At 64.8% G+C, this 115343-nt stretch carries 95 protein-coding genes and 3 pseudogenes (2 of these 98 only partly in view); 36 read left to right on the top strand and 62 right to left on the bottom strand.

What is annotated here, in order from left to right:
• From K307_RS37835 to K307_RS37815, 5 genes are all read right to left on the bottom strand, one after another.
• Window positions 1-342: the beginning of a cyclase family protein gene (locus tag K307_RS37835; RefSeq protein WP_042886202.1), read on the bottom strand. 438 nt of this gene lie to the left of the window's left edge; only the first 342 of its 780 coding nucleotides appear in the window; its start codon is at window positions 340-342; its stop codon lies off the left edge, out of view.
• Window positions 343-391: 49 nt separating this feature from the next.
• Entirely contained in the window at window positions 392-724 is a 333-nt protein-coding gene (locus K307_RS37830; RefSeq protein ID WP_051975362.1) for a Zn-ribbon domain-containing OB-fold protein, read from the bottom strand.
• A gap of 11 nt (window positions 725-735) precedes the next feature.
• Window positions 736-1890, bottom strand: coding sequence for a thiolase family protein (locus K307_RS37825; RefSeq protein ID WP_042886201.1), 1155 nt, complete (start codon window positions 1888-1890; stop codon window positions 736-738).
• 46 nt (window positions 1891-1936) lie between these two features.
• A complete protein-coding gene (locus K307_RS37820) occupies window positions 1937-3286 on the bottom strand; it encodes an MFS transporter (RefSeq protein WP_080745368.1) in 1350 nt (449 codons plus the stop codon).
• A 125-nt stretch (window positions 3287-3411) separates the two neighbouring features.
• A complete protein-coding gene (locus K307_RS37815; protein ID WP_042886200.1) occupies window positions 3412-5031 on the bottom strand; it encodes an ATP-dependent acyl-CoA ligase in 1620 nt (539 codons plus the stop codon).
• An 84-nt stretch (window positions 5032-5115) separates the two neighbouring features.
• On the opposite strand from K307_RS37815, the gene K307_RS37810 reads away from it, so the two are divergent.
• Entirely contained in the window at window positions 5116-6021 is a 906-nt protein-coding gene (locus K307_RS37810) for a LysR family transcriptional regulator (protein WP_042886199.1), read from the top strand.
• 59 nt (window positions 6022-6080) lie between these two features.
• On the opposite strand, the gene K307_RS37805 is transcribed toward K307_RS37810, so the two are convergent.
• Window positions 6081-7856: an ABC transporter ATP-binding protein/permease gene (locus tag K307_RS37805; protein ID WP_042886198.1), complete on the bottom strand. Its 1776-nt coding sequence runs from the start codon at window positions 7854-7856 to the stop codon at window positions 6081-6083.
• Window positions 7857-8594: 738 nt separating this feature from the next.
• Between K307_RS37805 and K307_RS37800 the strand changes: the two genes are divergently transcribed.
• Window positions 8595-10622 (top strand): galactose oxidase-like domain-containing protein, encoded by a 2028-nt coding sequence (locus tag K307_RS37800; RefSeq protein ID WP_042886197.1) that lies wholly within the window; start codon window positions 8595-8597, stop codon window positions 10620-10622.
• A gap of 69 nt (window positions 10623-10691) precedes the next feature.
• Here the strand turns inward: K307_RS37800 and K307_RS37795 are convergent, their stop codons facing one another.
• From K307_RS37795 to K307_RS37775, 5 genes are all read right to left on the bottom strand, one after another.
• Complete coding sequence (locus K307_RS37795; RefSeq protein ID WP_051975361.1) at window positions 10692-11231, bottom strand: YkgB family protein; 540 nt, start codon at window positions 11229-11231, stop codon at window positions 10692-10694.
• A gap of 2 nt (window positions 11232-11233) precedes the next feature.
• Window positions 11234-11374: a hypothetical protein gene (locus K307_RS48290; protein WP_155301341.1), complete on the bottom strand. Its 141-nt coding sequence runs from the start codon at window positions 11372-11374 to the stop codon at window positions 11234-11236.
• A 127-nt stretch (window positions 11375-11501) separates the two neighbouring features.
• Window positions 11502-11957: a carboxymuconolactone decarboxylase family protein gene (locus K307_RS37785; protein WP_042886195.1), complete on the bottom strand. Its 456-nt coding sequence runs from the start codon at window positions 11955-11957 to the stop codon at window positions 11502-11504.
• Window positions 11958-11966: 9 nt separating this feature from the next.
• Entirely contained in the window at window positions 11967-12383 is a 417-nt protein-coding gene (locus K307_RS37780; RefSeq protein ID WP_042886194.1) for a cupin domain-containing protein, read from the bottom strand.
• A 130-nt stretch (window positions 12384-12513) separates the two neighbouring features.
• A complete protein-coding gene (locus tag K307_RS37775; RefSeq protein ID WP_042886193.1) occupies window positions 12514-13446 on the bottom strand; it encodes a LysR family transcriptional regulator in 933 nt (310 codons plus the stop codon).
• 122 nt (window positions 13447-13568) lie between these two features.
• On the opposite strand from K307_RS37775, the gene K307_RS37770 reads away from it, so the two are divergent.
• The 3 genes from K307_RS37770 to K307_RS37760 all read left to right on the top strand — a co-directional run bounded on the left by K307_RS37770 (window position 13569) and on the right by K307_RS37760 (window position 19058).
• Window positions 13569-14519 carry a DMT family transporter gene (locus K307_RS37770; RefSeq protein ID WP_051975360.1) on the top strand — a complete coding sequence of 317 codons (951 nt, stop codon included), beginning with the start codon at window positions 13569-13571 and terminating at the stop codon, window positions 14517-14519.
• A 58-nt stretch (window positions 14520-14577) separates the two neighbouring features.
• Window positions 14578-18045, top strand: coding sequence for an adenylate/guanylate cyclase domain-containing protein (locus K307_RS37765; protein WP_042886191.1), 3468 nt, complete (start codon window positions 14578-14580; stop codon window positions 18043-18045).
• Window positions 18046-18140: 95 nt separating this feature from the next.
• The gene (locus K307_RS37760; protein WP_042886190.1) at window positions 18141-19058 is read left to right on the top strand and encodes a LysR family transcriptional regulator; all 918 of its coding nucleotides are present in this window, start codon (window positions 18141-18143) and stop codon (window positions 19056-19058) included.
• A 21-nt stretch (window positions 19059-19079) separates the two neighbouring features.
• Here K307_RS37760 and K307_RS37755 read toward each other — a convergent pair whose 3' ends face one another.
• The 4 genes from K307_RS37755 to K307_RS37740 form a co-directional block, all read right to left on the bottom strand.
• On the bottom strand, window positions 19080-20075 hold the full coding sequence (locus K307_RS37755; protein WP_042886189.1) for a 2-hydroxyacid dehydrogenase: 996 nt from the start codon (window positions 20073-20075) through the stop codon (window positions 19080-19082).
• A gap of 52 nt (window positions 20076-20127) precedes the next feature.
• Entirely contained in the window at window positions 20128-21720 is a 1593-nt protein-coding gene (locus tag K307_RS37750; RefSeq protein WP_042886188.1) for an aspartate:alanine exchanger family transporter, read from the bottom strand.
• 308 nt (window positions 21721-22028) lie between these two features.
• Complete coding sequence (locus K307_RS37745; protein WP_042886186.1) at window positions 22029-23447, bottom strand: heavy metal sensor histidine kinase; 1419 nt, start codon at window positions 23445-23447, stop codon at window positions 22029-22031.
• The gene (locus tag K307_RS37740) at window positions 23444-24127 is read right to left on the bottom strand and encodes a heavy metal response regulator transcription factor (RefSeq protein WP_022535606.1); all 684 of its coding nucleotides are present in this window, start codon (window positions 24125-24127) and stop codon (window positions 23444-23446) included. The genes K307_RS37745 and K307_RS37740 overlap by 4 nt, the downstream gene beginning before the upstream one ends.
• A gap of 213 nt (window positions 24128-24340) precedes the next feature.
• Between K307_RS37740 and K307_RS50110 the strand changes: the two genes are divergently transcribed.
• Window positions 24341-24688 (top strand): hypothetical protein, encoded by a 348-nt coding sequence (locus tag K307_RS50110; protein WP_230626326.1) that lies wholly within the window; start codon window positions 24341-24343, stop codon window positions 24686-24688.
• Between the two features lie 236 nt (window positions 24689-24924).
• The gene (locus tag K307_RS37730) at window positions 24925-25902 is read left to right on the top strand and encodes a LysR substrate-binding domain-containing protein (protein WP_042886185.1); all 978 of its coding nucleotides are present in this window, start codon (window positions 24925-24927) and stop codon (window positions 25900-25902) included.
• Here K307_RS37730 and K307_RS37725 read toward each other — a convergent pair.
• Together K307_RS37725 and K307_RS44690 are read right to left on the bottom strand one after the other, a co-directional pair.
• A complete protein-coding gene (locus K307_RS37725) occupies window positions 25880-26434 on the bottom strand; it encodes a DUF4863 family protein (RefSeq protein ID WP_042886184.1) in 555 nt (184 codons plus the stop codon). The two genes, K307_RS37730 and K307_RS37725, sit on opposite strands and share 23 nt — an antisense overlap.
• 124 nt (window positions 26435-26558) lie before the next feature.
• Window positions 26559-27416, bottom strand: coding sequence for a helix-turn-helix domain-containing protein (locus K307_RS44690; RefSeq protein ID WP_051975359.1), 858 nt, complete (start codon window positions 27414-27416; stop codon window positions 26559-26561).
• A gap of 365 nt (window positions 27417-27781) precedes the next feature.
• On the opposite strand from K307_RS44690, the gene K307_RS37715 reads away from it, so the two are divergent.
• A complete protein-coding gene (locus K307_RS37715; protein WP_155301340.1) occupies window positions 27782-28504 on the top strand; it encodes a nitroreductase in 723 nt (240 codons plus the stop codon).
• 18 nt (window positions 28505-28522) lie between these two features.
• On the opposite strand, the gene K307_RS37710 is transcribed toward K307_RS37715, so the two are convergent.
• Window positions 28523-29305, bottom strand: a complete 783-nt coding sequence (locus K307_RS37710) for a gamma-glutamyl-gamma-aminobutyrate hydrolase family protein (protein WP_230626324.1) — start codon at window positions 29303-29305, stop codon at window positions 28523-28525.
• Window positions 29306-29677: 372 nt separating this feature from the next.
• Between K307_RS37710 and K307_RS37705 the strand changes: the two genes are divergently transcribed.
• From K307_RS37705 to K307_RS37680, 6 genes are all read left to right on the top strand, one after another.
• Complete coding sequence (locus K307_RS37705) at window positions 29678-30991, top strand: aromatic ring-hydroxylating dioxygenase subunit alpha (RefSeq protein ID WP_042886183.1); 1314 nt, start codon at window positions 29678-29680, stop codon at window positions 30989-30991.
• Between the two features lie 83 nt (window positions 30992-31074).
• Window positions 31075-32511 (top strand): glutamine synthetase family protein, encoded by a 1437-nt coding sequence (locus tag K307_RS37700; RefSeq protein WP_042886182.1) that lies wholly within the window; start codon window positions 31075-31077, stop codon window positions 32509-32511.
• A gap of 21 nt (window positions 32512-32532) precedes the next feature.
• Complete coding sequence (locus tag K307_RS37695; protein ID WP_042886181.1) at window positions 32533-32856, top strand: 2Fe-2S iron-sulfur cluster-binding protein; 324 nt, start codon at window positions 32533-32535, stop codon at window positions 32854-32856.
• Window positions 32857-32859: 3 nt separating this feature from the next.
• Window positions 32860-34113, top strand: coding sequence for an NAD(P)/FAD-dependent oxidoreductase (locus K307_RS37690; RefSeq protein ID WP_042886180.1), 1254 nt, complete (start codon window positions 32860-32862; stop codon window positions 34111-34113).
• A gap of 94 nt (window positions 34114-34207) precedes the next feature.
• Window positions 34208-34936: a GntR family transcriptional regulator gene (locus K307_RS37685; RefSeq protein ID WP_042886179.1), complete on the top strand. Its 729-nt coding sequence runs from the start codon at window positions 34208-34210 to the stop codon at window positions 34934-34936.
• Between the two features lie 332 nt (window positions 34937-35268).
• Window positions 35269-36681, top strand: a complete 1413-nt coding sequence (locus tag K307_RS37680) for an MFS transporter (RefSeq protein ID WP_080745366.1) — start codon at window positions 35269-35271, stop codon at window positions 36679-36681.
• Between the two features lie 107 nt (window positions 36682-36788).
• Here K307_RS37680 and K307_RS37675 read toward each other — a convergent pair whose 3' ends face one another.
• On the bottom strand, window positions 36789-37178 hold the full coding sequence (locus K307_RS37675; RefSeq protein ID WP_042886178.1) for a hypothetical protein: 390 nt from the start codon (window positions 37176-37178) through the stop codon (window positions 36789-36791).
• A gap of 362 nt (window positions 37179-37540) precedes the next feature.
• On the opposite strand from K307_RS37675, the gene K307_RS37670 reads away from it, so the two are divergent.
• Window positions 37541-38458: a YihY/virulence factor BrkB family protein gene (locus K307_RS37670; RefSeq protein ID WP_042886177.1), complete on the top strand. Its 918-nt coding sequence runs from the start codon at window positions 37541-37543 to the stop codon at window positions 38456-38458.
• Between the two features lie 70 nt (window positions 38459-38528).
• Here K307_RS37670 and K307_RS37665 read toward each other — a convergent pair whose 3' ends face one another.
• Genes K307_RS37665 through K307_RS37625 form a run of 9 tightly spaced genes read right to left on the bottom strand, consistent with a single transcriptional unit; the run spans window position 38529 to window position 46830 of the window.
• On the bottom strand, window positions 38529-38882 hold the full coding sequence (locus tag K307_RS37665) for a RidA family protein (RefSeq protein ID WP_042886176.1): 354 nt from the start codon (window positions 38880-38882) through the stop codon (window positions 38529-38531).
• 41 nt (window positions 38883-38923) lie between these two features.
• Window positions 38924-40063: an NAD(P)/FAD-dependent oxidoreductase gene (locus tag K307_RS37660; RefSeq protein ID WP_042886175.1), complete on the bottom strand. Its 1140-nt coding sequence runs from the start codon at window positions 40061-40063 to the stop codon at window positions 38924-38926.
• 7 nt (window positions 40064-40070) lie between these two features.
• Window positions 40071-41450 (bottom strand): NAD(P)/FAD-dependent oxidoreductase, encoded by a 1380-nt coding sequence (locus K307_RS37655; protein ID WP_042886174.1) that lies wholly within the window; start codon window positions 41448-41450, stop codon window positions 40071-40073.
• Entirely contained in the window at window positions 41443-41808 is a 366-nt protein-coding gene (locus K307_RS37650) for a (2Fe-2S)-binding protein (RefSeq protein ID WP_042886173.1), read from the bottom strand. The genes K307_RS37655 and K307_RS37650 overlap by 8 nt, the downstream gene beginning before the upstream one ends.
• Window positions 41798-42922 carry an NAD(P)/FAD-dependent oxidoreductase gene (locus K307_RS37645; RefSeq protein WP_042886171.1) on the bottom strand — a complete coding sequence of 375 codons (1125 nt, stop codon included), beginning with the start codon at window positions 42920-42922 and terminating at the stop codon, window positions 41798-41800. Before K307_RS37645 ends, K307_RS37650 begins: the two co-directional genes overlap by 11 nt.
• Before the next feature lie 27 nt (window positions 42923-42949).
• The gene (locus K307_RS37640; protein ID WP_042886170.1) at window positions 42950-43744 is read right to left on the bottom strand and encodes an ABC transporter permease; all 795 of its coding nucleotides are present in this window, start codon (window positions 43742-43744) and stop codon (window positions 42950-42952) included.
• Window positions 43745-43756: 12 nt separating this feature from the next.
• The gene (locus K307_RS37635) at window positions 43757-44689 is read right to left on the bottom strand and encodes an ABC transporter permease (protein WP_051975358.1); all 933 of its coding nucleotides are present in this window, start codon (window positions 44687-44689) and stop codon (window positions 43757-43759) included.
• Window positions 44682-45749, bottom strand: a complete 1068-nt coding sequence (locus tag K307_RS37630; RefSeq protein ID WP_042887944.1) for an ABC transporter ATP-binding protein — start codon at window positions 45747-45749, stop codon at window positions 44682-44684. The genes K307_RS37635 and K307_RS37630 overlap by 8 nt, the downstream gene beginning before the upstream one ends.
• 49 nt (window positions 45750-45798) lie before the next feature.
• Complete coding sequence (locus K307_RS37625; protein ID WP_042886169.1) at window positions 45799-46830, bottom strand: ABC transporter substrate-binding protein; 1032 nt, start codon at window positions 46828-46830, stop codon at window positions 45799-45801.
• A gap of 188 nt (window positions 46831-47018) precedes the next feature.
• Here K307_RS37625 and K307_RS37620 point away from each other — a divergent pair, with 188 nt between their 5' ends.
• Window positions 47019-47927, top strand: a complete 909-nt coding sequence (locus K307_RS37620; RefSeq protein ID WP_042886168.1) for a LysR substrate-binding domain-containing protein — start codon at window positions 47019-47021, stop codon at window positions 47925-47927.
• A gap of 67 nt (window positions 47928-47994) precedes the next feature.
• Here K307_RS37620 and K307_RS37615 read toward each other — a convergent pair whose 3' ends face one another.
• The 6 genes from K307_RS37615 to cyoA are packed head-to-tail and all read right to left on the bottom strand — an operon-like array spanning window position 47995 to window position 54254.
• The gene (locus K307_RS37615) at window positions 47995-48516 is read right to left on the bottom strand and encodes a DUF934 domain-containing protein (protein ID WP_042886167.1); all 522 of its coding nucleotides are present in this window, start codon (window positions 48514-48516) and stop codon (window positions 47995-47997) included.
• Window positions 48509-50248 (bottom strand): nitrite/sulfite reductase, encoded by a 1740-nt coding sequence (locus K307_RS37610; RefSeq protein WP_042886165.1) that lies wholly within the window; start codon window positions 50246-50248, stop codon window positions 48509-48511. The genes K307_RS37615 and K307_RS37610 overlap by 8 nt, the downstream gene beginning before the upstream one ends.
• Before the next feature lie 26 nt (window positions 50249-50274).
• Complete coding sequence (cyoD, locus tag K307_RS37605; RefSeq protein WP_042886164.1) at window positions 50275-50652, bottom strand: cytochrome o ubiquinol oxidase subunit IV; 378 nt, start codon at window positions 50650-50652, stop codon at window positions 50275-50277.
• Entirely contained in the window at window positions 50649-51281 is a 633-nt protein-coding gene (gene cyoC / locus K307_RS37600; RefSeq protein WP_042886163.1) for a cytochrome o ubiquinol oxidase subunit III, read from the bottom strand. Before cyoC ends, cyoD begins: the two co-directional genes overlap by 4 nt.
• 2 nt (window positions 51282-51283) lie before the next feature.
• Window positions 51284-53260 carry a cytochrome o ubiquinol oxidase subunit I gene (gene cyoB / locus K307_RS37595; protein ID WP_042886161.1) on the bottom strand — a complete coding sequence of 659 codons (1977 nt, stop codon included), beginning with the start codon at window positions 53258-53260 and terminating at the stop codon, window positions 51284-51286.
• Window position 53261: 1 nt separating this feature from the next.
• Window positions 53262-54254: a ubiquinol oxidase subunit II gene (gene cyoA, locus K307_RS37590; protein ID WP_042886160.1), complete on the bottom strand. Its 993-nt coding sequence runs from the start codon at window positions 54252-54254 to the stop codon at window positions 53262-53264.
• A gap of 199 nt (window positions 54255-54453) precedes the next feature.
• On the opposite strand from cyoA, the gene K307_RS37580 reads away from it, so the two are divergent.
• On the top strand, window positions 54454-55848 hold the full coding sequence (locus tag K307_RS37580) for a PLP-dependent aminotransferase family protein (RefSeq protein WP_042886158.1): 1395 nt from the start codon (window positions 54454-54456) through the stop codon (window positions 55846-55848).
• Window positions 55849-55999: 151 nt separating this feature from the next.
• A complete protein-coding gene (locus tag K307_RS37575) occupies window positions 56000-57067 on the top strand; it encodes a CBASS cGAMP-activated phospholipase (protein WP_042887943.1) in 1068 nt (355 codons plus the stop codon).
• Window positions 57068-57097: 30 nt separating this feature from the next.
• Here the strand turns inward: K307_RS37575 and K307_RS37570 are convergent, their stop codons facing one another.
• The gene (locus tag K307_RS37570; RefSeq protein ID WP_042887942.1) at window positions 57098-57892 is read right to left on the bottom strand and encodes an SDR family oxidoreductase; all 795 of its coding nucleotides are present in this window, start codon (window positions 57890-57892) and stop codon (window positions 57098-57100) included.
• A 226-nt stretch (window positions 57893-58118) separates the two neighbouring features.
• Here K307_RS37570 and K307_RS37565 point away from each other — a divergent pair, with 226 nt between their 5' ends.
• On the top strand, window positions 58119-58517 hold the full coding sequence (locus K307_RS37565; RefSeq protein ID WP_196251642.1) for a nuclear transport factor 2 family protein: 399 nt from the start codon (window positions 58119-58121) through the stop codon (window positions 58515-58517).
• Window positions 58518-58606: 89 nt separating this feature from the next.
• Here K307_RS37565 and K307_RS37560 read toward each other — a convergent pair whose 3' ends face one another.
• The 3 genes and pseudogenes from K307_RS37560 to K307_RS50100 all read right to left on the bottom strand — a co-directional run.
• A complete protein-coding gene (locus K307_RS37560; RefSeq protein ID WP_155301337.1) occupies window positions 58607-59776 on the bottom strand; it encodes a hypothetical protein in 1170 nt (389 codons plus the stop codon).
• A gap of 122 nt (window positions 59777-59898) precedes the next feature.
• Window positions 59899-60115 (bottom strand): annotated as a pseudogene (locus K307_RS50105) (rod shape-determining protein); the annotation flags it as partial.
• Window positions 60116-60330: 215 nt separating this feature from the next.
• Window positions 60331-60479: pseudogene (locus K307_RS50100) on the bottom strand (aliphatic sulfonates ABC transporter substrate-binding protein); the annotation flags it as partial.
• Between the two features lie 252 nt (window positions 60480-60731).
• Between K307_RS50100 and K307_RS37555 the strand changes: the two are divergent.
• Window positions 60732-64127, top strand: a complete 3396-nt coding sequence (locus K307_RS37555; RefSeq protein ID WP_042886156.1) for an adenylate/guanylate cyclase domain-containing protein — start codon at window positions 60732-60734, stop codon at window positions 64125-64127.
• Window positions 64128-64253: 126 nt separating this feature from the next.
• Here the strand turns inward: K307_RS37555 and K307_RS46995 are convergent.
• Window positions 64254-64474 (bottom strand): annotated as a pseudogene (locus tag K307_RS46995) (isocitrate/isopropylmalate family dehydrogenase); the annotation flags it as partial.
• 31 nt (window positions 64475-64505) lie between these two features.
• Entirely contained in the window at window positions 64506-66629 is a 2124-nt protein-coding gene (locus K307_RS37550) for a TonB-dependent siderophore receptor (RefSeq protein WP_051975357.1), read from the bottom strand.
• Window positions 66630-67052: 423 nt separating this feature from the next.
• On the opposite strand from K307_RS37550, the gene K307_RS37545 reads away from it, so the two are divergent.
• Both K307_RS37545 and K307_RS37540 read left to right on the top strand, forming a co-directional pair.
• Window positions 67053-68237 carry a M20 aminoacylase family protein gene (locus K307_RS37545; RefSeq protein ID WP_042886155.1) on the top strand — a complete coding sequence of 395 codons (1185 nt, stop codon included), beginning with the start codon at window positions 67053-67055 and terminating at the stop codon, window positions 68235-68237.
• Between the two features lie 27 nt (window positions 68238-68264).
• Window positions 68265-69686, top strand: a complete 1422-nt coding sequence (locus K307_RS37540; protein WP_042886154.1) for an aspartate ammonia-lyase — start codon at window positions 68265-68267, stop codon at window positions 69684-69686.
• 184 nt (window positions 69687-69870) lie between these two features.
• On the opposite strand, the gene K307_RS37535 is transcribed toward K307_RS37540, so the two are convergent.
• From K307_RS37535 to K307_RS37525, 3 genes are read right to left on the bottom strand one after another with little or no spacing between them, the layout of a single operon-like run.
• The gene (locus K307_RS37535) at window positions 69871-71061 is read right to left on the bottom strand and encodes an NAD(P)/FAD-dependent oxidoreductase (protein WP_042886140.1); all 1191 of its coding nucleotides are present in this window, start codon (window positions 71059-71061) and stop codon (window positions 69871-69873) included.
• Entirely contained in the window at window positions 71058-72458 is a 1401-nt protein-coding gene (locus K307_RS37530) for an NAD(P)/FAD-dependent oxidoreductase (protein ID WP_042886139.1), read from the bottom strand. Before K307_RS37530 ends, K307_RS37535 begins: the two co-directional genes overlap by 4 nt.
• Complete coding sequence (locus tag K307_RS37525; RefSeq protein WP_042883439.1) at window positions 72455-72829, bottom strand: (2Fe-2S)-binding protein; 375 nt, start codon at window positions 72827-72829, stop codon at window positions 72455-72457. The genes K307_RS37530 and K307_RS37525 overlap by 4 nt, the downstream gene beginning before the upstream one ends.
• Before the next feature lie 449 nt (window positions 72830-73278).
• Between K307_RS37525 and K307_RS37520 the strand changes: the two genes are divergently transcribed.
• From K307_RS37520 to K307_RS37505, 4 genes are all read left to right on the top strand, one after another.
• Window positions 73279-74802, top strand: a complete 1524-nt coding sequence (locus tag K307_RS37520) for an aldehyde dehydrogenase family protein (protein WP_051975356.1) — start codon at window positions 73279-73281, stop codon at window positions 74800-74802.
• Window positions 74803-75024: 222 nt separating this feature from the next.
• Window positions 75025-75690: a haloacid dehalogenase type II gene (locus tag K307_RS37515; protein WP_042886153.1), complete on the top strand. Its 666-nt coding sequence runs from the start codon at window positions 75025-75027 to the stop codon at window positions 75688-75690.
• A 28-nt stretch (window positions 75691-75718) separates the two neighbouring features.
• Complete coding sequence (locus K307_RS37510) at window positions 75719-77008, top strand: NAD(P)/FAD-dependent oxidoreductase (protein WP_042887936.1); 1290 nt, start codon at window positions 75719-75721, stop codon at window positions 77006-77008.
• Window positions 77009-77083: 75 nt separating this feature from the next.
• Entirely contained in the window at window positions 77084-78703 is a 1620-nt protein-coding gene (locus K307_RS37505) for an ABC transporter substrate-binding protein (protein ID WP_042886152.1), read from the top strand.
• Between the two features lie 424 nt (window positions 78704-79127).
• Here the strand turns inward: K307_RS37505 and K307_RS37500 are convergent, their stop codons facing one another.
• The 3 genes from K307_RS37500 to K307_RS37490 are packed head-to-tail and all read right to left on the bottom strand — an operon-like array spanning window position 79128 to window position 82643.
• Window positions 79128-80771 (bottom strand): ABC transporter ATP-binding protein, encoded by a 1644-nt coding sequence (locus K307_RS37500; RefSeq protein WP_042886151.1) that lies wholly within the window; start codon window positions 80769-80771, stop codon window positions 79128-79130.
• Entirely contained in the window at window positions 80771-81655 is an 885-nt protein-coding gene (locus K307_RS37495; protein WP_042887934.1) for an ABC transporter permease, read from the bottom strand. Before K307_RS37495 ends, K307_RS37500 begins: the two co-directional genes overlap by 1 nt.
• Window positions 81656-81686: 31 nt before the next feature.
• Window positions 81687-82643: an ABC transporter permease gene (locus K307_RS37490; protein WP_042886150.1), complete on the bottom strand. Its 957-nt coding sequence runs from the start codon at window positions 82641-82643 to the stop codon at window positions 81687-81689.
• Window positions 82644-83334: 691 nt separating this feature from the next.
• On the opposite strand from K307_RS37490, the gene K307_RS37485 reads away from it, so the two are divergent.
• The 5 genes from K307_RS37485 (at window position 83335) to K307_RS37470 (ending at window position 88381) form a co-directional block, all read left to right on the top strand.
• Window positions 83335-83991, top strand: a complete 657-nt coding sequence (locus K307_RS37485) for a response regulator transcription factor (protein WP_042886149.1) — start codon at window positions 83335-83337, stop codon at window positions 83989-83991.
• A 317-nt stretch (window positions 83992-84308) separates the two neighbouring features.
• Window positions 84309-85424 carry a porin gene (locus tag K307_RS37480; protein ID WP_042886148.1) on the top strand — a complete coding sequence of 372 codons (1116 nt, stop codon included), beginning with the start codon at window positions 84309-84311 and terminating at the stop codon, window positions 85422-85424.
• Window positions 85425-85858: 434 nt separating this feature from the next.
• On the top strand, window positions 85859-87841 hold the full coding sequence (gene acs, locus K307_RS37475; RefSeq protein WP_042886147.1) for an acetate--CoA ligase: 1983 nt from the start codon (window positions 85859-85861) through the stop codon (window positions 87839-87841).
• A 92-nt stretch (window positions 87842-87933) separates the two neighbouring features.
• On the top strand, window positions 87934-88068 hold the full coding sequence (locus K307_RS50495) for a hypothetical protein (protein ID WP_268989244.1): 135 nt from the start codon (window positions 87934-87936) through the stop codon (window positions 88066-88068).
• Between the two features lie 16 nt (window positions 88069-88084).
• Window positions 88085-88381: a hypothetical protein gene (locus tag K307_RS37470; protein ID WP_042886146.1), complete on the top strand. Its 297-nt coding sequence runs from the start codon at window positions 88085-88087 to the stop codon at window positions 88379-88381.
• 104 nt (window positions 88382-88485) lie between these two features.
• Here K307_RS37470 and K307_RS37465 read toward each other — a convergent pair whose 3' ends face one another.
• Both K307_RS37465 and K307_RS37460 read right to left on the bottom strand, forming a co-directional pair.
• Window positions 88486-89685: an aminotransferase class V-fold PLP-dependent enzyme gene (locus tag K307_RS37465; RefSeq protein WP_230626322.1), complete on the bottom strand. Its 1200-nt coding sequence runs from the start codon at window positions 89683-89685 to the stop codon at window positions 88486-88488.
• Window positions 89686-89710: 25 nt separating this feature from the next.
• On the bottom strand, window positions 89711-90568 hold the full coding sequence (locus K307_RS37460; RefSeq protein WP_042886144.1) for a GNAT family N-acetyltransferase: 858 nt from the start codon (window positions 90566-90568) through the stop codon (window positions 89711-89713).
• Window positions 90569-90980: 412 nt separating this feature from the next.
• On the opposite strand from K307_RS37460, the gene K307_RS37455 reads away from it, so the two are divergent.
• Window positions 90981-91835: a cupin domain-containing protein gene (locus K307_RS37455; RefSeq protein WP_230626320.1), complete on the top strand. Its 855-nt coding sequence runs from the start codon at window positions 90981-90983 to the stop codon at window positions 91833-91835.
• 141 nt (window positions 91836-91976) lie between these two features.
• Here the strand turns inward: K307_RS37455 and K307_RS37450 are convergent, their stop codons facing one another.
• Window positions 91977-92912 carry a LysR family transcriptional regulator gene (locus K307_RS37450; protein ID WP_042886143.1) on the bottom strand — a complete coding sequence of 312 codons (936 nt, stop codon included), beginning with the start codon at window positions 92910-92912 and terminating at the stop codon, window positions 91977-91979.
• Window positions 92913-93174: 262 nt separating this feature from the next.
• Between K307_RS37450 and K307_RS37445 the strand changes: the two genes are divergently transcribed.
• The 3 genes from K307_RS37445 (at window position 93175) to K307_RS37435 (ending at window position 95773) form a co-directional block, all read left to right on the top strand.
• The gene (locus K307_RS37445) at window positions 93175-94518 is read left to right on the top strand and encodes an NAD(P)/FAD-dependent oxidoreductase (protein ID WP_419187196.1); all 1344 of its coding nucleotides are present in this window, start codon (window positions 93175-93177) and stop codon (window positions 94516-94518) included.
• A gap of 117 nt (window positions 94519-94635) precedes the next feature.
• Window positions 94636-95337 carry an HAD-IA family hydrolase gene (locus K307_RS37440; protein WP_042886142.1) on the top strand — a complete coding sequence of 234 codons (702 nt, stop codon included), beginning with the start codon at window positions 94636-94638 and terminating at the stop codon, window positions 95335-95337.
• 85 nt (window positions 95338-95422) lie between these two features.
• Complete coding sequence (locus K307_RS37435; protein ID WP_042886141.1) at window positions 95423-95773, top strand: cupin domain-containing protein; 351 nt, start codon at window positions 95423-95425, stop codon at window positions 95771-95773.
• A gap of 335 nt (window positions 95774-96108) precedes the next feature.
• Here the strand turns inward: K307_RS37435 and K307_RS37430 are convergent, their stop codons facing one another.
• The 5 genes from K307_RS37430 to K307_RS37410 all read right to left on the bottom strand — a co-directional run bounded on the left by K307_RS37430 (window position 96109) and on the right by K307_RS37410 (window position 101590).
• Window positions 96109-97299 (bottom strand): NAD(P)/FAD-dependent oxidoreductase, encoded by a 1191-nt coding sequence (locus K307_RS37430; RefSeq protein ID WP_042886140.1) that lies wholly within the window; start codon window positions 97297-97299, stop codon window positions 96109-96111.
• On the bottom strand, window positions 97296-98696 hold the full coding sequence (locus K307_RS37425) for an NAD(P)/FAD-dependent oxidoreductase (RefSeq protein ID WP_042886139.1): 1401 nt from the start codon (window positions 98694-98696) through the stop codon (window positions 97296-97298). The genes K307_RS37430 and K307_RS37425 overlap by 4 nt, the downstream gene beginning before the upstream one ends.
• Complete coding sequence (locus K307_RS37420; protein WP_042883439.1) at window positions 98693-99067, bottom strand: (2Fe-2S)-binding protein; 375 nt, start codon at window positions 99065-99067, stop codon at window positions 98693-98695. Before K307_RS37420 ends, K307_RS37425 begins: the two co-directional genes overlap by 4 nt.
• A gap of 50 nt (window positions 99068-99117) precedes the next feature.
• Window positions 99118-100521, bottom strand: a complete 1404-nt coding sequence (locus K307_RS37415) for an aspartate aminotransferase family protein (RefSeq protein WP_042886138.1) — start codon at window positions 100519-100521, stop codon at window positions 99118-99120.
• 181 nt (window positions 100522-100702) lie between these two features.
• Window positions 100703-101590, bottom strand: a complete 888-nt coding sequence (locus K307_RS37410; RefSeq protein ID WP_042886137.1) for a GNAT family N-acetyltransferase — start codon at window positions 101588-101590, stop codon at window positions 100703-100705.
• Window positions 101591-101857: 267 nt separating this feature from the next.
• Here K307_RS37410 and K307_RS37405 point away from each other — a divergent pair, with 267 nt between their 5' ends.
• Window positions 101858-103477 carry an ABC transporter substrate-binding protein gene (locus K307_RS37405; RefSeq protein WP_042886136.1) on the top strand — a complete coding sequence of 540 codons (1620 nt, stop codon included), beginning with the start codon at window positions 101858-101860 and terminating at the stop codon, window positions 103475-103477.
• 62 nt (window positions 103478-103539) lie between these two features.
• Here K307_RS37405 and K307_RS37400 read toward each other — a convergent pair whose 3' ends face one another.
• The 8 genes from K307_RS37400 to K307_RS37365 all read right to left on the bottom strand — a co-directional run.
• Window positions 103540-104328 (bottom strand): transporter substrate-binding domain-containing protein, encoded by a 789-nt coding sequence (locus tag K307_RS37400; RefSeq protein WP_042886134.1) that lies wholly within the window; start codon window positions 104326-104328, stop codon window positions 103540-103542.
• A gap of 105 nt (window positions 104329-104433) precedes the next feature.
• Window positions 104434-105726, bottom strand: a complete 1293-nt coding sequence (gabT, locus tag K307_RS37395) for a 4-aminobutyrate--2-oxoglutarate transaminase (protein ID WP_042886133.1) — start codon at window positions 105724-105726, stop codon at window positions 104434-104436.
• Entirely contained in the window at window positions 105723-108680 is a 2958-nt protein-coding gene (locus K307_RS37390; RefSeq protein ID WP_155301336.1) for an FAD-binding and (Fe-S)-binding domain-containing protein, read from the bottom strand. The genes gabT and K307_RS37390 overlap by 4 nt, the downstream gene beginning before the upstream one ends.
• A 252-nt stretch (window positions 108681-108932) precedes the next feature.
• Complete coding sequence (locus K307_RS37385; RefSeq protein ID WP_042886131.1) at window positions 108933-110414, bottom strand: NAD-dependent succinate-semialdehyde dehydrogenase; 1482 nt, start codon at window positions 110412-110414, stop codon at window positions 108933-108935.
• 26 nt (window positions 110415-110440) lie between these two features.
• Window positions 110441-112084 carry an ABC transporter ATP-binding protein gene (locus tag K307_RS37380; protein WP_042886130.1) on the bottom strand — a complete coding sequence of 548 codons (1644 nt, stop codon included), beginning with the start codon at window positions 112082-112084 and terminating at the stop codon, window positions 110441-110443.
• Entirely contained in the window at window positions 112084-112968 is an 885-nt protein-coding gene (locus tag K307_RS37375; protein ID WP_042887931.1) for an ABC transporter permease, read from the bottom strand. Before K307_RS37375 ends, K307_RS37380 begins: the two co-directional genes overlap by 1 nt.
• Window positions 112969-112999: 31 nt before the next feature.
• The gene (locus K307_RS37370) at window positions 113000-113956 is read right to left on the bottom strand and encodes an ABC transporter permease (protein WP_042886129.1); all 957 of its coding nucleotides are present in this window, start codon (window positions 113954-113956) and stop codon (window positions 113000-113002) included.
• A 14-nt stretch (window positions 113957-113970) separates the two neighbouring features.
• Window positions 113971-115343 carry the 3' portion of an ABC transporter substrate-binding protein gene (locus K307_RS37365; RefSeq protein ID WP_155301335.1) on the bottom strand. 247 nt of this gene lie beyond the right edge of the window, so only the last 1373 of its 1620 coding nucleotides appear in the window; its start codon lies beyond the right edge, outside the window — the gene reads right to left on this strand; the stop codon is at window positions 113971-113973.

Below are 115343 nucleotides of genomic sequence, written 5' to 3'. Positions count from 1 at the left end.
CCGGGTTTCCGCCGAGACATCGATCACGCATGCCGGCGCGACGAACTTCTGGACGTCGATCGTGTCGGTTGCGTTGTTCTCGAAATCCTTGCCGGTAATCCAATGAATCGGCGCATCGAAATGCGTGCCAGTGTGCTCACCGCACGAAATGTTATTCCAGTACCAGGCGGGCCCGCGCTCATCGAAGTTTGAAATCTCCTCGAGGCGAAAGGGCGCGCTCTGCCCGTATTGGGGAGGCAGCGGAATGATCGGGGTACGTGGATGCAAGGTCTGGCTCAGATCGACCACGCGAATCGCACCGCTTTGCAGTGCCTGGGCAAACTCCATCAGCATTTTGGTCATGCCTCCTTCAGGTTGGCGAAGAGCGAGGCTTCGCCGCGCTCGTCTGTGTTCATCGAATCTGCGGGTCTGGGACGCTCTGACGCGCGGCGTGTCCGAGCACGCGCATTGCATCGTCCAGTTCCAGCCACAACGTGTCGCCGGCGTGCATGGGCTTGTCGAGACGGGCGATTACGCGAGGGCCGGCCGTCGTCCTGACAGTGGCCAGATGCACTGCTTCGCCGTGTTGTGCGCCAACGCGATGGCGCACCGCCGTTGTTTCTTCAATGGTGCCTGCTTCGACGACTTGCGCTTCCCAGTCGGCGACGCCGCAGTGCGGACAGAAATAGCGCGCGGGGAATACGACCGTGTCGCATTGCCCGCAACGAAAAACGACCAGGTTCATCAATTCGCTCCTTACCCCACTCGCTCAAGCACCACCGCGTTGGCACACATGCCGTAGCGATACTCGACCATGCCGTAGCCGCTTACGGCGGCAAGCCGGGCATCGGCCACTTGCCGTTCGCCAGCTGCGCCGCGCAGTTGGACAATGGCCTCGACCAGGCCATGCATACCACCTGCCGCGCCCGCCTGGCCGGCGGAAAGCTGTCCGCCCGAGGTATTGACCGGCAGTTCGCGCGTGCCGATGCGCGCAATCAGGCCACGTAAATCCCCGTCCGGCGCAAAGCCAAGGTCTGCCAACTGCACCAGGGCCATGACCGGGTAATCGTCATACACCGAGACCAGGTCCATGTCCCGGGGACCGGCGCCGGCGTGCTGCCACAGGCCATCGGCCAGCGCGGCAAGCCCGGTCTGCAAGCCGTCTCCGGCCTGATGATCCGCGTTGTAGCGGCATTCCAGCGCCCGCACGCGTACGGTGGGCGCTCGGCGCACAAGGTCGGCACGGGCCACGATCACCGCGTTCGCGCCACAAACCACAGGCACGCAATCGAAACGGCAGAGCGGATCGGCCACCATCGGCGCGGCCAGATACTCGTCGAGCGTGAGGGGCGTGCGGTACACCGCCCCCGGATTCCCCGCTGCCCAGGCGCGCTGCGCCACGCACACGGCGCCGTAGTCGCGCCGCGTAAATGCGTGGCGGCGTGCATGCCGCTCTGTCAGCATGGCGAACAGGCTGTTCGGCCCGCCGTTCTCCAGCGGCCTCAGGTAGGTGCTGGTCGTCACGTTGTAGTGCTCGACCAGTTTCCTGAAGTCGTCCGGCGTAAAGCGATCGCCACTGAGCAGTGCGATGACCGAGGCGTCGCCGTGCTGGATCGCGCGCACGGCGTGCTGCAGCATATTGATGGCGCTGGCGCCACCGTGGCAATCGTCCATGCACCAGCGCGGACTGAGGCCGAGGCGCCAGGCCATGTCGATCGCATGATCGGGGGCCAGCGTAAAGGATGCGACGCCCAGCCCGTCAATCTCACGGGCGTTGAAGCCCGACTGTTCGAGCGCGGCGCCGAACGCCTGCGCGAGCAGGTCCGCGGTGCTGTGGTCCGGCGTCTGGCGGCGATAGGGCACCTCGACGCCGGCTGCCAGTACCACGTTGTCATCATCACGAATCGACATTCAAAGAAGTCCTTGCGTCGCAGTTTTTCGATCGGCTGGTTCTTGCCTATTTCGCCTGCCGGCGGGCGGTCTCGTGGGTGAAAAACAGAGAAACCACGGTAATCGCGCCCATGCCCACCAGCAGCCACGCCACCGGCCAGGGCGAGTGATAGTGCGCCAGCATGGCGGTCGCGGCCAGAGGCGCCAGGCCGCCGGCGAACACCGAGGCGAGTTCATGCCCGAGCGCCATGCCGGAGTAGCGCACTTCCGTGCTGAACAGTTCTCCCATCAGGCTCGGTTGCGTCCCGATCATCGCGCCATGGCACAAGGGGTTGGCAAGCAGGAAGGCGAGCCAGATCAGTTCGGGCGTGCGGGTGTCGAGCAGCCAGAAGAAGGGGAAGGCGATCACCACTAGCCCCACGGCGCCGATCATGTACACGGGCTTGCGGCCGATGCGGTCAGACAGCTTGCCCCACAGCAACATGGCGGCCAGCTCGACGCACATTGACACCATCACGCCGGCCAGGACGATCTGGTTCGGGATGCCGATGAACTTGGCGTAGACCAGGGCGAAGGCAAGGAAGATGTAGGAGCCGCCGTTTTCCGCCACGCGCAGGCCCATTGCCATCAGGATTTCCTTCGGGTGCTTGCGGATCACCTCGAGCACGGGCAGATGCGCCTTGCGGCCGGCTGCCTGCGCTTTGGCGAATTCCCGGCTTTCCGGCAGGCTCGACCGAATGTAGACGCCCACGCCAAAGATCAGGATGCTGGCGAGGAAGGGCACGCGCCAACCCCAGCTCATGAACTCGGTTTTCGGTAGGGCCTGCACCGCGAAGAAGGCGGCGGACGACAACACGAAGCCGCCGCCGACCCCCAGCTGGCTCCACGATGCGTAGTAGCCACGCTTTTCGGGCGGTGCGCTCTCGCTGATCATCAGCACACCGCCTCCCCATTCGCCGCCCGAGGCAATGCCTTGCAGCAGCCGCAGGAACACCAGCAACGCGGGAGCCCACAGGCCAATCTGGTTGTAGGTCGGCAACAAGCCGATCAGGAAGGTCGCGCCGCCCATGATCGACAGCGTCCACACGAGTGCGCGCTTTCGGCCATAGCGGTCGCCCATATGGCCGAACAGGATGCCGCCGAACGGCCGGGCGGCAAAGCCGACCGCGAAACCGGCGAACGCCGCCAGCGTGCCGACCAGGGGATCCGTCCCCTGGGGAAAGAACAGCTCGCCGAACACCAGCGCAGCGGCGGTGCCGTACAAGAAGAAGTCATACCATTCGAGGGCGTTGCCAGCCACCGAGGCAACGACGATGCGGCGCAGCGCCTTGGCGTCGATTGGCTGGGATGCCGCCGCAGTGTCGTGCGTACCGTAGTCCGTACCGCCGACGGTGGATAAAGTTTCCGTACTGGCCATGCCTGTCTCCTGATGTACTTTGTCATGTATGCGATGCGTCGGGATGCATCGGCCACGCAGCGACGTGGCGTGCATCCTTCTTGATGATTGCCAGCGGGCTTCTCGGGGCCTGCTTGTGGCGCGCCTCATGAGCGCTTGAGGCGGTATCCGGAAGTCTCCAGATCCCAGGTCTGTGCGGTCACGCCGCGTTCGCGCAATTTGTATTTCTGGATCTTGCCGTTCTCGGTCTTCGGCAACTCGCGCGCGAATTCGACATATCTTGGCACCGCAAAATATGGCAGGCGCGGTTCGCAGTACTGGATGAGTTCCAGCGGATCGAGTCGCGCATCCTCGCGCAGGGCGATCATCGCCATCACTTCGTCCTCGGCAAGCGCGGACTGCACCGCGAACACCGCAGCGGTTTCGACCGCCGGATGGCTGAGAATGACTTGCTCGACTTCAAACGAGGAGATGTTTTCCCCGCGGCGGCGAATGGCGTCCTTCTGGCGGTCGACAAAACGATAGTAGCCATCGGCCTCGCGCACGACGCGGTCGCCGGTGTGGAACCACAGGTTGCGCCAGGCTTCCACGGTCTTGTCCGGCATGCCGAAGTAACCGCTGGCGAACGCGAACGGCCGGTCGGCACGCAGGATCAGTTCGCCCGGCTCGCCATCCGGTACCGGCTGGTCATGGTCGTTCACCACGCGCGCCTCGAAACCTGCGGCCACCTGGCCCATGTAGCCGGGGCGTTGCTGCTCGATACCGCCACCGATGGCGAAATTGGTCTCGGTGGAACCATAGCCATCCAGCAGACGGATGCCGCAACGCGCGGTAAAGGCTTCCTGGAACTGACCGGGCACGCCCGGAGCCAGCGCGATACGGACGCGGTGCGCGCGCTCGGCCGCGGTGACCGGGCGGCTGAGCAGTATCGGCACCATGGCGCCCAGCACGTAGGTCACGGTGGCGCGCGTCGCCACCAGGGCATCAAAGAAGCCGCTCGCGGAAAACCGGCGGTCTACCACCAGTTCCGCATCATTAAGCAAGGCCTGATAGAAGCTGCTGAATGCATTGGTATGGAACAGCGGCAGGCAGGTGTAGAGCACATCTCCCGCCGTCACCCCGAGATGACGCCCCGTGTAGTGCCCCCACCAGTAAAACTGGGCATGCGGGCAGATCACACCTTTGGACAGGCCCGAGGTGCCGGAGGTGTACAGGATGGCGAGCGGGTCGCCGTCGGCAAGCGCAGCGGGCTCAAGTGGCGCGCCGAGCGGCGGCAACGGCATGGTTTCCCATTGTGTCGGTGCTGCCGCTTCGCCAGATGCCTCGCCGATCAGCCAGATTCGCTCCAGCGCGAGATCCTGGGTATCGAGCGCCGTGACAGCGCCGACAAAATGCGCTTCGGCCACCAACAGGCGCGCACCGCAATTTCTCAGGATGTGTTCGAGTTGCAGGCCGCGCGAGGCCGTATTGATGGGTACCACCACTGCGCCCAACCAGGCGCAGCCGAGCACGACCTCCATGAACTCGGCGCGATTCGAGCAGAGCAGGGCAACACGGTCGCCTCGCGCCACGCCATCGGCTGCGAGGCTGCCGGCACGGCGGGCTGCCACGGTGCATGCGTCGTTGCCGCTCCACCGTGTCTGACGGTCCGAGAATAGTGGTGCATCCCCGTGACGCGCGGCACGCGCGGCCAGCAGCGCCGGCAAGGTGTAGTTATTCGCCACGCCAGAGTCCTGGCTGCCACAATGTTTGACGGTTGTTTCCATTTGCCCCATTCCTCTACCTGTGAAGCCAGTATAGAAACGGGTAATATATAGGTCAAATTGATCGGGATTATGTTACGCATAAATATGGCTGATCTTAATGACATCGATCTGAACTTGCTGCGCGTCTTCCAGGTGATCCTCGAAGAGCGCAGCCTGACACGCGCCGGCCATCGCCTCGGCCTGACGCAGCCTGCCATCAGCTATGCGCTCGGGCGCCTGCGCGCATTGTTCGACGATCCGCTTTTCGTGCGAACGCCTGAAGGGATGTTGCCGACACCCACCGCACAACAGCTCGCGCTGCCGGTAGGGCGTGCCATCGCCTCGATTCGCGAAGCCTTGCGTCATGCCGAGCAATTCGACCCGGAGTCGAGCGAACGGGTATTTCGCCTTTCGATGAGTGACATCGGCGAGCAGGTGTTCCTGCCCCCGTTGTGCGAAAGGCTGCAGCAACTCGCACCCCTGCTGCGGCTGGAGGTCAAGCAAGTGCCGGTGGCACAGGTGGAAGAAGCGTTGCGGCTCGGCCAGCTGGATTTCGCGGTGGGCAATCTGCCCGCCCTTAAACCGCTCACGCGTTTTGAGGTGCTGTTTCGCGAGCCATACGTCTGCATTACCCGCAAGCGCCCGGGGCTGCCCGCACGCAGCCTTTCATCGGAGCTATTTCTCGAGCTGTCCCATATCGAGGTAGCAGCCAGCGAGAGCAGTCACCGCAATATCGATGATGCGCTTCGGGCGGCCGGCCTGCAGCGCCGCATTGTCCTGCAGGTGCCACATTTCACCGTCACCCCTCAGATCCTGAAGGGCACTGACTGGATGGTCACGGTGCCGCAGCGCGTGGCGCAAATTTTCAATGAAGGCGGGCAGTTCGCGGTTTATCCATTGCCGGTCAAGATTGCCGAGGTCGAGGTCACGGTCCATTGGCACCGTAGCTTCGACAATGACGAGGGTAACCGCTGGCTGCGCGAGCAGATCATCGAGACCCTGGGGGAATAGTCCAGGGAAATCTGAACGAGGTCCGTGGTCCCCAATCGGGCGGACCCCCGGGCGGACCTTTACCAGCCAAAGCGATAATCCCGGGTCGGATGCAGCCACCAATTCCCGTTCCCAGGCAGCTCCAGAACCTGGTGGTGAAATCTCAGAAGTGTTGGCCGATGACTGACACTTACCAGCGTCGCCTGCATGTCGGCCAAAAGCATATACATGCTTTCCTCATTGCCACTATCCAGGGCGCTGGTGGCCTCGTCCAGCATCACGTAGCGCGGTTTGGCAAGCAAGACGCGTCCGATCGTGAGTCGCTGTTGCTCGCCAAGGGATAACACTTTCCCCCAGTCCACTTCCGTGTCCAGCCCGCCAAACCGGCCAACGATATCCTTCAGGTTGATCATCTCCAGCAGTTGCAGGAGTTCCTCGTCAGGCACCTTCTGGCCGATGTGGTTCGGGTATAGCAACTGGCTGCGCAAGCTGCCGACCACCATGTAAGGGTGCTGCGGCAGGAACAGCATTTCCTGCGGACTTGGCCGCACGATGCATCCCGTGCCGTTGTTCCACAATCCGGCGATCGCGCGCATCAGGGAACTCTTTCCGCCGCCGCTGGCCCCGACAATCAGAAGTCCCTCGCCCGGGTTGATCGACAACGTCAGGTCGTGGACCAGTGTTCGCTCCTGGTTGGGTGTCTGCAAGGTGACATGTTCCAGTGCCAGGCGCGAATCCAGGATGGATTCGATCCTGTCCGCTGGCCCGGAGGAGGTTGCTGCCTTCAAAGTCAGAGCGCCGGAGAATGTGTCCAGTCGATCCAGTCCCGCCACAAATCGGCTCAGGTCTTCAAAATTGTCAACGATCACGGTCAAGGCGTTCAGTACGGCGGCAAATGCGGCGGCCGCCTGGATGGCGCGACCGACTTCGAGTTCGCCGGAAAGCACGCGTGAAGCGACTATGGCGCTGGGTAGTACGATGGTGAGGAAATTATAGGCATACTGGAACAGGCTCAGATTGAGCTGCCAGTTAATGAGTTTGTTGAAGTTGCGGAAGGCATGATCGAAACGGCCGCGCACGTGGGATGATTCCAGCGCTTCACCCCGATAGAACGCAATGGACTCAGCATTCTCACGAACCCGGATCAGACTGAAGCGGAAATCCGCCTCCCGTTTTAACTGATAGAAATTCAGGCCAATCATGACGCGGCCGAAAAAAAAGACCGTTATGAATGTGCCTGCAACCGCGTAGATCACAAGAAAGTAGACCAGCTCCCTGGAGATTGACCACAAGACCGCGCTGAATGCGATGATTTGCAGCAGTGCGCCGACGCCAATCGACAGAAAAAACAGGGATTGCCGCGTGAAAGTATTGATATCTTCGGTCATCCGCTGATCCGGATTGTCGATCGCGGTATTGGCATTGAGTTTGTAGTAAGTCCTGGCCTTGAAATATCCGTCCAGGTAGTGATCCGTCAACCAGCGCCTCCAGAAAAGGCCCAGTTTATTTCTGACGAAATGGTAAAAGCTGTAAGTGGGAACGGCTACGATCAGGATATAGAGACATTTCCTGATCGCGGCCCAGAAGCGATCGGCATCTTGTGCCGCGAGGGCCGAGGTAAATTCGCCGGATTGCTCGATGAACAGGACTTCGGTTTGGGTTTGGCCCAGCAGCAGCAGGACCAACAGGAGCAGCAAGCCCGAGGCCTTCCATTTTTCCTGCGAGAACCAGTAAGGTTTTGCGATGGCCCAGTATCGGGTCCACACGTGCCGGTGGGAGGCGCCAGTGTTTTTCCTTTGGGCTTTCCTTCGGGCCGAAGTGCTGCCCGCGACCCTCGGCTCAGGAACAACGCTCATGTTGCCTCTCCAGCGGTGACCGGATTACATACTCGTCACGTGGATCCCGACGCGGGAACACTGTCGGACGATAAAAAAATCACCATTGGAATATAGACCAGCAAAATCGATGCCCGGCTAATTCGCGCGACTTGCCGGGTCCGCCAACGTCCCTTTGACAGAGGAGGGAAGACGAGCGCACCCGCTGCGCCGGCCGCGACCTTTTGTTTTGGCAGCCGAACAGCACCAGCGCCGCATTGTTGGATTTTCCTGAATAGTTCTGCCAATCCGCAGCGGATTGTAGGGCCTGCCGCCGTGGGCAGAATCGCCCCACAGGTTCAAGGCGTGCGGCGCCGCAGTTCGTCCGCGCCGGCCCCAGACCCTTTCAAGGAGCCGAAGGGTCGTTGGACAGTCTGCGCGCGGCGCGGCGTTACGCCGGGGCATAGGCCGCGCTGCGGCTGTCAGCAGGCCGGCCGGCGCATTGGCGACCGTAACACTTCCCATCAGGCCAGTCCCCCAAACCAGTTCGTCTCAACTCTGGAACAAATTTTCCGTTTTGCGTCTTCCGGTCGTTCTCTCACGGCGACATCTCCGAAAAGAATCAACGAGATAGCGTTCATGGCATCGTTCTGGCTACAAGTCCCAGTCAGTCGAGACGCCGTCTGGATGGACGGAAAGGAGGACAAACAAGGCAAACGATGTGCGACAAGACAAACCTCCAACCCCTGTTCTCGCGTTGATGGCCTCAAAGGAGGTCGTATGGAAATTTTTCACCGAGCCCTGTCGCTGGCGCTGACAGGCACTTGTTCTTTCCTGCTGATTGCAGCATCCGTCGGTCCCGCTTTGGCAGTAGATGACTGTCCTGCCGCCGGTGCGGCGGTATGCGGACAAAACAGCGGCTTGATTCCGATCCACAAGGATTTCGTCCATGCCTCGCTGATATGGAACAAGAAGTATGCAGAATGTCCGAAGATGCTGATCTGGATGCGGCCGTCGGAGTACAAGCCAAAGCACTATCTCAATCCGCCAGTGCAGGGCGGTGGATTTCCCGGGTTCAATCAGAAATACATTGAGTTGGTACAGGGGGGGTTCTCACTTGGCCAACTCGACGAAAGCGGCTGGTCGCGCTACAGCCCTGACCTCGAACGAGAAAACGCCCAGATCGTCGATGTCTGCGGACTGCAGTCCCTGATCAATACCGGCACATTCACCAAGACGGCTATCGCCGATCTGACCAGCGCGGACATTACCTATACCGACCCGTTCTTCTCGGATGCCGGTTTTTCCAGGGGCCTGGGATATAACCTGTTCTGTAATGGCCACGTGTCCGGGACTGATGGCCGTATCTACGTATTCGGGCTACATGACAAGGGCGGCAACAATGGCGGAAGGAAGGTCAACATATTCGACCCCAAGACCGAGCAATGGGTAAGCAGACCTATACCTTGCGTCAGATCCGGCTTTGAATCGGACCCGACCGGCGTCTTGTCACATTGCAATCCGCTGAATGAGGACAACACCGATCCAAGGATTTCCTCGGACCTGAAGTACCAACGGTGGTACCCGTCCGCCGTGACCCTGCCCAATGGGAAGATCCTGGTCCTGTCCGGCTCCGACCAGGATACCAGCGTAGGGCCGGCCAATGCGAGTGCCACCAAGGTGCGGCAGGCAGTCCCGGAAGTATATGACCCGAAGACGGATACGACGGTAGCGCTGGAGAACGCGCAGAAGCTGCTGCCAATGTATCCGCGCGCCTTTGTCGTCCAGACCGGCCCTGGCGAGAGCGACTGGAAGGTCGCGGTAACATCCGAAGTCGTACCGCCCCTGCCTGGACAACCGGGCGGGCTCAATATCCGGGGATATGATCCGTTCTTCTACAGCGGCAAGACCTACCTGCTCGATGTCCAGGCGGCGCTGGCCGATCCACTGATCGCCGCGCCGGCACAGAACCATTGGGCATATGTCGATACGGCGCAGAACGCCCACGACAGTGGCGCCGGGGTCATCATGGTGACGATCAATTCCGATGGCACATGGTCACAGGATGTGTTCCTTTTCGGCGGATCGAATGGCGGCAACACACCGGCGGCAGCGACGGCAGAAACGATTAATTTCTCCAGTGCGGCGCCAAAATGGAAGCCCCTCGCCAACCTGGCCCTGCCGGTCACGCAGAATAATGTGGTCGCCCTGCCCGATGGGAAACTGCTGGTCGTTGGTGGTGCCGATGGAAACGTGAACAGCCTTGCCTATCAGATGTTCAATCCGGCCGACGGCAGCAGGACCGACGTGGTCACTTCGCCGGTGCCTCGGCATGACCATTCCACTGCGCTACTGATGCCAAATGGTGGCGTATGGGTGATGGGAGGCAACAGGGTCAACCTGATACCAGGATCACCCCAGACCCAGGCACAACGGGATGCCGCCGTCCCGGTGCTCGAGTTCTACAAGCCACCTTATTTCTTCAAGGGAGCGAAGCCGGTCATCGACAAATCCCCGAACAGCATCCACTACGGCAACAAGTTCAAGCTGGACGTGTCCGGCGCCGAGGTCGAATCGGTTGCGCTGATTCGTACTGGTCCGGTCACCCACAACTGGACTTGGGGCAACCGGTACGTGAAGCTGCCGGTCGCGAAGGAAAACAGCGGCAAGCTGGAAGTCACGGCCCCGCCGCTGCCAGGGCTTGCGATTGCCGGGGACTATTTGCTCTTCGCCGTCGCCAAGAATGGAACCGTCAGCGAAGGGCGGCATGTGCAACTGAAGTTCAGGGACGATCCTGAGCCCGATTGAGGGCGCACTACCACGCGCCGGACAAGAGCGGCGCGGCGCTATGCCGGAGCATAGGCCGCGCCGCCGCAGTCAGGCGCTGACCGGCTGGTGCGCACTGCCGGGCAGCAGTCGGGGAGATGCGTCACGCGCGGCTTGCCAGTGCGCCAGGGACGTGCGCAGTAGCAGGGCGGACGCCGCCAGCAGCACCAGGTCCTTCAGCAAGAATTGACCGATTGGTGCGGAAATTGCCGGAAGTCCGCCCGCTGTCGGCTCCGCGACGCCAGGGGTGGTGAAAAAGAACGTGAGCGTGATGGCGTAGGTCGCGCACGACATTGCCGCACCGAGCACGGACACGCCGCGGTGGAAGGCACCGGTGGCCAGCGCGACGGCAGTGGCAAGTTCCAGCGCACCAATGACGGCGCTGGCGCCACGCACGCCGAAAGCGCTGAGAAGCCAACTCATGAAGGGGCTATGTTCGATAAACGGCGCAATGCCCTGCGCTTCGTAGAGGGTGAATTTCATCCCGCCGAACCATAGGAAGACCACGACCAGGGACCAGCGCAACAAGGCCGTATAGTCTGGGGTAGCCGCTGTGGGCGGTGTCGTGGCGAGGGAAAAGATCGGTTTCATCTTCAACTCCTGAACAGATGGGTGGTGTGGGTCATAGGGCCGCATGCGCGGATCGCGACGGCAAAGCCAGCGGCGGTGAGCCGCGCATCGGTCGCATCTGCGTCGCGCGCCGCCTTGATATCGAGTTCGACGTAGTGGGGCACTGGGTTGCCAGTGCCACGACGACGATGATTTGCTCTTGCCAAGCGGAAAAGCACGCCTTCGCGTAAGCCGCCGCAGAAAACCGCACGCCCCCCGGTCAGGAAGCTACCCGCAGCTCGTGCTGACCAATCAGTCCTTGGGCGCGAGCGCCGCTTCCGGCTCGCGGCGGAAGCTGATCGCCAGGCGATTGAACGCATTCATCAGGCTGATGGCCATCGTCAGGTCGGCCAGTTCCTTTTCGCTGAAGACCGCCGCGGCTGCCTGGAACACGTCGTCAGGAACGTGCGTATCGGCAACGCGAGTCACTGACTCGGCCCATGCAAGGGCAGCCTTTTCACGGTCGCTGAACAGGGCGCCGGCTTCGTGCCAGGCTTGCACCAGTGCGAGCTTCTCGACCTTCACGCCCTTCGTGACAAGCTCGCGCGTGTGCATATCGAGGCAATATGCGCATCCGTTGATCTGGCTCACGCGCAGATAGACCAGGTCGACCAGGACATTGTCGAGGCCCGACTGCATGATGTAGCCGTAGACACTGCCAAAGGCCTTTACGCCGCCGGGGGACGCTTTCGTGTAATCCAGTCTCATTTCAGACTCCTACTTGTCGTTGGTGGTAAGTTCTTTATCGTCAGAATCGACGACGAAAACGGCCAGCAGCTTGGCTGGTTGCGTTTTGCTCGCGTTGCGACTGACCGGGTGACTTGACCCTGGCTCCTCGTAGAAGCTTTGGCCCGCCTTGTAGGTGCGTTCCGGCCCGTCATTGACTTTGCTGACGATGCTGCCCGAAACGACATAGGCGTAAATGAACGCCGACCTGGCATGGCGGTGCGGCAACGAGGCGCTGCCAGGGGGATAAAGCACTTCCACGGCTACAAGCGATTTGCCCGGGATGTTGGGGATCGTGTGTTGGAAGTTCGGTTTGACCGTTTCTCCAGATCCGTGCGCGGCGGCGACGCCCGCAGCGGCCATTCCGGTCGCGGCCAGTAACGGCAAAAGGATGCGCTTGAGTTTCATCTTCGATCTCCTTATGGATCTCTTTGGTGAAAGCATCATGCGCTCGCCTTGGTTCATGCGAAAGAACCAAAAATCGAAATCTTGGATGTACCATGGGCTGCGGGCAGTCAGCCTGGCGTTCCTGGCCCTGTCAGCCGGCGTCGGAGTCCTGGTCGCGGATATGCTCGGCCAGGTAGTCGATCAACGCCCTGACCTTGGGCGGCAGGAAGCGGTTCGGCGGATATAGCAGCCACACCGCGCCCACATAGGAGCGCGCGTGCAGCTCCCATCCGGCCAGCACGCGCACCAGTCCGCCGCCCTGCAGCGCGCTCGCCGCCGCGAATTCCGGCAGGCTGGCGATGCCGAGATCCTGCTGCGCCGCTTCGAGCCGCGCGCCCGCGTGGTTGGCGATGTAACGTCCTTTTACCTCCACGGTGAGCGTTTCGGTATCACGGCAGAACCGCCAGCGGTTGTCGTCCGCGGTTTCGCCAAGGTACAGGCAATCGTGCCGCGCCAGGTCGCGCGGGTGCGCCGGCGTGCCGCGCACGCGCAGATACGCCGGCGACGCGCACAGTACCCAGCGCACCGCCCGCAACCGCCGGCCGGCAAGGCCGGGCGGCGGGCGCTCGGTTAGACGGATCACGAGGTCGAGATCGTCTTCGAGGGGGTCGACTTCGTGGTCCGTGAACAGCAGCTGGAGGTCGATCTCCGGGTAGGCGCGCAGGAAGCCCGGCACCAGCGGATGGATCACTGTCTTCGCGAACGCCGTCGGTGCGCTGACCCTGACTCGTCCCTGCGGCCGCCCGACCAGGTGACCGGCCGCGTCGATTGCCCCCGACGCGGCGCTCACCACGTCGCGGCAGTACTGGTACACCTGCGCGCCCGATTCCGTCACCCGCACCTTGCGGGTCGAGCGTTCCAGCAAGCGCGTTGCCAGGGCCTCCTCCAGCCGCTTGATCTGGCGGCTGACCGTGGACGGGGTGCTGCCAAGCTGGCGCGCCGCGACAGAGAAGTTGCCCGCGTCGACGACACGGGCGAATACGGCCATATCGGGCAGCAAGGCGAAGAGTTCGGATGGATTCATGGGGGCAACGCGTCGGCGCGTCGGATTGATGCATTGACGACATAAAGGCTTTGCATTTCGACCCGATTATCACTGTCAATGCAAAACTGGACAATGCAGTACCCATCTCACCGACGTCCGTCATGCTTGCCCAAAAACGCCTGTCCTTGCTGTCCGACCTGATGTTGCTCGGGGTCGCCGTGGTCTGGGGCAGCAGCTACGGCGTCGTCAAGAGCGCGCTCGTGTTCTACCCCGTGCTGGGCCTGCTGGCGCTGCGCTTCGGCATCACCCTGCTGGTGCTGTCGCCCACGCTGGCCAGGCTGCGCCATGCCGACGGCACCACGCTTTGCGGCGTGCTCGGCACCGGCGTGCTACTGCTCGGCATCTTCCTGTGCGAGACCTTTGGCGTGCTGCTCACGCACGCCGCCAACGCGGCCTTCCTGATCAGCCTGTGCGTGGTGCTGACACCACTGGTCGAATGGCTGCTGCTTAGGCGCCGGCCGAGCCGTCCCGAATGGGCGGCGGTGGCGCTCTCGCTGCTGGGGGCATGGCTGCTGGCGGGTGATGCCGAGTTGGTGCTCAATCCGGGCGACGGACTGATCCTCGCCGCCGCGGCATTGCGGGCCTTCATGGTGTGCGTGACCAAGCGCGTCATGCGGCGCGCGTCGATGCCAGCCCTGACTGTGACAGCAGTGCAATCGGGCGTGGTGACCTTCGGTAGCGCGGCGGTGGCGCTGGTCTTGATGCCCGCGCAGTGGCAACCCGTGCCGTCGCTTGGCGGCAATTACGCGTTCTGGGGCTACGTCGTCTGGCTGGTGCTCGCCTGCACGTTGTTCGCATTTTTCGCGCAGAACTACGCCATCAAGCGCAGCAGCCCGACGCGCGTGGCATTGCTGATGGGCAGCGAGCCGGCGTTTGGTGCCTTGTTCGCGAGCCTGTGGCTCGGGGAGAGGATCTCCGCAGCTTCGTGGACCGGTGGCGGGTTGATCGTCGCCGCGTCGCTGCTGGCAACGGTGCGCTGGCGCAGGACGGTGGCGATCGAAGTGCCGGAGCGGGAGCGGGTGTGGGAGCCCCGGCCCGCGGACCCAACTTGATACCGGGGTAGGGAAGGCGTCTAATCGTTCAGGAGAGGGCTGAGGAGATAGGTGCTCTATGCGCTGCACAAACTGCGGAGCGGAGAACCCCGCGGGAGCCAAGTTCTGCGAGGACTGCGGGACCAGGCTTGTCCAGCTCTGCCCGAACTGTGGCCACCAGTCGAGCGCCGCTGCCAGGTTTTGCAGCGAATGCGGCGCCTTCCTGAGCGACTCGCTTGAAGCGTCGAGGAGGCGCACGCAAAGCGCTCCGCCCGCCCCGATCCACTACACCCCGCGCCACCTGGCCGAGCGCATCCTGGCCGAGCAGGCGGCAATGGAAGCCAGGGAAGAGACGGCGGGCGAACGCAAGACCATTACGGCCCTGTTCGCCGACATGGCCGGCTCCACGGCATTGATCCACGATCTGGACCCGGAAGAAGCCCGCCGCCTGATCGATCCCGTCGTGGCCCTGATGATGGAGGCCGTGCATTACTACGAGGGCTACGTGGCCAAGTCGCTGGGTGATGGCATCCTCGCTATGTTCGGTGCTCCCATTGCCCACGAAGATCATCCTCAGCGAGCCCTGTACGCGGCGCTGCGTATGCAGGAAGCCATGCGCCGCCACAGCGACCGGATCCGTCTCGAGCAAGGCATACCGCTCCAGATTCGGGTAGGGATCCACACCGGAGAGGTGGTGGTGCGCTCGATTCGCAAGGACGACCTGCGCACCGACTACGATCCGGTGGGGCACACGATTCATATTGCCGCCCGGATGGAAAGCGTCGCCACGCCTTCGTCCATTCTCGTGAGTGAGTCGACACGCAAGCTGACCGAGGGTTATTTCGACTTCAAAGCCCTGGGGGCCACTCAGGTAAAAGGCATCCCCGAGCCGCTCGCCGTGTATGAGGTGCTGCGCCTCGGCTCGTTGCGTACGCGCCTGCAAGTGGCGCAGCATCGCGGTTTGGCACGGTTTGTCGGGCGCCAGGCCGAGCTGGAGCAATTGCACGGGGCATTGGATCGGGCCAAGGCGGGGCACGGGCAAATCGTCGGGGTGGTCGGCGAGGCGGGAGTGGGAAAGTCCCGGCTTTTCCACGAGTTCAAGGGCGTCTCGCAGCGAGGCTGCCTGGTGCTGGAGACCTTCTCGGTCTCACACGGCAAGTCCTTTGCCTATCTGCCGCTGATTGAGCTCGTCAAGAGCTATTTCCTGATCAACGCCCAGGATGATGAGCGCAGCAGCCGCGAAAAGGTCGCCGGCAGGGTCCTGATGCTCGAGCGCAGTCTGGAAGACCTCTTGCCTTACCTGCTTCATTTGTTAGGCATCAGCGAGTCCAGTTCAGCATTACCGAACATGGACCCTCAAATCCGTCGCCAACGCACGCTCGAGGCGATCGCGCGGCTGCTTGTGCGCGAAAGCCTGAATCAGCCGCTCGAGCTCTTGTTCGAGGACTTGCAATGGCTGGACAGCGAAACCGAGGCGTTCCTTGATGTCCTCATCGACCGCCTGCCAAGCGCCAGGATTCTGCTCCTGCTGAACTACAGGCCTGAATACCAGCATGGCTGGGGTCACAAGAGCTACTACACCCAGCTTCGGCTGGATCCGTTGGGCCAGTCCGAATCCCAGGGACTGCTCGGTGCCTTGCTTGGGGATGATCCCACGCTTGTGCCCCTCAAGACCCTCATCCTGGAGAAGACCGAGGGCAACCCTTTTTTCATGGAAGAGGTGGTGCAGACCCTGTCCGAGGAGAAGGCGCTGCTCGGCGAACCCGGACATTACCGCATCGACAAGATCCCCACAACACTGCATATCCCGACCACGGTGCAAGGCGTACTCGCTGCCCGCATAGACCGGCTGCCCCGGGCCGAGAAGGACTTGTTGCAGACACTTGCCGTGATTGGCAAGGAGTTTCCCCTGAGCCTGATCCAGCGGGTCGTCGCCCAGTCTGATGACCAGTTGCGCCATTTGCTGGCCCGCCTGGAGGCTGGCGAGTTCATTTACGAGCGGCCCGCATTCCCCGATATGGAATATACGTTCAAGCATGCCCTCACCCAGGAAGTTGCCGGCAACTCTCAACTCACGGAGCAGCGCAGCGTGCTGCATGAACGCATAGCACAGGCCATCGAGGCACTCTTCCACAATCGGTTGAAGGATTATTGCGGCGAGCTGGCGCGCCACTACAGCCTTAGCGGCAACCATCCGAAAGCTGTGGAGTACCTTCGCTTGACGGGACAGCAGGCGCTCGATCATTCCGCCTATCGCGAAGCGATCCGCCACCTCGGTGCGGCCCTGGAGTTGCTCAAGCGACTGCCCGACACACCCGAACGCGCGCGCGAGGAACTTACTTTGCAGCTCGCCATCGGTCGGGCCTTGATTGCTGCCAGGGGCTATGCCTCGTCGGAGGTTGAGGCTGCGTATAGCCGCGCGCTGGCGCTGTGTGGGCAGGTTGGGAAAACACCGCAGCTCTTTCCGGCGCAGCTGGGACTGCGTACCTATTTTTCCTTGCGCGCGGAATACGGGAAAGCCTATGAGTTGGGTAAGCGGCTGCTCAGCCTGGCCGAGGACGGACAAGACCAGGAGCTGGTCGGGGAGGCGCATATCTCGCTCGGCGCCACGTTGTTTTTCATGGGCGAGTTCAGCGCGGCCCATGCCCATCTGGGGCAGGCACTCGCCCTCTACAGCCCTGCAGCGCAGCACGCGCATCCGCTCCTCCACGGGGTCCACCCCGAAGTCCGTGCGCTCGCGATTTCGGCCCATGCCCTGTGGTACCTGGGCTACCCCGACCAGGCTTTCAGGCAAGGGCAGGAGTCGCTGACGCTCGCCCGGAAGGTGTCTCACCCCTTTAGCCTGGCGCATGCCCTGGTCTTCATGGCCGAGCTTCACCAGTTCCGGCGTGACCCACAACTTGCGCAGGAGTGCGCCGAGGCCGCCATCGCGCTCTCGACAGAGCAGGGCTTCCCGTTCTGGCTGGGGTGGGCAACCATCGTTCAGGGCTGGGCGCTGGCCGAGCGGGAAAACGCAGAGGAAGGCATCGCCCGGATACGTGGCGGCATGACCGCCTATCACGCCACCGGGGCTGAGCGGGGCCGGTCACACTTTCTGGCGCTGTTGGCCGAAGCCTATGGAAAGGTGGGGCAGGCCGAAACAGGGCTCAGCGTACTCAACGAAGCGATGGACATGGCGGACAGATCCGGAGAACGCTATTACGAAGCCGAATTGCATCGGCTCAAGGGGGAGCTGATGCTTCAGTGTGCGAGCGTCCGGGGCCAGGCGTCCGTGAGCGAGGAAGACGTCGAAGCGTGTTTTCACAAGGCGATCGCGGTGGCTCGCCAGCAAAGTTCCAGGTGGCTGGAGCTGCGGGCGACCCTCAGCCTGGCTCGGCTGTGGCAACGACCAGGCAAGACAGACGCAGCGATGCGCAAGCTGGCCGGGATTCATGGCGCATTCACCGAAGGATTCGATACCGCTGACTTGCAGCAGGCCAAAGCAATGCTTGAGGCTTCGGCCTCGCAGCAGCGTGCGCCGGGAACAATTGGCTCGGACGAGCCTTGATCCACTGGTTGCCGCCGTCAGGAATGGCTTGACGCGGGCCCGGAAGCTGCTTCAAATCGTGGCTGACGTTCCGTCCTCACCGCCAACGCCCCCCTATGGACCGCTTCGACGCGCTGCAACTCTTCACCCGGATCGTGGAACTGGGCTCCTTCACCGGCGCCGCCAGTGCATTGGATATCCCGCGCGCCACCGCCACGCATGCCATCAAGGAACTGGAGGCGCGCGTGGGCGCGCGGCTGCTGGAGCGCACCACGCGCCAGGTGCGCCCGACGCTGGACGGACAGGCGTTCTACGAGCGCAGCAAGCGCGTACTGCAGGACCTGGAAGACGCCGAGACCTCGCTCAGCACGCAGGTGGCCAACCCGCGCGGCACGCTGCGGCTGGACCTGCACGGCACCCACGCGACCATGATCATCCTGCCGCGCATCGGTGAGTTCCGCGACCGCTATCCCCATATTGACCTGGTCGTCAGCAGCGGCGACCGGCTGGTCGACCTGGTCGGCGAGGGCATCGACTGCGTGGTGCGCGCGGGGCGTCCGCGCGATTCGTCGCTGGTGGCGAGGCGGCTGGCGGATATGCCAGAGGTGCTGTGTGCCAGCCCCGACTACCTGGCCGCGCACGGCACGCCGCAGGATCCGTCGGCGCTGGCTGGGCATGTGGGCGTGGGCTTTTTCTCGCGCAACAGTGACGACCGGTATCCGTTCACGCTGACCGTCGATGGCGAGGTGCAGCAGTTCAAGGCCCGCGGCTGGATCTCGGTCAGCGATGCCGAGTGCTATACCAGCGCGGCGCTGGCCGGCTGCGGCCTGGTCCAGGTGCCGCGCTTTCGCGTGGAGGAGCACCTGCGCGCTGGCCGGCTGGTGCAGGTGTTGGCCCAGTGGCCGTGCCCGGACCTGCCGGTGTCGGCGCTGTACCCGTTCCACCGGCAGCTGGCGCCGCGCGTGCGCGTGTTCGTGGACTGGGTGGCGGGGCTGTACCTCGAGCGATTCGGGCCGCTGCGCGGCGCGGCATGAGGCCGGCAACGGCCGCCGGGTTCAGCTGGCGCTGACCTCGTTCGTCAGCGGCTTGCCGGTCTCGAACTCCGTCACGCTGCGCAAGGTGGTCTCGCAGATGGTCGTCACGGCTTCGCGCGTGAGGAAGGCCTGGTGCCCGGTCACGATCACGTTCGGGAACGTGATGAGCTGCTGCAGCACGGCGTCGTCGACGATGGTGCCGGACAGGTCGCGGAAGAACAGCTCCGCCTCCTGCTCGTAGACGTCGATCGCCAGCCCGCCGAGTTGCCCGCTCCTGAGCGCGTCGATGACCGCTTCCGTGTCGATCAGCCCGCCGCGGCTGGTGTTGATCAGCAGGGCGCCGCGCTTGGCGCGCGATAGGGCTTCGGCGTTGATGATGTGATGGGTCTCGGGCGTGAGCGGGCAGTGCAGCGAGATGCAGTCCGCGCACGTGCCGATTTCCCCCTCGTCCGCGTAGCGGCCGCCAAGGGCCTCGAATTCCGGAGACGGGTACTTGTCGTAGCCGATCACGTTGCAGCCGAACCCGACCATGATCTTCGCAAACACGCGGCCGATCTTGCCGGTGCCGATCACGGCCACGGTCTTGCCGCACAGGTCGAAGCCCATCAGGCCTTCGAGCGAGAAATTGAAATCCCGTGTGCGATTGTAGGCCCGGTGGATCTTGCGGTTGATCGCCATCAGCAGGGCCACCGCATGCTCGGCGACCGAATTGGGCGAGTAGTCGACCACGCGTACGACCTTGATCCCGAGCGCCTGGGCGGCCTTCAGGTCGACGTTGTTGAACCCGGTGCAGCGCAGCGCGACCAGCTTCGTGCCGCCGCGCGCGAGCGCTCCCAGCACGCTCGCATCGGCGCGGTCATTGACGAAGATGCACACCGCCCCGTGGCCCGCGGCGAGGCCCACCGTTTCACTGTCAAGGGGGACCTCGAAGTACTTGAGCTGATGGCCTGCCGCCGCATTCGCGGCATCGAGATGCTGACGATCATAGGACTTTGCGCTGAAGACGGCGATTTCCATGATGGGTCTCCGCGGCGAATCGCATGCCGCGATTCGCCCAAGTTGCGCCGCACTATCCGCCAGCCAGCGTGGCGGCGACCTGTACGAACAGGATTTTCACGATGGTCATCGACGGGAAGATCATCGAGTAGCCGAGGTCGGGCCGGTCGGTGGGCGCGACGCGGTTGGCAAAGGCAAGGATGGCGGGATTGCCGGTCGCGCCGCAGATCACACCCACCGCCAGGTCGAACGGCAGCCTGAAGACCAGCAGGCAGACGAGCGCCGTGATCAGCAACAGGGCAAGCAGGATCACGACGCCGTAGATCAGGAAGGACACGCCGGTCATGCCGATGGTGGCGAAGAACTTCGGCCCGGAGGCAATGCCCACCTGTGCGAGGAAGATGGTCAGCCCGAAGTTGCGCAGCACCAGGTTGGCCGACAGCGGCATGGTCCAGACGAACGGCCCGAAACGGCGCACCCGGCCGAGCACCAGGGCGACCAGCAGCAGCGCGGCAAGCCCCAGCGCCAGCGTGCCGACGCCGGGAATCGGCACCGGGATCAGCCCGACCAGCAGCCCGAGGGCAGCGCCGATGCCGATCGAGATAAAGCTCAGCTCGGCGGTGCCCTTGATGGAGTCGCCGAACAGCGCGCGGATCGACTTCATGTGGGTGCGATTGACCAGCAGGCCGACGCGGTCGCCGAATTCGAGGATGAGGTCCTGGCTCGGCATCAGGTCGGCATCGCCGCGCCGCACATGGGCGACCGAGCAGACCATGCCCTCGGGAAACTGGATGTCGCGCAGCGTGCGCCCAACCACGAGCCGGCTCGAGGCGAATACGCGCATATAGTCCAGGTCTTCGCGATGGCTCGTCATGCGGCCTGGCTGCAGCTCTCCGCACAGCGAGGTGGCTTCACGCAGCACGGCCGGGTCGGTGGCGGTCGCGAGCAGTACGTCGTCGGCCTGCAGGACCAGGTCGTCGGCGGGCGGCTGGTTGTGGTGGGCGCGACGCACGGCGGCAATCGCCACCCCGTCCGGCAGGCGCGCCACCAGCTCCGACAGCCGCGCGCCGATAAACGCCGGGTTTGTCAGCGCGATCTCGGCGGTCTCGATCAGCTTTGGCGGCGGCCGCTGGATATTCGGCTTGAGCAGCGCGGTGAGGGCATACAGGAACAGGATCGGCCCGGCCACGCCGACCGGGTAAGCGACGCTGTAGCCTACTGCGGCACCGTCGCTCTTCATCGCCGCGATTGCGGCCTGCAGGCTTGCCGTGCTGGTGCCCGCGCCGGCGAACATGCCCAGCGATTCATCGAGCTTCACGCCGACTAGTGGCACCAGTGCAACCGCGACCAGCCCCGAGCCGACCACGCCGAGCACGGCGGCGGCGTTGGCCTTGAGGCCGTCAGGACTGGTCAGGCCCTTGAAGAACTGCTCGCCGTACTGGATCCCGATGCCGTAGAGAAAGAGCAGCAGCCCGAGCGTGCCGAGCAGGGCAGGCGGCGCGGACTTGGGCGCGAACCCACCGATGGCCAGCCCGACGAACAGCACCGCGCCCGACCCGAGCGACACGCCCTTGATATTGATCTCGCCGATGACATAGCCCAGCGCCACAGTGAGGAACAGCGTAAGCAGCGGCTGGGTTTCGAGCAATGTCCTGACTGCATCCATGGCAGCTCCTTTTTGATGGGCAGGAGCAAGGGCGCAGCGACAAGCAACCGCGCAGGGTCACGCGCGCACCGCGCGGACGGGGTTGCCAGGCCCTTCGGTTCCGGACATGCGTTATCGAGTGTGGCTTGCCGTGAATCCGATCATCGTGACAGGCACTGGCTGGCACGGCGGCAACCACGGGAATGCCCCTCGAAAATATACGATGCGCCGCACGAATTCAAGAATCGAAGCGGCGCCCCGCCGGGCGCTGCCAGACCTGCTAGACATGACAAATATGCCAAATCGGCCAAACCTGCAATCGGCCCGCCTCAGGCTGCGGCGGGACGCGCCAGCGGGCGCGCCGGCTTTGGCGCTTCGGGTACCGGCTGGCTGACCGGCAGCGTCATGCCGATCCGGATCGCGTGCGGCTCCACCTGCGCGAACACGCTGCCGCCGTGCATGGTGGCGATCGCCTTGACGATGGCCAGCCCCAGCCCGTGGTTCTGCCGGCTGTCGCTGCGCGCCGCGTCGGCACGGTAGAAGCGGTCGAACAGGCGGTTGGTCTGGATCGCGGACAGGCGGTCCGACTCGTTGCGCACGGTGATGGTCAGCGTGCCTGCCGCCTGCGCGATCGCCACCGTCACTGGCCGCCCGGGCCTTCCATGCTGCAAAGCGTTGCTCATCAGGTTGGTCAGTGCGCGCTGCAGCAGCGAAACGTTGACGCGCACCCGCGCATCGCCCGTCACGTGCAGCGTGGAGCCGGCCTCTTCGAACAGCAGGTCGAGGAAGTCCGCGCTGCGCCGCACTTCGTGCGCGACCGAGACCTCGACCAGGTCGCGCGCCAGCGCGCCGCGGTCGGACTGGGCTAGGAACAGCATGTCGATCACGATGCGGCTGAGCCGCTCCAGGTCTTCCAGGTTGGACTGCAGGATCTCTTCCAGCTCGGCAGTGCTGCGTGGCCGCGACAGCGCCACCTGGGTCTGGCCGATAACATTGCCCAGCGGTGTCCGCAATTCATGCGCAACGTCGGCATTGAAGGCGGAAAGCTGCTGGTAGGCACGTTCGAGCTTGTCGAGCGCGCCGTTGAAGGCATGCACCAGGCCACCCAGTTCGCCCGGCAGGTTGGCGTCGGGCAGTCGCTCGAGTTGCTTGGGATCGAGCGCGCTGGCATGGCGCGACAAGCGCTCGATCGGCGCAAGGCCCGACTTGGCAATACGCCAGCCGAGCAGGCTCACCGCGATCACGCCCAGCACCGAGGACACCACCAGCGCAATGCCCAGCGTGCGGCTGGTCTCGAAGAAGGGCGCCTGGTCGACCGCGACCGCCAGCGCCACCTCCGGCCGGTCCTGCAGTGCGGGGATGGGGCGCTTGAGCATCAGGAAACGATTGTCCCCGAACTCCACCGCCCACACGTGCGGGGCGCGTGGCGTGGCTTCCGCCTCGCGCGGGAACGGCTCGCCATAGCGGAAGCGCGGATCGGTGCTCTCGACAAAATAGCGCACGCTGCGGTCGGCCGGCGTCATGCTGCGCAGCATGGCGGCAAAGCGCTCCCATTGCGCCGTGGTGCCCAGGCCTGCCGCCTTGGGGCCGGCGAGGTCGAAGCGCGCGTGGATCTCTTCGAGCTGGCGCTTCTCCAGTTCCACGCACTGCACCTGGTAGAGCACCACGCCCGTGATGGCGAAGACAAAGGCCGCCGCCAGGCCGAACATCGCGGCCAGGCGCGCTGCGATGGAGCGATGCCGGTTCATGCGGTCAGCCCGTCGCGGGGCTCCAGCACGTAGCCCATGCCGCGGATGGTGTGCAGCAGCTTGGGCTCGCCGGGCCAGTCCAGCTTGGCGCGCAGGCGCTTGACGGCGACCTCGACCACGTTGGTGTTGCAGTCGAAGGAGATGTCCCAGACCAGTTCGGTGATCGCGGTCTTGGACACGATCTGCCCCTGCCGCCGCGCCAGCACCGACAGCAGCGTAAACTCGCGCGCGCTCAGGTCCAGCCGGCGCGTGCCCCGTGTGGCCCGCCGTGACAGCAGGTCGATGCGCAGGTCGCCGACAGTGAGCTGCGAAGGCTCGGTCTGCCGGCCGCGGCGCGTCAGCACGTTGAGGCGGGCCAGCAGTTCCAGGAAGGAGAAGGGCTTGGACAGGTAGTCGTCGGCACCGGCATCAAAGGCGTTGAGGCGGTCGTCGAGGTCGTCGCGCGCGGTCAGCATCAGCACCGGTGTCTGCTGCTCGCGGCGCAGCGACTTCAGCAGCGAGACGCCATCGAGCGCCGGCAGCATGACGTCGAGCACGATCGCGTCATACGGCTCGGTACAGGCCAGGTGCAGGCCGTCCAGGCCATTGTGCGCCGTGTCGACCACGTAGCCATTCTCAGACAGGCCGCGGCGCAGGTAGTCGACCGTCTTGATCTCATCTTCGACCAGCAGGAGTTTCATGGGTCCAATCCTCGGAATCCTAGAAATATAGAAGATGCGTGCGAATCCAACCTGTCAGTGTTGTCAGTTTTGCGTGGCGGGAAAGACTGCCCCCCGAACAGACGCCTGCCTGACGGAATTGTCAGGGTCGGGTCAGGGCGGCGTCGGCTGCGATCGCTAGACTCCACCGGTGCCTGGCCAGGCCGGCTTTCCTTCACGCACCGGAGTCCTCCCATGACCTCATCCAACCCCTCCCGCCTCCCTGACACCGCAGGCCGCCGCGCCGCGCGGGCGACCAGAACGCGCTGGCCGCACCTGCGTTGGCTGCATGCCGGCACTTACCGCCGTGCCCTGCTGCATGCCTTGCTCCCGACATTGCTGATGATGATCAGCGCCACCTTTGCGCTGTCGGCCAAGGCGGCGCCGCGGCCGGTGGATCCGTACACCGATGGCGCGGCCAGCGCGGCGGCGGCCGAAAAGCGCTTCGACGTGTACACCGACGGGGCCAGTGTGAATGGTCCGCGCGACACATTCACGGATGGTGCGCGTAGTGAGTCGCGGCCGGCGGACGCGAACGGCTGAGCCCGCGAAGGGCCATAAGCGTCCCGATCGCACCCCGACCGCTGGCGGCCGCGTCCGTCGCTGTCGACATCACTATCGCCTTGCAGTCGGGCCGGCACACGCGGCGTGCCGGCTCACGGCTTTGACAGCCACCCTCAGGAGGCGATAGCCAGCGAAAATCCACGCGCCCCGCGCACAATGGGACGCCGCCACCAGCGCAATACACTCGAGAATCCGTAGCGAGCTGGAGCGGCGCCATGAACCTCGGCAGAGTCGATCTCAACCTGTTGCGCGTATTCGACGCGATCTTCGAGGACAGGAACCTGCTCCTTGCCGGCAAGCGCCTTAACGTCACCCAGTCTGCCGTCAGCCACGCGCTGGGCCGCCTGCGCGACCTGCTGGGCGATGACCTGTTCGTGCGCACGACAAGAGGGATGGAGCCCACGGCGCGCGCGCTGGCGATGGCCGCGCCGCTGCGCAGCGCGCTCGCGCAGATCCGGGCCGCGCTCGGCAACGAGCCGTTTGATCCGCTGGCCGCCACGCGCGAGTTCGTCATTGCCGCCAACGACTACATCACGTGGTTGCTGCTGGGGCCGCTGAGCGAGCGCCTGAGCGCGCTGGCGCCGCAGGTGAACCTCCGCATCCGTCCGTCCACGCGGCTGGATCTTGCTGAACAGATCGACCTCGGCAGGATCGATATTGCCGTGGGCATCTTTGCCGACGTGCCGGATCGATTCCATGCGACGACCCTGTGGGAACAGGGCGATGTCCTTCTGATGCGCGAGCACCATCCGATCGCACATCGCGCCGTGACGCGGGAGGACCTGCGGGCGTATCCGCTGGTCACGGTATCGACTGGCGGCCAGGAAGAGGGTGCGGTCGGTGGCTTCATCATGGAACGCGGCCTGGCGCGGCAGTCCGAGATGTTCAGCCGCCAGTCGCTGGACGAGGCGTTCGCCGGTGCCGCCGCTGGACCCAGGATGCGGATCTCCGTCGCGCATTCGCTGGCGATTCCGGCCTTGCTGCGCAACAGCGACATGCTCGCGCTGGTGCCCGGCCCGTTGGGCCGGGCGTTTGCGCAGCAGGGCGGATGGATAACGCGCGACACCCCGTACGTGACGCGTGTCGCGGCGGTGCAGCTGATATGGCATGGCCGCAATGAGCACGAGCCGGCGCTGCAATGGCTGCGTGCCCAGCTTGCCGACATGGATCTCAGCGAGCGTCAGGGGCCTTGATGTTGTACGCGATGCGCCCGGCGGGCAGGAAGAACAGCGCAATCACTGCGCCTCCCTTGGCCTCCGGATAGTGATGGCTTCCCGGCGCCGGCGCGGTCCAGCCGCCGTAGCACCATCCTCTCGGGCCGCCGAGCGCCGCGCCGTCGTTGAGCGCGACCACCATATTGAATTCGCCGTAGGGATGGCTGTGATAGTCGCCGCGGAAACTGCCTTCGGGATTGTTCTGGTCGTTGTCGGTGCTGTCCATGTAGACCGCCGTGATGCTGAACCAGCAGGTCTGTTCGCACGGTGCCAGCAGGCGCGCACGACGGTAGCGGCGGCCCGCGATCTCGGTGTCCGCCGCCCAGCCTTCGGCGACGCCAGCCGTGATCATGCGCGCCAGATCCTGGTAGAGATCGCTGTCGGTGCCGTACTTTTCGTTCAGCCAGCGCTCGACCTCGAGGCCCGGCGTCATGTCCCTGACCTCTTCCAGAAAAGGCAGGCAACGCGCGATCAGGGCTTCCTTGTTGTCGGTGGGGCGGGAGTCTTTCATTTGATGTCCTGGCTTCAGTGTGGGAGCGACCAACGATGCCACGCCGCCTGCGACCGCGGAAGCGATGATGCTTCAAGCTGAAATTGAATGCCGTGCAAGCAGAGGCCGATCCCGCTCAAGCCGCCTACGTATGATCGCGCCGGAAGCGGGCCGGTGTGGTGCCCGCGAGCCGGCGGAAGCATGTCGTCATATGCGCCTGGTCCGCGAAGCCGCAATCATGCGCAATCCTGATCAGCGGTGCATCGGTCTCGAGCAGCAGCGATTGCGCCCGCTTCACGCGCCGCTGCATGATGAAGCGCAGCGGCGCCTCGCCGGTCGAGGCGCGGAAGGCGCGCATGAAATGCGGCAGGCTCAGCTCGGTCATGGTCGCGAGTTCGAGCAGGGCGATATCGGCCCCAAGATGCGATTCGATGTAATCGACGACGCGGCGCAGCCGGTAGGGCGCAAGGCCGCCCTTGTTGGCCGCGCGCGTCTGTGACTGGCGCCATCGCGCGATCTCGACCGCCAGCAGCCCGATCAGGCTTTCGCAGTACAACCGGCGTCCCGTTCCCGGTGTCACGCATTCCATGGCGAGCTTGTCCGCGAGGGTCCACATCGCACGATGCTCGAACATCAGCCGCGTCGAAAGCGTGGGCGGCGCCTGTTCGCTTTCGCACGCCTCGCGCAGCAACTCGTCCGGGAAGTGAACCACCACGCAGCGGAACTGCTCGATGTGGTCGGTATGGCCGTAGGCCTCGCCGTTGCTGGCGATCAGGCTGAGGTGGTCGCTGCCGCGGTAAGCGTTATCGAGCGGCCTGGGTGGCTGCAGGCGCGCATCGATTCTGCCGCCGGTCTCGCGCAACGCTGCGCGAAGCGTCAGCCGGTCGGAGCCGATGGGGCGTGCGATCTCGGACAGCGGGCCGAGTTCCAGGACTTCGATGTCCGTGTTGGCCCAGCACGCCGCGACACGGCTGCGGTAGGGGGTGTTGGCGACGCGGAGCATGGCGGGGTTCCTCCAATGATGCCGGGTGCGGAGCAAGGGCGACGGTGTTGTCCCGTTTTCATGGCACCCGCACGTATTGTATGCAGCGAATTAGAAGTAGCATACAAGTAAAACTACTGATCCGGGCTTCGCAGGTTGGTGGTCGCGCTGTTGTTAATGAAAACAAAGAGTTACGCAGCTCTTCTGCGCGATGCGTCCCGCGCCTGGCAGCTTTGCTGGACGGAGTTGTCCGTAGTGCATGCAGTGCTTTTAACGGCACGTCGGATGTATGGCATCGCACGCTATTCCGGGAGAATCCTCGCTCGCCTGGTGCAATACTTGCCAATAGCGTGCCGCCTATCCTGACTCGGATTTTGGAGACAGGCATGAGATTTGAAAGTTTGAAGAAGGACCGTGAGGCGATGACGGTACGCGACGCGATCGAGGGGCGGGTTGCCGTCCGTCGTTTTGTGCCCGGGCGCGTGCCCCGGGAAGTTGTCCGCGACATCCTGCGCACCGCCAGCCACGCGCCCAGCGGCGCCAATATCCAGCCATGGAAGGTCTACGTCGTGACGGGAAGCGCCAAAGCCGCCCTGTCGGCGCGCATCCAGTTGGCCTACGCGCAGCAGGCCGACGAGCATGCCGAGGAGTACCAGTACTATCCCGACGCCAGCCTGGAGCCATATGCCTCGCGCAAGAAGCAGTTCGGAAAGCTCTTCTACGGTGCGCTGGGGATCCTGCAGGACGACGACGCAGGACGTGCCAGGCAGACCGCGCGCAACTTCGAGTTCTTCGATGCGGCGGTGGGCATGATCTTCACGATCGACCGCCGGCTCGGGCAGGGTAGCTGGCTCGACTACGGCATGTTCCTGCAGAACATCATGCTGGCGGCCCGGGCATGGGGGCTCGAAACCTGCCCGCAGGTTTCCATCGCCAGGTTCCACAAGGTGCTGCGCGAGTGCCTGGCGATTCCGGACGGTGAGCTGGTCGTGTGTGGCATGTCGCTTGGCTATGCCGATGCCGCGGCCCCCGAGTTGAGCGTGCGACAGCCTCGGCTCGCGGTGGATGCGTTCGCTTCATTCGAGGGGTTCGATCCGGAACCCGCCTAGGTCCCGGCAAGGCGGCGCTCAGTCGTGCCGTGCGTAGCGCCGGCACGCGTCGCCGAAGTGGGTGAACAGCGACCGGGATAACGCGTCGGAATCGGCCGTGACTTCCGGGTGCCATTGCACGCCCACCGCAAACTCGGCGCCCTCGACGCGGATCGCCTCGACCAGGCCGTCATCGGTGCTCGCCTCGATCGCGAGGCTGTTCCCCAGCGTGTCGATGCCTTGCGTATGCAGCGAATTGACGCGCGCGCTCGCGTCACCGATCCAGGCGCTGAATATGCCGTCCCGCGCGAGCGCGACCGTGTGCTTGTAGCGATAGCGTGCGACCAGGTCTTCCGACGCGTCTTCCCGGTGCTCCGGCGAATGGCCGGCCGCATAAATATCGGCATGCAGCGTGCCGCCGAAGGCCACGTTCATTTCCTGGAAGCCGCGGCAGATCGCCAGCATCGGGATGCCGAGATCGGCGGCACGCCGAATCAAGTGCAGCGCGACATGATCGCGCGCGGGATCGACCAGGAAGTCGGCTGGCTCGCGCCCGCCGTAACGGCCGGGCGAGACATTGGACGCGCCGCCAGGAAGGAGCAGCCCGGACAGTGATGCGAGGTAGGGATTGAAGTCCTCGATTTCCTCGCTTGCCGGGATAAAAACCGGTGCGATGCGCGCGACCTCGGTGAGGGCGCGCCGGTAGCTCTCCTTGACGCCATGCACGTCGTGATCCCCGACGAAGAACCGGTCGCAGACGATGCCGACCAGCGGGCAATGGGTGCGTGGGGGTCGGGCGGATATTGGGCTGGTGGCGGGCAAAAGTGAGGCTCCTGGATCATCTGATCTTCGCTGCATGCAAATGCTATATCAGTGCATGCATGTTTGCCAGAGAAACGAAAATATGTGAGCCAATCGGCACGATCTAGCAATCGCAGGATCCCTGTTCCGATTGCGCGGGTAAACACCTAACTCTCCAAATTTGCTCTCGCTAGTATCCGAGAATGCTTAATAAAAACAATAGATTGGGTTGAATTCATGGTACGAGTGCGGAACAGGTTCCGTATGGGATTGCAAGCAGTGGCCAAAATCGGCCTTGCCCTCGTTGTATGCAGAAAATACTATGCTGCATACAACGATGCTGCATGCAGCAAAAACCAACCCAGGAACCACCCAGCAGGAGATGCCCCCATCATGATGTCCAAGGAACAGAACGAACTCATCACCCGCGTCGGCGCAGATACCCCAGCCGGCAAGCTGTTGCGGCAATACTGGCAACCCGTTGCGCTGACAGACGAGTTCGAAGGTGAGCGCCCGGTGCGCGCCGTGCGCCTGATGGGCCAGGACTTCGTCGTGTTCCGCGACGAGCATGGCCAGTACGCGATGCTGGATCGTGATTGCCCCCATCGCGGTGCGGACCTGAGCTTCGGCCGGCTGGAGGACGGCGGCCTGCGCTGCCCGTTCCACGGCTGGCTGTTCGACCGTACCGGCACGTGCCTGGAAACGCCCGCGGAACCCGTCGGCAGCAAGCTGTGCCAGCGCATCCGCCAGAACGCCTATCCCATCGTCGAGCGCAGCGGCGTGCTGTTTGCCTTTATCGGCGAAGGCGAGCCGCCGGCATTCCCGGCCTTTGACTGCTTTATCGCCCCTGACCAGTACACCTTCGCCTTCAAGGGCTTGCTCGAGTGCAACTGGCTGCAGGCACTGGAGGTCGGCATCGATCCGGCGCACGCTTCCTTCCTGCACCGGTTCTTCGAGGATGAAGACGTCGCGGAAAGCTACGGCAAGCAGTTTCGCGGCGCGTCGGCCGATTCCGGCATGCCGATCACGAAGGTGCTGCGTGAATTCGACTGCCCGGAAATCCGCATCGCGCCGACCGACTACGGCATGCGGCTGACCGCCTTGCGCGAACTCGGCGACGGCCAGCAGCATGTGCGCGTGACCAACGTCGTGTTTCCGCAGGCGTTCATTATCCCGATGAGCGCGGAGATGACGATCGCGCAATGGCATGTGCCGGTCGACGACACCAGTTGCTACTGGTACGCCATCTTCACCAGCTTCACCGCGCCGGTCGACAAGCAGCAGATGCGCGACCAGCGCCTGGCGCTGTACGAGCTGCCCGACTACCGGCCGCGGCTGAACAAGCGCAACCACTATGGATTCAATCCCTACGAGCAGCGCACGCAGACCTATACGGGCATGGGCCACGACATCAACGTCCATGACCAATGGGCGGTGGAATCGCAGGGCGCGATCCAGGACCGCACCCGCGAGCACCTGGGCACCACCGACAAGGGCATCATCGCCTACCGCAAGCAGCTGGTCGCGGCAATCGAGGCAAACCAGCGCGGCGAGCGGGCGCTGATGATGGTGGATGCGCAGCAGGCCAGCACGCTGACCGGGCCGGCATCGATTGACGGGGTCAGCGTGGAGCAGTCGCCCGACGACTACTGGGTCGGGGCCGATGCCAAGCGCCGGGCCGAATCGGAATGGGCGTCGCGCGGCTGACGCGTACGCATCGAGACCCAGGATCACGACTAACTAACCGAGGCGGCTCCACCGCGTTGCATGATGCGGCGAGCCGGACCCATATGGCGCTTGTAGAACAATTCGGCCTCTGGTCCGATACCCATGCCCGTGCCGCTGACGACGTTGCGCGTCAGCTCGCCGGGGGAGACATCGACGTGGTGCGCTTTTCCTTCCCGGACCAACATGGCGTGCTGCGCGGCAAGACGCTGGTCGCGTCGGAGGCGATCAAGGCGTTGCGCGGCGGCGTCAACGTGACCACCACGCTGTTCGCCAAGGACACTTCGCACCGGACGGTGTTCCCCGTATTCAGTTCGGGCGGCGGCTTCGACATGCCTGGCATGCAGGGCGGGGCGGACGTCACGCTGGTGCCCGATCCCACCACCTTCCGCGTGCTGCCCTGGTCGCCGCGCACCGGCTGGCTGCTGTGCGACCCGTATTTCCAGGATGGCGGGGCGGTTCCCTTTGCCACCCGCCGCATCCTGCGCAACGCGGAGGAGCGCCTCGCGGCAGCGGGATACCAGCTCGTCACCGGACTCGAAGTCGAGTTCCATGTGTTCCGCCTGCTGCGCGAACACATGACGCCGGACGATGCCGGCCAGCCGGGCGAGCCGCCCGAGGTCGAGTTGTTGTCGCACGGCTACCAGTTCCTGACCGAGCTGCGCTATGACGCCACCGAGGAAGTGATCGAGCTGATCCGCAAGAACGTGCAGCAGCTCGGCCTGCCGGTGCGGTCGCTGGAAATCGAGTTCGGTCCCAGCCAGTTCGAATTCACCTTCGCGCCGGCGACGCCGGTTGCCACCGCGGACGCGATGGTGTTGTTCCGCAGCGCCGTCAAGCAGGTGTGCAAGCGGCATGGCTACCACGCGACGTTCATGTGCCGCCCGAAGATCCGCAACGTGGTGTCGAGCGGGTGGCACCTGCACCAGTCGCTGAAGCGGCTGGACAACGGCGCGAATGCGATGATGCCGGACGAGGCCGGGCAAGACCTGTCCGCGACCGGGCGTCATTACCTGGCCGGCCTGCTGCAGCACGCCTGCGCGGCGACCGCGTTCTCCACGCCGACCATCAATGGTTACAAGCGCTTCCGCGCCTATTCGCTGGCGCCCGACCGCGCGATCTGGGCGCGCGACAACCGCGGCGCGATGCTGCGGGTGCTGGGCGGCGCGGGCGATGCGGCCACGCGCATCGAAAACCGTGTCGGCGAACCCGCGGCAAATCCCTATCTCTATCTCGCGTCGCAGGCTATCTCGGGGCTGGACGGCATCCAGCGACGCCTGGATCCCGGACCGTCCGCCGATTCGCCGTACGAGACCCCCGCACCCCATCTGCCCAGGACGCTCGACGAGGCGCTGGCCTGCCTGAAAGAAGACGATGTCCTGCGTGAAGGCATGGGCAGTGGCTTTGTCGACTACTTCTGCCATATCAAGCAGGCCGAGATCGCGCGCTTCAATCTTGAGGTGAGCGACTGGGAGCAGCGCGAGTACTTCGACACGTTTTAACGGAACTGCAGTGAGGATGTCATGCCGACGATTACCTATGTCCTGAAAGACGGCAGCCGCAAGGAAGTGGCTTCGGCCAGCGGCAAGACGCTGATGGAAGTCGCGATTGCCAACAATGTCCGCGGGATCGATGCGGAGTGCGGCGGGTGCTGTTCCTGCGCGACCTGCCATGTCTATATCGACGCGTCCTGGGCCGACCGCATGCCGGCGCCCGATGAAATGGAAGACGAGCTGCTCGAGGGCGTGGCGGCCGAACGCCAGCCGGCCAGCCGGCTCAGCTGCCAGATCGTCGTGACCGACGCGCTCGACGGCCTGGTCGTGCGCGTCCCGGAAAAGCAGGGGTAGACCATGGCCGATCTCGTCATTATCGGGGCCTCGTACGCGGGCACCCAGCTGGCGCTGGCCGCGCGCGCCAACGGCTTCCAGGGCAGCATCACCATGATCGGCGACGAGCCGCATGCGCCGTACCAGCGGCCGCCGCTGTCCAAGGGCTTCCTGAGCGACGCGGTGGATGCCTCGAGCCTGCCGCTGCAGTCGCCGGAACGGTTCAGGGAAGAGAGGATCACGCTGCGGACCGGGGTCTCGGCACGCCGCATCGACCGCCAGGCGCGCACGGTGTCATTGTCCGACGGCGCTCAGCTACGCTACGACCACCTGGCCCTGACCACTGGGGCGCGCTGCCGGCGCCTGCCGTGCGAGGGAGCGGAACTGCGCCACGTCTACTACCTGCGCGACCTCGCGGATGCGTGCGACATCAAGGCGCGTGCGCGGGAGGCCAGTAAGGCCGTGGTAGTGGGCGGCGGCTTTATCGGGCTGGAGGTGGCCGCGTCGTTGCGCACGCTCGGCCTCGATGTGACCGTGGTCGAGTTGCAGGAGCGGTTGCTGCAGCGCGCGGTGCCGGCGCTGATCTCGACCTTCCTGCAGGCAGCGCATCAGCAGCAAGGGGTGCGCTTTCGCCTGGAGACCCGTATCCGGCGCCTGCTCGGCGACGAGGTGGTCACGGGGGTGGAGCTCGAGACCGGCGAGATCATTGCGGCGGATATGGTGATCGCCGGCCTGGGCGTCGTGCCGAATGTGGAGCTCGCCGAGGACTGTGGCCTGGCGGTGGACAACGGCATCGTGGTCGACCGGTTCGCGCGTACCAGCGATCCCGCCATCGTCGCCGCCGGCGATTGCGCGTCTTATCCGAACCCGTGGATGCCAGCGCAGGCGCACGAAGCAGGCGCGGGGGACGCGGGCCGCTGCGTCCGCATCGAGTCGATCCAGAGCGCGAACGACCTGGCCAGGGTGGCCGGCGCGACGATTGCGGATCGCCCGGCGCCCTATGAGGCGGTGCCGTGGTTCTGGTCCGACCAGTATGGCTACAAGCTTCAGATGGCCGGTTTCTCGGCGGGCCATGACGAGGCGGTGATGCGCGGCGATATGGCGGCGGGACGCTTTACGTCCGTGTACCTGAAGCACGGCATCGTCGTCGGCGCGGATTCGGTCAATCGCCCGCAGGACCACATGGCGGCGCGGCGCCTGATTGCCGCCAGGGTGCGCCCCGATCCCGATGCGCTGGCTGATGAATCCGTCGCACTGAAGACCCTGATACCGGCGTAAGGCGACGCTGGCCTGGTGTACCATGACGCATATGTATGCAGCCCGGCCAACCTCGTATGCAGGCGGGCCGTGGCCACCACTTGACGAGGGTGTAATGGAATCCCACCAGACACGGGTTTTGGTGCAACTGCGCGACCTGATCCTGAAGGGTGAATTCGAACCGGGCGCCCGCCTGGCCGAGATCCCGCTGGCCGAGAAGCTCGGCGTCTCGCGCACGCCGGTCCGGCTTGCGCTCGCCGCGCTGGAGCAGGAAGGGCTGATCGAGCCGTCGCCGAGCAGCGGCTACATGATGCGCCGCTTCACGCCGCGGGAGATCCAGGATGCGATCGCGGTTCGCGGACACCTGGAGGGCATGGCCGCGCGGCTGGTGGCCGAGCATGGGCTGTCGCGGCAGCTCTCGCTGGACCTGCAGGACTGCCTGCGCGAAGGCGACCGGGTCCTGACCAAGGCGCAGCTCGACTACGACGACTATGTCGCGTACAGCAATATGAACGATCGCTTTCACGCGCTGATCGTCGAGGGCAGCGGCAACAGTGCGCTGGCACGGGCCATCGAACTCAATAACCGGTTGCCATTCGCGGCGGCCAGCGCCATGTTGCCGATGCAGTCGGCGGTGGAGGAGGGCGGGCAATGGCTGGTCTATGCGCACCGGCAGCATCACAGCCTGTTCGACGCCATACGGCGCGGCGAAGGCGCGCGCGCGCAGGCGCTCGCGACGGAGCATGTCAACGTGGCACGCATGAATCTGGAGAGTGCGCTGGATCGGCCTGAACAGGCATCGCAGGTGATGCCTGCGATGCGGTTATTTGTTAGCGCGGCGTAGTGTCAGATCTGCACGCTGGCCATGCCGATTGGAAGCTTTGTAAGTAGTCTGGGGCCGCGGTCTATGCCGCGGCTCTTTTCATTTCCCGCTTGGGTGCTTCCTCTCCCGCTTGCAAGAGAGGGAGCAAACCGGCAGCGCTTAAAGAGCGATACCTGCAGAAAAGTGGGCCTCGCCGCGTACAAAACCTTCCCGGTTCCACTCGATAGACTGGTTTCCGCCGGCAATCCATCGCCGGCCATCAAGCGTCGACAGCAATGCCTTGTCGATCACGACCAAACCAGAGGGGCACGGACGACTGCCTGCCGCACGCCTCCGAACCGGAGACAACGCTCATGACGAGCTATTCATCCCCCGCTGGCGCGACCCCGTCGCCGCCCGGCGCGCACGCCGCCACCACTACCGAGATCGATGTCCAGGACTTCATCGACTCGCATAAATTCTCCGGCTTCCAGTGGATCATTTTGGTCCTCTGCTTCCTGATCCTCGCGGCCGATGGCTTCGACACCGCCGCCATCGGGTTTATCGCGCCGGCACTGGTCAAGCAATGGGGCGTCAGCAAGTCCGCGCTCGGCCCGGTCATGAGTGCCGCGCTGTTCGGGCTCGCTGCCGGCGCACTGCTGGCGGGGCCGCTTGCCGACAGGATCGGCAGGAAGATCGTGCTGGTCGTCTCGATCCTGTGGTTCGGCGGATGGAGCCTGGCGTCGGCCACCGCCGGGTCGATCGAGGCGCTGACGGTGATGCGTTTCCTGACGGGCATCGGCCTTGGGGCAGCGATGCCAAATGCCGTCACGCTGATGTCCGAGTACTCGCCGGCGAAGCGGCGCGGGCTGGCGGTCAACACCATGTTCTGCGGCTTTACGCTGGGCGCATCCGCGGGCGGGTTTGTCGCGGCATGGCTGATCCCGGAGTATGGCTGGACGTCTGTGCTGGTGGTAGGTGGCGTTGCACCGTTGCTGCTCGCCATCGCCCTGGTGGCGATGCTTCCCGAATCGGTGCGCTTCATGGTGACGCATCACGCGCCGGCCGCCCGCATTGCGCAGGTGCTGGCGCGGATTGCGCCGGCACGACTGACCGGCGCGGAGACCTTTGTCGTCAGGGAGCAAGGCGAGAGCGTGCAGTGTTCGCCGCTGGGGCAGATCCTCTCGCACCGGTTCGCCTTGAGCTCGGTGATGCTGTGGGTCACGTATTTCATGGGCCTGCTGGTCTTCTACCTGCTGACCAGCTGGTTGCCGACCCTGATCACCGACACCGGTCTGCCAATCCAGAGCGCGGCGATCATTACGGCGCTGTTCCCGCTGGGTGGCTGCGTTGGCACCGTGGCAACGGGGTGGCTGATGGACCGGTCCAGTCCTTATCGCGTGGTGGCGCTTGCCTATGCCGTGGCGGGCGTGCTGATCTTCACGGTCGGCTATGGTGCCGGCAGCCTGGTGCTGCTGGGCGTGCTGGTCTTTGGCGCCGGCATCTGCATGAACGGTGCGCAGTCCTCCATGCCAACGCTGGCGGCGGCGTTCTACCCCACCAATTGCCGTGCCACCGGCGTGTCGTGGATGCTTGGCATGGGGCGTTTCGGGGGCATCAGCGGGGCACTGCTCGGCGCCCAGCTGGTCGGGCTCGGGTGGAGCTTTACGACAATCTTTGGATTGCTGGCGGTGCCTGCGTTGGTGGCGTCGCTGGCGCTGCTAGCTACGGGTGTCAGGAACCGCAATGCCGGGGGTACTTTGTCCGTGATCGAGGCGAAGGTCTGACCCGGTATGCGCGGGAGAGGGTGAGGCAGGCGCGCGATCCGCCCGCTGCGGACCGGCGCCGCGCTGCCGTTCAGGGACGCGCAGCGCGCGGGAAAGCTGTCAGAGGCTCAGGCGCCGTCGAGGAACGGGCTGCGCTGGCCCACACGGGTCCCGAGCGCATCGGGAGGCAGGGTCCGGTTGGCGGGGTCCAGCGACGGATCAGGGCTGCCGGCCAGCGCCGGGGCGCCCGGTGCGGGCGCCATGCCGGGCGCGGCTGCCTGGCCGGCAGGTTGCGCATAGGGGTCGCGCGCGGCGGGTACCGTTCCCTGGGCCATCGGCGCTGCCGCCGGCATGGCTTGCGTGGTCTGGGCGGATGGCGCCGGCTGGGTGGATTGCATCGGCTGAGTCATGGGCATCGGCTGGGCCGGCTGAAGGGGCTGGGCCTGCTGTGCGAACAGCGGGTAGGACGCGATCATCGCGCCAGCCATCAACAGGGATTTCGCCAGATGTTGCTTCATTCGTGTACCTCCTAGAGTGCCTACAGGCAAGGGAATAGCCACTTTAGCGCCGAGGCCCCTGACATTCTGTTTGATTTTGCAACGGTGATTTACGAGACTTGCCATCGACACCGGGGCGGGTTAGTTACGCGCGCGTGTTGTTGATTAGCGTCCGCAGCATTCGCCTCGGCTGCCATGGCAGATTGGCCATCCGGTGGCAGGCGCCAGTTGTAAAGGATGCAATCCATCAGGCACGGATGCGTGGGAAAAAAGCGCAGGGCGCCGCGTCTGCCCGCCGCCACTCCCGCCAGGACAGCGTTGCCAAGCCGGCGGGAACGAGAATTGCAAGAACGGGTCATTCAGTGTCCTCATTTCCCCGCGCGATGCCGTCCCTGTCCGCTATTGCGTCCTCACCTCGCCTCCTCTACGAACTGCTCCGGGACACGGTCAGTGCCTGGATCGACGACTACGCGCCCAGCATGGGCGCGGCCCTGGCTTACTACACCGTCTTTTCCATCGCGCCGCTGCTGCTGATCGTGATCTCGGTGGCAGGCGTGGTGTTCGGGGCCGAAGCCGCGCGCGGCGAGGTGGTGGCGCAGCTGCAGGGCCTGCTGGGGCCGGATGGGGCCAAGACCATCGAGACCATGTTGCTGGCAGTCAGCGAGCCGGCTGCCAGCACGCTGACCGCCGTGCTTGGCGTATTCGTCCTGCTGGTGGGCGCGACCACGGTATTCGCGGAGCTGCAGTCAGCGCTGGACCGGATCTGGCGCGTGCCGGAGCGCCGCAAGACCTCCGGCATCCTGGCGCTGCTGCGCGCGAGGTTGCTGTCCTTCGGCATGATCCTCGGCATCGGCTTCCTGCTGGTGGTGTCGCTGGTGCTGAGCGCGGCCATCTCGGCACTGAACCGGCTGTGGGGGCCGCTGTTTGGCTTGGAGGAGCTGATCGGGCACGTGCTCGATATGATCGTCAGCCTGGTTCTGATCACGCTGGTGTTCGCGATGATCTACAAGATCATGCCCCGCGTGAAAGTGCGATGGCCCGACGTGTGGCTGGGGGCAGGGGTGACGGCGCTGCTGTTTACGCTCGGGAAGTTCCTGATCGGCCTGTATATCGGCAAGAGCGGTGTGGCCAACGGGTATGGGGCAGCCGGGTCGCTGGTGGTGCTGCTGCTGTGGGTGTACTACTCCGCGCAGATATTCCTGCTGGGCGCGGAATTTACATGGCAGTACGCGCGGCGCTTCGGCTCGCGCCGGCACGAAGCGGCGGAGGAGCGGGCAAAGGCTGCCGAGGCGACGAACTGAAGGCGGCGCTGTCCGGTCACTCAACGCGGGACAGGCCGCTTCACGGGCCGCTATCGATATCGGATGGTCATCAGACCGCCGCAGTCACGATAATCTCGACCAGCAATTCCGGTCGGGCCAGCTTCGCTTCGCAGGTGGCGCGGGTCGGCAGGGCATCTTCCGGAATCCACGCTTCCCAGGCCGCGTTCATGCCGGCGAAATCGCTGTCGATGTCCTTGAGCCAGATCTGCGCGGACAGCAGTCTGGTCTTGTCGCTGCCGACGCTGGAGAGATAGCCCTCGATCTTGGCAAGAACGTCGCGGGTTTGCGTGCCGATATCGCCGGAGGTGTCACTTGCGGTGACGCCGGCTACGTAGACCACGCCGTTGTGCACGACGATGCGCGACAGGCGTTTGCTGGAATCGAAGCGCTGGATTTCGCTCATTGTGTATGTTCTCAAGGCTCAGGGTTGAACAAGAAAGATGGCTAGTCCCGCAACGCGCCTGCAACGGCGGCGCGGGGTCTGCTGAAGCGGTCGACGGCAAAGGCATCGATCGGCAATGTACTGCGTCCTTCGGTGACCAGCTCGGCAACGATCTGCCCGACGATTGGCCCCAGCTCGAAGCCATGTGCGGAAAACCCGAACGCGTGCACCACGCCCGGCGCCGTGCGGCTGGGACCGATGACCGGGATCTGGTCGGGCATGAAGGCCTCCACGCCGGCCCACGCGCGATTGATCCCGAGCGGGCCGAGATGCGGGAAGAGAGCGGTCACGGTCTGCGCGCTGGTGCCGAGTTTGAGCATGTCGACGTCACCGTGACGCGCCTCGATGTCCGCCGGACAGCGCAGGCCGCCGCCGATCAGTACCGTGCCGTTGGCAAACTGCTTGAACGAGAGCGCACGCCCGGTCGCGCCAAGGACGGGTTTGACGAACGGCGCGACACGATGGGTGATCATCAGCATCAGTCCGCCCGCCTCGACCGGCACCGGTTCGCCGATCTGCGCCGCGAACTCGCCTGCCCAGGCGCCGGCTGTGTTGACCAGCCGGGCTGCGCGGAAAACGCCGCGCGGCGTGTCCACCTGCCATTGGTTGCCCGTGTACGCCACGCGCTGTGCCGGCGTGGCTTCATGCACGCTCACGCCCGCGCGCTCGGCGGCCCTGCGGAAGGCGGTGACGGCACGATAGGGCAACGCATGGCCATCGTCTTGCACCCAGATTGCGCCCGTCACATGCGGCGCAATGGCGGGCACGAGTTCGCGCACGGTGTGCCCGTCAACGATGGTCTCGTGGGTGAAGCCGAGGGCCTCGAGGTCCTCCACGCGTTGGCGCAGGGCATCGAGTTCCGCGTCGGTCTCCGCCACTTTCAGCTGTCCGCTCGGCACGAAGTCCGCGTCGTCGCCGGTCAGCTCGTCGAGGCGGTGCCACAGCTCGCGCGAGGCCAATGCGAGCGGGATCTCGGCGACGTGCCGGCCCAGCGTGCGCACGCCCCCTGCATTGACGCCGGAGGCGTGCCGGCCGCAATACTCGGCTTCCAGCAGCGTGACACGCAGGCCCCGGCGAGCCAGGTGCAGCGCGCTGGAGGTACCCTGCAGCCCGCCGCCGATGACAATGACATCGGCCCCCATTGCGGTATCAGGCTTCACGGGCCAGCTCTCCAAGCGTGATCGGCCTGATGGGCGGACGGATGCGGTAGTAGCCGACTTCCTGCGGCGATACCTTGCGCGCGTCGGCGATGATCTCGGTCACGGTCAGTCCGCACTGGCGGCCCTGGCACGGACCCATGCCGCATCGTCCAAAAGACTTGGTCTGATTGGGGCCGCTGCAGCCGAGCTCTACAAAGCCGCGGATATCGCCAGCGGTCACTTCCTCGCAGCGGCAGACGACCACATCGTCAGCCGGCACGCGGTTTGCCGTCTTGGGGCGGTACAACGCATCGAGGAAAGGCCGGATCCTGAGGTTGGACCGAAGCGCCGCGCGTAGCGGCGCCGCCAGCCGGTCACGTTGCGCCACGTCGAGCTTGCCGACATTATGGGCCGCGGCAAGGCCGGCCAGCTCGCCCTGCAGGGCGGCAGCGACGGCGCCGCCGATACCGCCGCCGTCGCCTGCGACCGAAATGCCGGGGATGTCCAGCGAGCCCCATTCATCGACCACGGGTTGCCAGCAAAGCTGGGCTTCGTCCCAGCGATGCGCGGCGCGCAGGGCCCAGGTGAACTGGGTGTTCGGCACCACGCCCTGGTGCAGCAGCACGGCGCGCGTCTTGATGCGCTGGGCCTTGCCGCCGCTGGTGAAGCGCAATGCCTGCACGTCCGTCTCGCCTTCCACCTGCAGGGCGGTGGCGCCCTTGTAGAACGGCACGCCGCTGCGCTTGAGCGTTCGCATCAACGCCAGCCCTTTTTTCAGGTAGCGCCAGCCGGCGAGGGCGCCGCCCAGGTGCGCGAGCGCTCGCTGGTGGTCGGCGCCGTCGGTCGTATCGACGATCGCGCGGATCGGCACCCCGGCGCGAACGTACTGCCATCCCAGCAGGTAGAGCAGCGGCCCGCAGCCGGCCAGCACCACGGGTTCGGCGGGTACCACGTCGGCGCTCTTGAGCAGGATCTGCGCGGCGCCGGCGGTCAGTACGCCGGGCAGGGTCCAGCCTGGAATCGGGAAGGGGCGTTCCATGGCGCCCGTGCACAGGATGACCTGCCTTGCCTGCAGGCTGCCGACGCTGCCTCCGCGCAGGTAGTGAACGGTGTGCTCGCGGGTGACCTGCCAGATCGCCGCACCGGTGATATGCAGCGCGCCGCAGGCGGCGAACCGGTCGGCCAGCGCGCGCCCCGCGGCGTAGTCGGGGCCGAGTATGCGCAGGCGTTCCGGCGTGGCGCTCTGGATCGCGCGATAGATCTGTCCGCCGCAGGCATCCTGCTCGTCGAGCAGCGCCACGCGCGCGCCGTTTGCGGCGGCGGCCACCGCGGCAGCCATGCCGGCCGGGCCCGCGCCGATGATGGCGATATCGATTTCCATGTCAGCCATGCTCGACCTCCTCGGCGTGATCGATCTGCACGGGCGGCAACGGCAGCGTACGGGCACCATCCTGGGTGCGCACGCGCATCCCCTCGCGCACCGTGACCAGGCAGCTCTGTCGGCTGGGCTCGCCGTCGATTTCCATCAGGCATTCGAAGCACACGCCCATCATGCAGTACGGCGCGCGCGGTGCGCCGCTGACGGGGGAATTGCGGAAGCGCGTCACACCGCTGGCCAGCAGTGCCGCGGCGACGCTGCACTGTGCCGGCACGTGGAGCGGGGCGCCGTTGAATTCGATGGTGACCGTGGGCGTGCCGGCACTGCCTGCAGGCGGGGCGATCCGTTGGAACAAGCGCTCAGTGGGCATGATGGAAAGGCTGGTTGGCATTCAGGAAGCGGTCGCCCGCAAAGACGTCGAGGCCCGGTGGCTGCGCGCCGCCGGCCACCCACGGGGCGACCAGGAAGGCGTGCGCGGCCGCCAGCGTGACGCCGCTGTGGCAGGTCGTGACGAAAGCGCCCGGATGGCTGGCGCTCTCCTGGTAGATCGGAAAGCCGTCCGGGCTCATCACGCGCAACGCGCCCCAGGCGCGCACCAGCTTGAGCCCGGCGAGGGCCGGGAAGCTGCGCACGCCGCGTTGCGCGATGCTGGCGAGCACGTCGACGGTGGTGCCGTCGTCAAGGCCGACGTCCTCCATCGAATCGCCGAGCTGGATGGTGCCTTCGTCGGTCTGGCGGACATAGGTTGTGGGGAAGTCGAGGCAATGCGCGACGCGTTCGCCGATAAGAACTTGCCCGCGGTTCGGTGCCACCGGTGCATGCAGGCCCACCTGTTCTGCCAGCGCCCGATTGCCAAGGCCGGCGGCGAGCACGATGCGCGGCGCTGCAAAACGCGTATTGCCGGCGTGGACCGTAAAGCCGCCCGCTTCGGGCGTGATCCGCTGCGCGCCGTGCCGGCCAAGGATGCGCCCGCGGCGCTGGCAGGCGGTGTGCAGGGCGCGCAGCAGCTTCAGCGGATTGGTGTGCCCGTCCATCGGCGTGTAGCTGGCACCGATGACAGCGGGACCCACACCGGGCAGTCGTCGTGCGACGGCATGATGGTCGAGCATCTCGAACGGATAGTCGCCGCCCAAATCGTCCTGAATGCGCTGCAGGCGCTGCTGGCGTGCCGCCATTTCCTGCTCGGAGAAGCAGAGGTGAAACCCGCCTGGCTGCCTGAGCTGCACATCGATATTGGTTTCATCGCGCAAGGCATCGCGCAGCTGCGGCCAGAGCCGGGCCGAGCCCATGGTCCAGCGTGCATAGGGCGCCATGCCGAAGCCCTTGCCCTGCACCCAGACCAGGCCGAAATTGCCGCGCGAGGCACGGAAGGCATCGTCGCCCTCGTCGAGCACGGTTACGCGCGCGCCCTGGCGTGCCGCGCCATAGGCGATGGCGGTGCCTACCAGGCCGCCGCCGATCACGATCAGATCGCTTGTCGTCATGTCAATGGAAGTTGTCGGGAACGGCGCTCAGTGGCGGCCGATCAGCACGCGGTCAAGGCCCACGATGCGGTCGAGCAGCACCATCAACACCAGCGTGCCAACGATCAGCACGGTGGAAACCGAGGCCACCAGCGGGTCGATGGTCTGGGCGATCTGGTTGTACATCGCCACGGGCAGCGTAGTGGTGCCTGGCGTGGCCACGAACACCGTCATGGTCAGTTCGTCGAAGCTCTGGATAAAGGCGAGCATCCAGCCACCGGCGACGCCGGGCAGGATCAGCGGCAGCACCACGCGGCGGAACGCGGTGAAGCGGTTCGCGCCCAGTGACAGCGCGGCCCGTTCGGCATCGCGATCCAGCCCGGTGGCCGCAGCCAGGACCAGCCGCAACGCGTAGGGCATCACCACCACCACATGCGTCAGCGCAAGCCAGAAGAAGGATCCGGTCACGCCCAGCGTGGTGAAGAAGCGCAGGAACGCCACCCCGAGCACGACGTGCGGGATCATCAGCGGCGACAGGAAGAACCCCATCAGCGCACCCCGGCCGGGAAACCGGTGGCGCACCAGCGCCAGCGCCGCCGGCACCGCCAGTGCCACGGCGATGGTTGCGCTGACCAGCCCGAGCGTCAGCGACAGCCGGAACGCATCGACGATTTCGCGCGCATCCCCGATGGCGCGGAACCAGCGCAGCGACAGGCCGTCGGTCGGCATCGAGATATAGCCCTTGCCGGTAAAGGACACCGCGACCACTACCAGCAGCGGCGCGACCATGAAAGCGATAAAGAGGCTGTGGTATAGCAGCGAGACCAGTCCGTTCTTGCGCATGATGGCGACTCCTTACCCTTCAAACACCTGGCGGAAGCGGCGCTCCACCAGCCGGTTGCAGCCGACGATGACGATCACGTTGGCAATCAGCAGCAGCACGGCGATCGAGGCGCCCAGCGGCCAGTTCAACGTATTCAGGAATTCGTCGTAGGCGGCCGTGGCCACCACCTTCAGGCGGCGCCCGCCCAGGATCGCCGGCGTGGCGAAGGCCGAGGCCGAGAGCGCGAAGACGATGATGCTGCCCGACAGGATGCCCGGCATGATTTGCGGCAGCATCACGCGGCGGAACACGGTGAAGGGCGAGGCGCCAAAGGCCTGGCCGGCTTGCTCGACCTGGGGATCGAGCTTCTGCAGCGAGGCCCAGACCGAGATCACCATGAACGGCATCATCACGTGCGTCAGGGCGATGATCACGCCGGTCTGGGTGAAGACCAGCTTCACGGGTCCGTCCACGATGCCGAGCCATTGCAGCGCCTCGTTGATCAGCCCGTTGTTGCCCATCAGGATGGCCCACCCCAGCGTGCGCACCACCACCGAGATCAGCAGCGGCCCAAGAATCACGATCAGGAACAGGCCGCGCCAGGGGCTGCGCATCCGCGCCAGGATGATCGTCTCCGGCACACCGAACAGGATCGACAACAGTGTGACCGCCAGCGCCATGCCCGCCGTGCGCAGAAAGATCTCGTGGTAATAGCTGTCGCCGAGGATCTCCAGGTAGTTCGCTGCCGTCAGCTCAGCCAGCACGCCGCGCGTGCCGTCGAAGGCGTGCAAGGACAGCAACGCCGTCAGCGCCAGCGGGATCAGCAGCAAGCCACAGAACAGCAGCAGGGCAGGGGCCGACAGCAGCCACGGCGTGGCATTGGCGAGCGGCCTGCCGTTGGCAGGCGTGGAGCCAGTGGCGGCGACACCGCCGCCCGGCAGGTCCGGCGTGGCGGTATCAGCCATGGTGCGACTCCGTTGCCAGCACGCGCAGGTCGTGATCGGACCACAGCACGCTCACCGCCGCGCCTTCCGCCGGCGGCGCCTCGCCAAGGTTGGGCTGGCTCACGCGCAGGCGGCCCAGCGCGCTTTCCACTTCGAGCATCCAGTGGTTGCCGAGGAACAGCCGCGTCTGCACCGTCGCGGGAATGCCGCCGTCGCCGGCCTGGCCCAGGCGGATTTTTTCAGGACGCACATAGACATGCACGTCGCGTCCGACTTCGCGGCCCTCGTGCGGTACGTGCGCCAGCGTCTCACCCAGGCGTATCTCGCAACAACGTGGATTGGTGTTCTCGACCACGCCACGGATGCTGTTGGTCTTGCCGAGAAAGCCGGAGGCGAACGCCGATTGCGGCCGCTCGTACGCTTCGAAGGGCGTGGCCAGTTGCACGATGCGCCCGCCATGCATCACTGCAATACGGTCGCTCATGGTCATGGCCTCGACCTGGTCGTGCGTGACGAGGATCGTGGTGATGCCGAGATGCCGCTGGATCGCGCGCAGCTCGATATGCATGTCCTCGCGCAGCTTGGCATCGAGGTTGGACATCGGTTCATCGAGCAGCAGCACTTCCGGCCGGATGGCCAGCGCGCGGGCGATCGCCACGCGCTGGCGCTGGCCGCCGGACAGCTCCTTCGGATAGCGCTTGCCCAGGCCGCCAAGGCGCACGAGCTCCAGCGCCTCGTCGATGCGACGCGCGCGCTCGGCCGCTGCCACGCCGCGCATTTCCAGGCCGAAGCCGATGTTTCCCGCCACCGTCATATGGGGAAACAGCGCATAGCTCTGGAACACCACGCCCATGCCGCGCTTCTCCGGGCGCAGCGCGGTGATGTCGCGCCCGTCCAGCACGACGCGGCCGCGCGTCGGTTCGATGAATCCCGCGATCATCTGCAACGTCGTGGTCTTGCCGCAGCCCGAAGGCCCGAGCAGCGAAAGGAATTCTCCGCGCTGGACTTCGAGACTCAAGTTCTCGACGGCATAGGCGCTGCCGTAGGCCTTGGCGAGGCCGTTCAGTGTGAGGAAGCTCATGGTCATCCGGAGGCTGTCGTGTGGGGGGCGGTCTTGATGGGATGCCGTGCTAGCGTTCCACCGTGCGGTTCCAGCGATTGGTCCACTCGGCGCGCTTCTCGTTGACGAGGGTCCAGTTGGTGGGCAGCAGCTTGTCGATCTGCTCCTTGCCGTACGGCACCTTCGCCGCCACCTTCGGTTCGAGCTTGACCTTGCCGTTGATCGGACCCCAGCCCTGGCTGTCGGCCAGGATGGCCTGCACCTCGGGCGACAGCAGGTACTGGAGCAGTGCCTGCGATTGCTCGGGCACGTCGCTCTGTACCACCGGACAGGCTGCAGTCAGCAGTGCCGGGGCGCCTTCCTTCGGATAGACGAACTCAACTGGAAACCCCGTGTCCTTCAGGCTCTGCACGCGGCCGCTACCCCAGACCGCGAGGGTGATATCGCCGTTCTGGAACAGCTCCGTCATCTTGCCCGGCGACGGCTCCCATGCCAGCACATTGGGGCCAACCTCCCTGGTCAGCGCCGTGAAGCCGGGATCGATGTTCTGGTCGCTGCCCTTGCGCATCCTGGCGAACTGCATCAGCGTCTGCAGGCCGTAGGTATTGCTGATCGGCGGAATCGCGATCTTCTGGCGGTACTTCTTGTCGGTCAGCACTTCCCAGGAATCCGGCTTCGGCAGCCCGGCCTTTTTGAAGGCTTCTGCGTTGTAGGCGAGGCCGGTTGCCACCACGCCGATGCCCGTGGCCTTGTCGCCCATCTTCGCCAGCGGGTACAGGTCCTTGTAGACCGCGGCGTCCTTGATGGTGTCGCAGAAGCCGAACTGCATGGCCTGGTACATCGGGCCATCGTCGAGCAGCACCACGTCGAGTTCCTGCCTGGCCTTCTGCGCCTGCAGCTTCGCCAGCGTGTCGGTGGAATTGCCGGGCACATACACCACCTTGACCTTGTGCTTCGCCTCGAAGGGCGGAAGGATCTTCTCCTTGAACACCTTCTCGGTCGAGCCGCCGTAAGAGCCGACATACAGCGTGGGCTGCTGGGCCAGTGCGGCGGACGTGCCGCACAACGTGACAAGGGCTGCTGCCAGAACTTGTTGCTTCATGTTTTTCCTCCCTCCATGTGCACCATCTAAATGCAAACGATCACCAAATCCATGCATGCGGGTTATGGTTGCACCGCAACGAAAAATGACTGAAGACATGCGGCATCGGCATAGAGTAGGGCGATGTTTTGGCAGTGGAAAATTCTTTTTTTTGCGACGTCCATAACATCGTGCTATAGAATTGCCGCATGAAAATCCGCCAGCTCGAAGCCTTCCGAGCCGTAATGCTTTGCCAGACGGTCACGCGCGCCGCCGAGATGCTGCATATCTCGCAGCCGGCCACGACGCGGCTGATTGCCGATCTGGAAGAGGGCGTCGGGTTTACCCTGTTTGAACGGATGCGTGGCCGGCTTCACCCGACGGCCGAGGCGCAGGCGTTGTTCGAGGAAGTGCAGCGCTCGCTGGTTGGCATCGACCGCATCGCCCAGACCGCGCTGGAGATCCGCGACATGCAGCGCGGGTCATTGCAGATCGCGGCAGCGCCCGCGCTGGCCCTGTCGTTCCTGCCGCGGGCCATCGCGGCATTCATGCAGGAACACACGCAGACGCAGATCACCTTGCTCGCGCATTCGTCGCGCACGGTGGTAAACATGGTGTCGGAGCAGCGTTGCGACGTGGGCTTCGCCATCCTGTCGATGAACCACCCCAGCACCCACGGCGAGCGGCTGATCACCACGCGGATGGTCTGCGCATTGCCGGTCGGGCATCGGTTATCCGGCCAGGAGGTGATCACGCCGCATGACCTGGCGGGCGAGAGTTTTGTGTCGCACCCGCGGGTGCTGGATTCGCGCCTGCAGATTGACGCGCTGTTTGCGTCCTACGGGATCGAGCGCAAGCTGCAGGTGGAAACGCAGGTGTCGTGGAGCATCTGCGCGTTTGTGGAGGCGGGGCTGGGGGTGGCGCTGATCGATCCGATTACGGCGCTGGACTATCAGGGCAAGGGCGTCTGCTTCCGGATGTTTGAACCGCTGCTGACGACGGACTTTTCAGTCCTGTTCTCGGCGCAGCGGCTCCCTTCGATCCTGCTGAAGTCCTTTGTTACCCATACGCGCGAATTTGCTGTAGCGCAGCTGGATCCGCGGCTTGTGGTGAGTTGAGGTCCCTTCGCGACGAACGGGCGATGGGCCGCATGAACATCCGTCCCGGACGCGCCCGTACCGTGAACTATGGGCGCACCGCGTCGTATGCACGCTGGTACGACGCCGAGAACGTCGTCAGGGCGCGCAACGCCGCTTCCGGATCGTGCCCCGGTTTGACCGCGAAGCTGTTGAAGCCGCAGCGCGCGAGGTAGTGCACGGTATCGATCATCACGTCGCCCACGGCGCGCAGCTCGCCGGCCCAGCCGAGCTGGCGCCGCAGCAGCTGCGCAATCGAATAGCCACGGCCGTCCGTGTAGACCGGGAAGTCGATCGCGATCATCGCGATGCCGGTCGGGTCGATGACGGTGGCGCCGGGTTCCAGCAAGTGCTCGGGCTCGGCATCCGGCGACAGGTATACCGCGACCGGATGCCGGCGCGCCCGGTACAGGTGGCGGCAGGCGATCCAGTTCTCCAGCGTCACCAGGTAGCCGGGTTCGTCGGCGGGACAGGCATCGCCAGGGTGCGTGCGCCAGTCGTCCGTCGTCAGGCGTCCGTCCCGGATCACGTTGGGCCGGACATTGCCGATGGGTTGGTCATGCTCAGGCATTCGCCACCTCCTGGCGCGGGCGCCGCGTGCCGTTGGCGGCGTCCGGGTATACGGCCCGCTGGAAGGGCTCAAGGCCGATGCGGCCCACCACGTCGACAAAGCGCTCGGCTTCGCTGTCGCGGTGCGCCAGGTAGGTCTCGATCAGGCGCTCGACCACATCCGGGACCTGCTCCTGGGCGAAGGAGGGCCCGATGATGCGCCCGATGGCCGCGCCGCCGGCCGCCACGCCATCCGTGCGGCCCGGATCGTCGGCGCCGTTCTGGCGCCCGCCGATGGTGATCTGGTACCAGGCTTCGCCGGCCTTGTCGACGCCGAGGATGCCGATATGGCCGACATGGTGGTGTCCGCAGGAGTTGATGCAGCCCGAGATGTTCAGGTCCAGCTCGCCGATATCGTGCACATGGTCGAGATCTTCGAAGCGCTCCTGGATGGCCTGGGCCAGCGGAATCGAGACGGCATTGGCCAGCGAGCAGAAGTCGCCCCCGGGGCAGGCGATGATGTTGGTGATCAGGCCCACGTTCGGCGTGGCCAGCCCGGCGGCGTCCAGCTCCCGCCACAAGGCGTGCAGGCGGCCGCGGCGGACGTCGGCAAGGATCAGGTTCTGCTCGTGCGACACGCGCAGCTCGCCTGAGCCGTGGCGCTCGGCGAGATCGGCCATGACTTCCATCTGATCGGCGGTAATGTCACCGGGCGCCTGCCCCGTGGCTTTCAGTGACGCCGTGACGGCCGCGTAGCCAGGCACCCGGTGCCGGTGCACGTTGCTCTTCAGCCAGAGGCGGAAGGCGCGGTCAGTCTTTGCCAGTTCGGCTGACTCGTCCGGCTCGTCCGCGGCAGCGGGGTCATAGGGCGGCACCGTGAAGCGCGCGGCGATGGACGCGACGAAGGCTTCGGACACGGTGTCCGGGCCCCCGCGGATGCGTTGCCACTGCTCGTCCACCTGCGCCCGGAACACCTCCGGGGTCAGGTCCTTCACCAGGATCTTGATGCGCGCCTTGTACTTGTTGTCGCGGCGGCCATGTAGGTTGTAGACGCGCAGCGTGGCCTGCAGGTAGGTCAGCAGGTCCTGCCACGCGACAAAGGGGTTGATCAGCTTGCCGACCATCGGCGTGCGGCCCATGCCGCCACCGACCCAGACCTTGAAGCCGGTCTGCCCGTCCTGCGCCACGGCCTGCAGTCCGATGTCATGGACGCCGACCGCCGCCCGGTCGGTCTGCGCGCCGCTGATGGCGATCTTGAACTTGCGCGGCAGAAAGGCGAACTCGGGATGCAGCATCGACCATTGCCGCACGATCTCGCACCATACCAGCGGGTTCACCAGTTCATCGGGTGCAATGCCGGCAAAGTGGTCGGTGGTGGTATTGCGGATGCAGTTGCCGCTGGTCTGGATCGCGTGCATCTGCACCGTGGCCAGCTCCGCGAGAATGGCGGGAGCATCCTCGAGCCTCGGCCAGTTGAACTGCAGGTTCTGGCGCGTGCTGAAGTGCCCGTAGCCCCGGTCCCAGCGGCGAGCGATCTCCGCGAGCTTGCGCAACTGTCGCGACGCCAGCATGCCGTACGGAATCGCCACGCGCAGCATCGGCGCATGGCGCTGGATATAGAGGCCGTTCTGCAGCCGCAACACGCGGAACTCGTCCTCGGTCAGTTCGCCGCGCAGGAAGCGGCGCGTCTGGTCGGCGAACTGTACGACCCGTTCGTCGACCAGCTGCTGGTCAATGGCGTCATAGACATACATGGTGGAATGCTCCTTGCGCAAGCGCGCTAGTCTTTGGCCCGGGCCCGTTCGATGGACATGTCGGTCGGCATCATGTTGATATCGGCGTTGTGCATCACCCACAGCGAGCCGGCCACGACGATGACGATCAGGAAACCGGTACAGGCAAAGATGGCGGTGTTGCCGCGCTGGCCAGGACCGGTGCCGAGGTGCAGGAAGTACACGAGTTGCACCAGCAGTTGCGCGACGCAAAGGCCGACGACCAGCGCGATCGCGGCATGGGTCTGCAGCGATCCGGTCATCACCGCCGCAAAAGACGCAATGGTGAGCGCGACGGACAGCAGCAGGCCGACGGTGTAGCCGCGCACGCTGCCATGCACGGCCGGTTCGCCGGCATGGACGGAATGAAGATGGGACGGCTTCATGCGAACTCCCGCAGGTAGACAAAGGTGAAGACGCAGATCCAGACCAGGTCCAGGAAGTGCCAGAACAGGCTCAGGCAGGCCAGGCGGCGGCGCACGATATCGTCCAGCCCGAAATGCCTGACCTGGTGGATCATCACCGCAAGCCACAGCAGGCCAGACGTGACATGCAGCCCGTGCGTGCCGACCAGCGTGAAGAAGGCCGACAGGTAGGCGCTGACGCCGGGGCCCGCGCCCTCGTGCAGCAGGTGCGCGAATTCGTAGACCTCCATGGCGATGAACAGTGCGCCGAGCGCGAACGTCACGGCCAGCCAGCGGATCATCCGCGGCGCGTCGTCGGCGCCCTGCCTGAGCATGGCCAGGCCGAAGGTGTAGCTGCTCAGCAGCAGCACCATGGTTTCGGCGAACACGAACGGCAGCTCGAACAGTTGCCGCCCGCCGGGGCCGCCGGCGGTGTTTCCGGACAGCACGCCGAAGGTGGCGAACAACACCGCGAAGATCAGGCAATCGCTCATCAGGTAGAGCCAGAACCCCAGCGGAGTGTGCGAGCCGGCTTCGTGATGGGGGTGCGCCGCGTCGTGGGCCGCCTCGTGCCCGGGATGGTGCAGGGTAGGGGAGAGAGTCGGGTTCATGGTCAGGCAGCTTCCTGCAGTTGTGCATAGCGCGCGCGCTCGATCCGCTCGACTTCGGCGGCCGGCACGTAATAGTCGACGTCGCGGTCATAGCTGCGCACGACGAAGGTCGCGATGGCGCCGACCAGGCCGACGACGGCGACCAGCCACATGTGCCAGACCAGCGCGAAGCAGCACAGCAGCCCGAACGCCGACACGATGAAGCCTGCCGAGGTGTTGCGAGGCATGTGGATGTCTTCGTAGCGGGCGGGCTGGCGCCACGCGCGCCCGGCTTCCTTGTCATCCCAGTGCTGTTCCAGCGACGTGATCCGCGGCACATGGGCGAAGTTGTAGAACGGCGCGGGCGAGGCCGTCGACCACTCCAGGCTGCGGCCATCCCACGGGTCGCCAGTCAGGTCCTGGTTCTGCTTGCGGTCGCGGATACTGACCGCGAACTGCACCATCATCGCCAGGATGCCGGCGCCGATGACGAAGGCACCCACCAGCGCCACGACCAGGTAGGGATGCCAGTCGACGTTGGCATAGTGGTTCATCCGGCGGGTCATGCCCTTGAAGCCCAGCACGTACAGCGGCATGAAGGCCAGGAAAAAGCCCGTCAGCCAGCACCAGAACGACACCTTGCCCCAGAACTCGTTCAGCCTGAAGCCGAACACCTTCGGGAACCAGAAGCTGATCGCGGCCAGGCAGCCGAAGAGCACGCCGCCGATGATCACGTTATGGAAGTGCGCGACCAGGAACAGGCTGTTGTGCAGGACGAAGTCGGCCCCGGGAATGGCGAGCAGCACGCCGGTCATGCCACCGACCGCGAAGGTCACCATAAAGCCGATGGTCCACATGGTCGAGGTATGGAAGCGGATCCGGCCCCGGTACATGGTGAACAGCCAGTTGAACAGCTTCACGCCGGTGGGGATCGAGATGATCGAGGTCATGATGCCGAAGAAGGCATTGACGTTCGCCCCGGAGCCCATGGTGAAGAAGTGGTGCAGCCAGACGAAGAACGACAGCACGCCGATGGAGGAGGTGGCGTACACCATCGACTTGTAGCCGAACAGCGGTTTGCGCGAGAACGTGGCGATGATCTCGGAAAAGGCGCCGAACGCCGGCAGGATCAGCACGTAGACCTCCGGGTGGCCCCAGACCCAGATTAGGTTCACGTACATCATGGCGTTGCCGCCGAGCTCGTTGGTGAAGAAATGCATGCCGAGGTAGCGGTCGGCAGTGAGCAGGGCGAGCGTGGCGGTCAGTACCGGGAAGATCGCCACGATCAGGATGTTGGTGATCAGCGCGGTCCAGGTGAAGACCGGCATCTTCATCAGGTTCAGGCCCGGCGCGCGCATGCGCAGGATCGTGACGATGAAGTTGATGCCCGTCAGCGTGGTGCCAAGCCCGGATATCTGCAGTGACCAGATGTAGTAGTCAACGCCTGGCGTGGGGCTGTAGCCGAGCTCGGACAGCGGCGGGTAGGCGACCCAGCCGGTCGCCGCGAAATCGCCGACGAACATCGACAGCATCACCAGCACCGCGCCCATCGCCGACATCCAGAAGCTCAGCGAGTTGACGAACGGGAAGGCGACATCGCGCGCGCCGATCTGCAGCGGCACGATCACGTTCATCAGCCCGAGCACCAGCGGCGTCGCGACAAAGAAGATCATGATCACGCCGTGCGCCGTGAAGATCTGGTCGTAGTGGTGCGGCGGCAGGTAGCCCGCGGCATCGCCATAGGCGATCGCCTGCTGGGCGCGCATCATGATGGCGTCGGCAAAGCCGCGCAGCAGCATCACCAGCGCCAGGATGATGTACATCACGCCGACCTTCTTGTGGTCGACCGAGCAGATCCAGTCGTTCCACAGGGTCTTCCACTTGCCGTAGTACGTGATGGCGCCCATCAGTGCGGCGCCCAGCACGATCACGGCGGCCAGGGTCCCCATGATGATCGGCTCATGCAGGGGGATGGCGTCGAGGTTGAGTTTTCCAAGCATGTTATTGCTCCATGCGGCCCGCGGGCGCCGACGGGAGGCGCTGGAAGGCCTGCAGAGATTCGGGGGTGTCCGCGCGGCAGACCTGGCCGTTGGCCATCATGTATTTGTCGGCGACCTGGTCGAACAGCTTCGGCGCGACGGAGGCATACAGCGTGACGGGATCCTTGCTGCTGGGTTGTTCCAGCGTGCGATAGGTCTTGAGGTCAAGCGCCTGGGCCGAAGCCCTGGCGGCGCGGATCCACGCGTCGAATTCCTCGCGCGAGGTGGCCAGGGTCTTGAAATGCATGTCCGAGAAGCCCGGGCCGCTGTAGGCGGCAGACTGCCCCAGATAGACGCCCGGCATGTCGGCAATCAGGTGCAGGCGTGTCTGCATCCCCGCCATCGCGTAGACCATGCTGCCCAGTTGCGGAATGAAGAACGAGTTCATCATCGATTCCGAGGTCAGCCGGAAATTGACCGGCGTGCCGACCGGGATCGCAAGCTGGTTCAGCGAGGCGACGCCGTACTCGGGATAGATGAACAGCCATTTCCAGTTCAGCGCGATCACATCGACCTGTATCGGCTTGACCTCCGACTGCAGCGGCCGGAAGGGATCGAGCTTGTGCGTCGAGCCCCAGATCAGCACCGCCAGGCAGGCAACGATCACGCAGGGGATGCCCCAGACCACGATCTCGATCCGGGTGGAGTGCGCCCATTTCGGAGCGTAGGTGGCTCGCGTGTTGGTCTCGCGGTAGCGCCAGGCGAACCACAGCGTCAGGACGATTACCGGGATCACGACCATCAGCATCACGAACAGGGCGATCAGGATCAGCGACTTCTCCTGTTCGCCGACGCTGCCTTTGGGCGAGAGCAGTTCCAGGTTGCAGCCAGCCAGCAGCGCGCTGCCGGCAGCGGCCAGGGCAAGCGTGGCGAAGCGAGGGGGAAATTTGGGGGACGTGCGGGGGAGCAGGCCATGTGGATTCTTCTCTGCCGGCCCGGCGGGAGGTTTGAGCATTTCGGACACCTTGGTTACGCATCACTGCGGTATCCGTCGAACCTTGTCGTCCTGCATCCGCGCTAGCCGCGTCAGCATTTGCCCGTACCCGATGCGCCGGTGGTCACGCCGGCGTGAAGGGAAGGTTGTATGGATTACCGTGATGATGTCTGGCATGCTAGCGGAAGACAAAACCCATACATCGAGGACATTTTTCTCCATGGAAGCCATGCAAGAGGCGGATTCCGACGCAAAATGGGATTTAAGGATCACGCGTGGGGCCGGTGCCCGGTACCTGCAGATCGTCGAGTTCATCGAGCGGGCGATCGGGGAGGGGCGGCTCGTCGCCGGAGACCGCGTGCCGCCGCAACGCAGTCTCGCCAAGGCGCTAGGTGTCGATCTCACCACCGTGACGCGCGCCTATACCGAGGCCAAGCGGCGGCACCTGATCGACGCCAGGGGGGCGCTCGGCACCTTCATTGCCGCCCCGCGCGCCGAACTGGCCAGGGTGGTGGACATGAGCATGAACGTGCCGCCGCCGCCAGCCGGGCTGGACTTCCAGGACCTGTTGCGGCGCGGCTTGTCGCAGGTCTTGTTGCGCAGTGATCCGCATCTGCTGATGACCTACCAGCTTGGCGGCGGCAGCGCGTCAGACCGGGCGGCGGGTGCGCTCTGGCTTGGCCAGATCTTCAGGCACACCGATACGTCGCGGCTGGTAGTCTTGCCCGGTGCGCAGGCTGCCCTGGCCGCCCTGGTCCTGACCCGGACCCGGCCTGGCGATGCGATCGTGACCGAGCCATTGGTTTACCCCGGCATTCGCGCCGCGGCTGCCCGGCTCGGGCGGCGGGTCATCACGGCGAAATGCGATGCAGACGGGATGCTGCCTGACGCGCTCGAAGCGGCCAGCGCCGCGGGTGCGACGCTGGCCTACCTGAACCCGACCGCGCAGAACCCGACCACGCACACCATGCCGGCCTCGCGCAGGGAGGAAATCGCCCGCGCTGCCACGCGATGCGACATCACCCTGCTGGAGGACGATCCTTACTGGCTGCTGACACCCGCCGCGCCTGCGCCGCTGGCGCAGTTTGCGCCCGCACGGACCTACTACGTATCGACACTGTCCAAGACGCTCAGCCCCGGATTGCGTACCGCCTATGTCCTGCTGCCGGAAGGCCGCGGCGGCGACGACCTGCTCGCGGCACTGCGCGCCTTTGCCCTGATGGCCGCACCCATGACGGCAGCCCTGGCGACGCAATGGATGCACGACGGCTCGGCGATGCAATTGCTCGATGGCATCCGCACCGAGGCCTTCGCGCGATGTGAACTGGCCAGGCGCTGGCTGAGCGGGATCGGGCAACTGCCCCCCAGCGCGATCCACGCATGGCACCGCCTCCCGGACCACTGGTCAACGCATCAGCTCACCAAGGCAGCGCTGGCGGAGGATTTGCGGGTCACGCCTTCTGACGCATTCTGGGACGGGCCTGGTGGCCCGCCGAACGCGATCCGCATCTCGCTCGGCGGGGTCGAAGACCGTGCGCAGCTGTCACAAGCATTGCGCAAACTGGCGGCGTTACTGGAGCGCAGGCCAACGCCGGGGCCGGATCTGGTTGTCTGACTTGCGGCTGCCGTCCATTGGCAGCCTCTGCCCTGAAAATCAGAGTTAAATGCCGTTGAATTTAAAAAATTCTGGCATCGCCTAGTATGAATGCGCACGGCATCTCATGGCGTCCCCGGCAGATTCATGCCCGGTTCGAGGGAGGGAATTCTTGGACGAGGCCGCTCAATCCCGGTTTCAGATTCTCGCCCTGTCGGGCGGCGGCTACCGTGGTTTGTACACGGCAAAGCTGCTTGCCGATTTCGAGGAAGAAATCAACGCGCCCATCGCGACCCGCTTCGACCTGATCGCCGGGACCTCGATCGGCGGGATCATTGCCCTGGCCCTTGCACTGGAGGTGCCGGCGAGCCGCATTGTCGCCCTGCTGACGGAGTATGGGGAGGAGATATTCAGGCGGCGCTGGTCGCTCGCCGGGATCTGGCGAGCCCCGTTCTCCTCGCGTCGAATGGCGGAACTGCTGTCCGGCAGCGAGATGTTCGGCGACCGAGTGCTGGGGGCTTGCGCGCACCGGGTGGTGATCCCGGCGATCAATTACTCCACGGGCCGGCCGCAAATATTCAAGACACCGCACCATATCAACTTCAAGCGGGATCATAAGTTCCGGATCGTGGATATCGCGATGGCCACCAGTGCCGCGCCGGCTTATTTCTCACGCTACACGTTCAACAACAATCAGTTTGTCGATGGCGGCCTGTACGCCAATGCGCCAGGCTTGCTGGCCGTGCACGACGCGCAGTATTCCCTGCTGCGGTCGCCCGCGGAGATCCATGTGATGGCGATTGGCACCATGTCGTCCAAGTTCACCGTGAACCCCCGGCGCAACCGCGAGGGAGGGACCTATGACTGGGGTGGCATCAATCCGTCCAATATGCCAAAGCGATTGTTCGGCCTGTCGATATCGGTGCAGGAGGCGCTGAGCGATTTCATGCTCTCCCATTTGCTGCCGGGGCGGTATGTGCTGGTTGACGACGATCTGACCGATCAGCGCTCCCGTGCTGTGGGGATGGACAAGGCCGACCAGGCGGCGAGGGAGGTTCTCCTTGGGGCGGCCTCGGAGCGGTCGAAGATATGCATTGGGAACAGGGATTTTCAGCCGTTCTTGCGGCATCTTGCCCCACCCGCGACGTTCTTCTATGGGGAGAACGCGAATACGAATATGCCCTTGGGGCGCGTCGCCAGTATCACGGCGCGGATCCATGCGGCCGCGCCGTCGAGATAGTTGGCGGCAGGGGGCAGGCGAGCAGGGCGCTTAATATGCTCTTGTGAACCCGCCATCGTGCAGCAGGTTCACGCCGGTCATGTGGTCGGAGAAGGGAGATAACAAGACCTCGACCGCCAGAGCCACCTCTTCCGGGCTTCCATATTTCCGCAAGGGAATGTTCGAGGTTTCCTCGGCTAACCGTTCAGGGAAGGTCATGCCAGCCTTGGTGGCTCGCTGCTCAAGCGATGCCACATAGTCCGGGGTCAGCGTGCCTCCCAGGGAGAGGGTATTGACGTGAATCCCTCTCTCGCCCATTGCGAAAGCAAGCGTCTTGGCCTGGGCCAGCCAGGCACAACGCAGGACATTGCTGGTGGCGTAGTTTCCAAGGGCTTGCACTGAGGTGATGGCGGAAATGATGACAATTTTTGCCCGGCGTCCCTGGGAGGGTTCCGGCCGCATCGTGGAGATCGCGCTCTTGAGGAGTTCGAGGGGGCCGATAAAGTGGCTCTGGAACAATTGGCGCCACGTGTCCGCCGGAGGCTGGCATTCGCCGGTGGGCCGCATCTGGGGTGGCATCAGCACGACGCCGTCGAGGACGGTTCCGTCCGCCGCAAGCTCATCGGAGAAAGATGCGACAGAGGCGTCACTGGACATGTCGACGGAAATCCAGCGACAGGAATGGCAGCCAGGCCTCTCGAGCATCGCGCAGGCGGCTTGCAGCTTGCTGATGTCGCGCGCGGCAAGAATCAGCGAATAACCCGCGTGTGCCAGCCGTGAGCAGACGGCGCTCCCAATGCTGCCGGTAGCCCCCGTCACCAGGACTACCTTGCTTGTCTCGGACATGTCGCCCTCCCTCGTAGCCTCTCGTAGCCGGGTGATGTCCAGCCACGCTAACGGCAGCACGCCGGACAGGGCGATGGGTAGACATTCCGAGCTGGGCGGGCACGCCCGGCCCCACCTGTGTCCGTTAGTTATAGTTCATGCTACGTGTCGCCAGCGAACGGCAGCAGCTTTTCGCGCACGCTGCCGACGGTCTGCGTTTTTTTCAACGAATGAGCGGAGGATTGTTGTGCTCACACCACCGGAAGCGCTATACACGCAGCAAGTTCGCACCTACCTCGGGTTGTTGGAGCGCGGCGATGTCGCTGCCATCTGTGCGTTGTTCACACCGGATGCGCAGATCTTCTCGCCGTTTCTCGGCTGGATGGCGCCTGCGCCATTCTTTGCCAAAGTCAGTGAAGCATCGGGCCGCAGCACGATTACGCCTATTGACGTCTGTGTGAGCACGACAGGAGCTCGACGTGCGACTGGCTACTTTATCTACGACTGGATGTTGAAAGACGGATCCGCTGTGCGCTTCGAATGTGTCGACGTGTTCGAGTTCGACGTGAACGGACTGATCGAGCGGATGGTCATCGTCTACGATACGCATCCGATCCGTAGTACGGTCGGCGATAAATACGCGTAGTGGGAAGCCGGACGACAGCGAGGGTCGATGCCGCGTCCGGCGTGTGCGGCGGGTAGGCGTGTGCATTCCAGCGCGCCGAGCTCGGTTCGCTAGCTTATCTCGCTAACGCCTGCATTAAGAATGCGTTTGTAAAACCCGAGTTCGTTGATGATCGCCTTTCCACTATTGGCGCGCAGCAATGCCATCTGCTGCTGCGCGCGCGCCGTATCGCCTCGTTTCGCCGCCACATAGCCCAACAGCATCCATGGATAGCCGGCGCCTGGGTCGATCTGCGTGGACCAGGTTGGCGCATGCGCGTTCAGATAGGCATAGCCATTGTCATAGCGGCTCTGCGTGGACACGGTATCCGGCGATAGCGGGACTTCATAAAGCTGCGGGAAAACTTGCGTGACCGTGCCGGGATAGAAACTCGGATTGATGGTGTTCTCGGAATCCGCGACGGTCAGGGCCGAGCCGTTGGATCGCCCCTGAATGCCCGCGGCTACCGATGCGGCGACCTGGTTGTAATAGCCAGAATCCGCATCGCCGAGAGCATTGAGCGCATTGGCAAAGTCCACCAGTCCCCGGTAATTTTCCGTATTGTCCTCTGTGTAAGCAATGCTGGATGGCGTAAAGCTTGCACAGTATGTCGGATGGGTCGGTGGTGTGTAGTCTTGCCGGAAAACCGAAATCAGGCCATTCGGCTTTTGTGGGACGGCCAGATTGGCGTAGGCGATGGCTTTCAGCTGCGGCAGGTTATTCCGAAACCATGCGACGTCGCCGGTCACTCGCATATATTCTGACGCCAGCGACAGGAAGGTCGACGCATAAGAATCGTTGGAATCGGCGGGGCACTGGATTGGAGAATTAAAATCGCCGGCAAATTTAATGTCGTTGATGGTGTGGTTCGCCGGATTGACGTTCTTGATATACAAATCCATGTAAGTCCGCACCTCGTTCGGGCGGTCCTTGATGAATGCAAACAAGCCAATATTGGCAAAGTACCAGTTCAGCCAATGGCTTCCGGCGCCAACCTGATAGGCTCCGGCAAAGGGTCCGGTTGTAATCTTCAGGGCATCCAGATTCGCGAGGACATCGAATCCGGATTGGTTTTTTGCGTTGGCAGGCTGAGACATTGTGGTTGAACTGGCAGGCGCGGCGGTGGATTCTGAAGAGTCGCCACCTCCGCCACAACCGGCCAGCGCCATCGTAAGAGCGGTCAAGACGACCAATCCCTTGGAGGGACGGCCATGAAACGGGTAAATTAACTTCACATCCATATTGGTTTCTATTGATTTAAATCCAGATTCAAGCTCGAAGACTATTCATGCCCGTGCATCGGACCGATTCCACAGCACTTCGCGATCAAGCAGCACGTGCTCGACGCATTGCGGCTTAGTCGTTACTCGTACGAGAAGAAGCTGCCGAGCTTGTCAATGCGTTTGGGCGCCATGGCGGCGCCCCGCACTGCGCAGGCCAACGAATCTTCGGCCACAAGCATTGGGTAGGCCGGGTTCCTCGGCCAGGAGGCGATCCAGGTCATGCGGCAGCGCGCCATCGCCGGTCAGCATCAGGCCGCGCCCGGCAATGTCGGCACAGAGTTCCGATGGGATCTGTTCTTTGCTAGCTGTTACGAGCTGTCGAAGAGCCCCGGAGGCAGCCAAGACCACCTGGGGTATTGATGCAGGAGAACTGTTGATTACATCGCCTACCACCCGGAACGGAACAGGCTCTCGGTCCAAGGCCACGAGTGACGCGAACCGGACTTGCTTCGTTCTGGCCAGTAGGACCGAATAGTCAGCGGAAGCAGGATGATACCTGATGACTCTGGTGGTCAGGCGGTGAGAGGGAAGCCGAAGTCGAATGTCTGCCGCACATCGAGCCGTTGCATGAGTGGACCCACGTTCAGGTAGAAATCAGCCGTGCGCTGTTGCTTGGCGATCAGTCGGCGTCGATGTTGTGCCATTGCGTGTGACGCCGCTCTCGAATCCGGATCTCAGTTTCCGTCATGACTGACCGGTCGCAGAGCCGGAACACGAGCTCTATTACGGCGGGGATGACCGCGGTTGCATCGACTTTCCGCCCTACACCGCGCTCTGAGCCGCATCTCACCAGACCCTGCGCTTGTCGTTTCCCCCGTGGAGAGGTGGCGATAGCGCGCCGCGTATCTCTTGCGCGTCGCGATCCTTGCGCCTCTAATGGGCTATTGACAGGCAGCAACTGTCAGAGGGTGATATGCGCTGCACAAAGTGCGGGTTCGACAACCCTGCGGGAGGAAAATTCTGCGAGGAGTGTGGGGAACGCCTTGTGCAGATCTGCGCGCAATGCGGCTATGAGTCAGGTCCGACCGCAAAATTCTGCGGCGCGTGCGGCGTACTGCTTACGAGGCCGGCCGCAGCCGCAACGCCCGCCGTTCCTGCACCGGTTCACTACACGCCCTCCCGTCTCGCCGAGCGCATTCTTGCCGAGCATGCGGCAATGGAGGCCAGGGGGCAGGCTGCCGGCGAACGCAAGACCATAACCGCGCTGTTTGCGGACATGGCCGGCTCGACGGCCCTGATCCAGGACCTCGACCCGGAAGAGGCGCGCGGGCTGATCGACCCCGTGGTGGCGCTGATGATGGAGGCCGTTCACCACTATGAGGGCTACGTCGCCAAATGCCTGGGAGATGGCATCCTGGCGCTGTTCGGCGCGCCGATTGCGCACGAGGATCACGCTCTGAGGGCGTTGTACGCCGCGCTGCGCATGCAGGAAGCGATGCGCCGCCATGGTGACCGGGTCCGCCTGGAGATGGGTATCCCGCTGCAGGTCCGGGTTGGCGTGCATACCGGCGAAGTCGTGGTGCGCTCGATCCGCAAGGATGACCTGCGCACGGACTACGATCCGGTGGGGCACACAATCCATATCGCCTCCCGGATGGAAGGCCTCGCGACACCGTCGTCGATCCTCGTCAGCGAATCGACCCACAAGCTCACCGAGGGGTACTTCGAGTTCAGAGCCTTGGGGATTACGCGCGTAAAGGGCCTCCGGGATCCGCTTTCGGTGTATGAGGTGCTTGGCCCCGGCGTGTTGCGCACACGCTTGCAAGTAGCGGCGCATCGCGGGCTGGCGCGGTTTGTCGGCCGGCAGTCCGAACTGGAGTGCCTGCACGAGGCGCTGGAGTCGGCCAAGGCTGGGCATGGGCGGATCATCGGCGTGGTAGGCGAGGCGGGCGTTGGCAAGTCGCGCTTGTTTCACGAGTTCAAGGCACGCTCGCAGCAGGGATGCAAGGTGCTCGAAACCTTCTCGGTTTCGCATGGCAAGGCGTTTCCCTATCTGCCGTTGATCGATCTGTTGAGAAACTACTTTCAGATCACCGCGCAGGATGACGAACGGCTGAATTGCGAGAAGGTCACCGGCAGGCTGCTCACTCTGGATCGTACGCTGGAGGACCAGCTTCCTTATCTGCTCTATCTGCTGGGTATCAGCGAGCCGGGCTCGGCATTGCCCACGATGGACGCCTTCCTTCGGCGCCAGCGCACGTTCGAAGCCATTGCCAGGCTGCTGGTGCGCGAGAGCCAGAATCAGCCGCTGATAGTGCTGTTCGATGACTTGCAATGGCTGGACAGTGAGACGGAGACCTTTCTCAAACTCCTTATCGAACATGTGTCGGGCGCGAGGATGCTTCTGCTTGTCAACTACCGTCCCGAATACGCCCATGACTGGGGCCGGAAGCCCTATTACACCCAATTGCATCTGGAACCACTGGGGCAAGGGGAGGCACGGGGCCTCCTCACGGCACTGCTGGGTGAGCATCCCTCGCTCGAGCCGCTGAAACTGCAAATCCTGGCGAAGACAGAGGGCAACCCATTTTTTATGGAAGAAGTCGTCACGACGCTGACCGAAGAAGACGTCTTGCTTGGCCAGCCGGGCAGCTTCCATGTCGAGAAGGGCCTTGTTTCACTTCATATTCCGACCACCGTGCAGGGGGTGCTTGCAGCGCGCATCGACCGGCTTGCTGTCGCGCTGAAGGAGTTGCTGCAGACGCTCGCGATCATCGGCAAAGAGTTTCCCTTAAGTCTGATCCAACATGTCACCGCACTGCCGGATGATGAACTGCGCTCGCTTCTGGGCGACCTGCAGGCCGGCGATTTCATCTATGAGCGTCCCGCATTCCCCGAAGTGGAGTACGCGTTCAAGCACGCGCTTACCCAGGAGGTAGCCGCGAATTCGCTGCTGACTGACCGGCGCAGTGTGCTGCATGAACGCACGGCCCGGGCCATTGAGATACTGTTTCCAGGCCGGCTGAGGGACTACTGTAGCGAGTTGGCTCACCATTACAGCAAGAGCGGCAATACCCGGAAGGCGATCGAATATCTGCACCTGGCGGGCCAGCAGGCCTTGCAGCAGTCGGCTCATCTCGAAGCGATCCGTCATCTCAGCGCAGCTCTCGAGTTCCTCAAGTCGTTGCCTGACACTCCCGAACGCGCACGCCAGGAACTCAGCCTGCTGCTGAGCCTTGGCATTGCCTGCATCACTGCTCGAGGTCACGGAGCGCCGGAGGTGCAGACGATCTACACACGTGCATTAGCCTTGTGCGAACAGGGCGGGGAAACACCACAGGTGTTCTCCGCACAGTTGGGGATGTGGTCTTTTTACCTGTTGCGGGGACAGCTCCAAACGGCACAGGCTCTGGCAGAGCGGCTGCACGGTCTCGCGCAGGACACACAGGAACCGGAACAGCTCGCGGAGGCGCACCGCGTTCTGGGAGTCACGCTGTTCCGCCAGGGGAAGATAAGCATGGCCCGTACCCACATGGAAGAGGCGCTGACACTGCACCGCCCCGATCGCCAGTCATACGGTCATCTGCTGCGTTATGCGCGAAACCCCGCCGTTCATATGCGCAGCACCTTGAGCTGGATTCTCTGGTATCTGGGCCTGGCGGACCAGGCCTGCATCCGAAGTGAGGAGGCAATGGAGTTGGCCAGAAAGGCTTCTGATCCGTTCGGCCTGGCGCTGAGCCTGATTTTCGCAGCCGAGTTGCATCAGCGCCGGTGCGACGTGCAACGGGCACTGGAGTGTGCAGACGCAGCGATCGCACTGTCCAAGGACCATGGGTTCCAGCTCTATCTGGCGTGGGGAACGATCCTTCGCGGCTGGGCGCTCGCGGGACACGGTTCTCATGAGGACGGTATCGCCACAATGCAGCAAGGCTTCAGCGACCTCGAAGCCACCGGAGCGGTACTGGGGCGGCCCTCTCTTCTGGGACTGCTAGCCGATGCTTATGGAAAGGCCGGACAAGGCGACGCGGCAATGCGCGTGCTGAGTGAGGCGCTGACACTGGCAAGCAGCACAGGCGAGCGGTTTGATGAACCGATATTGATTCGGCTTAAGGGAGAACTGCTGCTGCAGATGACGGCGGAGGAGAAGGAAGCGGAAGCATGTTTTCGGAAAGCGATCGCCCTCGCCCGGGACGAAGGGGCCAGGTCAATCGAGTTGCGCTGCGCGGTGAGCCTGGCCCGGCTGTGGCACAGCCAGGGCGGGAACATTGCGGCGCGACAGATGCTCGCCGAGATACAAGGCCTCTTCACGGAGGGATTTGATACCGTGGATTGGCGTCAGGCGAAAGAACTGCAAGAGATTTTGTCCTGACGCCGAAGGACTCGGAGGCGTGGCCGCCGGGGCCACTGAAACGCAACTGTTACGTTTCGCTTCGCAGCCCAGCGTTTTCCGCTTCGGCAGCGATGGTCGTGCCCAGTTCCGTTGTCGACGCGCAGGCAGGGCCGACAGGATATCGCCAAACAGATTGGAAGCCACCACCACGTCAAACCGCTGGGGTTGCAATACGAAGCGGGCACAAAGGATGTCATGTGCTGCTTGTCCCAACTGACGTCTGGATATTGCCCAGCCATGGCGGCCGCCCTGCCGTCCCACCATGGCATGCTGATGGCGATGCCGTTGCTCTTGGTGGCAACGGTGACGTGCTTGCGCTGGCGCTGCCCATCCTTTGCCGATGGCATCGGTCCGAAATCAGAACTGATATCGCAGTCCGGCGACAAATTGCCTGCCGAGTCCCGGAATGACCGCAAGGTTGCCCCACGACGCAGGATAGTAGTTCTTGTTGAACACGTTATGGACGTCCATGAAGACGCGCGTGCGGCGATCGATCTGCCAGTAAGTGATCAGCTTCACGGTGGCGTAGGCGGGTAGCGAGTACGTATCAGTGGCGTTGCCCGAGCGCGATCCCACATAGACGATACCCGTGCCGACGCCATACCGCCCGCCGGCCCAAGGCATGGCATCTTCCCGAATCGCCAGCAGACTGGCGCTGACCTTGGGGATGTTGGTCAGGCGGGTGCCGGGCGCAATGGCATTGTCCTCGGTGACCTTGGCGTTGACGAGGGCGAAGCTGCTGCTGATGCGCCAATGCTGATCGAGCTGACCGAATGCGTCCACCTCCAGCCCGCGGCTCGTGGCTTCCCCGGCGGCGACGTTGAAGTTGGGGTCGGTGGGGCTACGCGTCAGGACGTTGTTCTTGCGGATATCGAATACCGCAAGTGTCGCTCCCAGTCGCGCGTCGCTGGACTGCCACTTCAGGCCCGCCTCGACGGCGCGTCCGTGCTGAGGATCGAACGCATTGCCAGCTTCGTCCACGCCGCTGTTGGGGCGGAAAGACTTGCCAAGGGACACGTATGCCGAGAGCTGGGCGGTCGGCAGCCACGTCAGCCCGATTCTTGGCGAAACGGCTGTCTGGCTTTGGCTGGTCGACCTCCCGGTGAGGAGGTTATCGACCGACTGATGGTAGTTGTCGATCCGGACGCCCGCCAGCAGCTTCCATCGCTCTCCAAGCGAAACTTCATCCTGAAGATAGGCGCCGACATTACGCTGGTTTTCACGCGTCGATATGTTTGGCGATACCGGCGGTTTCGCTTGCCCGTACACGGGCTCGTAGATATCGATCGCGTATGGATTCGTCGCCAGGTTCGAATAGGCGATATCCATACCCATGCACAGGCGCGACGCTTCGACGCCAACAAGCATGCGGTGCCCCAGGCCACCCATATGGAAACTGCCTTCGACCTCGGCGTTGGCCGATGTGTCGCGCGAAGGCAATGTTCGCCAGCTATTGCGGCGCGTTAAAGTGCGGCCGTCCGCCAGCATGCTGCCAAATTCAGCGGCGTATCCTTCGAAACCGGATTCCTTGTAACTCACGCCCAGCCGGGTGCGCCATCCGGTGGTGAGTTCGCGGTCCAGCGTCAACTGGTGCGTATTGCTGGAAAGATGAAGGTTGGGATCGCTGGGTTCTTGCAGGAAGCGATCCCTGGGAAGGGTGATCTTTCCATTCACATTGACGATGCCCCGGTCCAGCGGCGTACGCACGCGCATGAATTCGCCTTCGTACTGGAGCAGCGTCTGGCTATCGATCGCCCAGGCCAGCGCGGGCGCAACGAGGTATTTGTGACTGTCGATCAGCGAACTGCGGCTGGCGCTGTCCTCCGCCATGACATTCAGGCGATATGCCACCTTGTCGTTGATCGGTCCGGTGGTGTCGACCGTGGCGCGTGCGAAGCCAAGCGTCCCGGCACTGAGTTCCGCCGTCGTGGCGCGGGTGAACTTCGGTTTCTTCGTGACGATATTGACGGTGCCGCCAGGTTCGCTGCTGCCGTACAGCGCCGCCGCCGGACCCTTCAGGAATTCGAAGCGCTCAACCGTGGCGGCGTCCCGCATCGGGTTGTATCCGCGCGATCCGGGAAGGCCGTTCACCAGGTAGCCCATATCCGTGCTGCTGAAGCCGCGGATGGCGTAGTTGTCCCAGGTTCCGCCAAAGTCATTGAGGCGGGCAATCCCGCTCACGTAGTCGACGGTGTCGGCAAGCCGCGTTGCGCCCAGATCGTCAATCAGTTCCGATGTGACCACGCGCACTGACTGCGGTACTTCACGCAGCGGCGTTTCGGTCCGGGTGGCGCCGCTGGCCTCGGTAGCAACGTATCCGTTGCCGCCAGCACTGGCGCTGACGCGGACTTCGGGCAGCCTGGCCGCTGCCGCCATTTCTTGAGTCTCGGCAAGCGCGGCATCGGACAGGGGGAACAGGATCAGGCTGGCGTGACAGGCATGGCGGGCAAGGCGCGGGGCGGGGTAGGGAAACACTGACATGAAGGGGGGGCAACAACGTTAAGGCAAGAGCGGCAACAATGTATCTGCGTAGATGAGAGGAATTCTCATTAACATATTTTTTAGCAGGGAATCATCTGCCACGGGTGGTCGCATGCTAAGCAACCCTCAACCAAGGATGCGGGAACCGCGACCGCTCGGTCCTTTCAAGTCGGCCAAACAATCTGCTCGTACGCTGCAGCAAAACAGAATTCACTGCCGTGCGGTGCGCTGCGATCGGTACCATCGCCGGTGCGACTGCTCTTAAGCTTGGGCCATGCAGCATGACTGCGCCGCTGTGCTGTGTCTTCTTGGCATCCAACATTTCAGGAGCGTTCTCATGGCCCTTCGGGATTTCAAAGTTCCTACTCCGGACTATCACTGTCACACGCTGGCGCAGCTCGCTGATGCTGCGGAGGCCGGCCTGTGACCTGGAGCATGATCGCCGAACCGGTGGCCGATCTGCTGCCGGACCTGGTCGCGCTGCGCCGCGACCTGCATGCCAATCCTGAGCTGGCCTACGAGGAGCATCGCACGGCAGGCATCGTGGCGCAGTCGTTGCGCCTGCTGGGCCTTACGGTGCACGAGGGCATTGGCGGCACCGGCGTGGTGGGCACGCTGCGCGGCGGCCAGGGCAAGCGGACCGTGGGCCTGCGCGCAGATATGGACGCGCTGCCCATGGTGGAACTTGGCCGCGCGGCCCATGCCAGCCGCACGCCTGGCAAGCACCACGGCTGTGGACACGATGGCCACACCAGCATGCTGGTCGGCGCCGCGCGGCAGCTTGCGCGCACCGGCGTCGACGGTACGGTGCACTTCATCTTCCAGCCGGCCGAAGAAGGGCAGGGCGGCGCGCGCCGGATGATCGAAGACGGCCTGTTCGAGCGCTTTCCCTGCGACAGCGTCAATGCGCTGCATAACTGGCCCGATCTGCCGCTGGGCCACGCGCAGACGCGCCCCGGCGCCATCATGGCGGCTGCGGACCGGTTCGACATCGTGCTGCGCGGGCGCGGCGGACATGCCGCGCAACCGCACCACACCCCCGACGCCATCCTTGCCGCCAGCCAGCTCGTGTCGCAATTGCACACCATCGTGGCGCGCCGCATCGACCCCGGCGAATCGGCCGTGCTGTCGGTCACGCGCATCGAGGGCGGACACAGCCACAACGTGCTGCCGGCCGAAGTGCAGATCACCGGCACGGTGCGCAGTTTTGATGCCGCGTCGCAGGACCGCATCGAGACCGCGCTGCGTGCCATGGCCGAGGGCGTGGCGCGGGGGAGCGGCGCGCAGGTTGAAGTCAACTACGTCCGCTACTATCCGGCCACCGTGAATACGCCGCCCGAGGCGGCGCTTGCCCTGGACGCGGCACGCGCCATCGACTTGCAGGCACAGATCGCTGCGCGTGCCGCTTTCACCTCGGAAGACTTCGCCTTCATGCTGCAGCGCAAGCCCGGCGCCTATCTCTGGCTGGGCCAGGGCCGTGCCGAACCGGGGCCCGACGGCGAGCGTCCGCTGCACCACCCTTGCTACGACTTCAACGACGATGCTCTGCCGTTGGGCGTGCGCTGGTTCTGCGAAGTCGCCCGGCGGGCGCTGGCGGCCAAGCCGTAATTCAAATCTCAGCACTTCAGCCACATCATGACCACACTTCAATCCACTCGCCAGGAGAAAGACTTCCTGGGCGTCCGACACCTCGATAGCACCTTGTACTACGGCGTGCAAACGCTGCGAGCAAAGGAGAATTTTCATCTCTCCGGCCGCCGTATTGGCGAGTACGCAGAATTTGTCAAGGCACTCGTCCTTGTGAAGCATGCGGCCGCCAATGCCAATTACCGGATCGGCCTGCTGGATGCGGCCAAGCATGCGGCCATTGCAAAGGCGTGCGCGGAAGTCATCGACGGTGCCTTACATGACGAGTTTGTCGTTGACATGATCCAGGGCGGCGCTGGCACCTCCTCGAACATGAATGTCAATGAAGTGCTCGCCAACCGTGCACTGGAACACCTGGGACAAGAAAAAGGCGATTACAGGCACCTCCATCCCAACAACGACATCAATATGTCGCAATCGACGAATGATGCGTATCCGAGCGCCATCCGCGTGGGCCTGCTGCTTGCCCATCTCCCGCTATTGGAGAGCCTCAGCCACCTCGCCGCGACCCTGGCGAGCAAGGCGGAGCAGTTCGACGGCATCCTGAAGATGGGCCGCACCCAGCTCCAGGATGCGGTTCCGATGACGCTTGGACAGGAGTTCCGGGCCATGGCTGACACCGTATCCGCGGACCTCGAGCAGCTTCGCACGCTCATCCCCGCTGCGCTATGCGCCGTTAATCTCGGTGGTACGGCGATCGGCACCGGCATCAACGCCGACCCGCGCTATCAGGCGATCGCCATCGAGGAGCTTGCGACGCTCTCCGGCTTCCCGATTCGTTCCGCAGCCAACCTCATTGCGGCGACATCGGATATGGGCGACTTCGTACTGCTTTCAGGCCTGATCAAGAAGACCGCCCTGAGGCTCTCGAAAATCAGCAATGACTTGCGTCTGCTGTCGAGCGGTCCCCGGGCTGGTCTTGCGGAGATCAACCTCCCACCGCGCCAGCCTGGCAGCTCGATCATGCCCGGCAAAGTCAATCCGGTCATCCCGGAAGCGATGAACCAGGTGGCCTATGAGATTGCAGGCAACGATGCCGCGCTTACCCTGGCCGCCGAGGCGGGTCAGTTGCAGCTCAATGCCATGGAGCCCCTCATTGCATATAAGCTTTATGACTCCATCCGGCTACTCGATCGGGCGGTGCGTATGCTGGACCGCGAATGCATCGAGGGCATTACCGCGAACCCGGATCAGTGCTCCGCGCTGGTTCAGCGGTCGATTGGCGTTGTGACAGCGCTAAATCCGTACATCGGATATGAGAATGCCACGCGGATCGCAAGGCTCGCTCAGGAAACCGGTCGCACAGTCGTGGAGCTCGTGCAGTCAGAGCGGCTCGTCAGCAATGAGCTCCTGGCCGAGATCCTCCGGCCAGAGAACATGGTGGCGCCTCGGGCGGTAGCCAAGGCCTGATAGCAAAGAGGCGGAGTAGAGACGGCTGACGAAGCTGCAACGGCGAGTGCTTGCTCCCCTCTCCCATTTATGGGAGAGGGGCGGGGGAGAGGGCGGGCGTCTCCTGGAAGTGGGGCGCCGCGATGCTTGCAATGCGCCTGCCCTCTCCCCCGGGCCCCTCTCCCGCAAGCGGGAGAAGGGAGCATCAGTTCGCTTCCTGCAGCACCTGCCCGCGGGCAAAGCGCCCGATGGCATAAGGCTCCAGCGGAATCGAGGTACGGCCCGTGGCGATCAGCTCGGCCATGGTTTCGCCCACGCCGGGGCTGATCGCAAAGCCCTCGCCATTGAAGCCGAAGGCGTAATGCAGGCCAGGCACCGTGGCGCTGGGGCCCATTACCGGCTGCCAGTCGGCGGTATAGCCTTCGATGCCGCTCCACACGCGAATCAGCTGCACATGCTCGAAGGCCGGCACGAAGCGGCGCAGCTCGCGCAGCTGGCGCAGCACGTTGTCGGGCTTCACGTAGGCACGAATGCGGTCGGTGTAGGCCGGCCCCTTGAGGCCGCCACCGAACACGATGTTGCCGCGTGAGATCTGGCGGAAGTACAGGCCCTCATGCTCGATCGGCGTCGAAACGCCGATGGAAGGGCCGATGGCATAGGGCAGCGGCTCGGTCACGCCCATCTGTGGCCCGCGCGCATCCATCGGCACGCCCTCGCCGAACTGCTCGGCCATGCGGTTGGACCAGGCGCCGCAGGCCACCAGCATCTGCGGTGCGCGAAAGCGCCGGCCATCGGCGGTGTAGGCAACAAAGCCATTGGCGTCGCGCTCGACCTGCATCACCTCGGCATGCTCGACGATCTGCGCGCCGTCGCGACGCGCGGCGCGCGCGAAAGCAGGGCCGGCCAGGCGCGGGTTGGCGTGGCCATCCTGCGGCGAGTACGAACCTGCCACCACGCCGGGCGCAAAGATGCCCCAGCGCCGGCGCAACTGCTCGGCGCTGAAGAGCTCCAGGTCCAGTCCGAGCGGCTTCACGTCGCGCGCATGTTGCTCGATCACGGTGGCCTGCTGTTCGGTGTAGCACACGCGCAGGTGGCCGTACGGGACGAACTCGAGGTCTTCGCCCAGCAGTTCCTTCACGCGGCCCCAGACGGCACGCGCGCGATTGGCCAGCGGCATCTGGTGCAGCGCACGTCCCTGGCGGCGCACATTGCCGAAGTTGGTGCCGCTGGCCTGGCGCCCGACCAGCTCGCGCTCCAGCAGCACCACCGAGAGGCCCTGCTGGCGCAGGAAGAAGGCGGTGGTGGTGCCCATCAGGCCACCACCGAGCACCAGCACATCGGCGTCGTGCGTCCTGGTTGCCGTGCTCGCTGTCGTGCTAGTTTTGGTGCCACTCATGGCTGCACCTCACGTGTATTCATCATCAGTGGCTTGACCGGTGCCTGCGAGCGCAGGCGACCGACTTGTTCGATCGGGATGCCGCAGGACTGCGCCACGATCTCGGCCGCGGCATGGCCGCAGAAGCGGCCCTGGCAGCGGCCCATGCCGACGCGGCTGAAGGCCTTGGCCCGATTGACTTCCTGGCTGTCCAGTTCGGTCACGCAGCGGCGCAGCTCGCCCACCGTCACGGCCTCGCAGCGGCATACCACCGCGGCATCGGGCAGTGCGGCGGCCTGCGCGTGCGGCCACGGGAAGGCGCGCGCCAGCCCCTGGCGGAAGCGGTCCATCTGGTCGAGGGTGCGGCGCAGCGCAGCCGACTCCGCGGCGTATTGCGCGCGGCCCCGCTCATGCCCCAGGTCGGCCAGCGCCGCCAGCGCCGCGAGCCGGCCCGCGGCTTCGGCCCCGTCGGCACCGAGGATGCGCGCGCCGTCGCCGGCCAGGTAGACGCCGCGCGTGCTGCTGCGGCCGTCCGCGTCGATGCGCGGCAGCCACTGGCGGCTCACGGGTTCGAAGGCGAACTCGCAGCGCGCGAGGTCGGCCAGTTGCGTCTCGGCGCGCAGGTGCCAGCCCAGGCCCACGGCGTCGCACGCGAAGCGCTGCTCGCGCCCGCGCGCATCGCGCACGGTCACGGCCTGCACGCCAAGGCCATCATCGCCGTCGATCGCCAGCGGGGTCACGCGCTGCAGCACCGGTACGCCGGCATGCTTGAGGCCGCGGATCAGTCCGAGCCCGCGCAGCGCCAGCCGGGGGCGCGCCAGCAGGCCGGTGATGGCAGCCCACGACTTGGTGGCGGGGGCGGTGTCGAGCACCGCCGCCACGCGCGCGCCGGCCTGCACGTACTGCGAGGCCACCAGGTAGAGCAGCGGCCCGCTGCCGAGGAAGACGACTTGCGTACCGATGGCGCAGGCCTGTGCCTTGAGCGCGATCTGGGAAGCGCCCAGGCTGTAGCAGCCGGCGCGGTGCCAGCCGGGCACCGGCATGAGCCGGTCGGTGGCACCGGAGCACACCAGCAGTGCGTCGAAGGGCAGCGTCTGCGGCTCTTCCTCGCGCACGACGTGCAGCTCGCCCTCGGTCAGGTTCCACGCCAGCGTGTCAGGGCGGTAGTCGATCTGCGCGCGCAGTGCGTCGAAGTCGCGGTGCAGCGCCTGGGCCTTGTCGGCCTCGCTGCCATAGAGCTTGGCGTAGGAGCGTTTGAAGCCTTCCGGCTGGCGGCGGTAGATCTGGCCGCCGTCGCGCCGGCCTTCGTCGACCATGGTCGGGCGCAGCCCGGCCTGGACCAGTGCCTGGGCCGCGCGTACGCCGGCGGGGCCGGTGCCGACCACGACGATGCGGGGCAATGCTGACGGCGTGCTCATGCGGCGGCTCCCGGCGCGTGGCGCGCGAGCGATTCCTGCAGGTCCGGCGTCACGGGCCAGTGGTGCGCGGGCGGTCGGGTCAGCACCTCCATGCCGGCCTCGGCAGGCGTGGAACAGGCACGCAGGCGCTCGCCGGCGGGCGTCCATACCCAGCAGTCCTGGCAGGCGCCCATCAGGCAGAACCCCGCGCGCGGGCCGTCGCCGAATTCGCTGTCGCGAACGCGCCGGCCATTCAGCAGCAGTGCGACCAGAAGGGTGTCACCCGCCAGTGCGGTGGCACTGTGGCCATCGATGCGCAGGGTGATGGCGGGACGGTCGGATTCTGCCAGCCGCATGAATCGCGCAGGCAGTGGGGGAGCGTTGTCGGGCATGGGCGGCGGCTCGGCGTTGGTTTGGAAACAATGGTCTGACCGGACTGACAGAATGGGCTTTGCGGACTTCACAACAGGCTGGCCTGTGCCTCAAGCTTAGGGCGAGTGGCACGTGGCGTGGTGCTGCATTCAGGGGACTGAATGGAGCACGCTGCTGTTATGCGGGCCGTGGCAGCAGAATGTTTGGCAGAAGGCTTCCGGCAGCCTCGCGCGGCAGGCCAAGGCTGTCCAGCCATTGGTCCGGCCCGCTGCCGCAGTGCATGGCGATGTCGTTGTGGTGATCGATCGGACTTATCCTGGACCAAATCGTTCGCGCGGAGCCAGAACGCCCTCGGGTTTATCCGAGGGATGCAAGAATCGTCCGCCTGGGGTGGCAGTTTCGCAATTCGATGCGGTAGCGCGGTCCGTAACGGAGACAAATGCTGAGCCTTCTTGTCTAGCATGGAGGCATGAATCCACTATCGGTGCCGACCCGCGGCGCCCCTCCTTCCGTGCAAATATTCGACCCCCAGACTGTCTCCGTTCCCTCGGGCCATTTCATTGGCGGGCGGCTCGTGCCTGATGCCGGCCGCATCCCCGTGCGGCGCCCCTCCGATAACCAGGTGCATGCCGAGCTGCCGCTGGCTGACGCCGCCGCCGTGGATGCGGCGGTGCAGGACGCGTGGAAGGCCTGGCGTACCAGCGACTGGGCGCGCCGTGCCCCGCGCGAGCGGGCGCGCGTGCTGCGCCGCTGGGCGGACCTGATCGAAGCCGATGCGCAGGGTCTCGCGCCGCTCGAAGCCGTGTGCTCCACGAGGCCGGTGCGCGCCGCCTCGGCCTGGGATGTGCCTTTCACCGCCGAAGGCCTGCGATTCTTCGCGGAATATGCCGACAAGCTCGGTGGGGACGTGGCGGCCACGCAGCACGATCACCTGGGCATGGTAGTGGCCGAGCCGTATGGCGTGGTGGGTGCGATCACCCCGTGGAATTTCCCGCTGGTGATGGTGTCGTGGAAGGTGGGCGCGGCGCTTGCCGCCGGCAACGCGGTGGTGCTCAAGCCTTCCGAGCTGACGCCGTTCTCCGCCGTGCGCCTAGCCCAACTGGCGATCGAGGCGGGCGTGCCGCCGGGCTTGTTCAACGTGGTGCAGGGCGACGGGCGGACCACGGGCGATGCGCTCACGCGCCACCCGCTGATCTCGAAAATGACCTTTACGGGATCGACGCAAACGGGCGCCGCGATCATGGCCAGTTGCGCATTGCACGGCCCCAAGCCAGTCACGCTGGAGCTGGGCGGCAAGAGCCCGCAACTGGTATTCGATGATGCGCCGGACCTCGATCGGCTGGCTGGCATCATTGCCGGCGCCATCACCGGCAATGCAGGCCAGGTATGCGTCGCGGGCTCGCGCCTGATTGTGCAGCGCGGCATCGCCGAGGCGCTGGTCGAGCGCATCGCGGCGCGCTTTGCCGCGCTGCGGCCCGGTGCGACCTGGGATGACGCGGCGACGCTGCCGCCCATCATCTCGGCAGCGCAGGCGGCGCGCATCCTCGACATCGTCGAGCGCGCGTGCGGCCCGGGCGCGCAGGTGCGCAGCGGCGGCGGGCTGTTCGACGGCGGGCCGGGCGGCGCATACTTCCAGCCCACGCTGATCGAGGGCGTGCGCGCGGACAATCCTGCCGTGCAGGAGGAAATCTTCGGTCCGGTGCTCACGGTGCAAACCTTCGACGACGAAGAAGAGGGCCTGGCGCTGGCCTCGCACGAGCGTTACGGCCTGGCCGCCGGCGTACACACGGCCGATATCGGAAGAGCGCTGCGCGCCATGCGCGGCATCGCCGCCGGCACGGTGTGGATCAACCGCTACGGGCGCAGTTCGGATTTCGTGATTCCCACCGGCGGCTACCACCAGTCGGGTATCGGCAAGGATCTGGGGCGCCAGGCCGTAGAGGCGAATTTGCGCTTCAAAAGCGTGCTGATCGATTTTGCTGCGGCGCGTTAGCGGTGCGTCATCACTCGCCTGCGCACTCCCGCGGTGCCGACCGCATGACATGCCGCGGGACCAATGACAAACCGCAGTTTCGCCGCGTGCCACGGCCTCATTTCCATATAAACGCTGTGCGGCCGCGTGCTTTAATCCCTTCGCAATAATTCTGTCGCCTGCGCCGGACAATGCGCGGCTCCACCCCGGTCGCCGACCGGAAAACCCTGAGGATCAGAGACCATGACCTTCCGTCCCAAGTACGTGACCTTCGACTGCTATGGCACGCTTACGCGTTTCCGCATGGGCGAAATGACGCGCGAACTGTTCGCCGATCGCATCCCTGCCGAGCAGATGGAGCAGTTCATCGCCGACTTCAGCGCCTACCGTTTCGACGAGGTACTGGGCGACTGGCAGCCCTACGAAGTGGTGCTGAAGAACGCCGTGCGCCGCCTGTGCAAGAAGTGGAAGATCCAGTACTTCGACACCGATGGCCAGCAATACTATGACGCCGTGCCGACGTGGGGCCCGCATGAGGATGTGCCCGCCGGCCTGGCCAGGGTGGCCAAGGAGATTCCGCTGGTGATCCTGTCGAACGCCTCCGACGCCCAGATCCAGAAGAATGTGGCCATGCTCGGCGCGCCGTTCCACCGCGTCTACACCGCGCAGCAGGCCCAAGCCTACAAGCCGCGCCTGAAGGCCTTCGAGTACATGCTCGACTCGCTGGGCTGCAACCCGGAGGATGTGCTGCACGTGTCGTCGAGCCTGCGCTACGACCTGATGTCGGCTGACGACATCGGCATCGTCAACAAGGTTTTCGTGAACCGTGGTCACGGCCCGGGCAACGCGGCGTACCGCTACACCGAGATCCAGGATATCGGTGACCTGCCCGGCGTCGTCGGTCTTTGAACTGACATTCCACAATTCCGTCCCCACCATGAAGCTTGATTCCTACTGGAACGATTCGGTGCCAACACTGGCACTGGACGCGCATGAACTGCCGCCGCAGGTCGATGTGGCCATCGTCGGCGGAGGCTTCACCGGGCTTTCGGCGGCACTGGCGCTGGCCCGACGTGGGGCAAGCGTGGTGGTGCTCGAGGCTGGGGCCACCGTGGCACCCGAGGCCTCGGGGCGCAATGGCGGCCATGTGAACAACGGGCTGGCGGTGGACTACGCGGAGCTGGCTGCCAGGGTGGGCGTGGAACGCGCCCGCGGCTGGTACCACGCTTATGACGACGCGGTCGATACCGTGGAGCGCATCGTGCGCGACGAGGGCATTGCCTGCGACTTCCAGCGCAACGGCAAGCTCAAGCTCGCCACCAAGGCTCACCAGATGGAAGCGCTGCGGCGCAGCGCCGAGCGCCTGGTCGCCGACGGCGTGGACACCGACGTGGAGATTCTCGACGCGGCAGGCGTGCGTGCCGAGGTGCAGAGCGAGCGTTTTCACGGCGGCCTGCTGTACAAGCGCAGCGGCCAGATGCATATGGGCCGCTTCGCGCAGGGCCTGGCCGTGGCCGCACAGCGGCACGGCGCACAGATCCACACTGGCACCTGCGTGCGCCGCATCGAGCGCGTGCAGGGCCAGGTGCACCGCCTGCACACCGCGCGCGGCACGGTGCTGGCCCGGCAGGTGCTGCTCGCCACCGGGGCGTCGTGCCACGGCGGCTACGGCAGCTTCGGCTGGCTGCGCCGGCGCATCGTGCCGATCGGCAGCTTCATCGTGACCACGGAGCCGCTGGGCGCCGAACGGGCCAGGGCGCTGCTGGCCAAACGCCGCACCTATGTCACGGTGGCGAACATTCACCATTACTTCCGCCTCACGCCCGACCACCGGCTGGTATTCGGCGGCAGGGCGCGCTTTGCCGTCTCCAGTCCGCAGCAGGATGCTGCCAGCGGGGAGATCCTGCGCGCCGGCCTGGCCGAGATCTTCCCGCAGCTCGGCCACGTCAGGCTCGACTATTGCTGGGGCGGACTGGTCGACATGACGCAGGACCGCCTGCCGCATGCCGGCGAGCGCGACGGCCTGTTCTACTCCATGGGCTACAGCGGCCACGGCACGCAGATGTCGGTGCACATGGGCGAGCGCATGGCTGCGGTGATGGCCGGCGACGCGGCTGCCAATCCATGGCGCGAGCGCGACTGGCCCGCCATTCCCGGGCATTTCGGCCCGCCGTGGTTCCTGCCGGCCGTGGGCTTGTACTACCAGCTCAAGGACCGGCTTGCCTGAGCTTTGCGCACCTGCTGAGCTTTCGCCGCGATCCCGCTGTTTCCCCTCTCAGAATAATCAGGAGCACAACCAACCATGAACGATAGCGGTAACGAGTTTGAGAACCTTGTCGGCCCCGGCGAGAGCCTTCGTGTAATGGATCTGCTCAAGCGCGGCGCGACGCGGCGTGACGTGCTGGCGATGCTGCTGGCAGGCGGCATGCAGGCCACGCTGGCCGGCGGCCTTGCCGGCGTAGCCGCCACGGCCCATGCAGAAACGCCGAAGCGCGGCGGCCGTATCCGCGTGGCCGTCGCCACTGGAGCCGCCTCCGATACGCTCGATCCGGCCAAGCAGTCGAACCAGAACGACTACGTGCGCTGCAACATGGTCTACAACGGGCTGACCTCGCTCGATAGGAGCCTGACGCCGCGGGCTGCCCTGGCCGAGTCGTTCAACACCACCGATGCCAAGACCTGGGTCTTCACGCTGCGCAAGGGCGTGACCTTCCACGACGGCAAGGCGTTGTCCCCGGCCGATGTGGTGTATTCGATCATGCGCCACAAGGACCCCGCCACCGCTTCCAAGGCCAAGGTGCTGGCCGAGCAGATCGAGAGCGTGAAAGCCACCGGCCCGAACGAGGTCACGGTGGTGCTCACCAGCCCCAATGCCGACCTGCCGGTGATCCTTGGGACTTTCCATTTCCACATCGTCAAGGACGGCACCACCGACTTCAGTGCCGGCATCGGTACCGGACCCTACAAGATCAAGGAATTCAGGCCCGGCGTGCGCACGCTCGTGGTGCGCAACGGCGCCTACTGGAAGCCCGGCAAGCCCTATCTCGACGAAATCGAGTTCGTCGGCATCGCCGATGACAGTGCGCGTGTCAACGCGCTGCTGTCGGGCGGGATGGACCTGGTGGCCATGGTCAACCCGCGCGCCGTGGCACATGTCAAGAGTACCCCTGGCTACGCTGTGCTCGTCACGCAATCGGGGCAGTACTCAGACCTGATCATGCGCAAGGACGTGGGGCCTGGCATGAGCGCGGACTTCCTGATGGGGATGAAGTACCTGCAGGACCGCGAGCAGATGAAGAAGGCTATCGCGCTCGACTATGCGGTGGTCGGCAACGACCAGCCGATCGACCCGACTAACCGGTTCTTCTTCAAGGACTTGCCGCTGCGACCCTTCGACCCGGAGAAGGCGAAGTTTCATTTCCGCAAAGCCGGCGTGACGGGCAAGGTGCCTGTGGTGACCTCGCCGGCCGCCTTGTATTCGGTGGAGATCGCGATGGTGATGCAGCAGACGGCGCAGCGTGTCGGCCTGGATCTCGACATCAAGCGTATGCCTGCCGACGGCTACTGGTCGAACCACTGGCTCAACAGCCCCGTGGGCTTCGGCAACGTCAACCCGCGCCCCAGCGCCGATACCATCCTCACGCAGTTCTTCAAGTCGGATGCGCCCTGGAACGAATCGCGCTGGAAGAATCCCAAGTTCGACCAGCTGCTGGTGGCGGCGCGGGGCGAAACCGATACCGCCAAACGCAAGCAGTTGTATGCCGACATGCAGACCATGATCCATGCGGACGCGGGCATCGGCATTCCGCTGTTCCTGGCCAGCATCGACGCACATTCGTCGAAGCTCAAGGGCTTGTCGCCGATCCCGCTGGGTGGGCTGATGGGCTATTCTTTTGCTGAGAACGTCTGGCTGGATGCCTGATCTGGAAGGTGGCGGGAGTGCGGTAAGCCTTGGGTGCAGCGTGCTCTCGCAAATCCGGGGCGACGGCGCGACCTTCTGGCGTGGATAGCCAAATGCGCCCGCCATCCCACCACAACCCGTATTGAGAACGCTTGCGACGAGCTGGCGTTCCGCCGCCGTGCCGCCAAGGCGCGGTCCTCTCAAGCGACCGGCGCAAGCCGGTTGCTTTGCATTTGAAGCCTCGGGCGCCGCTGTTCTTGCGCGAGCGGGGCAAGCCGCTGGCTGAAGGCAAGGGCGAGGTCGCGACTATTCGAATGGTTTGCCGAAGAAGCCCCGCGCGCCGATGACGGCGTGACCACCGCGACTGTTCCCGGCCGGCGCCTGCTGGCACCGCGCCGACCGGTTGGCGTCATCGCTGCGATCACGCCACGCCGTGAGAACGGGGTCAGGCGGTGACGCCGGCGGGCACTGCGCCTTCGCTATGCAGATCGACTTCGTCGATCCAGCCGCGGCGCAGCTCGGGCACCGAGCGCGCCAGCAGCGCGTAGTAGGGGTGGTGCGGACCGCGGTCGTAGTCCTGGTGCGCGACCTGGGTCAGCTTGCGGCCATGCTGCATCACCACGATCTCGTCGCAGATCGAGCGCACGGTGTGCAGGTCGTGGCTGATGAAGAGATACGAGACGCCCAGCTCCTTGCGCAGCTCGGCCATCAGGTCAAGGATGGCAGCGCCGACCACGGTGTCCAGCGCCGAGGTGATCTCGTCGCACAGGATCAGCTCCGGATCGGCCGCGAGCGCCCGGGCCAGGTTCACGCGCTGCTTCTGCCCGCCGGACAGTCCACCAGGCGTGCGCTGCGCCACGCCGGCCGGCAGCCGCACCAGATCGAGCAACTGGCGAATCCGCGCCCGTTGCGCTTCGCCGCGCAGGCCATGGAAGAACTGCAGCGGCCGCGCCAGGATCTCCTCGATGGTGCGCGCGGGATTGAGCGCGGTATCGGCCATCTGGAACACGATCTGGATGCGCCGCAATTCATCGCGGCTGCGTTCGGCCACCGTCGGCTTCAGGGGGCGGCCGTTGAAGGCGATGCTGCCGCAGCACGGCGCCACCAGGCCGGCGATGGCCCGCGCCAGCGTGGTCTTGCCCGAACCCGACTCGCCGATGACGCCGATCGCCTGGCCCCGGTACAGCTTCAGGCCCACGCCCTCAAGGATCTTCGAGGCCGGCTGTCCGTGCGCATCGACCGCACCGTAGCCGGCGGAAAGATCGCGGACCTCGAGCAGCAGGGGGCTCTTGTCCGGGTCCACCGGCGCGCCGGGACGCTCGGTCGGGCGCGCCGCGGCCAGCAGGCAGCGCGTGTAGTCGTCGGCGGGCTGGTACAGGATCTGGTCGGTCTCGCCCAGCTCGCGCATCTTGCCATCGCGCAGCACCAGGATGTGGTCCGCCACCTGGGCCACCACGGCCAGGTCGTGGCTGACATAGACCGCGGTAGTGCGGCGTTCCTGCACCGCGCGGCGGAACACGCGCAGCACTTCGACCTGCGTGGTGACGTCCAGGGCCGTGGTCGGCTCGTCCAGGATCACCAGGTCGGGATCGGTGATCAGGGCCATTGCCGCCATCAGGCGCTGCAACTGTCCGCCAGAGACCTGGTGGGGGTAGCGTTCGCCGATGGAATCAGGGTCGGGTAGCGCCAGTTCGCGGAACAGCGCGACCGCCTTCTTCTCGGCAGCCTTGCGATCCATGAGCCGATGGATCAGCGCCGGTTCGACCACCTGGTCCATGATGGTGCGCGACGGGTTGAACGAGGCCGCCGCGCTCTGCGCGATATAGGTGATCTCGCGCCCGCGCAGCCGGCGCTGTTCGCCCGGCGACAGGTGCAGCACGTCGGTGGTGCCGACCCGGATGCTGCCGGAGATCTCGCAACCGTGGCGCGCGAAGCCCATCAGCGCCAGCGCGGTGGTGGTCTTGCCCGAGCCGGACTCGCCGATCAGTGCCAGCACCTTGCCGGGCTCGATCTCGAAGTCCACACCATCTACCAACGTCGCCTGGCCTGCGGTGATGCGCAGATTGCTGACCTTTACGGACGTGCCCATTATTTGACTCCGTTGCGTGCCGAGCGACCCGGCAGGTTGTCGATGACAAGGTTGACGGCGAGCGTCAGGCTGGCGATGGCCAGCGCCGGCGCCACCACGGCCATGCTGCCTTCAGACAGCGCGCCGATGTTCTCGCGCACCAGCGAACCCCAGTCGGCATCGGGCGGCTGGATGCCCAGGCCCAGGAAGCTGAGGCTCGCGAGCAGCAGCACGACGTAGACGAAGCGCAGCCCCAGGTCGGCCAGCATGGGCCCGAGGATGTTGGGCAGGATCTCCTGCCGCATGATGTAGGCGGTGCCTTCGCCGCGGGTGCGGGCAACCGTCACGTAGTCCATCGCGTTGATGTTGACCGCCAGCGAGCGCGCGATCCGATACGCGCCCGGGATGTAGATGATCGCCGCCGTGAGCGCGAGCATCCACACCGACGAGCCGAAGGCCGCGACCATGATCAGTGCGAACATCTTGCTGGGGATCGCCGTGAGCGTATCGAGGCCTCGGCTGAGGCCGGCATCGATCCAGCGCCCGCTGACGGTGGCGAGCAATGCCAGCGTGATGCCGATGCCGCTGGCGCACAGGGTCGAGACCAGTGCCACGCAGACGGTGTAGCGCGCGCCCAGGATCACGCGCGTCAGCATGTCGCGCCCGAGGTAGTCGGTACCGAGCCAGTGCTGGACACTGATCGGGCCGAAGACCTGGATCTCGCCCGTGGGCGTGCCGTCATGGCTGATCAGGATCGGGCCAACAATGGCGGCGACCAGCCAGCCGATGAGGATCAGGCAGCCGATCCAGCCGGTGATGCCCAGTTTGGGCAGGCGCGGGCGGCGGCCGCCCTGGTCGGGGGCACTCACGGCGGGGGTGGCGTGCGTGTTGGAGGTAGGGGACATGAGTTGCAGCTCCTGCATGGCGTTCAAGGCTTCAGCGGTGACGCAGACGCGGATTGGCGACGATGCCGCACACATCGGCAAGCGTGACGAGGATCAGGTACGCACAACAGAAAATCATGGCGCACACCTGGACCACGGGCATGTCGCGCTGGGCGACGCTGTCCACCATCAGCTTGGCGATCCCCGGGTAGTTGAAGATGGTCTCGATGATGATGACGCCGCCAAGCAGGTAAGACAGGCTCAGCGCCACGGCATTGGCGATCGGGCCGATGGCGTTGGGCAGGGCGTGGAACAGCACCATGCGGGTCGAGGATGCGCCCTTGAGCCGCACCATCTCGATGTAGGGCGCCTTGAGCTGGTCGATCACCGCCGCGCGGGTCATGCGCAGCATCTGCGCGACGATCACGCAGCACAGGCTCAGCACCGGCATGGCCAGCGAACGCACGATCTTGTCCCACGAATCGTCGGTGCCGATATAGGCGAGCGCCGGCAGCCAGCGCAGGTGGACCGCGAACAGCAACACCGCCAGCGTGGCGACCAGGAACTCCGGCACCGAGACCACCGCCACCGCGCCCAGGCTGACGCTGCGGTCAAACCATGTGCCGCGGTAGACCGCCGCCAGGATGCCGAGGCCGAGCGCCACCGGCACCGAGATCAGCGCGGTCAGGCCGGCCAGCAGCAGCGAATGGCGCAGGCGGCTGCCGATGGCCTCCGACACCGGCATACGCGTGACCAGCGACTCGCCGGCATTGCCGGTCACCATGCCGCCCAGCCATTGCGCGTAGCGCACCGGCGCGGGGACATCGAGGCCCATCTGGGTACGCAGCGCGGCCAGGGCTTCGGGTGTGGCGTCCTGCCCGAGCTGTTCCTGCGCGGCATCGCCGGGCAATACCGCGGTGATGGCGAAGACGATGGCCGAGACGGCCAGCAATGAGATCAGCGCCAGGCCGATGCGCCGCGCCAGCAGACGCAAGATGAAGGGGTTCACGTTTGTCTCCTTTCTTAGTGGATAAATCAGGCCGCGAGTCGCACGTGATCGACTGACGAATCACCCATCAGACGCCCGGAGGGATCTGGCAAAAGCCCTGGATCCGCTTCCGCTGCGGGGGGGGACGCCTCGCGCTGCAAGATTCCGAAATCCGGTGGTGCAGGGCGCTCATGATCCGGGTTGATTCGTCTGGGCCGATAAAGCTCTCGAACGGCTTCTTCTCTGACATGGCAATGACTCCTGGGACGGGGGCCAGGGTCTTTGTGGGATGCGACATTGAAGCATGTGCGCCCAAGCGCTTGGTGGGGTATTCCGGGCCATGATAGTAATAGCTGCGGTTTCATATGTCCCGTTTGGCATTGCATGCCGTGCGCTCAGCGCGCGTGCATGTGCACCGCAATATTCGTCGGGATTTACCCTAGGAGTGCGTCATCTTGGTGCGTGCGCGGATGCAGTAATTTTTTCCTATCAGATGCTGGCGTGTTCATCGCATCATGATTCCCCTTTTTCGCCCGGCGCTGCTACGACTGCGATGACATACGCCACGACCCCGCACGAGGTAGACGATACGGCAGCCCTGGCCGACGCGGACAATCTGCGCCGCGGCGAGCGCGGTGAGCCGCTCAGCGGTCTTGTCGACCGTGCGAAAGGATACTGAAAAGATTGTGCGGCTCTATTCTGCTTCCGGGCAATGAGCAACAAAACTACCGCTGTGATTGCCGACGATCATCCCGTGGTGCTCGCCGGACTGGCGCCGTACATGGCGCGTCAAGGCATTGACGTCATAGCCATCGCGGATAGCGTCAATGGGCTTCTCTCGGAACTCAAGAAGCATGCACTGCTACTGCCGGATATCGTGATCACCGGCTATGACTATGGCGGAGAGATCGACGGGTTGCGCTTGATCGAACGGCTACACCGGATGTACCCGAAGGTGAAGATCGTGGTCTTCTCGGGGCAGCGTCCACACGGTCTGGTTCGTCAATTGCTGGCGAAAGGTGCCGACGCGTTTGTCGCAAAATCGATGGCCCTGCAGTTCGTGGGCGATGCATGCCAAACCGTCCTCTCAGGTGCCAAGTACATAGACCCGGACACTGAGGGGTTGTTGATTGCTCCGACCCGCCATTGCGAAGACCAGTGCGACGATCGTCTTAGCCCACGCGAACGCGAGGTCCTTCGCCTTCTGGCGCAAGGCTATCCGCTGCAGGAGATTGCAAGGAAATTCCAGCGCAGCGTCAAGACGATCAGCGTCCAGAAGTGCTCGGCCATGAGCAAGCTCGGGCTGCGAAATGAAATAGAACTGGCGTTGTATCTGGTCAGGCACAGGCATGCGGTGATCCCGTCCTGACTACAAGCGCTGCGGTGAATAACCGTTGCAAAAAGAAGGGCTGCCCAAGGGCAGCCCCGCACGGGCTCTACCGCAAAGCCATGGAAAGTGTCGATATATGCTGATGACATACACGCGACAGCAGAGCTCCCGCACATCCTAGGCTGATAATTCTGGAAAGAAAATAGGCGCAGGCCTAAAAATAGCTTTAGATGTAATACCAACATTATGGCTCGAATACGGATTGTTAAGTCTTGAAGATTCAATGCAGAATCTGCTTCGCCCGAATTCGAACCGATGCGAATGGGCTACTTACCATTCTTCGAGGAAATCATTCCATGAAATTCAAACTGTCAGCCATTGCGGCTGCCTTGCTGGTGGTCCCCAGCGCGTATGCGCAATCGAACGTCACGTTGTACGGTGTTGCTGATGTGGGTATTGAATACCTGAACAAGGCTGTTGCTTCGACGGGTACCGTACCCGCCGGCGCCCAGGGCAACAATCTCTGGGCCCTGCAATCGGGCAACCAGTCCGGATCGCGCTGGGGATTGCGCGGCGTAGAAGACCTGGGCGGTGGCATGAAGGGCATCTTCCTGCTGGAAAGCGGCTTCAACCTCGATACCGGCGCCTCGGGGCAGGGTGGTCGTCTCTTTGGTCGCGGCGCCTACGCCGGTCTGCAGAACCAGTGGGGCCAGCTGACCCTGGGCCGGCACACGACCCCGTTCTATGACTTTGGCGTTACCTACGACCCGATGTCGATCGCAAGCCGCTATTCCATCGGTGCACAAGACCCGTTCATGGGCGGGGCGCGTGCCGACAACTCCGCCAAGTATATGGGGACGTTCGGCGGCCTGAGCGTCACTGCGCTGTATAGCTTCAACAGCAGCAACCAGGAGATCGCCGGCAATTTCACCAACGGGCGTGAGTACTCGTTCGCTGTGAACTATGCCGCAGGCGGATTCGCCGTTGGCGCCATTTACGACCAATCGAACCGGTCGGCAGCCACGGCTCTTTCGACCAATAGTCTGATCAGGCGGGCCGCAGTCGCCGGGACATACACTTTCGGTCCTGCCAAGCTCTACGGCGGTTACCGATATGCCCACGCGTTCAACGGTGCCACCCTGCCTGGCGTTGCGCTGACCAACACAGTGTCGAACCTGGGTTGGGTCGGCGTTGGCTACCAGGTATCTCCGGCGCTGTCGGTCAGTGGCTCTGCGTACTACCAGAACCTGCGTCAGTCGAACGCCGGCAACCCGTGGCAGTTCGTTGTGCTGGTTGACTATGCACTGTCGAAGCGCACGGATCTTTACACCACGGTTTCGTACGCACTGAACCGCGGCAAGTCGAACCTGGGGGTGAACGGGTTCAATGACCAGCTGGGTGCGAGCAGCGAAGCCGTGCAGCCCGGTGCAAACCAGTTCGGCGCTGTCGTTGGCATCCGCCACAAGTTCTGAGCTTAAGTCCGTTAGTGCAGACCCGGAGGCAGCTCCGGGTTTTTGATACAGCTCCGCTCTGTTTCAGGATTGCCAGGCATGGAGCGCCGTCCGCCCCGGGACGGCTTCGCGTTGGCCGCCGGCCTCAGCACCATGTCAGCCACAGCGGCGCAGCGTCAGGCCTCCAACTGCGGGCGAGAAAACACCGGAAATTGCAAGTTCAAAGCGTATTCGGCAGCTTCTGCCAGCGGTGCGATGCGATACTTTACCCGATCGCGAGCCTGCTCTCGCTGTTCATGGCGAGGAAATACAAAGTACGTACCTGCCGACAGCCATCATTGTCGTGGGCTATGCCGATCCCCTCGTCGCCATGATGCCCTTCAGACATCGCCACTGGTGATACCAGCCCCCTGGGTCATCGGTTGAAAATTTTCTAAACGCTCAGAGAAGTAGCCATGTCCGACATCGCCCGCATGAAACGGGAACCCGAGCTTTTCAATCCGTCCGCGCTGTTTGTCAACAACGCGAACATTTCCGGCATGGAAGGCTACCGGGCGATATGCGCCGCAGCCGAAGACGATTACGAAGGCTTCTGGGCCCGGCATGCGCGCGACCTCATCAGCTGGCATAAGCCGTTCACCAGGACTCTGAACGAGGAGCAAGCTCCGTTCTACCGCTGGTTCGAGGATGGTGAGCTTAACGTTTCTTACAACTGCCTGGACCGGAATCTGGCGAACGGCAATGCCGAGAAGACAGCGATCATCTTTGAGGCCGACGACGGCCATGTCACGCGGATCACGTATACGCAGCTTCACGCAAGGGTCTGTCAGTTTGCCAACGGCTTGCGGGCGCTTGGCATCGGGAAGGGTGATCGCGTGGTCATCTACATGCCGATGTCCATCGAAGGTATCGCCGCCATGCAGGCTTGCGCGCGCATCGGTGCGGTGCATTCCGTGGTCTTCGCCGGCTTCTCGGCCAGGTCCCTGCGCGAACGGATTATGAATGCCGGCGCGGTGGCAGTGATCACGGCCGACGAGCAGGTGCGTGGCGGCAAGCATCTGCCGCTGAAATCCATCGTCGACGAAGCCCTGGACCTGGGCGGTTGCGACACTGTCAACAACGTAATTGTTTACAAGCGCACCGGCGCCAGCATCGATCTCGTCCCCGGACGTGACCTCTCGCTGGATGCGCTGATCGTCGATCAGCCCACCACCTGCGCGCCGGAATGGGTCGGAGCCGAGCATCCGCTGTTCATCCTCTACACGTCAGGTTCTACCGGCAAGCCCAAAGGGGTGCAGCACGCATGCGGTGGCTATCTGCTGTGGGCGATGCTGACGATGAAGTGGACCTTCGACATCAAGTCCTCCGACGTATTCTGGTGCACGGCCGACATCGGCTGGATCACCGGCCACACCTATGTCGCCTACGGCCCGCTTGCGGTGGGCGCGACCCAGGTCGTGTGCGAAGGTGTGCCGACCTACCCCAATGCCGGTCGCTTCTGGGACATGGTCCGCAAGCATCGAACCACGATCTTCTATACCGCCCCGACGGCGATCCGCGCGCTGATCAAGGCTTGCGACAAGGACCCGGACCTGCATCCGAAGCACTACGATCTGTCCAGCCTGCGTCTGCTCGGCTCGGTGGGCGAGCCGATCAATCCGGAAGCCTGGATGTGGTACTACAACAACGTTGGCAACGGGAAATGCCCGATCGTCGATACCTTCTGGCAAACCGAAACCGGTGGGCACATGATCAGCCCGATGCCTGGCGCGACGCCGTTGCTGCCGGGCTCCTGCACGCTGCCGTTGCCGGGGATCATGGCCGCGGTGGTGGATGAAGCCGGCAACGAAAAGCCGAACGGACAAGGCGGAATCCTGGTCATCAAGCGCCCGTGGCCGTCCATGATTCGCACGGTCTGGGGCGATCCGGAGCGGTTCAAGACAAACTATTTCCCGCAGGAACTGGGCGGCAAGCTTTACCTGGCAGGCGACGGCGCGGTGCGCAATGAGAAGACCGGCTACTTCAGCATTACCGGTCGCATCGACGACGTGCTCAACGTCTCCGGTCACCGTATGGGCACCATGGAAATCGAATCGGTGCTCGTCGCCAACCCGCACGTCGCAGAGGCCGCCGTCGTGGGCAAGCCGGACGAGACCACCGGCGAGGCCATCTGCGCCTATGTCGTGCTGAAGGGCGCCCGCCCTCAGGGCGAGGAAGCGCAGCGGATCGCCAGGGAACTGCGCGACTGGGTCGCCAGGGAGATCAGCCCCATTGCCAAGCCAAAGGAAATCCGCTTTGCCGACAACCTGCCCAAGACGCGGTCTGGCAAGGTGATGCGCCGGCTGCTGCGCGTCATCGCAAAGGGCGACCAGATTACGCAAGACCTGTCGACCCTTGAAGATCCTGGCATCCTGGAGCAACTCAGGCACGCGCAGTAATTTCGCAATCTGACCGGCGCTTCGTACACCGGGCGAGGCTGGCCGGTCCATGCACGTTGGTCAAGCGACCATGCGAGGAGACTCAGGAACTGATGACGAGCGTTGTCAAGCCCATGCGTATGCTCGAAACGATCAAGGACGGGCACTGGAACCATCATCTGAAGGCAAATGAAGTGCTGAAGGCAGGGAACATCAAGCTGGACACGGAGGGCTGCAATGTCGCCTAAGCGACGATGGACGGCAATGCAGGAGCGTTACCCTTCGCTGGGTGTATTCGGGTACATCGACACGATGCTCAATTCGTCCATGCATCCCAGGACGCAGCATCGCGTTCTGGACTGCGTTGAGGAACAGCGCGTATGGGAGTGGCCGGGATCGCCGGGCATCGGTATCACCCGTTTCGGACGCTTCGAACATTCCTGCTGTGTGACGTTCGCACGTAGCGGCCAGCACGCCATGTACTACGTGTGCCAGAACGGACGCTATCGCATGGAAGAAGCGCCGACATTCGTATCAGAGTTCCATGCAGGCGATGAGTAAGCGCCTGCATCGTCGGTGCATGCTGTCGGCAAGCCGGACAGCGCCCAGATCAACGCAGAAAACCGTGCACGCGGCGCCCAAGTCGGCGCCGGAGCACTGCATGCTCAGCCATGTCTGATGACCCGCCTGAGTGCATCCACGAAGAGATCGAGATCGCTTTTCAGCATATAGATATGCGGCGATACGCGAAGTCCGGCGACATGCCTGGCCTGGCGGAACTTGACGTGCACGCGGTGGGTCTGCCTGAGCTCCTGCTCGATCTTCCTGGCATCCAGGCGATCCATGGAGAACAAGCTTACCGCGCCAAGGTCGTCTGTATCGATCGGCGTGTATAGCCGGAAGCCGGGGAGGTCGCGGACCTGGTCCAACCAATAGCGCGTCAGCTCGCGCAGTCGCGCGTGGATGTTCCCGGTGCCGATTTCCCGGTGGAAGTGAATCGCCGGCGCAATGCCCGCCTGTACTGCGGAGTTATAGGTGCCGAGATTCCAGTGGTCGAACTTGTCGATGCGCAGCGGCGGAGGATCGAACGGAGCCAGCAACGGCCAGGTGCTGTCGATCCGGCTTTCCCTGACGATCAACATGCCGTTCCCGACCGGTGCGCCAAGCCATTTATGCAGGCTTGTCACAAAATAATCGCAATCGAGGTCGCGGAAGCTGACCGGCATCTGTGCGAAGGTCTGGGCGCCGTCGACGATCGTGATGATCCCTTTGGATCGGGCCAGCTCGCAGATCCGCTTCACCGGCAAGACGCGGCCATTCCAGTGGCACATGTGGGTGATCTGTATCACTCGCGTCTTCGGCGTGATGCCCGCTTCGTATGCCTTGAAGATATCCTCGTCGCTTGCCGTCAGGTCGAAGTCGACACACGCAACCTCGATGCCCTCCCTTTGCTGGCGCTGCTGCCACGCCGCGCACGCGCTCGGATAGTCCCACGCGGAAATCAGGACCTGGTCATTGGCAGTGAGCGGTATGCCGAAAATGGCCGTGCTCAGACCCTCCGAAGTATTACGGTTCAACGCGATTTCTTCCGGGCTGCAGTCGGCCAGTTGTGCGAGCTGCTGCTTGATGGCAGGGAGCGCGGCGTCGAGCTTGCTCCACATGTTGACATCCGGGTTATGGTTGATGAGGCGATAGGCATCAATCATTGCCTGTTCGACCACAAGCGGTGGGGGACTGACCGCGGCATTGTTGAGGTTCAGCAACGGCTGTTGCCTGGGATACGCGTCGCGAATGCGTTCCCAGAATGCTTCATCGGTGGCATGACTACTCGACATTGGGTATTCCCCTGCCTTTTCCGGATTCATAAGATTGCGCGTGTTTCGACGGGGCTCAGCAGAGCGCCTGATTTACGATTGCGAACTGCTTGAGCGTGCTATCCGCCGGCGGTACGCCATTACGTGCCATCGCCACGACGGTATCCACCTGTACCAGTCCCGCCTGCGCGAGCCAGTCCTGCAGGCCGCTCGTTCCCGTGACATCCACGCGCACGAAAGACCCGGTGTAGGCGGCAGACCAGCAGGCAATCAAGGCTTTCGCGCGTTCACTATCGGAGGCGACCACCGGCCCGATCGCATAGCCCCGCCCGAAGCGGCGCATGGCCGAGAATCCGACCGCTTCGCCATTGCGCTCCAGCACCACGGTCTCGGCCGTGGAGAGCAATGCCTTCAGCACTTCGCCCCGCGACATGCCGGTAGCGCGATTTCCCAGTTCGATGATCGTCTCGATATCGCCGGGCTCGAACGGACGCAGCGTTTCCCCTTCGGCAAGCGCAACCGGGTCGACGGCATTCATCGTGCCCTGATGCTGGTTGATGGTGCCGGTCGCGACGAAGCCGAGGCGTTCATACAGCGGCTGTCCGGCGGGGGTTGCATTAAGCAGCGTGCAGCGGTTGCCAAGCGCTTCCAGCACCAGGCGCATCAACTCACTGCCGATGCGCTTGCCTTGATGTGCCGGCGACACAATGATCATCCCAAGCGATGCTCGCTGTCCCTGCTTCCAGCAAAGCCCCGTGCCGATCACCACGCCAGCTTCCTCGGCGACGAAGCCGGTTCCAAGGCGAAGAACAAATTTCCAGTCTTCGGCACGATGCGGCCAGCGCAAGGCTTGCGACAGCTCATGTGCCGCGGGCACGTCCTCTTCGCTCATCGCGCGGTAGGAAACTGGAGCATGGATAGCGTGGCTTGGCATGGTGTATTCCTTTTGAGTAAGCCGAATCAGCAACACGTCTGGCAGGACTACGAACTGAAGCAATCTTGCCACAGTGTTCCCGCCTCTTTACGGCGCAAATGCGATTCCACATGATCGTCTGACTGCCGCTTCATCACGCAGAGCTTATGCCGTTGGGCCAGCGCCAGACCGCACAAATTGCTACGCCCGCGCTCCTGCAATGGGCTTGCGGGATGCAGCCCGCTTTCCCACGGCAGGGGATTGACCGACGCCCATCAATAGCGACTTTTTCGGGATGCAGCAAATTATGCTGAACGGCACGTTAAATGCCGCTGTTTCTATGCGTGGACACTGTCCAAACGGGATACTCCAGAAGCTCGATGGTGCTGTAATTCTGTCCGGGGCGTAGGCGACGTCATGGCGGAGCTGATTCATGTCGGGACACACCTACACCGATCAAACTTTTTCCCTGTTGAAGGTTTGCGCGGCTCATGGCTCACGCAGCGTAATCCTCATTGAATCGCGAGAACAAGTCATGTCGAGTTTGCAGCAGGGTGCCACCGTGCACGCCACGCCGGCTACCTTTGTCAATTTGCGCACGTTTGCGCAAGACCATTCCCTCGGTATTCCCTTCACCGACGCTTCCGAGGAAAACGACTTCCTTTTCCGCCGTCGCATGCTGGACTTGCCGCCGGGACCGGTAACGGTGGGCGCTATCACACTGGACAGCGGGCGCGGATCGGTAAAGGCACAGCCGGCAGATGAGTTCATCATCGTCTGCGACGGAAAGCTGACGCTGATCCAGCCGGATCGTACGGTCGTGCTGGGTCCGGGCAACAGCGCTGTGTTGTTACATGACGCAGAGTTCGCCTGGTCTGCTGAGTGCCCGGTGTCGATCATCTTCATGCGCTACAACTACAGCCGCCCTGGTGCGCGCGCGCTGCTGCCGATCGCAGAAGAGCCGGCACTGGAACCGTCCGGCGCGCCTTCGGCCGCGTTGCTGCTCACCCCGACTCCAGCTTGTCGCAACTACACAGACTATCGCTCTCAGGACGGGCAGTTCGTCTGCGGCACCTGGGATTCGACTCCCTACCGTCGTCGGGCGATGTTCTATCCCCACTACGAACTGATGTATCTGTTGGAGGGCAGCGTGACGTTTGAAGATGAAACCGGCCGTAGCGGGACATTTTCGCGCGGCGATATCTTCCTGGTCGAACAGAATGCGCAGTGCAGCTGGGATAGCCGTGAGCAGGTGACCAAGGTTTATGGAATTTTCCGGCCGGCCTGATTAGTATTGCGCGCCGTTGACGTTCACTGGTGGTCTCCGCTTCACTGTGAAGCCTTGCCCACAGGCAGTCATGCCTGTGGGCTTTTTACTTGATGGTGCCTTCGATGCGCTGCGCAATGAACTGCGCCGCAAGCGGCCTCATTAGCGTCCGACCAGCTTCAACAGGCCCAGGCCCGGATACATGCGGTCGATCTCCACCAGATCCTGGTAGGTCTCCTCGAGGATCCAGTCGCGCAGCCTGGTTACGGTAGGGCGAGGGGACGGGGTCGCTTGCTGCACCAGATAGCATTGCCGGTTCGCGACATGGACCTGATTGATGGCCGGCACCAGTGCCCCCTGTCTCATCCAGTGGGCAACTACGTTCAGCCAGCCCGGCGCAATGCCCTGGCCGAGCATCGCTGTCTGTACCACGATGGAATAGTCGGAAAAATTCAGGTGGTACAAGTCCCGGCTACGTTGACCGAGTTCGGGAAACAGCGTCGGCCAGTCCCGATTGCTGTCGGTCAGGTTAATGAGGACGTCGCTGTCGCGGCCGGTATCGTCCCGATAGGCCGGGCTGCACACTGGCACGATGATTTCCGGCATCAGCAACACGCTGTTTTGCGCCGCCTCGCCGGGGGAGAAGAAGCGAAGCCCGAGGTCAACGTCATGCAGCGGCCCGCCTACCCTGCCAGAGATCAGCTGGAACCGCAGGTCAACGCCGGGAAAGTCCCGCCGCAGCTTTTCCATGCGCGGCATGATCCAGTGCGTGGTAAAGGCCGTCGAAACGGAGAGCGTGACGGTCTCCAGTCCGGTTGCGCGCGCTTCGATTTCACTGATCGACGCCTGGATGACATTGAAGCCTTCGGTGATGGCGCGATGGAGCAGGCGGCCATTCTCGGTCAGCTCGACGCCCCCACGTACCCGATCAAGGAGCCGCACCCCCATGCGGTCTTCCATGCGCGCCAGCATCCGGCTGACGGCCGGTTGGCTGACATAAAGTTCGGCGGCGGCCTTGGTCAGGCTGCCGCAGCGCCCGGCGGCCTCGAAGACGAACAGGGCATTGGCGCTGGGAAGTTTTCGCCGGAAATTTGCCATAACTTCAGATTATGTTCGGCCCAACAATTGGGAAGTTGCCGTGCTGGCAGGGGCTCCCTACACTTTGTGCATCGTACAACGGATTTATCGGAGCAAGGCCGTGTCTGTGCGTCACATCGGGGTATCGGCGGTCGAATTTGCCGGCGGCAAGGGAGGCGATGGCTGCCTGGCCGCTCCTATTACATTGAGCGTCAGCGCGGCCTCGCCGGAACCGGCGCAAGCATCACCCGGACCGGCCGCGTCGGACGCATCGCGGAACGTTTTGATCACCCGCGGAGGCATCCTGGTGGACCGTGCCCATGCGGGCGCGCCTTGCTCTTCCGACCCCTATTGGCACCATGGCCTTGCGCCGTTCCCGACCGCGGCATCCGAGCTGCCCGCCAAAGTCGATGTGGCGATCGTCGGCGCGGGATTCTGCGGCTTGTCCGCGGCCCTGGCGCTGGCTAGGCAGGGGGCGAATGTCGTGGTGCTGGAAGCGCAGGATTCGATCGCAGCGGAGGCGTCGGGCCGCAATGGCGGCCATGTCAACAACGGCCTGGCCGTCGACTACGCCACGCTTGCCGCGCGCGTTGGCGCCGACCAGGCGCGCGAGTGGTATCACGCTTACGACGCCGGCGTGGACGCCGTGGAGGCGCTGATTCGCGACGAAGGCATCGACTGCGATTTCGTTCGCCATGGCAAGCTCAAGCTCGCCTCGCGGCCCGAGCATTACGACATGCTCGCGCGTAGCTGCGAACAGCTCGTGCGCTCCGGCGTGGATCCGGACGTGGAGCTGCTGAGCGCAAGCCGCGTCAGGCAGGAGGTGGCCAGCGACCGCTACGCCGGCGGACTGCTGTACCGCAAGAGCGGCCAGATGCATATGGGCCGCTTTGCCCACGGGCTGGCGCAGGCAGCCGCGCGCCAGGGTGCGCAGATCCATCTGCGCACGGCTGTAGAGAAGATCGAGCGCATCGGGCAGACGCACGGCCACCGGCTGTACACGGCCCGCGGCACGGTGCAGGCCAACCAGGTGCTGCTGGCTACCGGCACCACGCAGCACGGCGGCTACGGCAGCTTCGGCTGGATCCGCCGGCGCATCGTTCCCATCGGCAGCTTTGTCATCGCCACGGAGCCGCTGGGCCGTGCCCGCGCGCAAGCGCTGCTGTCGGAGCGGCGCACGTATGTCACGACCGCGAACCTGCACAACTATTTCCGCCTCACGCCTGACGATCGTCTGCTGTTTGGCGGCCGGGCGCGCTTTACCGCTTCGGCGCCGCAGTCCGATACCCGCAGCGGCGAGATCCTGCGCGCCACCATGCTGGAGGCCTTGCCGCAGCTTGCCGACGTGGCGATCACGCATTGCTGGGGCGGGTTGGTCGACATGACGCAAGACCGCCTGCCGCACGCCGGCGAGCGCGACGGCCTTTACTACGCGATGGGATTCAGCGGGCATGGCACGCAGATGGCCGTGCTGATGGGGCAGCGCATGGCCCGCGTGATGGCGGGCGATATCCTGGCCAACCCCTGGCGCACGCGCGACTGGCCGGCCATCCCGGGCCATCTGGGACCGCCGTGGTTCCTTCCCGCCGTCGGCCTGTACTTCAAGCTCAAGGACCTGGTGTCGTGAGAGCCAACTGACCCGGAAGTAGCGCAAGAATGCTTTGTTTCGATGTCTGGCACCGCGGTCGCCTCCATACGCGACGTAGGCAGCTTTTTTTCTCTTCTTTACTAGCAGAGGTATTTCATGGCACTCAAAGACTTCAAGGTACTTACGTTCGACGTGGTTGGCACGCTGATTGACTTCGAGGGCGGGATGCTCGACTACTTCCGTCGCGCCGTGCCCGGCAGCGCCATCAGCGATGAGGATTTCCTGGCCGCCTATCGCCGTACCCGCGCCGCTGACAAGACGATGTGGTATCCCGATGACCTGGAACGTTGCTGGCACTTGATGGCGCAGAGCCTTGGCCTCCCCGACTCCGACGAACTCGCCTGCGGCCTGCGGGACTCCGTGGTCAACTGGAAGGCGTTCCCGGATTCGGTCGAGGCGCTGAAGCGTTTGCGCAAGCATTTCAAGCTGGTGGCGATGACCAACGCCCAGCGCTGGGCACTGACTCACTTCGAGAAGACGCTGGACTTCCCGTTTGACGACACCGTCACCTGTGACGATGCCCTGACGGAAAAGCCCAATCCGCAGTACTTCGCCTATGCGCGTGGCCGCTATGACGCCAAATGGGGTTACAAGCAACAGGACAACCTTCACGTAGCGCAGAGCCAGTACCATGACATCGGCATTGCCAGGAAGCTCGGCCTGAAGACCTGCTGGATCGAGCGCCGTCATGCACAGCCGGGATTTGGCGGCACCATGGAAGTGCCCGAGCTGACGAAGCCGGACTACCACTTCCACTCGCTGGCGCAACTGGCGGATGCGGTCGAGGACAACAAGTAACGTAGTCCTGCCCGGGGGCGGTGTCGCTGTGTCGCACCGCCCTTGCTCGTCCGCTGTCTCGTATCCATCTCACTCCCTGATCTCCATGCCCATTACCATCATTCCGCATTCCGCGTCTTGCAGTGACCTCACCGACGACGGTCCTGTCGGCAGACCGTTAAGCCAACCGCCGTGCCGCACCAGCAGCTTCAAGGTTGACCTCGAGGGGGCCGGACAGAACCGGACCGGCCTGTGGGAATGCACGGTCGGCTCCTACGAACGGCAAGTCGAGGAAGCCGAAGTCATGCACATCCTTGCCGGTGAGTGCCTGTTCACGCCGACGGGTGGCACACCGATCCGGATCAAGACCGGAGACACGCTGTTCTTCCCGGCGAACACGACCGGCATCTGGGAAATTCTGGAACCCTTGCGCAAGGTCTATGTGATCCTGCAGTGAGCGGCACGCGAGCGGGGACGAACATTGCACGCTCGCGCATCTGAACAAAGCCACGAGCCGACGCATACGCACCCCTCTCCCGCGTGCGGGAGAGGGGAAAGGGCTGGAGCGTCAACGAAGTACAGCGCGTCGGTCTGCCACAGAGCAAACAGCCGCGCACTGCACGCTCGCGCATCTGACAGAGTCGCGAGCTCACGCATACGCTCCCCTCTCCCGCGAAGTGGGAGAGGGGCGGGGGAGAGGGCGGGCGTCTCCTGGAAGTGGGGCGCCGCGATGCTTGCAATGCGCCTGCCCTCTCCCCCGGGCCCCTCTCCCGCAAGCGGGAGAAGGGAGCATCAGTTCGCTTCCTGCAGCACCTGCCCGCGGGCAAAGCGCCCGATGGCATAAGGCTCCAGCGGAATCGAGGTACGGCCCGTGGCGATCAGCTCGGCCATGGTTTCGCCCACGCCGGGGCTGATCGCAAAGCCCTCGCCATTGAAGCCGAAGGCGTAATGCAGGCCAGGCACCGTGGCGCTGGGGCCCATTACCGGCTGCCAGTCGGCGGTATAGCCTTCGATGCCGCTCCACACGCGAATCAGCTGCACATGCTCGAAGGCCGGCACGAAGCGGCGCAGCTCGCGCAGCTGGCGCAGCACGTTGTCGGGCTTCACGTAGGCACGAATGCGGTCGGTGTAGGCCGGCCCCTTGAGGCCGCCACCGAACACGATGTTGCCGCGTGAGATCTGGCGGAAGTACAGGCCCTCATGCTCGATCGGCGTCGAAACGCCGATGGAAGGGCCGATGGCATAGGGCAGCGGCTCGGTCACGCCCATCTGTGGCCCGCGCGCATCCATCGGCACGCCCTCGCCGAACTGCTCGGCCATGCGGTTGGACCAGGCGCCGCAGGCCACCAGCATCTGCGGTGCGCGAAAGCGCCGGCCATCGGCGGTGTAGGCAACAAAGCCATTGGCGTCGCGCTCGACCTGCATCACCTCGGCATGCTCGACGATCTGCGCGCCGTCGCGACGCGCGGCGCGCGCGAAAGCAGGGCCGGCCAGGCGCGGGTTGGCGTGGCCATCCTGCGGCGAGTACGAACCTGCCACCACGCCGGGCGCAAAGATGCCCCAGCGCCGGCGCAACTGCTCGGCGCTGAAGAGCTCCAGGTCCAGTCCGAGCGGCTTCACGTCGCGCGCATGTTGCTCGATCACGGTGGCCTGCTGTTCGGTGTAGCACACGCGCAGGTGGCCGTACGGGACGAACTCGAGGTCTTCGCCCAGCAGTTCCTTCACGCGGCCCCAGACGGCACGCGCGCGATTGGCCAGCGGCATCTGGTGCAGCGCACGTCCCTGGCGGCGCACATTGCCGAAGTTGGTGCCGCTGGCCTGGCGCCCGACCAGCTCGCGCTCCAGCAGCACCACCGAGAGGCCCTGCTGGCGCAGGAAGAAGGCGGTGGTGGTGCCCATCAGGCCACCACCGAGCACCAGCACATCGGCGTCGTGCGTCCTGGTTGCCGTGCTCGCTGTCGTGCTAGTTTTGGTGCCACTCATGGCTGCACCTCACGTGTATTCATCATCAGTGGCTTGACCGGTGCCTGCGAGCGCAGGCGACCGACTTGTTCGATCGGGATGCCGCAGGACTGCGCCACGATCTCGGCCGCGGCATGGCCGCAGAAGCGGCCCTGGCAGCGGCCCATGCCGACGCGGCTGAAGGCCTTGGCCCGATTGACTTCCTGGCTGTCCAGTTCGGTCACGCAGCGGCGCAGCTCGCCCACCGTCACGGCCTCGCAGCGGCATACCACCGCGGCATCGGGCAGTGCGGCGGCCTGCGCGTGCGGCCACGGGAAGGCGCGCGCCAGCCCCTGGCGGAAGCGGTCCATCTGGTCGAGGGTGCGGCGCAGCGCAGCCGACTCCGCGGCGTATTGCGCGCGGCCCCGCTCATGCCCCAGGTCGGCCAGCGCCGCCAGCGCCGCGAGCCGGCCCGCGGCTTCGGCCCCGTCGGCACCGAGGATGCGCGCGCCGTCGCCGGCCAGGTAGACGCCGCGCGTGCTGCTGCGGCCGTCCGCGTCGATGCGCGGCAGCCACTGGCGGCTCACGGGTTCGAAGGCGAACTCGCAGCGCGCGAGGTCGGCCAGTTGCGTCTCGGCGCGCAGGTGCCAGCCCAGGCCCACGGCGTCGCACGCGAAGCGCTGCTCGCGCCCGCGCGCATCGCGCACGGTCACGGCCTGCACGCCAAGGCCATCATCGCCGTCGATCGCCAGCGGGGTCACGCGCTGCAGCACCGGTACGCCGGCATGCTTGAGGCCGCGGATCAGTCCGAGCCCGCGCAGCGCCAGCCGGGGGCGCGCCAGCAGGCCGGTGATGGCAGCCCACGACTTGGTGGCGGGGGCGGTGTCGAGCACCGCCGCCACGCGCGCGCCGGCCTGCACGTACTGCGAGGCCACCAGGTAGAGCAGCGGCCCGCTGCCGAGGAAGACGACTTGCGTACCGATGGCGCAGGCCTGTGCCTTGAGCGCGATCTGGGAAGCGCCCAGGCTGTAGCAGCCGGCGCGGTGCCAGCCGGGCACCGGCATGAGCCGGTCGGTGGCACCGGAGCACACCAGCAGTGCGTCGAAGGGCAGCGTCTGCGGCTCTTCCTCGCGCACGACGTGCAGCTCGCCCTCGGTCAGGTTCCACGCCAGCGTGTCAGGGCGGTAGTCGATCTGCGCGCGCAGTGCGTCGAAGTCGCGGTGCAGCGCCTGGGCCTTGTCGGCCTCGCTGCCATAGAGCTTGGCGTAGGAGCGTTTGAAGCCTTCCGGCTGGCGGCGGTAGATCTGGCCGCCGTCGCGCCGGCCTTCGTCGACCATGGTCGGGCGCAGCCCGGCCTGGACCAGTGCCTGGGCCGCGCGTACGCCGGCGGGGCCGGTGCCGACCACGACGATGCGGGGCAATGCTGACGGCGTGCTCATGCGGCGGCTCCCGGCGCGTGGCGCGCGAGCGATTCCTGCAGGTCCGGCGTCACGGGCCAGTGGTGCGCGGGCGGTCGGGTCAGCACCTCCATGCCGGCCTCGGCAGGCGTGGAACAGGCACGCAGGCGCTCGCCGGCGGGCGTCCATACCCAGCAGTCCTGGCAGGCGCCCATCAGGCAGAACCCCGCGCGCGGGCCGTCGCCGAATTCGCTGTCGCGAACGCGCCGGCCATTCAGCAGCAGTGCGACCAGAAGGGTGTCACCCGCCAGTGCGGTGGCACTGTGGCCATCGATGCGCAGGGTGATGGCGGGACGGTCGGATTCTGCCAGCCGCATGAATCGCGCAGGCAGTGGGGGAGCGTTGTCGGGCATGGGCGGCGGCTCGGCGTTGGTTTGGAAACAATGGTCTGACTGCTGCTATCTCAGCTCGCAAGTGCGGCACGCACCTCGGGGAAGGCGAGCACGTCGTCGAGCGTCTGCTTCACGCGCGCGAACATCAGCTCGAATTCGTCTTCGGTGTACGTCAGCGCCGGGGCAAAGCCGAGGATATTGTCGCCAAAGGCGCGGAACACGATGCCGTTGCGGTAGGCGGTCGCGGCAATGCGATCGGACAGCCCCAGCGATGCGTCGAAGCCGCGCTTGCTGGCCTTGTCGCTGACCAGTTCCAGCGCGCCCAGCAGGCCGCGATGGCGCGAATCGCCGACTAGCGGATGGCTGCGCAGCGCATCCAGCCCGGCCGCGAAGGTGGCCGCGCCGCGCTGGCCGTTGGCCAGGATGCCCCCTTCCTCATACAGGCGCAGAACTTCCAGGGCCACTGCCGCACTGACGGGGTGGGCGGAATACGTGGCACCGTGGCCGATGGGCGCTGCGCCGGGTGCGCCGTCGGCGATGCCGGCATAGAGCTGGTCGGAGATCAGCGTCGCGCCCATCGGGACGTAGCCGGCGGTGAGGCCCTTGGCCAGCGTCATGATGTCCGGGGCGACGTCTTCGGCCTCGCAGGCAAACATGGGGCCGGTGCGGCCGAAGCCGGTGATGACCTCGTCGACGACGAACAGAATGTCCAGCTCGCGCGCCGCGTCGCGCATGGCCCTGAGCCAGCCCTTGGGAGGCACGATCACGCCGCCTGAGCCCTGGATCGGTTCGCAGAAGAACGCGGCCACATTGTCCGCGCCCAGTTCGGCGACTTTCGCGCGCAGCGCCGCCACCGAGGCGTCGATGATGCCTTGCGCATCGGTGGGGTCGGCAGCGCGGTAGGGATTGGGCGAGGGGATGTAGTGCTGGGTCGGCAGCGGCAGGTCAAAGCCGCGGTGGAAGGCGGGCAGGGCGGTGAGTCCGGCGCCCGTCGACGAGGAGCCGTGGTAGCCGCGCTCCAGCGAGATGAAGTGCTTCTTCGACGGGCGCCCGGTGGCGTTGAAGTACTGCGTGATGAAACGCACGGCCGTATCGACCGCCTCGGAGCCGCCGAGAGTGAGATATACGTGGTTCAGCGAGCGGGGCGTGATCTGCACCAGCTTGTCGGCGAGGCGGATCGCCGGCTCGCTGCTGAAATGGAAGTAGCCGGTGGCGTAGGGCAGACGGCGCATTTGCTCGGCGGCGGCCTGCACCACGCTTTCCTGGCCGTAGCCCACGTTGACGCACCACAGCCCTGCGAAGGCGTCGAGCACTTCGTGGCCGTTGGCGTCGGTCAGCCACGCGCCGCGGCCCGACGACAGCACAGTGGGGCCGCGCTGCTCGTGCACGCGCCACGGCGACACAGGGTGGATAAGGTGTGCGCGATCGGCGGCTTCAAGCGCGGCAAGCTGGGGCAGGTCGGTGAGTTGGGTCATGGCAGGGTCCGTTCGCGTCCATTCGTGTGCGCAGCACAACAGGCTGGCCTATGCCTCAAGATTACGGCAGGCTGCACATGGCGTGATGCTGCATTGAGGGGACTGAACGAAGCACGCTGCTGTTATGCGGGCCGTGGCAGCAGATTGTTTGGCAGTGCGCTTTCCGCAGCCTGGCGCGTCTTCAGCCCATGGCCTGGGTCACGAGCGCGAACAGCGCCGCCGCCCCCGGCGGCGTGGCCGGCGGCGCACCGCAAACCATGGTCGTGGGCGCGTCCACACGTGGCAGGCCAATGCTCTCCAGCCATTCGCCCAGCCCGCTGGCGCAGTCGATGTCGATGCGCGTGAAGTTGCCCGCATTCAGGCCGGCCAGGTACGCGACCAGCGCCTTGGCGCCATTGGCGCCGGGCGCTACCACCGGGCCGATGGCATGGCCGCGCCCGAAGCGGCGCAACATGGCGAAGCCGCGCGGTTCGCCCTCTAAGTCCAGCACCACGCAGGCCTCGGCGCTGGCCAGCAGGTCGTCGACCAACGCCTCGCGCGGCATACCGCGCGCGTTCGCGTCGAGCCGGTGCAGTGCGGCGGCCTCGTTGTGACCCGCGGGGCGCAGACGCCAGCCGTCAGGCAGGGCGATCAAAGGGGCAGGCTGGGCCGTGCCCTGGTGCTGGCAGACCTCGCCGGTGCGCGCGAAGCCCAGGCGCTCGTACAGGCCGCGGCCATCGGCCGTGGCGTGCAGCAGCACGGTGCAGTCGTCCAGGCCTTCGAGCAGCGCGCGCATCAGCCGGTAGCCGATGCGCCGGCCCTGGCACGCCGGCGTGACGATCACCATGCCGATGGTGGCGTGGTGCTTGCCCCAGCGCCAGCGCAGGGCAGTGGCGACGAGCTGGCCATCGAGTTCGGCTACCATGCCCTCGGCGTGCGCGAACATCTGCTCCCAGTCGGTCAGGCGATGGGGCCAGCGCTGTTCCTGCGACAGGGCGTGGGCCCGCGTCAAGTGGTCGGCAGTCATCGGGCGCAGCACCACGCCGTCGTCGGCAATGGTGTCCTGGGCATGTGGTAGCGGGGCAAACATGGGCGTTGTCCTCGTGACGAAAGGTTGGCACCGGCATTTATCTTGAACGACATCGGGCGGTCGAGCCAGAACGAGTTGGGGTTTATCCGTAACTTGCAAGATTCGTCTGCTGGAGGTGCCGGTTTTGCAATTCAATGCGGTAGCGCAGGCTGTAACAGGGACAAATGCTGAGCCATCTTGGCTAGCATGAATGACCTGCAGTCATTCGCGGTGCGTCATGACAAGTCCGCGCCTGCCGGCCTTTCCAGACCAACCAGGAGCACTACGATGAGCGAAAGCCGTAAAGAGTTCGAGAACCTTGTCGGCCCCGGCGAAAGCCTTCGTGTGATGGATTTGCTCAAGCGCGGCGCGACGCGGCGTGACGTCCTCGCGATGCTGCTGGCGGGAGGCATGCAGGCCACGCTGGCCGGCAGCCTGGCCGGCGTGGCCGTCAAGGCCCATGCGCAGACGCCGAAGCGTGGCGGACGTATCCGCGTGGCAGCCGCCACGGCGGCCGCGTCCGATACGCTGGATCCGTCCAAACAGTCGAACCAGAACGACTACGTGCGCTGCAACATGGTCTACAACGGCCTGACCTCGCTCGATGGCAGTCTGACGCCGCGGCCGGCGCTGGCCGAGTCGTTCAACACCACCGATGCCAAGACCTGGGTCTTCACGCTGCGCAAGGGCGTGACCTTCCACGACGGCAAGGCGTTGTCCCCGGCCGACGTGGTGTACTCGATCATGCGCCACAAGGATCCCGCCACCGCTTCCAAGGCCAAGGTGCTGGCTGAGCAGATCGAGAGCGTGAAAGCCACCGGCCCGAACGAGGTCACGGTGGTGCTCACCAGCCCCAATGCCGACCTGCCGGTCATCCTGGGCACCTTCCACTTCCTCATCGTCAAGGACGGCACCACCGACTTCAACGCGGGCATCGGTACCGGGCCCTACAAGATCAAGGAGTTCAGGCCCGGCGTTCGCACGGTGGTGGTGCGCAACGATGCGTACTGGAGACAGGGAAAGCCCTACCTCGACGAGATCGAGTTCGTCGGTATCGGCGATGAGAGCGCGCGCGTCAACGCGCTGCTGTCCGGCGGCATGGACCTGGTGGGCTCAGTCAACCCGCGCTCCGTGGCCCGCGTCAAGGGTACGCCGGGCTTCGGCATCCTCGTCACGCAATCGGGGCAGTACACAGACCTGATCATGCGCAAGGACGCGGGTCCAGGCATGAACCCCGACTTTGTGATGGGAATGAAGTACCTGCAGGACCGCGCGCAGATGAAGAAGGCCATCGCGCTCGACTATGCGGTGCTCGGCAACGATCAGCCGATCGACCCCACCAACCGCTTCTTTTCCAAGGGCCTGCCGCAGCGCGCCTTCGACCTTGACAAGGCTAAGTACCATTTGCGCAAGTCCGGCGTGACGGGCAAGGTGCCGGTGGTGACCTCGCCTGCCGCCCTGTATTCGGTGGAGATGGCGACGGTGCTGCAGCAAACTGCGCAGCGCGTGGGCCTGGACCTCGACATCAAGCGCATGCCTGCCGACGGCTACTGGTCGAACCACTGGCTCAACAGCCCCGTGGGCTTCGGCAACGTCAACCCGCGCCCCAGCGCCGACACCATCCTCACGCAGTTCTTCAAGTCGGATGCGCCGTGGAACGAATCGCGCTGGAAGAACCCCAAGTTCGACCAGCTGCTGCTGGCGGCGCGGGCCGAAACCGATACCGCCAAACGCAGCCAGATGTATGCCGACATGCAGACCATGATCCACGAGGACGCCGGCATCGGTATCCCGCTGTTCCTGGCCAGCATCGACGGACATTCATCGAAGCTCAAGGGCTTGTCACCGATCCCGCTGGGTGGGCTGATGGGCTATTCGTTTGCGGAGCATGTCTGGCTTGATGCCTGACGGGGCGGGCGGACCTTTTTGCGCAAGGTTTCCGCCTGCGCCCCTGCGCGGTTGGGCCAGGCTTATTTGCCGAGCCACTTGGCCGCATGCACCTGGTAGTCACCGCCTGCCCTGGCCAGGTGCAGCCATTGGTCGACAAAGCCCTTGAAGACGGTGTCCCCGGTGGGCAGCAGGAAGGCCATCTCCGCATATTGCAGCGGCTGCTCGGGATTGATGGCGCAAAGCTCCGGATGAATCCGGCTTTGCGCCACCGCCTCCGCCGCCTCGGTGACAAAGACATCGGCCCGGCCGGCGATCAGTTCGTCGAAGATGGTGAGGTTGTCGCGGTGAACGGTGAGCTGGGCACGTTGCAGCCGCGTCTTGGCAAAGCGCTCGTTGCTGCCGCCGGGATTGGCGATGACGCGCACCTCCGGCCGGTTGATGGCCTCGACGCTCTGGTACTTCGCCGCATTCTCGCAGCGCGCGATCGGCGTCTTGCCGTTGACCATGTAGGGCACGCTGAAGAATGCGAGCTTCTGGCGCTCCAGCGTGACCGAGATGCCGCCGGCCGCAATATCGCATTTGCCCGCGACAAAGTCGGGCATCAGGTTCGCCCAGGTAGTCTTGACGAATTGCGGCTTTGCGCCGAGCGCCGTCGCGAGCGAGCCCATCAGGTCCACATCCAGTCCTTCGAAACTCCCGTCCGGGCGCTGGAAGCTGAAAGGCTTGTAGTCACCCGGCGTACACACGCGCAGGGTGCCGCTCTGGGCGACCCGGTTCAGGGCTGGCGGGGCTGACGTTACCGCGGACACCGTTTGTGCCGCGGCCACGGACGACAGCAGCGCGAAGACTGGCGCAATCAGGAATTTCACGTGTTGGCTCCAAGGCGAGGATTCGAAACGGCGGCTCCCGGTGGCGCCCCAATCATACTGCGGCCGGGCCGCGTACTGTTGGCCTGACCCGGTGAACCCTGCGTGTTACCGGGCCTCGTCGCTGGTTTGGGCAATCGCGGCGCGCAAGATATTCAGGGCGTCCTGCGCTGTCTCCGCAGAGGTGTTGAGCGGTGCCAGCAGGCGCACGTTGTTCCGATGCACGCCGCACTTGATCACCAGCAGGCCGCCTTCGCGGCAGCGGTCGATCACCGCCTGGGCGAATGCCGCGTCGGGTTGGAACGGGTCGCTGTCCTTGACGAACTCCAGCGCCAGCATCGCGCCAACGCCGCGCACGGTGCCGATGGCGGGAAACTCGCGCGCGAGCTGGTCGAGCCCTGCGCGCAGCGTTTCAGCCAGCGCGTGCGCACTGGCGAGCAACTGTTCTTCCTCGAACAGGTCGAGCACCGCCAGCGCGGCGGCGCAGGCGAGCGGATTGCCCGCATACGTGCCGCCCAGGCCGCCGGGTGCCGGCGCCTCCATGATCTCGGCACGCCCGACCACGCCGGACAGCGGCATGCCGCCGGCCAGGCTCTTTGCGACCGTGACCAGGTCGGGCTGGATGCCCGCATGCTGGAAGCCGAACATCTTGCCGGTACGGCCGAAGCCGGCCTGGATCTCGTCCAGGATCAGCACGATGCCATGCTTGCGGGTCAGCGCGCGCAGGGCCTGCAGGAACTCGTTGCCGGCCGGCAGGAAGCCGCCGTCGCCTTGCACCGGTTCCAGGATGATGGCCGCGACCCGATCCGGGGCGATCTGCGTGGCAAAGAGGTCTTCCAGCGCACGGATCGCATCCGCGCCCGAGAAGCCGCGGAATTCATCGGGATAAGGCGTGTGATAGACGTCGCCGGCCAGCGGCCCGAAGTTCTGCTTGTACGGCGTGCTCATGCCGGTCAGCGTCGAGCCGAGCAGCGTGCGCCCGTGAAAGCCGCCGCGGAACGCGATGATCCCCGGCACATTGCGGTAGGCGCGCGCGATCTTGACCGCGTTTTCCACCGCTTCCGCGCCGGTCGTCGCGAACAACGCTTTGTAGTGCTCGGCGCCCCCGACCAGCTTGTTCAGCCGCGCGGCCAGCTCGACATAGACGTCATAGCCGACCACCTGGAACGCTGCGTGCGTCACGCGACCCAGTTGCTTGCGCACTGCCTCGACGACCTTGGGGTGGTTATGGCCGATATTCTGCACGCCAATACCGCCGACGAAATCGATATAGCGACGTCCTTCCACATCCCAGAGGAACGAACCCTCGGCCTTGTCGGCAAAGATCGGATGGGCGGTGACGACGCCATGCGGCACATGTTGGGTGCGGGCCGCGATATGGGCCTGGTTGGACTGGGTCATTGCGTTACGCCTCTTTCAGGTTCCGCGAAGTCGGTGTCGCGGCGGGGTTGCGAAGGGTTAGAGTCGGCAAGGATCTCTGCGAGGTGGCGCGGTTCGCGTCCGGTCAGCTTGCGGATCTGGGTGCGGCAGCTGAAGCCGTCCGCGGCAACCAGCGCATCGGCCGGGAGTTCGGCAAGCTTTGGCTGCAGCGTGCTCTCGCCAATCCGGCGCGACAGCTCGGCCGTCTTGCGGTGATAGCCGAACGCGCCGGCCATCCCGCAACAGCCGGTGTCGAGGACGCTTGCGCCAAGCTGGCGTTCCGCCGCCGTGCCGCCGCAGGCGCGGTGATGGCAGTGGGCGTGCAGGTGGACCGCGGCGTCGTTGCCCAGCGCCATGCCGGCCCGGGTGGCGAACTCGGCCATCGTGACCGTCAACGCTGCCAGCGCTTTGGCGCGCGGGTCGTCAGGCAGCAAGGCCGGCATTTCATCCCGGAACACCGACAGGCAGCTTGGTTCCAGTACCAGCACCGGAACGCCGGCGGCAATCGGCGCGGACAGTACGTCCAGGATCTCGAGCAGGTTGCGGCGCGCCTGGTCCAGCAGGCCGACGTCATAGAACGGCCGGCCGCAGCAGACGTGGCGCGCGCTCAGCCGCGCGTTCCACCCCTGCCGCTCGACCACCGCGACGGCGGCCTCGAGCACATGCGGCGTGAAGCCGTTATTGAAGGTGTCAGTCCAGATGACGACGTCGCGCTGGCCGTACGGCCGCATGCCGGTCTGCTGCAGGCGGGTCGCTGTGCCGGTGCGGCGGAATGCGGTGTTGGCGATCTCGGGGAACACGGCCGAGCGGGCCAGGCCGAAAGCGTGGCCGACGCGCCGGGTCAGCGGATTGCGCATCAGGGCATTGAGCAGGCCAGCCGCGCGCGTGGCCGTGGGCAGCCATTGCCCCAGCCGCCCGATCGCGGCATCCATCGGCGCGCGCAGGCGGCGCTTGTAGTAGCGATACAGGAACTCGCTGCGGTACTTGGGGATGTCGACATGGGTCGGACAGTCGTGCTTGCAGCCTTTGCACGACAGGCACAGGTCCATCGAGTCCTTGACCGCCTCGCCGTCACGGGTCTCGCTGATGACTTCGCCGTTGAGCATCTCGAAGAACAGGCGCGCGCGTCCGCGTGTGGCGTAGCGTTCTTCGCGGGTGGCCTTGAAGCTGGGGCACATGGTGCCGCCATCGAGCGACCGGCACTTGCCCATGCCGATGCAGCGCTCGGTCTCGCGGCCAAAGCCGGTGCCCGGGCCATCGCCCATCGGATAGGTGAAGACGCTGGTTGCCTGATCCTGCTTGTATGACGGACCCATGCGCAGGTTGGCGTCCACCGGCATCGCATCGATCAGCTTGCCGGGGTTCATCAGGCCGTTCGGGTCCCAGATGGCCTTGAACTCGCGGAACGCCTGCATCAGCCGGGGCGTGAACATCAGGGGCAGGAACTCTCCCTTGGCTTGGCCGTCGCCATGCTCGCCGGACAATGAGCCCTGGTATTTGACGACCAGCGCGGCCGCTTCCGCCAGGAATTTGCGCCAGTCGCCAACGCCGGTGCGGGAACGCAGGTCGAAGGTGATGCGCGAATGAATGCAGCCATCGCCAAAGTGGCCGTACATATTGGTCTTGTAGCCATAGCGCTCGACCAGGGTGGAGAATTCCCTCAGGTAGGCGCCAAGCCGGGCCGGCTCGACCGCGGCGTCTTCCCAGCCCACGGTGGGATCGGGTTGTCCGGGAACGGTCGACAACGACGTTGCCGAAGCCCCGGTCTCGCGGATGGCCCAGAGGCGTCCCATCAGCGAGGGATCGTCGACCAGCCTTACATTCGGCTGCGTGGGGAACGAGCGTGCCGCGCTGGCAGCGCGGGCTGCCAGCTCGCGGGCCTGGTCGCGCAGGGCAGCCCCGAACTCCACCATCAGCCAGGCATTGCCGGCCGGCAGCTCGGCGATGTCGTCGAGCTTCAGCCCAAGCTGCTTCAGTCCGCCGATGATGCCGGTGTCCAGGCCTTCCATCGCGATCGGTCCGAGCGGCAACAGCTCGGGCACGCAGTCGGCGGCATCGAAGATGGTATCGAAGCCGAGCACCAGCAGTACGCGCTCGGGCAGTCCCTCCACCAGCGACGTGTCGGCACGCAGCACGGTTGCGCAGGTCCCCTCGGATCCCACCAGTGCGCGGGCGATGTGGAAACCGTTCTCCGGCAGCAACTGGTCCAGGTTGTAGCCGGAGACGCGGCGCTTGAGCCGCGGAAAGCCCGCGCGGATATCGTCCGCATAGCGCTCGGCCAGTTCGCGCAGGGCCTTGACGATGCGCGCCTGTTCGCCGCCTGCCGCCAGATGTTCGGCATACGCGGCCTCGTCGGTGGCGCCGACCCAGAAGCGCGCGCCGGTGGCCGTCACGATCTCCAGGCGCTCGATGTTCTCGACCGTCTTGCCGGCCATCACCGAATGGGCGCCGCATGAGTTGTTGCCGATCATGCCGCCCAGCGTGCAGCGGCTGTGGGTGGCGGGATCGGGGCCGAAGGTGAGGTCGTGCGTGGCGGCGGCCTGCTTCAGGTGGTCGCAGATGACGCCTGGCTGCACGCGCCCGATGCGCCGCGCCGGATCGATTAGCTCAACCGCGTGCAGGTACTTTGAATGGTCGATGCAGACTGCGGCGTTGACCGACTGCCCGCTCATCGAGGTGCCCGCGCCGCGTGGCACCATGGCCACGCCAAGCTTGCCGCACAGCCGCACGGTGGTCTCCAGGTCTTCGACAGACTTCGGAATGACGACGCCAAGCGGCACCTGCCGATAGTTCGAGGCTTCCGATGCGTAGATGGCGCGCGTCACCGCATCGAAGCGCACTTCCGCGGTGGTTTCGGCTTCCAGTCGGGTGCGCAGCCGCAGCAGCGCATTGAGGTCGGTTGGCGCGCTGGCCTGGCGTTGGGTCATCGCTGTCATGGAGTTCGTGTGCGGCACGGTGGAAGCCTGCTGGGGGTTTTATCGCCAACGCTTTCTGGCAATCACCGGGACCAGTATAGGGACGAGGGTCGTCGTGCTCTTACCGAATTCGTGGCCTGGATCAGCAGTGAATTCTGTTGTGGCGGGAGGAACAGCAGTTCCTTCGATGGGATGGATGAGGGGCTTGCTGGCGGGGCTCTAAATGCAGAGCGGCCGGCTTGCGCCGGCCGCTCGAGAGGAAGAGGAGGGTGCTCAGCCCAGCAGTCCCTGGCACACGTACTTGATATGCATGTACTCCTCAAGCCCATAGCGCGACCCTTCGCGTCCGTAGCCGGAGTCCTTCACGCCGCCAAAGGGCGCCGCTTCCGCGGCCACCGCGCCCTCGTTGATCCCGACAATGCCCGACTCGAGCGCATCGGCAAGGCGCCAGATCCGCCGCACGTCATTCGAGTAGAAATACGCCGCCAGCCCGAACGGGGTGGCATTGGCCGCCGCAACGACATCCGCCTCGGTACTGAAGCGCGTAACCGGCGCAACCGGCCCGAAGGTCTCCTCACAGGAGCAGTCCATCGACGCATCCACATCGACCAGCACGGTGGGCGCATAGTAGTTCGGCCCCGGGCATTGCTCGTTGCGGATGCGCTCGCCGCCGACGACCACGCGGGCACCGCGGCTGACCGCGTTCTTCACATGACGTTCGATCTTGTCGACCGCCCGCGCGTTGATCATCGGACCGATCTGCGCGGCGGGGTTCGTGGCAGGAGCGACTACCAGCGCGCCGACGCGGGCGGCAAGCTTGTCGACGAAGGCGTCATGCACCTTGTCCTGGACATAGATGCGGTTCGGGCACACGCAGGTCTGCCCGCCGTTGCGGAACTTGGAAGCCATCAATCCATCGACGGCGGCGTCGAGGTCGGCATCGTCGAACACGATAAACGGGGCATTGCCGCCCAGTTCCAGCGACAGCTTCTTCAGCGTATCGGCGGAGCGGCGCGCCAGGTGCTTGCCCACCGGCGTCGAGCCGGTAAAGGTGATCTTGCGCACCCGGGCATCGTCCAGCCATACGTCGACGACTTCGGGCGCGCGTTCGCGCGAGGCGGTGACGATATTCAGCACGCCCGGCGGCACGCCCGCCTGTTCGGCGAGCCTGACCAGCGCCAGCGAGGTCAGCGGCGTATCCTCGGCAGGTTTGCACACCACCGTGCAACCGGCCGCCAGCGCCGGGGCGATCTTGCGCGCGATCATCGCGGCCGGGAAATTCCACGGCGTGATCGCCGCGATGACGCCGACCGGCTCGCGCAGTGCCAGCATGCGCCGGCCGGGCACCGGTGCGGCGATCACGTCGCCATCGGCGCGGGTGGCTTCTTCTGCAAACCATTCGACATAGCTCGCGGCGTACAGCACCTCGCCTTTGCCTTCCGCCAATGGCTTGCCCTGCTCGCGCGAAATCAGGCGGCCAAGGTCTTCCACGTGGCTGACGATCAGGTCGTTCCAGCGCTTGATGATCTGCGCGCGCTGCTTGGCCGGCGTTTTGCGCCAGCTTGGGAACGCTGCGTGCGCGACATCGACGGCGCGGCGTGCGTCCGCCGCACCGCTATCCGGTACCGCCGCAAAGACTTCATCCGTCGCGGGGTCCGCCACGGACAGTGTGCGATCGTCGGCCGCGCCGCACCATTCGCCGCCGATATAGTTGCGGCCGGGAAGCAAGGTCTGGTTCTGTAGGGACAAAGGCATAAACAAACTCTCCTTGAGAATGGGAATCAGGCGGTAGCAGCGGCGGCCACTGCCCCATCGATATGCAGATCGACTTCATCGATCCACCCGCGGCGCAACTCGGGCACCGAGCGCGCCAGCAGCGCGTAGTAGGGGTGGTGCGGACCGCGGTCGTAGTCCTGGTGCGCGACCTGGGTCAGCTTGCGGCCATGCTGCATCACCACGATCTCGTCGCAGATCGAGCGCACGGTGTGCAGGTCGTGGCTGATGAAGAGATACGAGACGCCCAGCTCCTTGCGCAGCTCGGCCATCAGGTCAAGGATGGCAGCGCCGACCACGGTGTCCAGCGCCGAGGTGATCTCGTCGCACAGGATCAGCTCCGGATCGGCCGCGAGCGCCCGGGCCAGGTTCACGCGCTGCTTCTGCCCGCCGGACAGTCCACCAGGCGTGCGCTGCGCCACGCCGGCCGGCAGCCGCACCAGATCGAGCAACTGGCGAATCCGCGCCCGTTGCGCTTCGCCGCGCAGGCCATGGAAGAACTGCAGCGGCCGCGCCAGGATCTCCTCGATGGTGCGCGCGGGATTGAGCGCGGTATCGGCCATCTGGAACACGATCTGGATGCGCCGCAATTCATCGCGGCTGCGTTCGGCCACCGTCGGCTTCAGGGGGCGGCCGTTGAAGGCGATGCTGCCGCAGCACGGCGCCACCAGGCCGGCGATGGCCCGCGCCAGCGTGGTCTTGCCCGAACCCGACTCGCCGATGACGCCGATCGCCTGGCCCCGGTACAGCTTCAGGCCCACGCCCTCAAGGATCTTCGAGGCCGGCTGCCCGTGCGCATCGACCGCACCGTAGCCGGCGGAAAGATCGCGGACCTCGAGCAGCAGGGGGCTCTTGTCCGGGTCCACCGGCGCGCCGGGACGCTCGGTCGGGCGCGCCGCGGCCAGCAGGCAGCGCGTGTAGTCGTCGGCGGGCTGGTACAGGATCTGGTCGGTCTCGCCCAGCTCGCGCATCTTGCCATCGCGCAGCACCAGGATGTGGTCCGCCACCTGGGCCACCACGGCCAGGTCGTGGCTGACATAGACCGCGGTGGTGCGGCGTTCCTGCACCGCGCGGCGGAACACGCGCAGCACTTCGACCTGCGTGGTGACGTCCAGGGCCGTGGTCGGCTCGTCCAGGATCACCAGGTCGGGATCGGTGATCAGGGCCATTGCCGCCATCAGGCGCTGCAACTGTCCGCCGGAGACCTGGTGGGGGTAGCGTTCGCCGATGGAATCAGGGTCGGGTAGCGCCAGTTCGCGGAACAGCGCGACCGCCTTCTTCTCGGCAGCCTTGCGATCCATGAGCCGATGGATCAGCGCCGGTTCGACCACCTGGTCCATGATGGTGCGCGACGGGTTGAACGAGGCCGCCGCGCTCTGCGCGATATAGGTGATCTCGCGCCCGCGCAGCCGGCGCTGTTCGCCCGGCGACAGGTGCAGCACGTCGGTGGTGCCGACCCGGATGCTGCCGGAGATCTCGCAACCGTGGCGCGCGAAGCCCATCAGCGCCAGCGCGGTGGTGGTCTTGCCCGAGCCGGACTCGCCGATCAGTGCCAGCACCTTGCCGGGCTCGATCTCGAAGTCCACACCATCTACCAACGTCGCCTGGCCTGCGGTGATGCGCAGATTGCTGACCTTTACGGACGTGCCCATTATTTGACTCCGTTGCGTGCCGAGCGACCCGGCAGGTTGTCGATGACAAGGTTGACGGCGAGCGTCAGGCTGGCGATGGCCAGCGCCGGCGCCACCACGGCCATGCTGCCTTCAGACAGCGCGCCGATGTTCTCGCGCACCAGCGAACCCCAGTCGGCATCGGGCGGCTGGATGCCCAGGCCCAGGAAGCTGAGGCTCGCGAGCAGCAGCACGACGTAGACGAAGCGCAGCCCCAGGTCGGCCAGCATCGGGCCGAGGATGTTGGGCAGGATCTCCTGCCGCATGATGTAGGCGGTCCCTTCGCCGCGGGTGCGGGCAACCGTCACGTAGTCCATCGCGTTGATGTTGACCGCCAGCGAGCGCGCGATGCGATACGCGCCCGGGATGTAGATGATCGCCGCCGTGAGCGCGAGCATCCACACCGACGAGCCGAAGGCCGCGACCATGATCAGTGCGAACATCTTGCTGGGGATCGCCGTGAGCGTATCGAGGCCTCGGCTGAGGCCGGCATCGATCCAGCGCCCGCTGACGGTGGCGAGCAATGCCAGCGTGATGCCGATGCCGCTGGCGCACAGGGTCGAGACCAGGGCCACGCAGACGGTGTAGCGCGCGCCCAGGATCACGCGCGTCAGCATGTCGCGCCCGAGGTAGTCGGTACCGAGCCAGTGCTGGACACTGATCGGGCCGAAGACCTGGATCTCGCCCGTGGGCGTGCCGTCATGGCTGATCAGGATCGGGCCAACAATGGCGGCGACCAGCCAGCCGATGAGGATCAGGCAGCCGATCCAGCCGGTGATGCCCAGTTTGGGCAGGCGCGGGCGGCGACCGCCCTGGTCGAGGGCACTCACGGCGGGGGTGGCGTGCGTGTTGGAGGTAGGGGACATGAGTTGCAGCTCCTGCATGGCGTTCAAGGCTTCAGCGGTGACGCAGACGCGGATTGGCGACGATGCCGCACACATCGGCAAGCGTGACGAGGATCAGGTACGCACAACAGAAAATCATGGCGCACACCTGGACCACGGGCATGTCGCGCTGGGCGACGCTGTCCACCATCAGCTTGGCGATCCCCGGGTAGTTGAAGATGGTCTCGATGATGATGACGCCGCCAAGCAGGTAAGACAGGCTCAGCGCCACGGCATTGGCGATCGGGCCGATGGCGTTGGGCAGGGCGTGGAACAGCACCATGCGGGTCGAGGATGCGCCCTTGAGCCGCACCATCTCGATGTAGGGCGCCTTGAGCTGGTCGATCACCGCCGCGCGGGTCATGCGCAGCATCTGCGCGACGATCACGCAGCACAGGCTCAGCACCGGCATGGCCAGCGAACGCACGATCTTGTCCCACGAATCGTCGGTGCCGATATAGGCGAGCGCCGGCAGCCAGCGCAGGTGGACCGCGAACAGCAACACCGCCAGCGTGGCGACCAGGAACTCCGGCACCGAGACCACCGCCACCGCGCCCAGGCTGACGCTGCGGTCAAACCATGTGCCGCGGTAGACCGCCGCCAGGATGCCGAGGCCGAGCGCCACCGGCACCGAGATCAGCGCGGTCAGGCCGGCCAGCAGCAGCGAATGGCGCAGGCGGCTGCCGATGGCCTCCGACACCGGCATACGCGTGACCAGCGACTCGCCGGCATTGCCGGTCACCATGCCGCCCAGCCATTGCGCGTAGCGCACCGGCGCGGGGACATCGAGGCCCATCTGGGTACGCAGCGCGGCCAGGGCTTCGGGTGTGGCGTCCTGCCCGAGCTGTTCCTGCGCGGCATCGCCGGGCAATACCGCGGTGATGGCGAAGACGATGGCCGAGACGGCCAGCAATGAGATCAGCGCCAGGCCGATGCGCCGCGCCAGCAGACGCAAGATGAAAAGGTTCATGGTGTCTCCTTGGATCAGGCCGCCAGCCAGACGTGCTCGGCGAACGAGTAGCCCATCAGGCCGCCCAGCGGGATCGGGGAAAGGCCCTTGACCCGCTTGTTGTAGCCGTCGATGGTGGCGATAAAGAGCGGTATGCCGATCCCTGCGTCCCGCCGGATCATGGTCTGCATGTCGGCGTACATCTGCTTGCGCTTGGCCAGGTCGGTCTCGGCGCGCGCGGCGAGCAGCAGCGAATCGAACTTCGGGTCCTTGTAGCGCGATTCGTTCCACGCCGCGTCGGACTTGAAGAACTGGGTCAGCAGCGTGTCGGCACTGGCGCGCGGCAGGACCGTGCCGAATCCGACCAGGCTGTTGAGCCAGTGATTGGACCAGTAGCCGTCGGCGGGCATGCGCTTGACGTCGATATTGACGCCCGCCTGCCGCGCGGACTGCTGCAGGATCAGGGCCATGTCGACCGAGTACTGCGCGGCGGGGGAGGCCACCACCGGGATGGCGGCACTGCCGATGTTGGCCTTCTTGAGATGGAACTTGGCTTTCTCCGGATCGAACTTGGTCTGCGGCAGCCCAGGGAAGTAGAAGCGGTTGGTGGGATCGATCGGCTGGTCATTGCCCAGCACGGCATAGCCCAAGGCAATGCTCTTCTTCATCAGCTCGCGGTCGAGCAGCAGCTTCATGCCCTGGACAAAGTCGGGGTTGGCGCCCGGACCGGTATCCCGGCGCATGATCAGGTCGGTGTACTGGCCGGATTGCGTCACGAAGACATCGGTCGTGGGCGTGCCTTTCACGCGCGCGACCGAACGCGGGTTGATCGAGGCCACCATATCGAGATCGCCCGAGAGCAGCGCATTGACGCGCGCACCCTCGTCGGCAATGCCGACGAACTCGATCTCGTCAAGGTAGGGCTTGCCGGGCTTCCAGTAGTTTTCGTTCCGTACTACCACCGAGCGCACGCCCGGCTTGAATTCCTTGAGCTTGTAGGGGCCCGTGCCGATGCCGGTGTTGAAGTCGGTGGTGCCGTTGCGCAGGATATGGAAGTGGAACGTGCCGACGATGACGGGGAAGTCCGCGTTGGGGCCGTCCAGCACCACGGTCACTTCGTTCGGGCCCGTGGCGCTCACGCTCTTGATCGGGTCCGCCAGCGTCTTCGCCTTCGAGGCGGTGGCCGGGTCCTTGTGGCGCATCAGGGAGAAAACCACGTCTTGCGGCGTCAGCGGCTTGCCGTCGTGGAAGGTGACGTCCTTGCGCAGCTTGAAGACCCAGGTCACGGCATCCTGCGAGGCAAAGGACTCAGCCAGCGCCGGTTGCGGCACCAGCTTCGCATCCAGGCTCGTCAGGCCGTTGTAGAGCATGGTGCCGCGACAGTAGTCGGTCTTGTTGGATTGCTTGG

This window comes from Cupriavidus necator A5-1, from assembly GCF_000744095.1.
GTDB lineage: Bacteria > Pseudomonadota > Gammaproteobacteria > Burkholderiales > Burkholderiaceae > Cupriavidus > Cupriavidus necator_A.
This window is presented reverse-complemented; position numbering and strand designations above follow the sequence as displayed.

Bases quoted from the DNA above. Each gene is read 5' to 3' on its own strand.
- K307_RS37450 (WP_042886143.1), bottom strand. From the start codon at position 92,912: ATGGCAAATTTCCGGCGAAAACTTCCCAGCGCCAATGCCCTGTTCGTC.
- K307_RS37380 (WP_042886130.1), bottom strand. From the start codon at position 112,084: ATGGGCACGTCCGTAAAGGTCAGCAATCTGCGCATCACCGCAGGCCAG.
- K307_RS37815 (WP_042886200.1), bottom strand. From the start codon at position 5,031: ATGGAAACAACCGTCAAACATTGTGGCAGCCAGGACTCTGGCGTGGCG.
- gabT (WP_042886133.1), bottom strand. From the start codon at position 105,726: ATGACCCAGTCCAACCAGGCCCATATCGCGGCCCGCACCCAACATGTG.
- K307_RS37460 (WP_042886144.1), bottom strand. From the start codon at position 90,568: ATGCCAAGCCACGCTATCCATGCTCCAGTTTCCTACCGCGCGATGAGC.
- K307_RS37650 (WP_042886173.1), bottom strand. From the start codon at position 41,808: ATGCCCACTGAGCGCTTGTTCCAACGGATCGCCCCGCCTGCAGGCAGT.
- K307_RS37740 (WP_022535606.1), bottom strand. From the start codon at position 24,127: ATGAAACTCCTGCTGGTCGAAGATGAGATCAAGACGGTCGACTACCTG.
- K307_RS37660 (WP_042886175.1), bottom strand. From the start codon at position 40,063: ATGGGGGCCGATGTCATTGTCATCGGCGGCGGGCTGCAGGGTACCTCC.
- acs (WP_042886147.1), top strand. From the start codon at position 85,859: ATGTCCGACATCGCCCGCATGAAACGGGAACCCGAGCTTTTCAATCCG.
- K307_RS37655 (WP_042886174.1), bottom strand. From the start codon at position 41,450: ATGGCTGACATGGAAATCGATATCGCCATCATCGGCGCGGGCCCGGCC.
- K307_RS37780 (WP_042886194.1), bottom strand. From the start codon at position 12,383: ATGAAACTCAAGCGCATCCTTTTGCCGTTACTGGCCGCGACCGGAATG.
- K307_RS37705 (WP_042886183.1), top strand. From the start codon at position 29,678: ATGATGTCCAAGGAACAGAACGAACTCATCACCCGCGTCGGCGCAGAT.
- cyoB (WP_042886161.1), bottom strand. From the start codon at position 53,260: ATGCTTGGAAAACTCAACCTCGACGCCATCCCCCTGCATGAGCCGATC.
- K307_RS37625 (WP_042886169.1), bottom strand. From the start codon at position 46,830: ATGAAGCAACAAGTTCTGGCAGCAGCCCTTGTCACGTTGTGCGGCACG.
- K307_RS37375 (WP_042887931.1), bottom strand. From the start codon at position 112,968: ATGTCCCCTACCTCCAACACGCACGCCACCCCCGCCGTGAGTGCCCTC.
- K307_RS37765 (WP_042886191.1), top strand. From the start codon at position 14,578: ATGCGCTGCACAAACTGCGGAGCGGAGAACCCCGCGGGAGCCAAGTTC.
- K307_RS44690 (WP_051975359.1), bottom strand. From the start codon at position 27,416: ATGCTCCGCGTCGCCAACACCCCCTACCGCAGCCGTGTCGCGGCGTGC.
- K307_RS37580 (WP_042886158.1), top strand. From the start codon at position 54,454: ATGGAAGCCATGCAAGAGGCGGATTCCGACGCAAAATGGGATTTAAGG.
- K307_RS37525 (WP_042883439.1), bottom strand. From the start codon at position 72,829: ATGCCCGACAACGCTCCCCCACTGCCTGCGCGATTCATGCGGCTGGCA.
- K307_RS37820 (WP_080745368.1), bottom strand. From the start codon at position 3,286: ATGGCCAGTACGGAAACTTTATCCACCGTCGGCGGTACGGACTACGGT.
- K307_RS50110 (WP_230626326.1), top strand. From the start codon at position 24,341: ATGACCTCATCCAACCCCTCCCGCCTCCCTGACACCGCAGGCCGCCGC.
- K307_RS37730 (WP_042886185.1), top strand. From the start codon at position 24,925: ATGAACCTCGGCAGAGTCGATCTCAACCTGTTGCGCGTATTCGACGCG.
- K307_RS37775 (WP_042886193.1), bottom strand. From the start codon at position 13,446: ATGAATCCATCCGAACTCTTCGCCTTGCTGCCCGATATGGCCGTATTC.
- K307_RS37480 (WP_042886148.1), top strand. From the start codon at position 84,309: ATGAAATTCAAACTGTCAGCCATTGCGGCTGCCTTGCTGGTGGTCCCC.
- K307_RS37510 (WP_042887936.1), top strand. From the start codon at position 75,719: ATGAAGCTTGATTCCTACTGGAACGATTCGGTGCCAACACTGGCACTG.
- K307_RS37665 (WP_042886176.1), bottom strand. From the start codon at position 38,882: ATGAGCGAAATCCAGCGCTTCGATTCCAGCAAACGCCTGTCGCGCATC.
- K307_RS37690 (WP_042886180.1), top strand. From the start codon at position 32,860: ATGGCCGATCTCGTCATTATCGGGGCCTCGTACGCGGGCACCCAGCTG.
- K307_RS37560 (WP_155301337.1), bottom strand. From the start codon at position 59,776: ATGGATGTGAAGTTAATTTACCCGTTTCATGGCCGTCCCTCCAAGGGA.
- K307_RS37620 (WP_042886168.1), top strand. From the start codon at position 47,019: ATGAAAATCCGCCAGCTCGAAGCCTTCCGAGCCGTAATGCTTTGCCAG.
- K307_RS37570 (WP_042887942.1), bottom strand. From the start codon at position 57,892: ATGTCCGAGACAAGCAAGGTAGTCCTGGTGACGGGGGCTACCGGCAGC.
- K307_RS37640 (WP_042886170.1), bottom strand. From the start codon at position 43,744: ATGCGCAAGAACGGACTGGTCTCGCTGCTATACCACAGCCTCTTTATC.
- K307_RS37800 (WP_042886197.1), top strand. From the start codon at position 8,595: ATGGAAATTTTTCACCGAGCCCTGTCGCTGGCGCTGACAGGCACTTGT.
- K307_RS37410 (WP_042886137.1), bottom strand. From the start codon at position 101,590: ATGTTTGCCCCGCTACCACATGCCCAGGACACCATTGCCGACGACGGC.
- K307_RS37435 (WP_042886141.1), top strand. From the start codon at position 95,423: ATGCCCATTACCATCATTCCGCATTCCGCGTCTTGCAGTGACCTCACC.
- K307_RS37425 (WP_042886139.1), bottom strand. From the start codon at position 98,696: ATGAGCACGCCGTCAGCATTGCCCCGCATCGTCGTGGTCGGCACCGGC.
- K307_RS37785 (WP_042886195.1), bottom strand. From the start codon at position 11,957: ATGAGACTGGATTACACGAAAGCGTCCCCCGGCGGCGTAAAGGCCTTT.
- K307_RS37680 (WP_080745366.1), top strand. From the start codon at position 35,269: ATGACGAGCTATTCATCCCCCGCTGGCGCGACCCCGTCGCCGCCCGGC.
- cyoC (WP_042886163.1), bottom strand. From the start codon at position 51,281: ATGAACCCGACTCTCTCCCCTACCCTGCACCATCCCGGGCACGAGGCG.
- K307_RS37695 (WP_042886181.1), top strand. From the start codon at position 32,533: ATGCCGACGATTACCTATGTCCTGAAAGACGGCAGCCGCAAGGAAGTG.
- K307_RS37675 (WP_042886178.1), bottom strand. From the start codon at position 37,178: ATGAAGCAACATCTGGCGAAATCCCTGTTGATGGCTGGCGCGATGATC.
- K307_RS37540 (WP_042886154.1), top strand. From the start codon at position 68,265: ATGACCACACTTCAATCCACTCGCCAGGAGAAAGACTTCCTGGGCGTC.
- K307_RS37555 (WP_042886156.1), top strand. From the start codon at position 60,732: ATGCGCTGCACAAAGTGCGGGTTCGACAACCCTGCGGGAGGAAAATTC.
- K307_RS37515 (WP_042886153.1), top strand. From the start codon at position 75,025: ATGACCTTCCGTCCCAAGTACGTGACCTTCGACTGCTATGGCACGCTT.
- K307_RS37440 (WP_042886142.1), top strand. From the start codon at position 94,636: ATGGCACTCAAAGACTTCAAGGTACTTACGTTCGACGTGGTTGGCACG.
- K307_RS37615 (WP_042886167.1), bottom strand. From the start codon at position 48,516: ATGCCTGAGCATGACCAACCCATCGGCAATGTCCGGCCCAACGTGATC.
- K307_RS37760 (WP_042886190.1), top strand. From the start codon at position 18,141: ATGGACCGCTTCGACGCGCTGCAACTCTTCACCCGGATCGTGGAACTG.
- K307_RS37725 (WP_042886184.1), bottom strand. From the start codon at position 26,434: ATGAAAGACTCCCGCCCCACCGACAACAAGGAAGCCCTGATCGCGCGT.
- K307_RS37685 (WP_042886179.1), top strand. From the start codon at position 34,208: ATGGAATCCCACCAGACACGGGTTTTGGTGCAACTGCGCGACCTGATC.
- K307_RS37805 (WP_042886198.1), bottom strand. From the start codon at position 7,856: ATGAGCGTTGTTCCTGAGCCGAGGGTCGCGGGCAGCACTTCGGCCCGA.
- K307_RS37385 (WP_042886131.1), bottom strand. From the start codon at position 110,414: ATGCCTTTGTCCCTACAGAACCAGACCTTGCTTCCCGGCCGCAACTAT.
- K307_RS37825 (WP_042886201.1), bottom strand. From the start codon at position 1,890: ATGTCGATTCGTGATGATGACAACGTGGTACTGGCAGCCGGCGTCGAG.
- K307_RS37550 (WP_051975357.1), bottom strand. From the start codon at position 66,629: ATGTCAGTGTTTCCCTACCCCGCCCCGCGCCTTGCCCGCCATGCCTGT.
- K307_RS37610 (WP_042886165.1), bottom strand. From the start codon at position 50,248: ATGTATGTCTATGACGCCATTGACCAGCAGCTGGTCGACGAACGGGTC.
- K307_RS37420 (WP_042883439.1), bottom strand. From the start codon at position 99,067: ATGCCCGACAACGCTCCCCCACTGCCTGCGCGATTCATGCGGCTGGCA.
- K307_RS37405 (WP_042886136.1), top strand. From the start codon at position 101,858: ATGAGCGAAAGCCGTAAAGAGTTCGAGAACCTTGTCGGCCCCGGCGAA.
- K307_RS37715 (WP_155301340.1), top strand. From the start codon at position 27,782: ATGAGATTTGAAAGTTTGAAGAAGGACCGTGAGGCGATGACGGTACGC.
- K307_RS37465 (WP_230626322.1), bottom strand. From the start codon at position 89,685: ATGAATCCGGAAAAGGCAGGGGAATACCCAATGTCGAGTAGTCATGCC.
- K307_RS37830 (WP_051975362.1), bottom strand. From the start codon at position 724: ATGAACCTGGTCGTTTTTCGTTGCGGGCAATGCGACACGGTCGTATTC.
- K307_RS37390 (WP_155301336.1), bottom strand. From the start codon at position 108,680: ATGACAGCGATGACCCAACGCCAGGCCAGCGCGCCAACCGACCTCAAT.
- K307_RS37700 (WP_042886182.1), top strand. From the start codon at position 31,075: ATGGCGCTTGTAGAACAATTCGGCCTCTGGTCCGATACCCATGCCCGT.
- K307_RS37520 (WP_051975356.1), top strand. From the start codon at position 73,279: ATGAATCCACTATCGGTGCCGACCCGCGGCGCCCCTCCTTCCGTGCAA.
- K307_RS37505 (WP_042886152.1), top strand. From the start codon at position 77,084: ATGAACGATAGCGGTAACGAGTTTGAGAACCTTGTCGGCCCCGGCGAG.
- cyoD (WP_042886164.1), bottom strand. From the start codon at position 50,652: ATGAAGCCGTCCCATCTTCATTCCGTCCATGCCGGCGAACCGGCCGTG.
- K307_RS37755 (WP_042886189.1), bottom strand. From the start codon at position 20,075: ATGGAAATCGCCGTCTTCAGCGCAAAGTCCTATGATCGTCAGCATCTC.
- K307_RS37430 (WP_042886140.1), bottom strand. From the start codon at position 97,299: ATGAGTGGCACCAAAACTAGCACGACAGCGAGCACGGCAACCAGGACG.
- K307_RS37810 (WP_042886199.1), top strand. From the start codon at position 5,116: ATGGCTGATCTTAATGACATCGATCTGAACTTGCTGCGCGTCTTCCAG.
- K307_RS37485 (WP_042886149.1), top strand. From the start codon at position 83,335: ATGAGCAACAAAACTACCGCTGTGATTGCCGACGATCATCCCGTGGTG.
- K307_RS50495 (WP_268989244.1), top strand. From the start codon at position 87,934: ATGACGAGCGTTGTCAAGCCCATGCGTATGCTCGAAACGATCAAGGAC.
- cyoA (WP_042886160.1), bottom strand. From the start codon at position 54,254: ATGCTCAAACCTCCCGCCGGGCCGGCAGAGAAGAATCCACATGGCCTG.
- K307_RS37770 (WP_051975360.1), top strand. From the start codon at position 13,569: ATGCTTGCCCAAAAACGCCTGTCCTTGCTGTCCGACCTGATGTTGCTC.
- K307_RS37530 (WP_042886139.1), bottom strand. From the start codon at position 72,458: ATGAGCACGCCGTCAGCATTGCCCCGCATCGTCGTGGTCGGCACCGGC.
- K307_RS37630 (WP_042887944.1), bottom strand. From the start codon at position 45,749: ATGAGCTTCCTCACACTGAACGGCCTCGCCAAGGCCTACGGCAGCGCC.
- K307_RS37750 (WP_042886188.1), bottom strand. From the start codon at position 21,720: ATGGATGCAGTCAGGACATTGCTCGAAACCCAGCCGCTGCTTACGCTG.
- K307_RS37495 (WP_042887934.1), bottom strand. From the start codon at position 81,655: ATGTCCCCTACCTCCAACACGCACGCCACCCCCGCCGTGAGTGCCCCC.
- K307_RS37535 (WP_042886140.1), bottom strand. From the start codon at position 71,061: ATGAGTGGCACCAAAACTAGCACGACAGCGAGCACGGCAACCAGGACG.
- K307_RS37470 (WP_042886146.1), top strand. From the start codon at position 88,085: ATGCAGGAGCGTTACCCTTCGCTGGGTGTATTCGGGTACATCGACACG.
- K307_RS37415 (WP_042886138.1), bottom strand. From the start codon at position 100,521: ATGACCCAACTCACCGACCTGCCCCAGCTTGCCGCGCTTGAAGCCGCC.
- K307_RS37500 (WP_042886151.1), bottom strand. From the start codon at position 80,771: ATGGGCACGTCCGTAAAGGTCAGCAATCTGCGCATCACCGCAGGCCAG.
- K307_RS37745 (WP_042886186.1), bottom strand. From the start codon at position 23,447: ATGAACCGGCATCGCTCCATCGCAGCGCGCCTGGCCGCGATGTTCGGC.
- K307_RS37670 (WP_042886177.1), top strand. From the start codon at position 37,541: ATGCCGTCCCTGTCCGCTATTGCGTCCTCACCTCGCCTCCTCTACGAA.
- K307_RS37635 (WP_051975358.1), bottom strand. From the start codon at position 44,689: ATGGCTGATACCGCCACGCCGGACCTGCCGGGCGGCGGTGTCGCCGCC.
- K307_RS37370 (WP_042886129.1), bottom strand. From the start codon at position 113,956: ATGAACCTTTTCATCTTGCGTCTGCTGGCGCGGCGCATCGGCCTGGCG.
- K307_RS37455 (WP_230626320.1), top strand. From the start codon at position 90,981: ATGTCGGGACACACCTACACCGATCAAACTTTTTCCCTGTTGAAGGTT.
- K307_RS37795 (WP_051975361.1), bottom strand. From the start codon at position 11,231: ATGAAACCGATCTTTTCCCTCGCCACGACACCGCCCACAGCGGCTACC.
- K307_RS37645 (WP_042886171.1), bottom strand. From the start codon at position 42,922: ATGACGACAAGCGATCTGATCGTGATCGGCGGCGGCCTGGTAGGCACC.